Here is an 87,105-nt window from a genome sequence, read left to right as displayed (position 1 = left end):
GCGACGCCGCATATGCCGGCGTCGCAACGGGCAGCCCGGCGACGTCAGACGGCCTTGAGGTCGGCCGCGCCGAAGGAGACGGCGAATCGCTTGCACCAGATGGAGACGCTCCGGAAGTCGCGGGGGTCAACCGATGCCGGTATCTCGTACACCTGGTTGCCCTGATTGCCCTTGAGCCTGGCCAGTTCGACCCATTCGCCGTCATCGAACACCCGCCACCCGGCCTTGCCGAGGGTGACCGGTTGGTCGGTCAGCCACACTCGCAGGTCCGGCCCGCTCGACGTACTCAGGTTCCGGATGACGAGCTGGTGGCGCCCGTCGGCGAGCCGGTGGATCTCGGCACTGCCGGTCGTCCGGTGCTCGTGGGTGACGAACTCGCCGGCGGTCAGGATCGCGTTCCCGGCTGGTGTCGCCGCCGGAGCCGCGGACGCGGGAGTGGGCGCGGTCGACGTGGTCCCCACGGGGGGAACCGCCTCGTCGACGTACGTGTCGGTGAACAGCTTCCACGGTTGGAACCAGTAGAGGGCCAGAGCCGCCACGAGGACAGCGGAGGCGAGACCGGCCCAGGCCACTCGCGACCGGAAGATCCATTTTCCCACCCCCGCAGCGTACGACCCCCGCAGCCGTCGAACTGGTCGCGAACCCTTTCGGAACCCTTACGACGCTCCGGGTCGCCCACTCCAGCCCACGTCGGTTGTCGTCGATGAACAGGTGGTGCGGTGCGGTTGCGGGCCGGCCGGGCCGGCACACCACACCGTTGCCGATCGCCCAGGCTGATAGGTTGATCTCAGGTGTGCCGGGAAGCCTGGTCGGCGTTGCGATAACGGCTGACCAGAACCGGAGAAGCGCCGAATGAGCATCCTGGCCTGGATCGCGGTGGCCGTGTTCGCCGCCGCCTACGTCCTGATCGCCACCGAGAAGATCAACCGGGTGGCGGTGGCCCTGGGCGGCGCGTCGATCATGTTGGCGATCGGGGCGACCGATGCCGAGCATGCGTTCTTCTCCGAAGAGGCGGGCATCGACTGGAACGTCATTTTCCTGTTGCTGGGGATGATGCTGATCGTCGGTGTGCTGAAACGCACCGGCCTGTTCGAGTACTTGGCGATCTGGAGCGCGAAGAAGGCTCGGGGCCGTCCGTTCCCGATCATGGTGATCCTGGTGGTGGTGACCGCCGTGGTGTCGGCGGCGCTGGACAATGTCACGACCGTGCTGCTGGTGGCGCCGGTGACGCTGCTGGTGTGCGAGCGGCTCGGCGTGCCGCCGATCCCGTTTCTGATCGCCGAGGTCATGGCGTCCAACATCGGTGGCGCGGCAACCCTGGTCGGCGACCCGCCGAACATCATCATCGCCAGCCGGTCGGGGTTGAGTTTCACCGACTTCCTGAACGTCATGGCCCCGCTGGTGCTGATCGTGCTCGTCGTGTTCGTCGGCCTGTGTCGGATCATGTTCCGCACGGCGTTCCGCTACGACGCCGAGCGCGTGGCCCGGGTGATGGCGCTGCGGGAGGCGGACGCGATTCGCGACCGCCGCCTCGTGGTGATCAGCCTGGTGGTGCTCGGCACGGTGCTGCTCGCGTTCAGCCTGCACACGGTGCTGGACCTGGAGCCCTCGGTGGTGGCCGTGCTCGGTGGCCTGCTGTTGCTGGCGTTGTCGCGGCTGGACACGGAAGACGTGGTCAAGGACGTCGAGTGGCCGACGCTGGTGTTCTTCGCCGGCCTGTTCGTCATGGTCGGAGCCCTGGTCGCCACCGGAGTGATCGACAGCGTCGCCCGGTCGGCGACCGAGGCCGTCGGGGGCAAGCTGTGGCCAGCCACCATGTTGATGCTGTGGGCGTCGGCGGGGCTGTCGGCGATCGTGGACAACATCCCGTACGTGGCGACGTTGAGCCCGATCGTGAGCGAGCTGGTGAACGCCGAAGGTGGGCTCGGTAAGGCTCAGGTGCTGTGGTGGGCGCTCGCCATCGGGGCTGACTTCGGCGGCAACGCCACCGCCGTCGGCGCTTCGGCAAACGTGGTGGTGCTCGGCATCGCCGAACGTGCCGGGCACAAGATCACGTTCTGGGGGTTCACCAAGTACGGTCTGATCGTCACCGTGATCTCGGTGGCGATCGCGGTGCCGTATCTGTGGCTGCGATTCTTCTGACGCTCAGGTGCCGAGCATCCGGTCGAGCAGCCCGTCCAGGGTGATCGCGCCGGTCATCACCCGGTCGTGGTCGACGACCGCGACCAGCGGCACATTCGATCGCGCCATCACCGAGGCGACCTCGAGCAGGGTGGCGTCAGCGTTGACCGCCGGCAGGCCCGGACGGTTGCGGGGCAGCAGGTCCGCGACGGTGCGGTCGCCTATCCCCTCCAGGATCACGTCGGCAGCGGCCTCGTCGATCACCCGGGCCAGCGCCGGATCGTCCTGGCAGTAGGACGGCAGTGCCATCCGCAGCACCTGCGTGCCAGCCAGCACCGTCGACGGGCGGCCCTTGGCGTCCACCACGATCAGGCCGGGCAGGTCCTGCGCCGCCAGGATCCGCGCGGCCTCCCGGGCCGGCATGTCCTCGGTGACGGTGTCCATCGGGATGGCCACATCGCTCGCGCGCATGCACCGACGATACGCCCGGACGCCGCGTTGACCGCGCTGACGCCGCCTGGCAGCCCCCCACTCGCAGTGGACCTATTTCTGGTAGACGTCCGGAACGTCGTCATGGTCACGGTCGACCTGCTCGGCCTCGTAGATCTGCCGGTACACGCGATTACGCAACCGCAAGATGACCGTGGCGAGCGCGGCGGCAATCAGGGAGCCTCCCAGCACAGCGATCTTGACCCGGCCGTCGGCGTCGCTGCCGACACCGAAGGCGAGTTCGCCGATCAGCAGCGAGACGGTGAACCCGATGCCGGACAGCACGGCCAGGCCGACCACGTCGATCCAGGCCAGCCCCGAGTCCAGTCGGGCCCGGGTGAACCGCGCGACGAGCCAGGTTGCCAGCAGGATGCCGATCGGCTTGCCGACGACCAGACCGAGCATGATGCCCACGGCGATCGGGTCGGTGAGCGCCTGCGTCAGGCCGTCCAGCCCGCCGACGGCCACCCCGGCGGCCATCAGCGCGAACAGCGGCACCGCAACACCGGCGGAGATCGGCCGGAATCGGTGCTCGAAGTGCTCGGCCAGGCCGGGTCCGGGGCCGGCCCCTGTGGAGCGCGGCACCGGGACGGCGAAGGCGAGCAGCACCCCGGCGACTGTGGCGTGCACGCCGGAGGCGTGCACCAGCGCCCAGGTTGCGAACGCCAGCGGCAGGAGCAGCCACCATGAGCGCACCCGACGCTGCACCAGCAGCGTGAACAGGCCCAGCGGCACCACCGCGGCCAGCAGTGGCAGCAGCGACAGGTGGGCGGTGTAGAAGACCGCGATGATGACGATCGCCAGCAGGTCGTCCACCACCGCCAGGGTCAGCAGGAAGGTGCGCAGCGCGCTCGGCAGATGCCGGCCGATCACGGCCAGCACGGCGAGGGCGAACGCGATGTCGGTGGCGGTTGGAACCGCCCAGCCCTTCACCGCGCCGCCCCAGTTCACCACCGCGTACAGCAGGGCCGGCACGAGTACGCCGCCGACCGCGGCGGCGACCGGGACCGCGGCCCGGCGGGGATCACGCAGATCACCGGCGACGAACTCGCGCTTGAGTTCGAGACCGGCGACGAAGAAGAAGATCGCCAGCAGCCCGTCAGCCGCCCACGTCGCCAGCGACAGTTCAAGGTGCAGCGCGTGGGGCCCGACGGTGAGCGCCGTCATCGCCTGGTAGCGGTGCGCCCACGGCGAGTTCGCCCAGATCAGCGCCACGACGGCACCGACCAGCAGCAACGCGCCGCCGATCGTCTCCTTGCGCAGCACGTCGGCGATGCGACGTGCCTCAGCCCAGGAACCACGGCCGAGAACACGAGGAGGCGACTGAGGGTTCGACGTCACAAGCGGGCCAACTTTCGAAAGACGGGTCGGAACCATCTGCCGACCAGACTTCCCGGCGCACCGGAACCCATCGTACCGGGGCCTTTCGCCGCGGATCCCTCGACCGCAGACAGCCGACGGCGCGCCATCGGCCGCCAGATCTCGTTTCAACCGACCGGCTCCGTGGGTACGCTCCCACCGGCTGATCATCCGATCGACGGAGACCCTCGTGATCATGGCTCTGCTGCTCGACCTCGCCAACATCGTCGGTGGTTTCCTGCTCGCCGTCTCGGTGCTGCGGCTGTTGCCACGCGTCGGTGACGACCTGGGCCGCCTCGCCGGTCGGGCGGCCCCGATCGCGTGGGTGGTCGGCCTCGTGGCGCTCGTGACCGGCGGCTACCACCTCATCGTCCACCTGGTGTCCGGCCCCCGGGTGTTCCACTTCGAGGTGGTGGGGATCGGTGTGGGGCTCGCCCTGTTGTGGAGCCGGCTGACCGGTCGGCCGGCGTCGCGCGAGGAGCGGTCGGACGGCGCGACCGGAGTCCGCCTGTTGCTCGCGATCTTCGGTCTCATCGCGATCGTCGTCGGTATTCAGGGGCTCTTCACGCCGGACGGCTGATCAAGCCCGCACGCCCGACCCGCGCGTGCGGCGTTCGCGCATGAGCGGGGTGTCACCCCGGCGGTCAACGTCGGTTCCCATCAATTCCCTGATTGAGGAGAGTCCCATGTCGGTCCAGGCATTTCTCTACGTCATCGCGGTCATCCTGATCGTGCTCGCCGCACTGCCACTGCCCACTCGGGGTGTCTCGTTCGCGCTGCTGGGCGCCGCCTGCGCCCTGCTCGCCTACGCCTGGCCGGTGATCACCGACTGATTCTTCGTCGGTGTGGTCGGTGGCCGGCAACCAGCGCCCGACAGTGTTGCCGGCACCCGGCCATGTCCCACCCTGCGGGGTCCGACAGGGACTCGTCGATGGACGGACGCGACGGACGCCAGCGGCGTCCACGAGACGCTTCCGGTCACCGGGGCGGCCCGAAGTGGTGGGTGAGCGAGGCGCGCAGGGTGTCCGCATCCCCGGCGGACCAGGCGACGAAGCAGTCGGGGCGTACGAGCAACGCGGTCGCGGTCGTGCCCCGCAACGCGCCGGCGACGACGTCGACCCGGTCCCGCCAGGGCGCGGCCACCTCGGCGTAGACACCCGTGGAATCCAGTAGCAACGGCCGGGCGGTGCGGGTCAGCTCGGCGAGGCGTACCGCGCCCTGGTCGGCGTGCACGACCACGTCGGGGGCGCACCGGCCGGCCAACGGGTCGGCGGGGTCGGCGGGGTAGTGGATGTCCGCGCCGGACATCAGCGCCGCGATGTGCCCGGTCACCTCCGGGATGCGCAGCAGTTCGGCGAAGAGTTCCCGCAGGCCGGTGATCTCGTCGCCGGGCCCGATGAGCGCCGACTGCGCCTGGGTGGACATGACGACCCGTTCGGCGACGGGACGGCGCTCGGTCTCGTACGTGTCGAGCAGGCCCTGCGGCGCCCACCCGCGCACCGTGGCGGCCAGCTTCCAACCCAGGTTGACGGCGTCCTGCAGGCCCAGGTTGAGGCCGGGGCCGCCGATCGCGGGGTGCACGTGCGCGGCGTCGCCGACCAGCAGCACCCGGTCGGCGCGGTAGCGGGCGGCGATGCGGGTGTTGCGACCGGTCAGCCGCCGCAGCAGGCCGGGGCCGTCGGGTGGGCCGAAGGGGATGTCGACGCCGAGCACCCGGGCGACGCTGGCGCGTAGCTCCGCCAGGGTCATGGGGGTCTCGTCGCTCGTCGGCGTGTCGGGCCACTCCGTCGTGCTCAGGATCGCCGGGCGGCCGGGGAAGGGCGCCCAGGCGATCAGGCCGCGCGGGGTGCGGGTGTGCTGGAACGGCGGGACGACGCCGTAGCCGGGGGCGCACAGCCCGCCGGTCTCCGGGTCGAGGGATGACGCGGGGACGGTCACGGTGGCGGTGCGGGAGACCGACCGGTCGAACGTGGCGCCGGGAAAGTCGATGCCGGCGAGGCGGCGCACCGCGCTGCGACCGCCGTCGGCGCCGACGAGGAAACGGGACGTGAGCTGCGTACCGTCGGCGAGGTGAACCTCGACCGCGTCGGGGCGTTGGCGGAGGTCGACGACCTCGTGGCCGCGGCGCAGGTCGACGCCGAGCTCGACGGCGCGGGCGGCGAGGGTGGCCTCCAGCTGGGCCTGCGGCACGCCGAGCACGTAGTGCGGATTCTCCGCGAGCACCGTGAGATCCAGCGGGAACGCGCCGAAGGTGAAGGCTGGTTGGGGGGACGGCGGGGTGCTCTCGCCGCTGAGCCGCGCGTAGAGGCCGCGCCGGTCGAGCAGGCGGACGACCTGGCCGACGAGGCCGTTGGCGCGGGGCTCGCCTCCGGGCGTGGCGTGGCGTTCGAGGACGACAGGGTGGAGGCCGGCCAGAGCGAGTTCGCAGGCGAGCATGAGGCCGTTGGGGCCGGCTCCGACGATGAGCACATCGATCACGATCGTGATCCCTTCGGGGTGTGCGTCATCGCCGCGGCAGGCGCGGAACGCGACCGGCCCGCCGTGGGGTGTGACGCGGACAAGAAGTGGCTGGGGTGGTGCCGTGAGCGAGGGGCGGGCCTCAGCGGGGCGGCGCGGGGAGGCCGGCGGCGACCTGGGTGAACGCGTCGGTGATGAGGCGCTCGATCGGGGTGGGCGGGTCGGGGCTGTCGAGATAGTGCTGCATGGCGACGGCGACCGCGGCGCTGGCGGCGGCCGCGACGAGCCTCGGATACATGTCGGTGGCGAGGTCGGTGCCCGTGCGCTCGGCGACCGCGGCGGCCAACTCGGCCTCGGCGATCGCGACGGCGCGCAGCCGCTCGCCCTGCAGGGCAGGCTCGGCGAGCATGGTGCGTACGCCGGCCACCCACTGGGCGTGCGCGGGGGACGGCATGGCGTCGACCTCGGGGCCGCGGGTGAACTGCTCCAGCGAGGCCTGGGTGAGTGCCGCCCAGAGCGGCTCGTCGGCGGGGCGTTCCCGCAGCGCGGCGGCGGTGCGCAGGCTGCGGTCGAGGTGGCGGGAGGCGATCGCCTCGGCCTTGCTGGAGAAGTAGTTGTTGAAGGTGCGCGGCGAGACGCCGGCAGCCTCGGCGATGTCCTCGACGCGAACGTTGTCGTAACCGCGCTCCGCGGTGAGGTGGATCGCGGCCCAGCCGAGCGCCGCCCGCGTCTCGGCCTTCTTGCGCTCCCGCAGCCCCGTCATGCCACCACCCTAGCACTAGTTGCGCGCCCCGCAAATATGCGTGCCACGCAAACTGATGGTCGCTGGTGCCCAGCTCACCCGACGATCGGGTAACTCCCGATCCTCGGTGACCGGTCGGCCTCACTCGGCGGGGAGGCGATAGCCGAGTCCCCGTACCGTCTGAATCAACTCGGGCCGACCCAGTTTGGCGCGCAGCGCCGCCACGTGGACCGCCAGGGTGTGCCGGCCCGACCAGGTGGTCTGCCACACGTCCAGCATGATGCGCTCGCGCGTGAGCGCGAGGCCGGGTCGACGGGCGAGCGAGGCCAGGATGTCGAATTCCTTGCGGGTCAACGACACCGGCCGGGCGTCCACGTGGACCGTGCGGGCCGAGAGGTCGATCCGCAACCCTCCGACGTCGATGACGTCGGACGGTCGCGGACCCTGCCGTGCTGTTCGCCGCAGCAACGCCTCGATGCGCGCCTGAAGCTCGTCCATCGCGAACGGCCTGACGACGTAGTCGTCGGCGCCCATCCGCAGGCCGACGATGCCGCCGCGCTCCTCGCCCCGTTCGGTGACCGCGATGATGCCCAGCTCGGCGCTGCGTTCCCGCAGCGCCCGGCACACGGCGAATCCGTCGCCGTCCGGCAGACAGAGATCCAGCAGGACCAGGTCGCAGGGGGCCGCCACGAGCGCTGCGGCACCTGTCGACGCGTGTCCACCTGATAACCGCACCGGCGCAGCGTCGAACCCAGGACCGCAGAGATCCGCCGGTCGTCCTCCACGAGCAAGATCCGCATCGCCCCGCCTGTCGTCGTCGCGGCGCCCACCCGGCGCGGGGCGAGAGCGGGATCGCCAGCGGCCAGGGCGGCCGGCGACGTCGTCGACGCACCTCGTCAGTCCCGAACGACGGGGGGACGTTCCGCCGCGAATAACAGCCGACAGCGCTGAGCCGGCGCTGATTTCTGGCTGAGGCGGCGATCGGACGGGCGGACGTCGAGGGCGCGAGGCATGGTTGCTCCGCCCGGAATACTGGTCGGTGAGGGACTCGCAGTCGAGGCGTCGCGATCGAACTTGAGAGAGTCTTGACCGGCGTCCCGGCTAGCCGAGCGGTGCCGCCTCGGCGGCGCCGATCTCCCGGAACAGCTCGTGTGCCGCCCGCCATCGGGTCTGAGCCGCCGACGGACGGCCCAGCGCCGCGTACGCGCCGCCGACGGTCATCAACGTGCGGGCGTACGCGAGACGTTGCCCTGCCCGGCGTTGGACGCGCAGCGCCGGACGGCCCTCGACGAGGCACCCCGCGGGATCGCCGAGGCCCAGTCTCGCGGCGGCGAGGCGGCTGCGCGCCTGACCGGCCACCAGCCGGTACCCACCGGCGCGGGCCGCCGCCATCGCACCGGTGGCGTGCTCGTGGGCGCTGTCGAACTCCTTGCGGGCCGCGCTGAGATCGGAGAGCAGCATCAGCGCCTCGACCCGGGCGCGCTCGTTGCCGGTCCGATCCGCCAGGTCAAGCACCAGATCGAGCCGGCGGCCCGCCTCCGCCAGTCGGCTCTGCCGCAGCAGTACCTCGGCGAGCGCGGTCTGGGTGACCACCTCCAGTCGGCCGTCCGCCAGTCCCTGGACGATGTCGAGGCCGAGGTGGAGCACCTCCTCGGCCTCCGCGTAGCGTCCCGCGTCACCGTGCACGCGGCCGAGCGTGGTGAGCGAAGCGGCCTCCTCGTGCCGGGCGCCGATCGTCCGGCCGACGCGCACCGCCTCCTCCGCTGCCGTCCGCGCCTCGTCGAGCCGGCCGAGCTCCCGGGCCACCAGCGCGAGGTTCTCGCTGGCCACGGCAGCGCCCAGATGTTGGCCGGTCGCCCGCAGCAACCCCATCGCCAGTTCGCCGTGCCGTGCGGCCGCGGCCAGCTCGCCCACCTCCTCGCAGGCGGCCGCCAGGTTTGCCAGCGTGCCGGCCTCGGCTCGGCGGTCGCCGATCTCCCGATCGATGACGAGAGCCTGCTCGAACCGGCTGATCGCGGCCCGGGGCCGGCCCAGCTGAGCCAGTGCGATACCGATGCTGCAGTGTGCCGCCGAGGCGCCGACCTGCCAATCGGCTCGGGCGGCGAGCGCCGCGACCGCCTCGTACTCGGCGCGGGCGGCGCGCAGATCGCCGGTACGCCAGTTCAGCAGTCCCAGGCTTTGTCGCATCACGGCCTCGCCGCGAAGGTCGCCGTCGCGGCGGGCCGCCTTGAGCCCGGTCCGGGCGATCGACCGCCACTGGCTCAGCGGCGTCCGCATGCGGAGGAAGTCGTACAGGGCGTGGGCGAGTTGCCACGCCATCCGGTCTCGGCCGTCGGCAGCCGCGTGTTCCAGCGCCGCCACCAGATTCGCCGTTTCCGCACCGAGCCATTCGCGGGCGGGTGCCTGATCGTCGAGCTCAGGGATCCGTACGCCGGTCGGCGGTGGATCCGGCGGCAGCCGTAGCCGCGACGGGCCGTTCAGCGCGGCGCTGGCCCGGGCGACAGCATGCAGGTAGAAGTGCAGCAGCCGGTGCACGGCGGCGGCATTGTCGGCCGCGTCGCCATGTTCGGCGGCGAGCTGCGCTCCGTACTCGAGCAGCAGGTCGTGGCTGACGATCCGGGCTGCCCGGGTGATTCGGATCAGGTGCAGTCGGGCGAGGGTGTCGATGAGCGGTTCGAGATCGTCGCAGGGCAGGCCGGTCAACGCCGCGGCCGCGGGTACGGCGAGGCCGGACGGTGCCGGCACCAGTCCGAGCAGCCGGAACACCCGACCCGCTGGGGCCGGGAGCGCCTGGTACGACAGCTCGAACGCGGCCCGGACGGCGGTGCTGTCGTCACCCTCGACCCGCAGCTGCGCGACCCGGCCCCGCGCGATCAGCTCGTCGAGGTGCCTGCGCACGCTCACGTGCGCCCGGTCGGCCAGGCGGGCGCCGGCGATGCGCAGGGCCAGCGGCAGGTGCCCGCAGATCTCGGCCAACTCCCGAGCAGCGGCCGGGTCGGCGTTGATCCGCTCGGCCCCCGCGGTGCCGACGAGCAGTTCCACCGCGTCGGCGGCAGGTAGGACGTCGAGAGTGAGCCGAGCGGCACCGTCCCGGGCGACCAGGCCGCTGAGCCGGTCCCGGCTGGTCACCACCACCAGGCAGTCCGGGCCGCCCGGAATGAGTGGCCGCACCTGGTCGGCGTCGGCGACGTTGTCCAGTACGAGCAGAACGCGTCGACCGGCGAGCGTCGAACGGTACAGCGCGACCTGCGCGTCCGGCTCGGCCGGTATCCGGTCGGCGGTGACGCCCAGCGCGTCCAGCAGCAGCGGCAGCGCCTCACCGGGGGTCCGGCGTGGACGACTGTGGAACCCGCGCATGTCCACGAACAGATGTCCGTCGGGGAAATGGTGGTGGACGTCGTGCGCCCACCGCACCGCCAGGCTGGTCTTCCCTGCCCCCGCTGGGCCGCAGACGACGGCGACCGGCGCCGCCCGCTCCTTCAGCACCTCGTCGAGGAGGGCCAGTTCGCGTCGGCGGCCGACGAAGCCGGGTGTGGCCGCCGGCAGTTGCCGCGGCACCACGCCCGTCGGATCCCGCACCCGCTGCCCCGCGGGTTCCGCGACGGGCTCGGCGCCGGCGAGCATTGCGCGATAGGCCCGCTGGAGCTCCTCGCCCGGCTCGATGCCGAGCCTCTCGACCAGGTTCTCGCGGACCCGACGAAACAGGGTCAGCGCGTCGACCCGGCGGCCGCACCGGTGCAGCGCGATGAGCACCGCCAGCGCCAGACGCTCCCGGGCCGGGTTGTCGGCTATGAGGTCGGACAGATCGTCGACGATGTCACCGTACCGGCCCAGCCGGAGGTCGAGGTCGGCTCGCAGCTCAACCGCCGCGAACCGCTCCTCGTTCAGCTGTGGGGCGACGAGTTCGTCCAGCCACGGGCCGGCGACGTCCGCCAACGCCGGCCCCCGCCATCGGCGCAGAGCGCGGTCGACCAGCTCACGAGCCTGCTGCGGCTCGCACGTGCGCGCGGACCGCAGTAGGTCCCGAAAGTCGTGCAGATCCACCGCGGACCGGTCGACGGTGAGCCGATAGCCGGTCCCCACCCCCACCAGCTCGGCTGTGCGTGGCGGCGGGTCAACCGAGTTGAGCAGGGCCCGTAGTCGGGAGACGCAGCCCTGTACCGCGTTACGAGCCGATGCGGGCGGTGCCGTGCCCCACAGTGCCGTCACCAGGCGGTCGATGGGAACGATGTTTCCGCACTCCAACGCCAGCATGGCCAGCACGGTGCGCTGCTGCGCGGCCGACGGGCCCAGCCAACGGGTGCCGTGCCACACGCCGACCGGACCCAGCAGCCGGATCTGCAGGCCGTCCTCCGCTTGGTCCACGCCCGGTCCGATCCGTAGGAATCCACGACGCTGGAAATGATCTCACCATCGACATGCCCCCGGCAGCCCATCGGCGCCCACCCCTGAATCAGCCGTCCGTGTCGTCGGTCACGCTCCTGCCGAGGCGTCTCAACGCCCTTCGGGACCTGGAGTCCACAACGGACAAGCCCGGCGCGGTGCGGCCGCCACTTGTCGTGGCTGCTTCGGTCAAGATCTGTTCAAGAACACCGCCGAAACCTGGACCCCTGAGTTGTTCTCTTGAAACGGTGATGGGAGTGATCCAGAGCAGCGTCGATGTCCGGAGACACATTGGTGCTGCCCATCGTCCGGACGCCGTCGTCACCGCCTCGGGAGGCACCGTCGTGTCAGGACCATTCGGAGCGCACTGGGGGCGCGCCGGGGGTCGATCAGCAGCACGGTCGAGGCGACCCCCGCGGGGTGGTCGACCGAGCAGCCCCAGTCCGCCGCGGCGTCGCTCCGGACCCGCGGGTTCTCGCTCGATTCGGGCGCCGATACCGGTAGATCGTCCTCATGGACCAGATCCGAGGAGTACGCATGAACCAGGAAAAGGGACTATCGCGGCGGCAGATCCTCCGCGTTGGTGCCGTGGTGGGATCGACCGTCGCCGTGGTGGCTGTCTCGGGCGAGTCGGCATCGGCCGACCCGGGGACGGATGCGGCACAGGCCGGCTCGCGCGGTGAGCTGGCCCGCGTGTCAGCGGTGGCGGCCGGCGGCGCCGTGGTGGGTACGCCGAAGGTGGCGAACCGCACCGCGATCCGGGCGGCGGAGCGTGTTCCGTTCGCCGGCTTCCCGGACGGGATCGCCCCACGACCGGGTGACCTGGTCACCGTGACCGACCTGTGGCCCGGCCTCGCCGTGGCCGCCGTGCCGGTGGTGCACTGGGTGACCGGAGTGCCGAAGCGCGACGGCAGCGGCTATGCGGTCGCGGGCCAGCGGCTGGCCGCCTCGCCGTTGCTCGACAGGCGGACTGCACGGCGGGTGCGGGTCTGCGTCCTGGACACGGAACTGGCCGACGCCCAGGTCCTCGCGGTCGTCCCGGCCGGAGCTGGTGCCGATGATCGACGCAACGGTGCGGATCGTCGCGGCAGCAGTCCTGCTCTACACCGCGGGTCAGAAGCTCGCCGCGCCCGTTGCCTTCCGTCGCACGCTCGTCGCGCTCAGGATGCCGCGTCCGCGCGTGCTGGCCTTGCTGGTCAGCGGCGTGGAGCTGGTCACCGCGGTCCTCCTGCTGACCGCACCGCGCGCCTGGGTGACAGCGGGCCTCGTGATCGCGCTCGGCGCGTCGTTCGCAGGTGCGGCGTCGATCGCTCTGGCACGGGGCGCCTCGGTGCGCTGTGCCTGCTTCGGCGGCACGTCCGAGGCGAAGCTGGGTTGGACGCAGCTCGCGCTGCTCCCGATCTGGCTCGCCGTCGCCTGGACGGCGCACCGCGACTCATCGGATCTGCTCGTCGGTCCGGACGCCGTCGCGGTGACGGCGCTGGTGCTGTGCCTGGCGACCGTCGTCCGTCAGCTGTTGCCTCTGGCCCTGCGGAGCTGGAGCTACCTCAAAGTGTTGGAGAGTCAATGGGCTTCCTCTGGGTCGTCGTCGCCGCATTGAGCGTGCTGATGGGGATCTGCGTGTTGGCGCTGATCGACCAATATCAAACCCTCGAACTGATCCGTACGTCCCTCAAGCTCGAAGACAACCCGTCGCCGATCCCGATCCCGATGGACGACTCGATCAGGCCCTCCCTGGTCGGTCTCCCGGCACGGCTCGACGCGCAGCCGCATCTCGCGCTGCTCTTCCTGTCCGTGTCCTGCACGACCTGCCGGTCAATCGCGGAGGGCCTGCGCCGCAAGGACCTGGAACTGGTGTGGATCGTCCTGCAGCAGGCGCATTCCGAGCAGGAGGGCCGCGCCTGGCTCGAAGGACTGAACATACCAATCGACCGGGCGACCATCGATGTCGAGGAAAATGTCGCGCGGGCGATCGGCATCGACACCGTCCCGTCGGTGGTCCTCTACCGCTCGGGTGAGGCCTTCCTGGCCCAGACACTGCCGTCATTCCGGCAACTGCAACCGCTGTTGAACGCCCGCACCGTCCCGTCCCGCCTGCCCGTCGCCAAGGAAGGAACCGTACGGCTATGACCAATCAGATGGAGTGCGTGACACCGACCGAGACGGCGGTGCTCACCGACCGCCGTCGTAGCCGCCGATTCGCGCTCATGGGCGCGGCGTCCGCGGTCGTCGCCGGCCTGGCCACCGTACTGAAGGCATCCCCGGCGGTGGCCGACTGCCTGGGGTCGCCCTGCTGCTCGCTGGCCAGCTGCACCCGGTGCCACTACGCGGTCGAACCCGATCGCTACACCTGCCCGTCGGGCTATTACCGCACGTTCTGGACCTGCACCAGCGGCAGCCGCACGTACGGCTGCGGTGAGTGCAGCAAGAGCAAGACCTCGTGCTGGTCCGGTCCGTTCGCCTGCTCGATCTGGTACGTATGGTAGTTCTGTGGACGATCGTGCTCGCCGTGGTGGCGGGCTTCGCCCAGCTCTTCAGCCCTTGAGGCCAGTCCTTCATCGGAGTCATCCGCCCCTTCGTGCAAGGGGACTCGTCCCGTCTCGTCCGAAGCGGTCTGCGCTTCGTCGCCGTACTGTCCGTCGCGCACATCGCCATGGCGGGCTTCGTCACCGCGTCGCTGTACCAGGTCGGCACCCTGTTCGCCGGGCGGCTCGATGCCCAGCTCACCGTGGGGCTGTGTCTCGTGGCGGCACTGGTGGCGGCGGCCTTCGACGTACACGCGATCCGGACGGATTCGTACGCCCCCGGGCTGCGCCGACAGACGTCCAAGGAACTGGGCCATCGGGAGAACATCCCGTGGTGGGTTCCGCCGATGATCTGGGGTCTGGACACCGGGCTCATGTGGAGCACGTTCCGGGTGTCGGCGACGACCTGGGTGCTGCTGGTGGCGGCGCTGCTCAACGTCGCTCCGCAGTGGAGTGGTCTGGTGTTCGGTGGCGCGTTCACCGGTCCACTGGTCGTGGCGATTCTCGCCGGTCATGGAAGCGTGAGTGACCTGGGGCGTCCCGGGCCACGGCGGCTGGTGCAGTCCGCGGCGGTCGCCACGGCGTTGCTGCCGGCCATGGTGGTGGTCGTGTCGTCCGTGATCTGAGGTTCGGCCGGGGCCCGACGTGGGGCCCCGGCCGAACCGGCGCGACCCCGATGACGGTGCGTCCGCCCGTCCGCCCCCCGCGACTGCTCCGCTACTCCGGCCCCGGCCCGCGACCACGGGTACGGTTTCTGTGCTCGACAGGTACGGGCACCGACGGCATGTCGCCGGGGCGGGAACGTCCGGCCCGGTGGCGACGGAGCGTGGAGGGGAGCGAGGGTGGCGCAGCCGAGAGCACTCGTGGTTCGGGGCGGCTGGGAGGGGCACCAGCCGGTCAAGGCGACGGAGTTGTTCATTCCCTTCCTCGAACGCAGCGGCTATGCCGTACGGGTCGAGGAGTCGACCCAGATCTACGCCGATGCCGCCGAGATGGCCGACACCGACCTGGTCGTGCAGTGCATGACGATGTCGGAGATCACCGCTGACCAGGTGGCGGGCCTGAGCGCCGCGGTCATCGCCGGTACGGGTTTCACCGGCTGGCACGGCGGGATCGTGGACGCGTTCCGCGCGTCGTCGGAGTACCTGCATCTGGTGGGCGGCCAGTTCGCGACCCACCCGGGTAAGGAGCCGTGCGAGCGCCACGGCGGCCCGGAGGACAACTTCCTGCCGCACACGGTGCGCATCACCGACCTCGGCCGGGAGCACCCGATCACCGCGGGGATCGAGGACTTCGACCTGGTCACCGAGCAGTACTGGGTGCTGCACGACGACCTGATCGACATCCTGGCCGTCACCACCCATCCGACGCAGGCGTGGCATCCATGGCATCGGCCGGTCACCTCGCCGGCGATCTGGACGCGACGCTGGGGTGCCGGGCGCATCGTCGTGACGACACCGGGGCACAGCCTCGACGTGCTGGAGGACGCGAACGTCCGTACCGTCATCGAGAGGGGGATGGTGTGGGCGACCCGCACCGCGTCGGCATCGTAGGTCTCGGGGTCATCTCCCGTGCGTACCTCGACACCCTCGCGAACCACCCCGCGGTGAGCATCGTCGCGCTGGCCGACCTCGACGCCTCCCGGTCGGCCGCGGTCGCGGCCACGATTCCCGGCAGCGAGGCGTTGAGCGTCGAGGGTCTGCTCGCCCGTCCGGAGGTGCAGACGGTTCTCAATCTCACGATCCCCGCGGCGCACGCCGAGATCTCACTCGGCGCGATCGAGGCGGGCAGGAACGTGTACGTCGAGAAGCCACTTGCCGTGACGTTTCCGGACGGCCGCTCGATCATCGAACGGGCCTCCGCGGCTGGCGTCCACGTCGGGTGCGCGCCGGACACCGTCCTCGGCACAGGTACGCAGACGGCACGGGCGGCGATCGACGGCGGGCTCATCGGACGCCCGCTGTCGGCGACGGCCGTCATGGTCACACCGGGACACGAGCGCTGGCATCCCCACCCCGACTTCTACTACGCCCCGGGCGGCGGCCCGTTGCTGGACATGGGGCCGTACTACATCTCAGCGCTCGTCCACCTGCTCGGGCCGGTTCGCGCGGTCGTCGGAGCCGCCAGCCGCCTGCGCGCCGAGCGTGTCATCGGCTCGGGCCCGCGAAACGGCCAGCGCGTCCCGGCGGAGGTGGACACCCACGTGACCGGTGTGCTTGAGCATGCCAACGGTGCTCTCTCCACCATCACCACGAGCTTCGACGGCGTCGCGACGACGGCCGCGCCGATCGAGGTGCACGGGGAGACCGGCACGCTCGCCGTACCCGATCCGAACATGTTCGACGGGGACGTGCGCGTCTTTCCGCTGGGCGGCACCGAATGGCGCGTTCTCGAACCACTGGCCGGTTACGTCGAGGGCTCCCGCGGCATCGGGCTGATCGACCTGGTCACCGCCGACGGCCAGCGCCCGCCCCGCGCCGGCGGCGACGTCGCGCTGCACGTACTCGAAACGATGACCTCGCTGCTCGTCTCGGCGGCCGAGGGCCGGCGGATCGAGCTGACGACTGTGGCGCAGCGGCCGGCACCGGTTCCGCTCACTCCGGTCAACGGCTGGAAGAAGTGACCCGGTGCGGGCCGGCGGCTCTCCGCCGGCCCGCACCGTTGGTCAGAGCACGGTCCGCCGCCGTCAGGGGGCCCAGGGGGCGGCGATGTTCCAGGTGCTGTCGGCGGCCCAGAGGGTGGGCCGGTTGTAGGCGTCACCGCCCGTGCCGTTGCTGAGCCAGACCTCCGAGTTGTAGTGCCGGAGGTACTTCCCGCGGAAGTTGTACGACTCCAGCGAGACGCCGTTTCCGGTCAGCCCCACCCGGGCGCACCAGGTGGCGTCGGCCCGCAGGAGCGCTGACCCGTCGTTCGGCGAGTTGCGGACCCGGGAGTCCTGGTGCCGCAGGTACTGACCGGGATAGTTGACCGACTCGAAGGAGTAGCAGGCGCCGTCGGCCAGGCCGGGCCGGATGGTGTACGTCGCGTCGTTCTTGAGCAGCGCCGAGCTGCCCGCGTCGACCACCTCGGTGTACGCCAGGCTGTTCTGGTGCCGCAGGTACCGGTTGGTGTAGCCGGGGGTGGTCACCTGCAGTGAACGCCGGGTGTTGACCGGCAGGGCGACGGGGGCGGAGCTGCCGATCGTCCGGGAGGCGTTGACGAGGGCGGTGTTGGCCGCGCGGACGCGGGCCTGGTCCATCTTGACCACCTGCCGGTCGTAGGTGAGGAAGCCGTTCAACTCCCCCTCCTGGTCAGCGATCTCGGTGTAGATCGAGGCGCTGAGTCCCTTGCCGAGCATCAGGTTCTGCGCACCCTCCACCAGCCCCACGTACCGGTCGGTGAGGGCAGCGGAGGTGGGTTGCCACTCGTAGGCGAAGAACTGCCCGTTCGGGCTGTACTCGTGGCCCGGTGTGCGCAGGCCCAGGCCGCCGAACTCGCCGAGCACCGCGATCCGGCCGCTCGATGGCGAGGGTGAGTCCGGACCCAGGTAAACGTGCCAGTCGTCGATGTCGCCGTTGCCGGGGTCACCGAGGGACTGGCAGCAGTTGTGCCCGCTGTGCGGGTTGACCAGCCGGGTCGGGTCCTGATTCTTGATGTTCTGCGCCACGCGGCGGGTGTCGGCCAGGGCGCGCTCGCCCCAGCCCTCGTTGTAGGGCGTGTAGGCGACGACCGCGGGGGAGCTGCGGTGCTCGTCGACGATCTCGCGTGCCTCGCTCTCGAACTGCGCCTGCTGGGCATCGGTGGGGTCGATGTTCTGCGCGGTCAGCGACGGGATGTCCTGCCAGACCAGCAGGCCGAGCCGGTCGGCGTGGTAGAACCAGCGCTGCGGTTCGACCTTGATGTGCTTGCGCACCATGTTGAAGCCCAGGTCCTTGTGCTTCTGCAGGTCGAAGGCGAGGGCGGCGTCGGTCGGCGCGGTGTACAGGCCGTCCGGCCAGAAGCCCTGGTCGAGGGTGCCGACCTGGAAGACGAACTGGCCGTTGAGCTTCGGTCGCAGCACCCCGTTGACCATGCCGGTGGTGATCTCCCGCATGCCGAAGTAGTGGACGGTCTGGTCGACCGTCGCGCCGCCGGCGTTGCGCAGGCGTACCCGCAGGTTGTAGAGGAACGGGTCGTCGGGTGACCAGCGGCGGGCGTTCGGCACCGGGACGCTGAAGTCGGTGAAGCCGCCGGTGGCGGAGCCGACAACCGTAGCGCCGTCGAGCGCCTCGGCGAGCACGCTGTGCCCGCTCACGTCGCCCCGGGTGAAGACCCGGATCCGCAGGGTGTTGGTGCCCAGGTTCGGGTAGACGTCCACGCTGCTGATCGACGCCGCGGGCACCGGCTCCATCCACACCGTCTGCCAGATTCCGGAGCTGGGCGTGTAGAAGATCCCGCCGGGCTGCTTGGTCTGCTTGCCGATCGGGGGCAGGCTGCCGTTCTGCCGGGTGTCGGTCGGGTCCCACACCTTCACCACGATCTCGTTCACGCCGCCGTTGAGCTGAGGGGTCACGTCGAAGGTGAAGGCGTCGTAGCCGCCGGTGTGCGCGCCGACCCGTACGCCGTTGACCCAGACCGTGCTCTGCCAGTCCACGGCGCCGAAGTGCAGCAGGGTCCGCCGGCCGGACCAGTTCGGCGGGACGGTGACGGTGCGTCGGTAGAACAGGTAGTTGCGGTTGTCGTTGGCGGCCCGCTGGACACCGGAGAGGGCGCTCTCCACGGGAAACGGCACGTTGACCCGCTCGGGCAGGTCGGTGTTGAACTGCGGGGCGTCGTCGGTGCCGGACTGGCGCAGCTGCCACTCCCCGTTGAGGTTGAGCCAGTCCGGTCGGGTCATCTGGGGTCGCGGGTACTCCGGCAGGGGCGTCCCGGCCAGCGCCTGGCTGGTCCACGGGGTGGTCAGTGGCGGCGTCTTGGCCGGTGCGGCCCGCACCGGTCGGGCCGGTGCGGCGAACACACCGACGACGAGGGTGAGGATGAGCAGTAGGGGCAGGGCGGGGCGGGCGGGGACCTGACGTGTCATGCCGTCTCCGAGGGGCGGGTCGCCGCGGGCCGTACAGCTGAGCCCGCAGCGCGCGGGCGGTGGGCATCGGGTGGCTTCTCGAACGCGGACGGCGGATGTCGGCGGGATTTCCACCCACAGGCGATGGTGATCTGATCGACATCCATCACCACCCGTACAACGTTATAGAGGCACCCTGGACACTCAGTCAATTGCTGATCGTCAATGCTCGCGGTTTCGATCCCGATCGTCGTACCTCGGCCACGGCGACCGCCCCGGCTCCGAGCCGGGGCGGTCGGTCGCGGGGCGCCCCCGTGGCGCGCCCCGCGCGTCCTCAGTGGTTGTTGTTGAGCCAGATGCAGGAGTTGTCGCTGCCCGTCCACCGCCAGCAGAGGTGGTCGCGGGTCTGTGGCCCGTACTCGCCGTCGGCGGAGATTCTGAGGTCGGCCTGGACGCTGCGCAACGCGCTCTGGGTGTAACCGCCGAAGTCGTTGTCGACTCCGTTGGGGCCGAGGTACCTCCCGTAGATCCCCGTCAACGTCCGCTGGAGTTCACCGACGCCGGAGCTGTGGTCGCCGCGGATCAGCAGGCAGTTGAAGTTGATGGTGCTGCTGACGTACGCCGGGATCCAGGCCGTCGCCCCGCGGGCGCCGGACCAGGTGGAGGTGTAGACGCCCGCGCCGTTGCAGTGCGGCAGGGCGGCCTGGGCGGGCGAGGAGATCGCCACCGCGCCGCCCACGGTGGTGACGGCGAGCATGGCGGCGAGGCCGAGGCGAGAAAGACGTCGGAGCATGGGAACCCCCAGGTCGAGGTGTGGGTCGCACGCGCAACGCTGCGGTGCGCGGCTTGCCTCACCATCGTTTCGTCCGCGGCAGTGCCCGGACAGGAGCCGGACCGGAGATTGACCGGCACTTCGGGGCCCCTCAGCGCAGCGAGGCGAGCTTGGCCTCGATCGCGCCGGTGTCGGCCTCCCGCAGCGACACGAGGATGTCCAGCGCCTGCTGCCAGGCCACGCGGGCCGAACCGGCGTCGCCTGCGGCCAGGTGAGCGTCGCCGAGGCTCACCAACGCGTCCGCCTCCAACCGTCGATGACCGATCTCGCGACGCAGACGGACGGCGTGCTGGTGGCAGGTGACCGCCTCCGTGAAGGCGTCGAGCTGCAGGTGGGCGTGCCCGAGACTGGCCCACGTGATCGCCTGGCCGAGGACGTTGTCGACCGACGTGAAGAGGGTCAGTGCCTGCTCGCAGCTCTCGATCGCGGCGTGGTGGTCACCGAGCTGGCTGTGGGACCAGCCGACCGCGTTCAGCGCGAAGGCCTGGCCGGTGACGTGTCCGGCCTGCCGGTGCAGGCGCAGCGCCTCCAGGGCGTGGGCGAGGGCCTGCTCGGGCTGCTCGGTCCGGTCGCAGATCCACCCGAGGTTGAGTTCGACCCGGGCCTGCCCGGCGAGGTCGCCCAGCCGCCGGTACCTGTCGTACGCCAACTCCAGGTGGCGCTGCGCGTCGGCGTACTGCGCAAGCGCGATGTCGGCGAAGCCGAGCACCCCGTGGGCGTACGCCTCGGCCCGGTCGTCGGCCAGCCGGACGGCCGCCGACAGCGCCGTCCGCAGGCTGCTGGTCCAGTCCTGGAAGTAGCCGCGCTGGTTGAGGTAGGTGGTGATCGCCCAGGCGAGGTGACACGTGTGGCGGTCGAACCCGTGGCTGGCCGCCAGCCGCAGGGCCGAGAGCAGCACCGGGTGCTCGTCGGTGAACCACCACAGGGCCGCGTCGCGATCGGCCAGCGCCACCGGCGCGACCCCGGGCCCCGGCGGGTCGATCGGCAGCCGGTCCCGCTGCGGATAGACCAGCTCGTCGGCGGCGTACGCGACCAGGAGGTAGTGGTCGAGCAGGCGGGACCGGGCGGCGTGACGGCTCGCGTCGCTGTCCTCCGCCGCCGTCAGCTCAGCGGCGTACGCGCGCAGCAGATCGTGGTACGTGTACCGCCCGGGACGGTGTTCGGTGAGCAGGTGGGCCCGAGTCAGCTCGGCCAGGTGGCGGTGGGCCTGCGCGAGTGTGATCCCTGCGAGGCTGGCCGCCGCCGCGACGGCGAAGTCCGGGCCCGGATGGACGCTCAGCAGACGGAACAGCCGGGCGGTGGGCCCCTCGAGGGTCCGGTACGACCACGACATGACCAGCCGCAGGTCGGTGACCGGTTCGCCGCCGTCGAAGGCATCCAGGCGCCCGGCCACCGGGCGCAGACTCGCCGCCAGGTCCATCAGGCGGAACCCACTGTGGATGGCCGCCCGGGCGGCGACGACGGACAGCGCCAGGGGCAGTCCGGCGGAGGCGCTGACGATGGCGTCGACGGCCTCGGGCTCAGCGGTGACGCGTTCCGCGCCGAGGCGTCGGGTCAGCAGTTCGCGGGAGTCGGCCCCGGACATGACGTCCAGGGTGATCGGATAAGCGCCGTTCACGCTGACCAGACCCAGGAACTGGTCCCGACTGGTGACGAGGACGAAGCAGCCCGGCGCGCCCGGCAGCAGCGGGCGTACCTGGTCGGCGTCGCCGGCGTTGTCGAGGACGACAAGCACCCGCCGGCCGCCCAGCAGACTGCGATATCGAGCGACCTGCTCATCCAGTGCGGTCGGCGGACGGGCGCCCGGTCCCGCGAGAGCGTTGACGAATCCGGCGAGCGCCGTGCTCGGGCTGACCGGGACGCCGCCCGGGTCGAAGCCGCGCAGGTTGACGTAGAGCTGGCCGTCGGGAAAGTGCGCGGCGACGCGATGAGCCCAGTGCACCGCGAGCGCGGTCTTGCCCACCCCGGCGGTGCCGGAGACGATCGCGAGACCCATCGCGGTCGGCTGATCCGCCGCTCGGGCCAGGATCCCGTCGAGGCGGGCCAGCGGGTCGGCGCGGCCGACGAAGCCGAAGCCGTCCGCGGGCAGCTGCGCCGGAACACCGTTCGAGCCGACAGGTGTCGGCGCCCCGGCGAGGAACCGGTCCCGCTTCGTCCCCTGCAGGCCGAAGGCGTCGGCCAGCAACAGCAGCGTCGCGGGCCGCGGCCGCGCGATCCGCCCTGCCTCCAGATCCCGGAGATGCCGAACCGACAGCCCTGTCTTCGCGGCCAGATCCTCCTGCGTCAGCGCGCTGTGACGCCGAAGCTCCTGTACGGCCTCCCCGAACACGGGGATCACGGTATAGGCGGCGGTCACTGCGGACAATCGGGCACACGACGCAAGAGACCCGTCAGTGGTGACAGCGGAGGAACTACTGCGGTCCGGCTACGGCGTAACCGCGGGGCTGGCCGGGGGACGGGCCATGGTCGGGGCGGACCCGCCACTGTCGATGCCGGCCGTCAAACGGTGATGACGACCTTTGCCCGCGCGTGCTCGCCTTCGAGATACCGGATGGCCGCGGGCACCTCGTGGAGGGGATACGTACGGTCGATGACCGGGGTGAGACGGCCGGCCTCGACGTGGCCGCGGAGCGTGTCGAGGTGTTCCCGGCCCGGTGTCGTCGTGAGCGTGACGATGCGGTGTCGGACCAGCGGGGCCAGCAGCCGTCCGCGCGCGATCAGCCAGACCGGTCCGAGGAGGCTGCCACCGTCGTACACGCCGCCACCGGAGAGCACCAGCGTCCCGGTCGGTGTCAGCGCCCGCCGCAGCTCGCTGAGTGAGCGGTTGCCGACCAGGTCGAACACGACGTCGTGGCGGTGTGTGCCGCGGGTGAAGTCGTCGCGGTGGTAGTCGACGACGTGGTCGGCGCCGAGCGAGCGGACCAGGTCGACGTTGCGGGTGCTGCACACCCCGGTCACGGTGGCGCCGAGCGCCTTGGCCAGCTGCACGGCGAGAGTGCCGACGCCGCCCGAGGCGCCGTTGATGAGGACGCGGTGGCCGGGCTCGACGCCGCCGGCGTCGCGCAGCCCCATGAGCGCCGTGATGCCAGCCAGCGGCAGGGCTGCCGCCTGCTGCGGGGTCAGGTTCGCCGGCATCGCCGCGACAAACGTCTCGGGCACGCACACGTACTCGGCGAACGCCCCGTTGGCCTCGCCGAGGTCGCCGAACACCGCGTCGCCCGGCCGTACCTGCCGGACGTCGGCGCCGACGGCCTCGACCCGGCCCGCGAAGTCGCGGCCACGGATGCGCGCCCGGGGCCGCGTCCGGCCCATCGCCAACCGCGCCATCCGGGGATCACCCCGCATGGCATGCCAGTCGTACGCGTTGAGCGAGGCCGCCTCGACCCGTACGAGCACGTCGCCCGGGGCGGGCGTCGGCGTGGCGACCTCGGCGAGCGCGAGGGTTTCCGGTGGGCCGTATCGGTCCTGAACGATCGCCTTCATGATCCCTCCCTGGGGTGTACGGCGTACACTGAAGGTAGGTGTACGCCGTACACCTGTCAAGGCGGTTATGGTTCAACAACCGCCGGACAGGACGAGGACGAGATGGCTGAGCAGGCTGAGACGCTGCGCCGGACGCCGCTGAGCAGGGATCGCGTCCTGCGTGCCGCCGTGGCGCTCGCCGACGAGGCCGGCATCGAATCCCTCAGCATGCGCAACCTCGCCCAGGATCTGGGCGTCGTGCCGATGGCGCTCTACAAGCACGTGGCCAACAAGGACGAACTCCTCGACGGCATGATCGACGTGATCGTCAGCCAGATCGACCCGCCCGCGTCCGACACCCACTGGAAGGACGCCATCCGCCGGCGCATCCTCTCGGCGCGGGAGGTGCTGCGCCGGCACCCCTGGGCGCCGCTCGCCATCGAGTCCCGGAGCATGGCGACGCCTGCCGTCCTCGCCTATCTCGACTCGGTGGTCGCGACCTTCAAGGCCGGCGGGTTCTCCGCCAACCTCGCCCACCACGTGATGCACACGATGGGCAGCCGGGTGCTGGGCTTCAGCCAGGAACTGTTCGACGCCTCCCGCCAGGCCGGTCGGTCCGGAGCCACCAGCCCCGAGCCGCCCGCCGCCCTACCGCCGGAGTTCGCCGCCCAGTTCCCGCACCTGGCGGAGATCGCCGGGGCGGCGTCCCACGACGACCAGTCGGTCGTGGGGCAGGGCTGCGATGACCAGTTCGAGTTCGAGTTCGCCCTGGATCTGCTGCTCGACGGCATCGAACGGCTGCACCAGCAGGGCTGGACATCGCCGCGGCGGGCCCGGTGAGCGAGGGCCCGCACCGTCGGCTCGGCGGGGTTGCGGGCGGCCCTGATTCTTCACTCCGATGTCACCACGCGACCCCCCGGGTGACGTGTCCGTGTCCGTCGGCCGGAGTTGGCTGTCAGCCGTCGCACTTGCCTTGACCAGGAGCTGATCCGCGTGCCTTCCTCCCGTCGTACCTTCCTCGCTGGCGGCGCCGCCGCCGGTGTGGGCCTTGCCGTCGCCGGTGGCCTGCCGTCCCTGGCGCAGGCCAGCCCCGGTCGGCCGCACTCGCAGGGCTTGGGCGGTCCCGTGTCCTTCCCGCCGCTCGTGGACGACCCCAGGGGGATCCTGGCCCTGCCCGCGGGCTTCAGCTACACCGTGGTCACCCGGACCGGCGTCACCCGACTCGACCGCGGCCAGGGCACGACCCCGTCGGACCACGACGGCATGGCCGTCTACGACGCCGGCCACGGGCGCTACACCCTGATCCAGAACCACGAGATCGACCCGGGCGCCGAGTTCGGCGTGCCGCACGTCAAGGGAACGGTCTACGACGCGGGCGCCGTCGACGCCGGTGGCTGCACCGTCATCACGACCGACCGTGCGGGCCGCAACCTGGGCGAGTTCGTCGCCCTCTCCGGCACCGTCTCCAACTGCGCCGGCGGGCCAACCCCGTGGGGGACCTGGCTGACCTGCGAGGAGACCGAGGACCGGGCCGGCGATGAGTGGGAGGAGGGCGGCCGCACCGGCGCCTTCGCCAAGGACCACGGGTACGTCTTCGAGGTCTGGGCCGACGGCAGCGCGGACCCGCGGCCGATCAAGTGCCTGGGCCGCTACTCGCACGAGGCCCTGGCGGTCGACAAGGACCGGACCCACGTCTACCTCTCCGAGGACGCGGACGAGCCCAACGGTCTCTTCTACCGCTGGACGGCCCCGGCCGGGGTCAAGCTGGGCCCCGGCGTGCTGACCCGCCTCGCGCCGAACGCCGGCGTCCTCGCCGCGATGCAGATCGTCATGGACGACGGCTCCGTGCTGCCGGACGTCGCCTACCTGACCTCCGCTCAGCTGGGCCGCCCCTTCCCGGTGCGGTGGATCGAGGTGCCGGACCGCGACGCGCGCACCACGTCCGTACGCGAGCAGTTCGCCGACGGCCAGGTCACCCGGGGACGCAAGTTCGAGGGCGTGTGGGCCACCGACGAGGGCGTGTACGTGGTCAACTCGTACGCCTGGGACGAGGGTGACCTGCCGGCGGACGCCGCGCCGCACGACGGCATGGTCTGGTTCTACAACTTCAAGAACCAGACCATCCAGCTGGTGACGTACTTCCCGCACCAGACCCAGTCCGAGGAGGGGGCGCCGGTCAAGTACACCGACCTCACCTTCGACGGCCCGGACAACGTGACAGTCACCCCGTGGGGAAGCCTGGTGCTCGCCGAGGACGGCGCTGGCGCCTCCCACGTGCTCAGCACGGTTCCGGGCGGGCCGACGTACGCGATCGCCCGCAACCAGCTCAACGATTCGGAATTCTGCGGGCCGACCTTCACCGCCGACGGCAAGGTGCTCTTCGTCAACATGCAGGACCCCGGCCTCACCCTGGCCATCACCGGCCCGTGGGAGAAGTACCTGGGCTGACCTGCGAGGCCTGCACGGTTTCCTGCTCACGGGCGCTTGACCGGCGGCGGGGGCGGAGGTCGTCGACAATGGCAAGGGTGCACCCCGCCTTCGTCCTGCACCACCACCGCAAACCCCGACCGCACTTCGACCTGCGGCTCGAGGAGGACGGTGTGCTGCGCTCGTGGGCGGTTCCCCGTGGTCTGCCGGACAGTCCCGGCGACAACCGGCTCGCGATCGCGGTGCCCGATCACCACCTTGATCACCTCACCTACGAGGATGCCGACAAGTCGATCGCCGACATCGGCACGTGGGAGGAGCACGACCGCACCGACCGCCGGATGCTGTTCACGCTGCACGGGCGTACCGGCCGCCGGCGGTACGCGCTCATCCGCACCGGCGAGGGGTGGCTGCTCCACCTGACGAAGGAGCAGCCACCCGGCTGAGGCTCGCGCGGGTCGCGTGGCCGGGCCCCTCAGCGTGCTCGCCCACGTCGAGCGCCTCGGGCCAGGCGTCGCTACCGAGAGTGACGGTGGCTCCGGTGGCGATGACCTCTCCGATTTCGATTGAGTGACGTCACTGTTAACCAAGCGATCACCGGGGTCCGGGTTCCACCCGATCGAGGGGTCAAGAACGAGCAGGTCGGTGAGCGGACGAACGCGCTGCCTCACCGATCCGATCGGAATAGCCCCAGGTCAGGGGCTCGTCAAGCCGCAACAGCGCCGACGAGGTTCGTGGGCGGCCTCGGGTGCGGGCCGGTGCGCGGTGATCCGTGGAGCCGGCGCCATGGGCCCTGACTAATGTCATGAGTACCGATGCGCCCTGCATCGAAGTCAGTGACTAAGCGCACTGGGACCCACCGCCTCCCGTCGACGAAACTCGATTCAACGCCGGAACAACAGCCGGCCGAGTTCGAGAGGAGGCGGGACGGTGGACGAACGCTACGACAGCTACTGCGCGGCGGATCGGCTGTTCTACGACTCGCTCGGCAGCGCCGTCGCGCAGCCCGTCTTCCCGGCCGCCGAGCGCCCCATCCCGACCGGCTGGCGCCGCGAGCCGCTCGACGACTGGCTGATCTACGCGCCGGACGGCGGCTCGCTGCCGCAGCAGGGCTGGAAAATCCACGTCTCGGCGGGCCTGGCGAACGCCGAGCGGGTGCTGGACGCCGTCTGGAACTACTGCGTCCCCCGCGGCCTGTCCTTCAAGTTCCTCCACGGGCCCCGCACACTGCTGCTGCGCAACTCCAAGTACGCCTCCCGGGCGGCCAGCGGCAAGTTCATCACCGTCTACCCACACGACGACGCGGAGCTGGAGCTGGTCTGCAAGGAGCTCGACGAGCTGCTCACCGGCGAGACCGGCCCGTACATCCTCAGCGATCTCCGCTACGGCGACGGCCCGGTCCACGTGCGCTACGGCGGCTTCGCCGCCCGCTACTGCCACTCGCCCGACGGTCAGGTGGTGCCGGCGATCGAGGACGACTCCGGCACGCTGGTGCCGGATCGCCGTGAGCCGGTCTTCCATGTACCGGACTGGGTCACCCTGCCCGACTTCCTCGGCCCGCACCTGGCCGCCCGCAACGACACCAGCACCAACCAGGTGCCGTACCGGATCGAGAAGGTGATCCACTTCTCCAACGGCGGTGGGCTGTACGTGGGCCGGGATCTGCGTACCGACACCCAGGTGGTGCTGAAGGAGGCCCGACCGCACGCCGGCCTGGACGCCGACGGCACCGACGCCGTCGCCCGGCTGGCCCGCGAGGCCGAGGCCCTGCGGCAACTGGCCGACCTGCCGCAGGTGCCGCGGGTGCACGACGAGTTCGCCCTCGGCGAGCACCGGTTCCTCGCGCTCGAGTTCATCGAGGGTCGGCCGCTGAACAAGGTGCTGGTCGACCGGTACCCGCTGATCGACGCCGACGCGACCGACGACGACCGGGCGGAGTACGCCCGCTGGGCCCGGCACATCCACGAGCAGGTCGAGTCCCTCATCGCGGCGATCCACGAGCGCGGCCTGGTCTACGGTGACCTGCACCTGTTCAACATCATGATCCGGCCGGACGACCGGGTCGCCCTGGTCGACTTCGAGGTGGCCGCCCCGATCGCCGGGCACCGCCGGCCCGGACTGCGCAACCAGGGCTTCGCAGCGCCGCGGGACCGAACCGGCCCGGCCGTCGACCGGTACGCCCTGGCGTGCCTGCGGTTGGCGCTGTTCCTTCCGCTGACCCAGCTAGTGCGGCTCGCGCCGGCGAAGGCGGCTCACCTGGCCGACATCATCGCCGCGAACTTCCCGGTGCCGAGGTCCTTCCTCGACCCGGCCGTCGAGGAGATCACCGGTGGCCCCCAGGTCGCCGCCGACCCGCACGGGGCTCTCGGCGCGGATGACTGGCCCACCACACGGGACCGACTGACCACGGCGACCCTGGCGAGCGCCACCCCCGAGCGCGACGACCGGCTCTTCCCCGGCGACATCGAGCAGTTCCGCAGCGGCGGCCTCAACCTCGCCCACGGGGCGGCCGGAGTGCTGTACGCGCTCGACAGGAGCGGCGCCGGGCGGTGGCCCGAGCACGAGGACTGGCTGGTGCGGCGGGCGACAGCGCCACCGTCCGGCACCCGCTGCGGCTTCTACGACGGCCTGCACGGCGTGGCGTACGCCCTCGATCACCTCGGACGCCGCCAGGACGCGCTGGACGTGCTCGACATCTGCCTGCGCGAGCCCCTGGACGGGCTCGACCACAGCCTGGCGAGCGGGTTGTCCGGGATCGCGCTCAACCTGGCCGAGCTGGCCGGGCGCACCGGGGAGGCGTCGTTGCGCGACGCCGCCTGGCGGGCCGCCGAGCGGGTGATCGGGCAACTGGCCGACGACCCCGGCCCGGACGTCAGCGGCGGACGCAATCCGTACGCCGGGCTGCTGCGCGGCCGGACCGGACCGGCGCTGATGTTGCTGCGGCTCTACGAGCTCAGCGGTGACGACGAACTGCTGGGACACGCCGCCACGGCACTGCGCCAGGATCTGCGCCGGTGTGTGCTGCGGCCGGACGGCGCCCTGGAGGTCAACGAGGGCTGGCGGACGATGCCGTACCTGGCGCACGGCAGCGTCGGTATCGGGCTGGTCCTCGATGCGTACCTGCGCCACCGGGCCGACGACCGGTTCGCCGAGGCCAGCGCGGGGATCCGCCGCGCGGCGCGGTCACCGTTCTACGCACAGTCCGGGCTCTTCGCCGGCCGTGCCGGCATCATCGCCTACCTCGCCGCCTCGGCCCACGATGCCGACCGCAGGGAACTCGCCGCACAGGTGGACCGGCTGGCCTGGCACGCGCTGCCGTACCGGGACGGGACCGCGTTCCCCGGCGAGCAGTTGCTGCGGCTCTCCATGGACTTCGGCACCGGCACCGCCGGCGTGCTCTACGCGCTGGCCTGTGCGCGACACGACGAGCCGCCGGTGCTGCCCTTCCTCGCGCCCCTGTCGGGCGCGCAGAGACTCCCTCGCGACAGCGGGGGCGACCGGATCGACGAACGGATGGAAGGGAGGTGAACGACATGGCGCTTCTGGACCTCCAGGGCCTGGAGATGGCTCCGGCCGACCGCACGGGTGGCGGTAGCCGGGCGAGCCTGCTGCTCTGCGGCGACAGCTCGCTCTCCGTCACGACCTGCAACTGATCCATCGCAGAACGCGGTCGCCCTGGGCGGGCAGACGTGCCCACCCAGGGCGACCGCGTAGCACTGGGAGGACCGATGCCGACGTTCGAGGCGGGGGACCGGCTGCTGAGGCGGACGGTTCTGGCCGGCGGCGGCTGGACCGGTGGACTCGCGGCGGTCGCGCTGCTCGGCGCGGCCGCTGAACTGTTGCTGCCCGCGGCCCTCGGCCGTGCCGTCGACGCCGCCCTCGCCGGCGGCTCCGGCTGGTGGGCGGTGTCCGCCGGTGCCCTGGTCGTCGTCCTCGTCTGCGTCGACACCCTCACCGACCTGGCCAGCGGATTCGGTGCGGCACGCGCCACCGCCGGGCTGCGCCAGCGCCTGCTGCGTCACCTGTTCGCCGTGGATGTGCGCACCACCCGCCGCTATCCGGTGGGTGATCTCGTCGGCCGGTTGGTCGGCCAGGCCGCCGACGCGGGACAGGCCGGCAACGCAGTCGTCCTGGCCATCGTGGCGGTGCTTCCACCACTCGGCAGCGTCGTCGCGCTCGCCATCATGGAACCGGTCCTGGGGATCACCCTGCTCGCCGGCCTCGGCCTGCTCGCCGTCCTCATGCGCGCCTTCGTGGCCGACGCCTCGGCCGCGACCGCCGGATACCAGCGGGTGCTCGGGGCCATCGCCGGCCGACTGCTGGAGTCGCTGACCGGTGCCCGGACCATCGCCGCCGCCGCCACCGTCCACCGCGAGGAGGACCGGGTGCTGGCGGCCCTGCCGGAGCTGGGCCTGCACGGCCGGCGCGCGTGGGAACTGCTGGCCCGGGCGAGTGCGCGTACCTCCGCCGTGGCGCCGCTGCTGCACCTGAGCGTGATCGCGGTCGGCGGGTACGCCCTGACCGCGGGCTGGCTCACGCCGGGCCAACTGGTCGCCGCCGTCCGGTACGCGGCCATGGGCGCCGGCCTCGGTGGGGTGCTCGCCACCCTGAACCACCTGGTCCGCAGCCGCGCCGGGGCACACCGGGTCGCCGAGCTGCTGGAACAGCCCGCCGCACCAGCGGGCGGGCGACCACTTCCACCCGGCGGCGGGGCCCTGCGACTGCGCGGGGTACGCGTGCACGCCGACGACGGCCGGCCCATCCTGGACGGCATCGACCTGGACGTACCGGCGGGCGCGATCGTGGCCGTCGTCGGAGCGTCCGGTGCCGGCAAGTCGACCCTGGCCGCCGTGGCGGGACGGCTGCACGACCCCGACGGCGGTGAGGTGCTACTGGACGGTGTGCCGCTGCGCGACCTCGACGGGGCGACGCTGCGCCGAGCCGTCGGCTATGCGTTCGACCAGCCGGTGCTGATCGGCGCGACCGTCCACGACGCGATCGGCCTGGCGCTGCCGGTCGAGTCAGCGACGCCGCCGGCCGACGGGAGCCCGGCCACGCCGGCGGTCCTTCGGGGGGCCCGCAGGGCGGCGGTCGCCGACGTGATCGACCGTCTGCCCGACGGCTACCGCACCCCACTGGCGGACACACCGCTCTCCGGAGGCGAGACCCAACGCCTCGGCCTGGCCCGCGCGTTCGCCGCCGAGCGGCTGCTCATCCTGGACGACGCGATGTCCAGTCTGGACACCGCGACCGAGCACCGGATCACCGAGGCGGTTCTCGGACGCGGCGGCGAGCGCACCCGACTGGTGGTCACCCACCGGACCGCTGCCGCCGCCGCGGCCGACCTCGTCGCCTGGCTGGACGGCGGTCGGCTGCGCGGCCTCGCGCCGCACCGGCGACTCTGGGCCGACCCGGACTACCGTGCTCTCTTCCAGCCGGCCGGCGGTGGGCCGTGAGCCGTCCCAGCGTACGACGGGTGACCTGGCGGGCGCTGCGGGCCCGCCGGCGTGACCTCGCCCGGCTCTGCGGCTGGTCGCTCGTCGAGTCGCTGCCCGCGCTGCTCGCCGGCCTCCTGGTCGCCCGGGCCGTCGACGACGGTTTCCTGGCCGGGCGGCTCCTCAACGGCCTGGCGTGGCTGGGGGTACTCGCCGTGACCGTGCTGGTCGGCGCGGCGGCGACCGGTCGGACGTACCGCAGCCTCGGCGCGGTGGTCGAGCCGTTCCGTGACGAGGTGGCCGCTCAGGTGGTCCGGGGTGCCCTGCGCGACGCCACCCGGGCGGGTGGTCGCCCGGACAGCGCGGCCGTGACCCGGCTGACCCACCAGATGGAGATCGTCCGCGACACCTTCGCGGGCCTGCTGATGGTGACCCGCGGTTTCCTCTTCTCCGCCGGCGCGGCCCTGCTCGGCCTGCTCGCCCTGGCGCCGGTGGTGGCGGCGCTGGCCGCCGCGCCGCTGGTCGCCGGTCTGGCCGTGTTCCTCGCCGCGTTGCCGGCGATGGCCGGGCACCAGCGCGCGTACGTCCGGGCTGGTGAACAGCTCGGCCAGGCGGCGTCGGCTGCGCTGGCCGGTCACCGCGACGTGCTGGCCTGCGGCGCGCAGGCACGCGTCACGGCCGACGTGGAACGGCAGGTGTCCGCACAGGCCGCCGCCGAACGCGCCCTCGCCCGGATGGCGGTGATCCGCAGCCTCAGCCTCGGCATCGGCGGCTGGTTGCCGCTGGTCGTGCTGCTCTCGGCCGCTCCGTGGCTGGTCGAACGCGGATTGACGGCGGGCGCGGTGCTGGGGGCGCTGATCTACGTCTCCACCGGCCTGCAACCGGCCCTGCACACGCTGGTGCAGGGCATCGGCGGCGGCGGGCTGCGCTACGCGGTCACCCTGGAGAACATCCTGCGGGCCGCTGCGGTGTCCGGCGGACCCCACCTGCCCGCTCCCACCACCCGGACGCCCCGCGCGCGCCCGCCGGCCCGTCCGGTCGACGGCTCACCGGCCGTCGAGGTCCGCGGACTGACCTTCGGCTACGGCCCGCGCGCCCGGCCCGTTCTCCGGAACTTCGCACTGACGCTGGCCGACGGGGATCACCTCGCCGTGGTCGGCCCGAGCGGCGTGGGCAAGTCCACACTGGCCGCCCTGCTCGCCGGTCTGGTGCCGCCGCAGGCGGGCACGGTCCGCCTGGCCGGCGCGGCGGTGGCCGACGCCGAGCCGGCCCACCTGGCCCGGATGAGAGTGCTGGTGCCTCAGGAGGCGTACGTCTTCACCGGCAGCCTCGCCGACAACCTCCGCTACCTGCGGCCGGACGCCGACGACGACCTGCTGGAGGTCACCCTCGCCGCGCTCGGTGCGCGCCCTTTGGCGACGCGCCTGGGCGGTCTGGACGCGCCGGTCGTGCCGGCTCTGCTCTCCGCCGGTGAACGGCAGCTCATCGCGGCGGTCCGGGCCTGGCTGGCGCCCGTCGCGCTGGTGGTCCTCGACGAGGCGACCTGTCACCTGGACCCGGCGCTGGAGGCGACCGTCGAGAGTGCCTTCGCCCGGCGGCACGGCAGTCTCGTGGTGATCGCGCACCGGATCAGTTCCGCGCTGCGGGCCGATCGGGTGCTGGTCCTCGACGGCGACGAGCCCGTGGTGGGAACGCACGAGCAGTTGATGGCCCGATCGGCCACGTACCGGGCGCTCGTCGGTTGCTGGGATGATCCGGTGGCGCTGTCCCGGACGGGGGCCCGGCTGAGCTGACCTCGGCGCCCCGAGCCGACGGCGCCGTCAGATCCAACCTGCCTCGCCTGCCATCCGCACGGCCTCCACCCGGGTGCGCGCACCCGCCTTGCGGGTGATTCGACCGAGGTGGTTGCGGACGGTGCCCCGGCTGAGCCCGAGCGTCGCCGCCACCTCGGCGACCGGTGCCCCGGCCGCTGTCAGCGTCAACACCTCCGTCTCGCGGCTGGTCAGCGGGCTGTCCGAGCGCAGCGCCGCGACGACGAGATCCGCGTCGAGCACCGGCTCCCGGCGAGCGAGCCGGCGGATCCCGTCGATGACCCGTTGGGGGCCGGCGTCACTGCGCAGGATGCCGACCGTCCGGGTCGGGCAGAGCATGCCGCGCAGTCGCCGTGCCCGATGTGGGTGGGCCAGCACCAGGACGGGGCACCGACCGAAGCGGCTCGGGTCGACTCCCTCGACGACGTCGAGGTCGGCCACCACCACGTCGGGGCGTTGGGCGCGGACGGCCGCGGAGACCGCGTCGCCGCGATCCACCTCCGCCACGACGCGGATGTCGTCCTCGGCGGCGAGGACGAACGACAGCGCGCCCAGCACCAGGGCACCGTCCAAAGCGAGCAGGGTACGGATCACGATGAACCTTTCCGCACTCCGAAGGCGATTACACTACGTCGATATTCAAACACGCATCCGTTGGGCCCGCACGGCGACGGGGGCGGGGCCGGACACGTCCACCGGCCCCGCCCCCGACGGCTACAACCAGCCGTTACTCCGCGCGCGCCACACCGCTTCCAACCGGTTGCGCGCACCGGTCTTGCGCAGGATCACCGAGAGGTGATTGCGCACCGTCCCGTGTGCCAGATAGAGGCGGGCCGCGATCTCCTTCAGGGGCAGACCCTCGGCCGCCATCCGCAGCACGTCCATCTCCCGAGGCGTCAACGGGATCTCCGGAGGGCTCAGCACCGCCACCGCGGCGGCCGGATCGATCGCCCGCTCCCCGGCGGCGAGCGCGCGGATCGCCCGCACCAGCTCCACCAGGGAGCTGTCCTTCCCGAGCAGGCCGCGTGCGCCGGCCGCCAGCGCGGCCTCCACCAGGGCGGGGCTCCACCGAGGGCTCATCGCCAGCACGGCGGCGTGCGGCGCCTCGGCGCTGATCCGGGTGACCATCTCCACCGGGTCGGGCGACTCCGGTGTCAGCGCCAGCACCACCACCTGGGGTCTGCACCGGCGTACCACCGTCAACAACTCGCCGACACCCTCGACGTCGGCGACCACCTTCATGTCCTCCTCACCTGACAGCGCGGCGCAGAGCGCACCGCGCAGTAAACCCATGTCCTCGGCGACGACAACGTGGATCACCACGTTTCTCCGATCTCAGGTACGCGTCACACCGGCCACCGATCCCGGAACGTCCACGGGCTGGTCAGGGCGGTCGTGCGCGACGGACGGATAGGCATGGGCCCGCTGCACCGTCACTGCAGACGGGCACGGGCACTGATCGACCAGGCCAGCGGACGGGACCGAGCGTGTCGGCCGGCATCCGGGTCGGTCGACACGCCTCAGCCCGGGCGGGCGATCGCAGACGGAGCGTGGCTCTCGACGAGGAGTGGCACGAGTTCGCAGGGCACCCCGGAGGCGAGGGGCGACTGCCGGTCGACGGGCCGGATCAGACCCGGCCCCGCCGTCGATCCATTGTCGACGCCGGCGGCCTCCTGGTCGACCGGCGCGACGGGTCGGCCGGGAAGTTCGGCGGCCACCGCCAACGGGGCCGGGCGTGCGGCGAGGTGCCCCTTCGAGGCCGTGGGACGCGTGGGGACGGCGACGGACATCGGCGGCGGCGCGGCGGGAGGCGGCGCTGCCGTGGCACATACGACCACCGGCGCGGCGCGGACGGGCGACATCGCCGAATCCGCCGGTGGTGTCGGCGCGGCCGCCACGGGAGGCGAGTCGGTCATCGGCACGGTGGCCGGCCCGGGCGCTGGGGGAGCGGTCAGCGGAGGTGTCGCCGGAGGGATCACCGCCCTGAGATCGGGCGGTAGAACGGCGTCGGTGACACGGAGAAGCGTCACGATGACAGACTGGATCGGCACTGTCCGTACGATGGCGACGACATGCGGCAGTGGGGCGGTGATCAGGCCCACCGCGAGAGAACCGGCCGGTACGGGCAGCGCGTGTGCCTCGGCCGCGGCGGGGACCGGCCGCGGTGCCGGATCAGCGGCCGGCCGGGACGGGTGCCCGTGGCGAGTTGGACGATGAGCCGCGGGCGCTGGGGACGCGGGCCGGAGCCTCGCGCGCTCGGCAGCGCCGGGCGGGACGGCTGCGCCGACCCGAGGCAGCGGCACGGACCCGGGCGACGCGGCCCTGGGCCGGCGAGGCGGCGTCGAGGGTGTCACGTCGCGGGGGGTGACGACGCTACCGATGGCCCCGGCCAGCGGGGCGCGGGGCCGATCAGGGCGGGGTTCGTCGGCCCGCACGACGCGCGGGCGTTCACCCGCGGAGCGCTCCGCGACCGTGAGCCGTGCGATCGGCTCGACCAGAGCGCGGATCTGCCGATGAGGCTCGTTGCCGGGGTCGCTGCGTATCCCGTCGGCGGCGGCCGGCCCCTGGAACAGGGCGGCCAGGAGGAAACCGGCCCCGACGGCAGCCGCGATCAGCACCAACCGCCGGGCGAGCCTGCGCAGTCGGCCGGCCACGGGCGCAGCCGACCGGCTCGACGCAGACATCGTCGTGGTTCCGTTGACGGGACTTCGCACGCGGGCACTACCCCCTTCCCTCTGGATTGCTGACCCATAGTAGCGATGCACTCACCTATTCGCATCCGGTGATGCGCGCGGGTCGTCGGCCACGTCATCTCCGCCACGAGGCCGCGCCCTGCTGGCGGCGGACACGGACCCATCGCCGATGCGAAACACTCATTGCGAAAACTGTCTCCAGGGGCGTATAAACGAAAGGAGTCTTTCGATTAGGAGTGTCACTCCATGGAACCGACCGGGTCGGAACGTCGCGTGCGGGTACGCGACGCCACCACGCTGCGCGCGCTCGCCCACCCGCTGCGCCTGCGGTTGCTGCGCTACCTGCTGGCCGCCGGCCCGCGAACCGCCGCCCAGTGCGCCGAGGCTCTCGACGACACGGGCTCGAACTGCAGCTACCACCTGCACCAGCTGGCCCGGCACGGCCTCATCGAACGGGCCCCCGCCGAGGGGACCAACCGACGTGACCGGCCCTGGCGTGCCGCCGCCACCGGGCTCGAATACCTCCCCGACTCCGACGACGCCGACGGACAGCAGGTCAACGACGCGCTGACCGCGCTCGAGTTCGACGAGGTGTTCCGGTCGCTGCAGCGCTACCAGAACCGGCAGCACAAGCTGACAGACGAGTGGCGGGGGAGCGCGACCTTCCACAACTACACGCTGTCGCTCACCCCGGAGGAGTTGCGACACCTCACGCTGACCCTGGACGCCGTCATCCGGCCGTACCTGCGCCCCCTGCGCAACGCGCCCCCGAGCGACGCCCGACCGGTCAGCCTCAGCCTGCAGGCCTACCCCACACCGGAATTCGTCTGACATGGTGACGCTGTTGCGTCACCGCGGATTCGTCGTGATCTGGGCCGCGGGGCTCTGCTCGAGCGTGGCGAGCTGGTTGCTGCTCACCGGGCTGCCGATCTACGTGTTCGGTGTGACCGGGTCGGCGTTCACCACCTCCGCCGTCTTCCTCGTCGAGCTGCTGTGCGGCATCACGCTGGGGTCGTTCGCCGGTGCCCTGGCCGACCGCTACGACAGGTTCCGGCTCATGGGCTGCGCCGCCGTGGCGCAGGCGGCAGCGGTGCTTCCCCTGCTCGCCGAACCCGGCCACCATCTGTGGATCATTTGCCTGATCGCTGGCGCCCAGGCCGTGCTGACCCAGACGTTCGACTCCGCCCGCAACGCGGCGCTGCCCAGCCTCGTCGAGCCCGCGCACCTGGTGAGCGCGAACAGCATGGTGGCACTCAACATCAGTGTGGGACGGCTCATCGGAGGCTCGCTCGGTGGGTTCGCGATCACCCGCGCCGGCACCGGTTACCTCGCCATCGGTGCCGTCGTGGCCTTCACGACCACGGCAACCCTGATCGTCGCCGGCCGCCGGGCCGCGCGTCGCGGCGTCGCGGCGTCGAACCCACCGAAGCGTACGTCGTCGTTCTTCGCCACCTGGCGGTCCGGCCTCGCGGCGATGCTGCGTAACCACACCGTGCGGGTGACGATGCTGAGCGTGGCGCTGGGTGGCATCGCGCAGGGCCTGTTCGTGGTGCTCTTCGTGGTCTTCGTCAGCCGCGCGCTGCATGCCGACGGCACGCTCACCGGCGTGCTCCGTGGCGTACAGGCGATCGGCGGTGTGGCCAGCGGGCTCATCGTCGGCATGCTGGGGACGCGGCTCAGCTCCCGGCTGCTGATGAGCCTCGGCGCCACCACGTTCGGCCTGATCAGCGCGGTCATCTGGAACGGACCGGCGGTCACCCGTCAACCCGGGTGGTACGTCCTGCTGTTCATCCTGGTCGGCGTGCCGGGCGTCGCCTACAGCAGCGGGGCGTTCGCGCAGATTCAGCAGAGCGTGCCGGACACCGATCTCGGCCGGGCCTTCGGCGCGTACTACGCGATCTACAACGCGGCACAGGGCCTGGGCATGGTGGCGGCCGGTCTGCTCGGCGACGCGCTCAGCGTCGTGCTCGTCCTCAACGTGCAGGCCGCGTTGTACCTGGCCTCCGGTGTGGTCGCCTTCGTGGGCCTGCGCCCTGTTGGCCGCGCCGCTCGGTCGACGGGCAGGAAGATCCTGGTCAGCAGGGACGAGCGCCGGGAGACCGTCGAGTCTGCTCCGTAGCCGCGGCGATCCGGGACGGCTCGCTCACCCTGGCCCAGGCCACCGCACCGACTGACCAGCGCGGGACCGCACGTCGGGTCAGTCGGAGGCCTCGTTGATGAGGTGGCGCAGGTCGTCGGCGCCGTTGCTCTCCGCCCGGTAGCGGATGGCCGGCTTCATCCTGCCGGCGGCGACCGCGAGCGGCCACCGCCGGCGCGGTTGTGGCGTCAGAGTCGGGAGGTGAAGGTGGCCAGGAAGCGGTGCGGGGTGACGACGCCGGCGTTGTCGAAGCAGATCACGTCGACGTCGGCGTTGGTGGTGTACGTCCACGGTTGGGTGAGGTGGCAGTAGTTGCTGCCCGCGCCCTGCGCCACCACCTGGACGTGGGTCTCCTTGAGCCCGATCTGCGGGAAGGTCGCCAGGTAGCGGCCGGCCGGCACCAGCGGCGCCACCGTGTTCGCGCCGACGCCGAGCACCGAGTTGTCGTTGGTCGGCCCACCGACGGCGGTGCCCAGGTAACCGAAGTACGACGGCGGCGCGAGGGAGCCGATCACCGGCCGCCGGCGGTGGTACGACAGGGCGAAGTCGGTGTTGGTGAGCGCGCCGGCCTGGTCGTAGCAGAAGACGTACACCTGCACGTCGCTGCCGACCGCGGCCCAGGAGTAGACCTTGCACCGGCGGGGGCCGGCGTTGGGCTGTACGGCGGTGACCTGCACGTCGCCGGCGAGCACCCCGGCCAGCCCGACCCCGGGCAGCCGCACCAGGTACTGCCCGACCCCCAGTGGCCCGACCGTGTTCACCACGCCCGTCGAGTTGTACGACTGCACCACGACGCCGCCGCCCCACTGCACGTACGCGTGGGAGGTGCCGGCCGGCAGTACGCCCGAACTGGTCGTCCAGAGCACGGTGAACGGGGTGTCCTCGCGCGTGCCGCCGGGCCTGTGGCACTGCACGTCGACGATCTCGTCGGCGCCGGACTGGAACCAGCGAACCACCTCGCAGTAGTGCCCGGTCCGGTTTACCGGGGTCACGTGCGGCACGCCCCGCGAGCTGGCGCCCACCTGGGGGAAGCGGACCTGGAACCGGCCGGGCGCGAGCTTGACGCCGTCCGCCCAGGCGGCCGGGAACGCGGTCTTCCAGCTACCCCACTGCCGGCTGGTGTCCAGCACGGTCCAGACCGGCACCGTGGGGTCCTGCACGTACGCGAACCCCCAGCGGTCGGCGGTGGCCGCGGCGGCCGGTGCCGCCGGCGTGAGTGCGCCGGCGGCCAGGACGGCGGCCAGCGCGGCGGTGACGAACGATCGGAGACGCATGTGTTCCTCCATTCGACGGGAACATGTCGGGGAGGAGTGTGCTTGTCGTGACGCGATGGTCACAGTCGGCTACCGCGTGCTCCGGTGTCGGGTGTCGGCCACCCGGGCCCCAGCCGATCGGTGCGGTGAACGGTGGACGGCCCCCTCGCCGGGGTGAGGGGACCGTCCAGGAGTGCGCAGGCGGGGATCAGGCGCCGGCGAAGGTCACCTCGGTGCCGCACTTGGCGTTCTGGTTCAGGCATGACTTCACCAGGGGGCTGAGGCGGACCGGGTCCCAGGCGTTCATGAAGTCACCGTGCATGGAGGACGGCTTGCCGGAGGAGAGGCTGAGACCGTTCCCGCCCAGCGACTGATAGTTGACCATGAAGGACAGGTTCGGCACCGCCACCGGGTACTTGCCGGTGCAGACGCCGTTGACCGGGTCGCCCATGTGCGACCTGTGGTCGGGTGAGTCGATGTTCCTGCCGTCCCAGCAGTCCTTGAAGACGAGCTGGAAGATGAGGTTGCCGCCGGAGGCGCAGACCGGCCAGTTGCCGTCCGCGCTGCGGCCGGTCTCGGCGCTTCCGGCGCACCAGAACTGGTTGCTGCCGGCGTTCTTCGGGGTGTCGACCTGCTTCTTGGCGTCGCCCTCGACCATCCGCAGGCCGGGCGGGAAGGGCTTGACGGTCGACGGATCCTTGACCCGCGAGCCGTAGTAGACCCGGAAACTCTTCATCGGCACGGGCTTGCCGTCCTTGCGCAGCTCCGGGACCCAGTAGGCGCTCAGGTCACCAGGGGCGTTGCAGGTGGTCGTCGAGGAGAGCAGCTTGTCGGTCGTGGTGAAGGCGTCGACCTTCGGGCCGAAGAAGGTGTGCAGGTGCGAGGCGCCCGACAGGCCGGGCAGGACGATCGGGTCGTCCGGGGCGGAGTTGGCGACCTCGCAGTCGGTGTGGAACTCGGGGACGCGGGTGGTGCCCGGCGGCACCGCCTTCGGCTTGATCGCGGTGAAGGCGGCCAACTCCTGGTTCCACGCGGCCTGGTCGACCGGCACCCAGCCGGCCGCCGGCGGGGTGGTCGGCGTGCCGGGAGCGGTCGGCGTCCCCGGCGTCGGCGTCGCCGGGCCGGAACTCGGCGTGGGGGACGCGCTCGGCGTCGTGCCCGTCGCGGGGCCGAACGTGAACCAGTTCAGGTTCACGAAGTCCGAGCGGGAGGCGCTCTTCATGACGGCGAAGACGGTCTGTGGGCCGGTCGGCACGCCGGACGCCCTGGCCGTGACGGTCGTCCACTTCTGCCAGCCGCCGGTGTGGGCGACCGGGAAACTGGCCAGCAGCGCGCCGGTCTGCGTGCCGAGGCGCAGTTCGACGGCCCCGCCGTCGGTGTTGTGCGCGGCGACCCGGGCCGTCAGCTCCGCGCCGGTTATCGAGACGCCGTCGTACCGCAGCCAGTCGCCGTTGGCGAGCCAGCCGACGTTCCTGCCGCCGTCGGCGTCGCCGGTGCTCTCGGTCTGCGCACCGGACTGCGCCGCGAAGGCCTCCGCCTGGACCCGGCCGGGCACGGCGACCTCCTCGGCCTGGGCGCCGGCGAGGTAGATGCCACTGCCGCCCAACGCGGTGACGACCGCGCAGGCGAGCGTGACGCGGGCGAGTCGACGGCGCTTTCGCGCCCGGTCCGGCGGTGCGACATGCGCGGGGGGAGTCCGCATTACCAGTGGTTTCCTTCGAGTCGGCGATAACGCTCCTGTCGGGTGAAGTATGTGCACGTCCAGAGCCTGCATCAACGTGCGGAAAAAGAATTAAGGAGGGCTGCGGGCAGGTCTCCTGGTAGCCGTCGTCCCGGCTTCGGATAACAGTTTTTCGCCCACGCAGCCTTAATTTTGTTTTAACTCCTTGAAGGCGACCCGGCCCTGCTGATTACGGATTTCGCGGTAACGAATCGTCTTTCGATCGGATACTGGAGGGCATGTCGTCCAGCCCTGGCGCTCCTCGGCTCGCGCGCCGGCCGGGGCGGCTGGTCGCCTTCAGCGACGGTGTCTTCGCCATCGCCGTCACGCTTCTCGTGCTGGAGATCCAACCGCCGAAGGACTTCGGGCGGCTCCTGCCGGGCCTCGGGGCGTTGTGGCCGTCGTACCTGGGGTACGCGCTGAGCTTCCTGCTCGTCGGGCAGGTGTGGGTCAATCATCACGTCATGTTCGACCGGGTCCGGCACGTCGACCGTCCGGTCCTGTTCCTCAACACGCTGCTCCTGATGGTCATCGCGTTCCTGCCGTTCTCCACGTCGCTGCTCGCCGCCGCGCTCCGCGCGGAGCAGGGGCTGCGGACGGCGGTCGTCGTCTACGGCACGACACTGTGGTTGGCAGCGGCCCTGTTCAACGTCATCTGGGTCCATCTTCGCCGGGCGAGACTCCTGGACCCCAGTCTCGGCCCCTTCGGCGTCCGGGCCATCGGCCGTCGATTCGCACTCGCGCTGGTCTGGATCGGCGGCGGCATCCTCGTCGGCGCGTTCGTGCCGATCGCGGGCGTCGCCATCATCGCGGCCTTCCTGCCCGCCTACTACCTGCCCATCCGCGGCGAGTACGGCGAGGACGACAAGACCACCGACCGTCCGGGCTGAGCCGGACCGGGTGGCCCGGAGACCGGCTCGGCGTACATCGGCGACGAGGCCGTCGAAATATTGTGGGTGCGGCTGTCGATCGGGACCGGCTCTCTTCGTAGCCATGGTGAGAGCCCGGAATCGAGACGGGCCACACCCCGCTGGAGGGCACGATGACCACCACCGCGCAGACCACCCGCACCACGACGTCGGCCTTCCGCGCGCTGATCGGGGCCGGCGTGATCGCCACGGTCGCCGCGAGCGCCGCCACCATGGCCGTCGCCGCCGTCGGCCACGCGGCCGGAATCAGCCTCGACATGAGCGGCGCCCCGATTCCGGTCACGGGGTTCGGCGTGCTGACCGCCGTCTTCTCGTCGATCGGCGTGCTCCTCGCCGTGCTGCTGTCCCGCTTCGCGCGGCGTCCGCGGCGCGCGTTCGTCCGTACGACTGTGGTGCTGACGGTCCTGTCCCTGGTGCCGGACGTGCTCGCCGACGCCGGGACGGCCACCAAGGCGCTGCTGATGCTCACCCACCTGGTCGCGGCCGCGATCGTGATCCCGGCCGTCGCGCGCCGCCTGGCCGCCTGACCTGTTCCACCCATCGTCGAGCTATCGGAGGATCATCATGAAGCAGTACCTGCTGTCCGTGCACTTCGTCGAGGGCGCGCCGACGCCGTCGGACGAGGAGATGGAGATCATGTTCCGGGAGACCGGGCGGATCAACGACGACATGCAGGCCGCGGGCGCCTGGGTCTTCGCCGGGGGGCTCACGTCACCCGACAGCGCCACAGTCGTCCGGGTCGAGAACGGCGCCACCTCCATGAGCGACGGGCCGTTCGCCGAGACGAAGGAACACATCGTCGGATTCTGGGTGATCAAGTGCGCGGACCTGGACCAGGCATTGGCCTGGGCCGAGAGGTGCGCGGCGGCCTGCGGCGCGGTCGAGGTGCGCCCGTTCGACGATCTGTCCCAAGCCTGAGCGGGCAGCCGTCGCCCGACATGGACCTGGCGAGCGTCTACCGCGCGGAGTACGGCCGCTGCGTCGCCACCCTGGCCCGCCTCCTCGGTGACATCAACCTCGCCGAGGAGGCGGTCCAGGACGCCTTCACCACGGCGCTGCAGAAGTGGCAGACCCTGCCACCCAACCCCGGCGCCTGGATCGTGACGACCGCACGCAACCGGGCCATCGATCGGCTCCGCCGGGAGTCGACCCGCGAGGCCCGGCACGCCCAGGCCCTGCTGCTGCACCAACAGGACGAGCCCCAGGAGGTGGGACCGGTGAAGGACGACCAGCTACGACTCATCTTCATCTGCTGTCACCCGGCGCTCGCCCCGGACGCGCGGACGGCCCTCACGCTCCGCCTGCTCGGCGGTCTCGAGGTACCGGAGATCGCCCGGGCCTACCTGGTTCAGGAAACGACAATCGCGCAGCGGATCGTGCGCGCGAAGAAGAAGATCCGGGATGCCCGCATCCCGTACCGGGTACCCGCTGAACACGAGCTGCCGGACCGGCTGCCGCCCGTGCTCACCGTGCTCTACCTGATGTTCAACGAGGGCTACGCCTCCACCGCCGGGCCACTGATCAGAACGGACCTGTGCGCCGAGGCGATCCGGCTCGCCCGCGAGCTGGCCGCGTTGATGCCCGACGAACCCGAGGTCCTGGGCCTGCTCGCTCTGCTGCTGCTGACCGAGGCGCGCCGGCCGGCCCGGCTCGGCCCGACCGGCGAATTGGTGCTCCTCGCCGACCAGGACCGGTCACTGTGGAGCCGGGCACTCATCGCCGAGGGCCACGATCTGGTCCGGCGCTGCCTGCGGCGTAACCGGCCCGGCCCGTACCAGATCCAGGCCGCGATCGGCGCGGTGCACACCGATGGCGCGGCCACCGACTGGCCGCAGGTTCTGGCGCTGTACGACCAGCTCTTCTCGCTCGCGCCGACTCCCGTCGTCGCGCTCAACCGTGCCGTCGCGGTCGCCGAGGTGCACGGGCCGGCGGCGGCCCTCGCCGCGTTGGCGGACGTCGACCTCCCGGGCTACCACCGGCTGCCCGCCACCCGGGCCGAGCTGCTGGCCCGGCTCGGACGCGACTCCGAGGCCCGCGCCGCCTACGACCAGGCCATCGCGCTGACCAGCAACGAGACCGAGCGTGCCTTCCTGCGGACGCGTCGTACCGAACTCACCCACCCGAGGAGACCATCGTGACCGCCACCTACACCTTCGACGTCTTCGCCAGCCTCGACGGCTTCGGCGCCAGCACTGGCAACTGGGGCGGCTACTGGGGTAAGCAGGGCCCGGAGCTGCTGGAGCGCCGACTCGCCACGTACGGCGAGGACCAGCGCATGGTCTTCGGCGGCGGCACCTACCGGGTGTTCGTGGGAATGCTGGCCGACAGCACCGAGGAGTCCGAGGTCCGGGACGCGTGGGTCACCCGCATGGTCAACCTTCCGGCGACGATCGTGTCGAACACGGTGCAGGGCCCCCTCGACTGGCCGGACGGGACCATCGTGCGCGGTGACGCCGTCGACGTCGTCGCCCGGCTCAAGGAGGAGTCCGAGGTGCCGTTGCGGTCACACGGCAGCCTCTCGATGAACCGGGCACTGCTGGCCGCCGGTCTGGTCGACTTCGTTCAGGTGACGCTCTTTCCGGTGCTCACCGGTCAGACCGGAACGGAGCCGATCTTCCACGGGATGGCCGACTACGACCTGGAGCTGATCGAGAGCCGGACGCTGGACTGCCGCTCCCAGGAACTCATCTACCGACCCACCCTGCACAGCTGAGTCGTCCCTGCCACCCGACGGTGGCGCGGTGCCGCCGGCCGTGCCTTGTGATCCCCGGCGGCGGCACCGGACGCCCACCCGTGCCGGTCAGCAGCGCACCTCGGTCTCCTTCTGCGCCACGTCGGAGATCCCACCGAGGGCCCGGGTGCACACCGTCAGCGTGTTGGCGCCCAGCGACCAGACGTCCGGGCCGCTCGAGCACTGCAGGTCGCGAAGCGTGCTTCCGGTGACGATCGAGGTGCAGACCTGGTAGAAGCCGTGGCTGGCCCGGTACTGCTGCCACACGTACGTGTAGGCGTAGTTCTTGCCGCAGCCCTTGTACTGCTTGACCGAGGCGGCGGTCTGCCCGCCGACGGTGACGTACGCCGTCGCGCCGATCTGCACCGAGCTCGCGCAGCGCGGGTTCGTCTCGGCGTGGGCGGGGCCGGCGAACGCCAACGTCGCGGGCGCAGCCAGCCCAGCGGCCGCGAGGATGCGTACGCCGCGTCGGGAAAGGCTCTTCATCGATGACCTCCTTCAATGCACCGGGACCGTCGATCCCCGTGTCGTCGATGCACCACATTGATGGTCACCGTGGCCCGTTCGGTAGCCTCTGACACGCCTTGACAACGTCTGACGGAGTCGTCTGACATGGGGGACTGATGAAGGACCAGCGTGCCGCCGCGGAGTCGAGTCAGGACGGACGGGCCGCCGAGAGGTTCGCCGAGCAGTTGCGGACACTGCGCAGCGCCGCGGGAGACCCGTCGTTCCGCAAGATGGCGGGGCGGTCGGGTCGGATCTCGCACACGACCCTGCACGAGGCCGCCGCCGGGACCAGGTTTCCCTCGTGGGAGACCACGCGGGAGTTCGTCCGAGCCTGCGAGGCGGACGAGGCCCAGTGGCGGCGCCGATGGGAGGACGCGCAGCGCCCGGGGATGGCCCAGCCCAGCGGGGACGGTGACCTCGCGCCGGTCGTCGCCGCGTCCGCGCCGACGGAGCAGGGCGCGTTGCAGGTCGTGGAGTATCCGCGGGCCGCGGATGGCGTCGCGAGTACGCGGCGGCGTCGCCTGCCGTGGCTCAACGCCGCCGCGGTGGTGCTGGTGGTGGCGGTGGCCGCCGTCCTGGGCCTGATCGTTCGTGGCCGGTCGGGCCCCGACGGCTCCGGCACCCCGACCGCGTCACCGTCGTCGGTGGCGTCGCCGTCCACGACGGCGTTCTCGGACTCGCTGATTCCCGGGGACTCGAGCAGGTTCGTCGCCGACGTCACCATCCCCGACGGCACCCAGGTGAAGGTGAACACCCAGTTCGACAAGGTGTGGGCTCTCGCGAACGTGGGAGGGGTCGACTGGCACCACCGGTACCTGGCGCGTACGGAGCCCACCGCCGACGGTGACGGTTGCCAGACACCGAATCGGGTGCCGATCGGTGACACGCCGCCCGGCGAGCAGGTGATGATCCGTGTTCGGGTCACCGCGCCGAGCCGCCCCGGCAGGTGCTGGGTCAGTTGGAAGATGGTCGACGAGACCGGGCGGGAGTACTTCCCCACCCGGCGGCCGGTGTACTTCATGGTCACCGTGACCGCCTGACGAATCGCCCCGAGCGGCGCCCGGATGCGCACGCTCGATGTCAGGCGCGGGCTCGACCCAAGCTGACAACACCGCATTCATCGAGGTCGGTGACGGTCTGACGGATCTGACAGGACAACGGGGTACCGAACAGCGGGGCACTTCTCGCAGGGTGATGTCGCACCGAGAACGACTCACCAGCTACGAGGAGGACCCATCTTGCGCCGTCCCTGGTTAACCGTCGGGCTCGCCGCGCTCTGCGTGGCCGTCGGCGTCCCGGCCCACGCGGCGGCATCCGGCGCCACAGCGCAGCCGACCGCCGCCACGGCCGCGCGGCCGGTCGTGGACATGGAGGCCACCGTCCTGGCCGCCCAGATCGACCCCCGCCGGGCCGACAACACACTGACTCCGGGTGCGAAGAACTCCGTGCTCGCCGTGGAGCAGGCGTTGCAGGCGCAGGGCCTGCTGAACGCGCAGTGGGTCGACGGCTACTTCGGCACGGTGACCGTCTCGGCGTACGCGGCGTACCAACGCTCACTCGGCTACACCGGGCTGGCCGCGAACGGGCTGCCCGGCACGACGTCGCTGACGAAGCTCGGGCTGAACCGCTACACCGTCGGCAACACGATCGGTCCGGGCGCGAAGGTCCCGCGCGACGGGTACGTCGTCAACGCCCGTACCCAGGCGATGCTGGCCGAGGCTCAGCGTCTGCTCGGTTACACCCTGGTGCTCGACCAGGGCTCGTACAACCCCGGGGGCGACCCCACCTCGGCCGGTACGCATGACGGCGGGGGTGTGGTGGACATCGCGGTCACCGGCATGACCGCGGCCCGGCGCACCGCCGTCGCCCGGGCCCTGCGCCAGGTCGGCTTCGCCGCCTGGGTCCGCAACCCGAACCAGGGCGACTGGCCATGGCACATCCACGCCACGGCGATCAACGACACGGACCTGTCCAGTCAGGCGCAGCACCAGGTCGGCGACTACTACCTCGGCATGAACGGCCTGGCCAACCAGGGACCGGACGACGGCCCCCAGATCCCGATCAGGACCTGGGAGCAGTACCAGCGCGGGCAGTGACCCGCACCCCCTCACCGTTTTGAAAGGACACCATGAACATCCGTAAGAGCCTCGCCGCCGTCGGCGTCGCGCTGGCCGCGACCACCTCGATCCTCAGCGTCGCATCGCCCGCGTCGGCGGCGGCCCGAGACGGGGTCTGCGACAGCGGCGAGTTCTGCTACTACTACAACAGCGACAACGCGGGATCGATCTCGGACTTCACCGGTTCGCTCGACGACTACGGCACCGAGCAGCCCTCGTGCTACGACTTCAAGGGCGCTGGCGCTGGCAAGGGCCTGTGCATCAAGAACGAGGCCGCCTCGGTCTGGAACCGCAGCACCAAGACCGTCCGCGTCTACTACAACAGCGGCTACGCCGGTTCTTACCAGGACTTCGCGGCCGGCGCGAAGGGCAACCTCAACGCCACGCTGAAGAACAACAACGCCTCGCACCAGTTCTCGCCGTCGACGCGCACGAACCTGTCGTACGCCCTGTACCAGGCCAGCGGCGGCACGGTCACGTGCGGCTTCGACGGTTACACCACCACGCCCGGCCGGCACGAGGGCATCGACATCGCCCGCAGCGTCGGCTCGGACGTACGCGCCCTGGTCTCCGGAACGGTCATCTACGTCGCGCAGGGCAGCACCGGCAGCGGCGGCCTGTCCACGATCTCCGTCTACAACTCCTCGCTCAACAAGACGGTGATCTACCTGCACACCGCGCCCAGGTCCGGGGTGAGCGTGGGCGACGCCATCAGCAAGGGCGAGATCATCGCCGATGAGTCGTGGCACGGAGTGTCCTCCAGTTCGGGCGCGCACACCCACGTCGAGGTCCGGGCCGGCCGGCAGACCCACGCGGCCGTCAGCGTCGGCGACCCCACCCTGGACAACGCCGACCCGACCGCGTTCTGGAACTCCCAGGGCTACAACGAGAGGTAGGACGCCATGAATATCCGCAAGGGCCTCGCCGTCGTCGGCGCCGTCCTCGCCATGTCCACCTCCATCCTGAGTGTCGCCTCGCCGGCAGCGGCGGCCGAACGGGACGGAACCTGCGACAGCGGCGAGTTCTGCTACTACTACAACAGCAACCAGGCCGGCTCGGTCTCCGACTTCACCGACTCGCTGGACGACTACGGCACGACCCAGCCGACCTGCTACGACTTCAAGGGCGCGGGTTCCGGCAAGGGCCTGTGCGTGAAGAACAACGCGGCGTCGGTGTGGAACCGGACCGGCAAGACCGTGCGGGTCTACTTCAACAGCAACTTCGCCGGCGCCACCCAGGACTTCGCATCCGGGGCGAAGGGCAACCTCAACGCCACGCTGAAGAACAACAACGCCTCGCACGAGCTGTTGAGCGGACCGACGGGCTGTAGCACCGACGGCACCAACAGCAAGCTGCCGAGCACCATCCTCGTCTACCGGGTCAGTCTCGGACGAGTCGATCGGGTCGACTTCAAGACGTACGTCAAGAACGTCCTCCCGAACGAGTGGGTGACGAGCTGGCCGGCCGCCTCGCTGGACGCCGGTGCGATGGCCGTCAAGAGCTACGGGTGGTACTGGGCGCTGCACTCGACCCGGAAGACGTCCGGCGGCCAGTGCTACGACGTTCGGGACGACACCGGCGACCAGGTCTACCGGCCGTCGTCGGCGCAGACGTCGACGTCGGCGGCGGTGGACCGGACCTGGTCGACCCGGATGACCCGGAGCGGCAACATCCTGCGGGCGCACTACTGCGCGACCACCACCGCGTGCGGTGGCTGGGTGGACGGGGACTGGCTGTCGCAGTACGGCTCGCGTGACCTCGCCAACTCGGGCAGCAGCTACCAGGCGATCCTGGGCTACTACTACCGCGACGTGGTCATCTCCTGACGTCACGCGTCAACCGTGCCGCCCGCCGCACCTCCGCGGCGGGCGGCACGCGCGTGGGGAGCCCGGCGCGGCCGGGTCGGCCGCCGGGCCGACAGGACGCGTCCGCGCCGGTCGTACGGCGACGGGTGGCAGACTCGTCGGCGTGAACGACATGGCCGCATCGACGGTGGACGGCGAGCTGGAGAGCGTCAGTCTGGTGGACCTCGCCGTCTCCCGGCTGACCCGGGAGATCCTCAGCGGCAAGAGCGACCCGGGTGAACGCCTCGTCGAGGAGCAGTTGACCCGCCGGCTGGGGATCAGCCGGGCTCCGCTGCGGGAGGCGCTGCGGTTGCTGGCCCAGCAGGGCCTGGTCGAGCACGTGCCCCGGCGCGGAGTCCGGGTGGCCACCCTGTCCGACCGCGACGTGCGGGAGCTGTACGAGCTGCGGGACGTGCTGGAACGATTCTCGGTGCGAGCGGGGATCCCGGTCGGCCGGGAGAGCGACCTGGCGGGGTTGCGGGCGACGCTGGACCAGATGCGGGAGGCGACCGGGGCCGGCGACCGGATGACGGTCGCGGAGTCGCACCGGGCGTTCCACGTCGCGCTGGTGGCGCTCGCCGGCAACCGTCAACTCTCCGCCGTGTACGGCTCGATCCTGGTGAAGTTGCAGCTCTACATGGCGATCAACCTGCGCCGCGAGGCGGAGGTGGCGCAGCCGCTGGACGGGGTCCACCGGCACGAGCGGCTGTTCGAGGCGGTCGTCGGGGGAGACCCCGAGGAGGTTCTCGCCGTGCTGTCCGCGCACGGGGCGCGTTCGTACCTCGACTAGGCCCCCCGGCCGGGGTACGCGTGCCGTCATGTCCTCGTTACAGAGCGCGTGATTCGCTGTAACAGAACGGTCGACAATCGACAGTATGCCAGAACGAGTGGAGTCCATCTCGGAGCTTCGGACGGCGTACCGCGAGGGTGGCCGGACCCCCGTCGACCAGGCCGAGCGCATCCTGGACGGCCTGGCCGGGCGCGACGGCGAGCCGGTCTGGATCAGCACCGTCCCGGCCGACCGCCTGCGCGAACGGGCCGAGTCGCTGACCCGCCACGGTGATCCGGCACTGCCGCTGTACGGGATCCCGTTCGCGGTCAAGGACAACATCGACGTCGCCGGCATGGTCACCACGGCCGGCTGCCCCGACTTCGGATACCTGGCCGCCGAGGACGCTCCGGTGGTGCGCCGACTGCTCGACGGCGGCGCGCTGCTCGTCGGCAAGACCAACCTGGACCAGTTCGCCACCGGCCTCACGGGGGCCCGCTCGCCGTACGGCAGTTGCCAGAGCGTCTTCGGCGGCGGCCTCATCTCCGGCGGCTCCAGCTCCGGCTCCGCGGTCGCGGTCGCCGCGGGCCAGGTCAGCTTCGCCCTGGGTACGGACACCGCCGGCTCCGGCCGGGTGCCCGCGGCGCTCAACGGGATCGTCGGCCTCAAGCCCACCCGGGGTCTGCTCAGCACGGCCGGCGTGGTGCCGGCCTGCCGTTCGCTGGACTGCGTGTCGGTCTTCGCCCCTGACGTGGCCGGCGCCCTCGACGTGCTGCACGCGGCCCGTGCCGTCACCTCGGCCGACCCGTGGGGACGTCCGTTGCCGGCCGAGCGGGTGGTTCCCCGCATGCCGGGGACCCTACGCCTCGGGGTGCCGCGGGCAGAAGACCTCGAATTCTTCGGCGACACCGGGCAGGAGGCCCGGTTCGCCGCCGGCGTGCAACTGCTGCGTACCCTCGTCGGGTCCCCGCGGTCGGTGCCGCTCGGCCCCTTCTTCGCGGCGGGGGACCTGCTCTACCAGGGGCCCTGGGTGGCCGAGCGGCTCGTCGCGCTGGGCGGTTTCCTGCGGTCGCACCCGGAGTCGGTCCTCGCGGTCACCCGGGCCGTGCTGGAGACCGGGTGGCGCTACGACGCGATCGACGCCTTCCGGGGCCAGCACCGGCTGCGCGAGCTGCGCGCGCAGGTCGACCAGCTCTGGCAGGACGTCGACGTGCTGGTCGTGCCCACCGTCGGCACCACGTTCACGCTCGACGAGATCGCCGAGGACCCGATCGGGCGCAACGCCATGCTCGGCCGCTACACCCAGTTCGCCAACCTGCTCGACCTGGCCGCCGTGACCGTACCCAACGGGTTCACCGCCGTCGGCCGGCCGGCGAGCCTGACCCTGCTCGGCCCGGCGTTCAGCGACACCACACTGGCCCGGCTGGCCGCCACCCTCACCGAGGGCGGTCCACCGACCGGGGCGGTCGAGGCCAGCTCACCGCCGGCGCAGCGCCCGGCGGACGTGCTGATCGCCGTGGTCGGCCGGCACCTGGCCGGCGAGTCCCGCAACGGCGAGCTGCTCGGGCACGGCGCGGTCCTCGCCGGCACCGCCCGCACCGCGCCGCTCTACCGGCTCTACCGCATGGACACGCCCGACGGCGAGGGACTGCCCGGTCTGGTCCGGATCGCCCCGGACGGGCCGTCGGGCCATCCCATCGAGGTCGAGCTGTGGCGGTTGCCCAGCGCCGCGGTCGGTGGGCTGCTGACCGGCGTGCCCGCACCCCTCTCGCTCGGGTGGGTCCGCCTGCACGACGGGCGGGACGTGCTCGGTTTCCTCTGCGAAGCGTATGCCGCGGGCCCGCCGGCCGAGGACATCAGCGCCAGCGGTGGGTGGCGGGCCTACCGCCGTTCCGCCGTCCGGCGCTGACGCGGGCGGCACCAGCGATCACGACAGGAGGCGAGAGGATGGGCAGCATCGGGCCGGTACCGGCCAACCCCTACCCGTGGCCGTACGACGGCGCGGCCGACACCGCGCGTACCGCACTGCTCTGCATCGACTGGCAGACCGACTTCTGCGGGCCGGGCGGCTACGTCGACGCGATGGGTTACGACATCGGCCTCACCCGGGCCGGCCTGCCGGCCACCGCCCGGCTGCTGGAGCACGCCCGATCGCTCGGGATGCTCGTCGTGCACACCCGGGAGGGGCACGACCCGCAACTGTCCGACCTGCCGGCGAACAAGCGGTGGCGCTCGGCGCGCATCGGCGCCGAGATCGGGGCGGCCGGCCCGGCCGGCCGGATCCTGGTCCGGGGCGAGCCCGGCTGGGAGATCGTGCCCGAGGTCGCCCCGGTGGCCGGCGAGGTGATCATCGACAAGCCGGGCAAGGGCGCCTTCTACGCCACCAACCTCGACCTGGTGCTCCGCACCCGGGGCATCACCCACCTGATCCTCACCGGCATCACCACCGACGTCTGCGTGCACACCACCATGCGCGAGGCGAACGACCGGGGTTACGAGTGCCTGATCCTCTCCGACTGCACCGGCGCCACCGACAAGGCCAACCACGACGCCGCGCTGCACATGGTGACCATGCAGGGCGGCGTCTTCGGCTGCGTCACCACATCCGAGGACGTCATCGCCGCCACGGCGAAGTGAGGTGCGCCCATGTTGACCATCGCCGCACGACCCGGCCCGTACTCCTTCGACCTCCCGAGCACCGCGCTGCTCGTCATCGACATGCAGCGCGACTTCCTGGAGCCCGGCGGCTTCGGTGCGAGCCTGGGCAACGACGTCAGCCAGTTACGCACGACGATCGCGCCGCTCGCGGCGCTGCTGGCCGACGCCCGCGCCGTCGGCCTGACCGTCGTGCACACCCGCGAGGGGCACCTGCCCGACCTGTCCGACTGCCCGCCCGCCAAGCTCCACCGGGGCGCGCCGAGCAAGCGGATCGGTGACCCCGGCCCCAAGGGCCGGATCCTGATCCGCGGCGAGTACGGCCACGACATCATCGACGAGGTGGCGCCGCTGCCCGGCGAGCCGGTCATCGACAAGCCCGGCAAGGGCGCCTTCCACGCCACCGATCTGGACGCCCTGCTCGCCGAGCGGGGCATCCGCAGCCTCCTGGTCACCGGGGTCACCACCGAGGTGTGCGTGCACACCAGCGTCCGGGAGGCCAACGACCGCGGGTACGAGTGCCTCGTGCTCGCCGACTGTGTCGGGTCCTACTTCCCCGAGTTCCAGCGGGTCGGGCTCGACATGATCGCCGCCCAGGGCGGGATCTTCGGGTGGGTCGCCGACTCGGCGCAGGTACGCGCCGCGCTGCCCACCACGTCCGCGTTGCAGCCCTCTTCCTGACCGGGAGCAGCCATGGTCCCCACGAAGCCCACAGTCGTCCCGCTCCCGTACTGGGTGCGCGGCGACACCAACGCGTTCTTCGGTTTCGGCGTCAACGTCCTGGTCAACGTGCTCACTCTGACCGGGCTCTGCATCGCCGTGGTGAACCTTCCCGAGGGGGAGGTGTTCGGCACCATCCTGCCGGCGCTCGGCATCGCCCTGGTCGCGGGCAACGTCTACTACACCTACCTGGCCCGCCGGCTGGCCCGGCGGGAGAACCGCAGCGACGTGACGGCTCTGCCGTACGGGCCGAGCGTGCCGCACATGTTCATCGTCATCTTCGTCATCATGCTCCCGATCTACCTGCGCACCCAGGATCCGGTGCGGGCCTGGGAGGCCGGGCTGGCGTGGGCCTTCATCATCGGCGTGATCGTGCTGATCGGCGCGTTCGTCGGGCCCTACATCCGCCGGTACGCGCCCCGGGCCGCGCTGCTCGGCACCCTCGCGGGGATCTCGATCACCTTCATCTCGATGAACCCGGCTGGGCAGATGTGGCGCATGGCCTGGGTCGCCCTGCCGGTCTTCGCGTTGCTGCTGATCGGTCTGCTCACCGACGTGAAGCTGCCGTTCAACTTCCCGATCGGGCTCGCGGCGCTGCTCGTGGGCACCGCGATCGGCTGGGCCGGCGGGGCGATGTCGGTGCCCGACGTCACGGCGGCCGCGCGGGACATCGCGGTCGCCGTACCCTCGCTCAAGCTGGACCTGCTGGTCACCGGGCTGGCCGACATGGCGCCGTTGCTGGCGACGGCGATTCCGCTCGGCGTCTACAACTTCACCGAGGGCATGACCAACGTGGAGAGCGCGGCGACCGCCGGGGACAACTACAACCTGCGCAGTGTGCTGCTGGCCGACGGCGCGGGCGCGGTGATCGGTGCGGCGCTCGGGTCGCCGTTCCCGCCCGCCGTCTACGTCGGCCACCCGGGCTGGAAGGCGGCGGGTGGACGCAGCGGCTACTCGATGGCGACCGGCGTGGTGATCGCGGTGCTCTGCTTCCTCGGCATGTTCGGGCTGCTCGCGGCGATCTTCCCGACGGCGGCCATCGTGCCGATCCTGCTCTACATCGGTCTGCTGATCGGGGCGCAGGCGTTCCAGGCGACCCCACGGGCGCACGCCGCAGCCGTGGTCGCCGCGCTGATCCCCAACATCGCGGCCTGGGCGACCGGGCAGATCGACAACGCGTTGGCGGCGGCCGGCACCAGCGCCGCCGCGGTCGGCGACGACGCGCTCAACGGCGCCGGCGTGGTGTACGACGGGCTGCTGGTGCTCGGCCGGGGAGCCATCCTCGCCGGCCTGGTGCTCGGCGCGGTGGTGGTCTTCATCATCGACAAGCGGTTCGTCCGGGCGGCGATCTTCGCCGGCACCGGCGCGGTGCTCTCGTTCATCGGGCTGATCCACGGCGAACGGATCGAGTGGAACGCCAACGGACAGGTGGCGCTCGGCTACCTCTTCGTCGCGGCGATCTGCGTGATCGTCGCGCTCGGTCGGCCCACACCGCGCGATCCCGACCCGGAGGAGGCCGAGCTGGACCGGCCGCCCAATCCGGCCGCGTCCACCAGCCCCGCCACCGATCGAGCTGAAGACGAGCAGAAGACGTCGGCCCTGAGCGGCTGAGCCGGCGGTCCCGGAGGAGATGCCGACGCTTTCCCACCGGGCCGGCCAGGTGCCGACCCGACGGATCGAGAGGACGTACCGCGTGGAGATCGATCGGACGGACGTGGTCGCCGAGGTGGCGGCGGCCTTCGCCGGCTACGAGCGGGCGCTGGTCGACGGCGACGCCGAGGGGATCTGCGGGTACTTCTGGGACTCCGACCGGACCGTGCGGTTCGGCCTCGCCGACCACCAGTACGGGTTGGACGAGCAGCGCAAGTGGCGGGCCGCGCAGCCACCGCTGCCGGCCGGCCGCCGGCTGGTCGACCCGATGATCAGCACGTTCGGCGCGGACCTCGCGGTCGTGACGACCCGCTTCGGGTACGCCGGCGCCGCCGCCACCGGGCGGCAGACCCAGACCTGGGTACGCCTGCCCGTCGGCTGGCGGATCGTCACCGCCCACGTCTCCGAACCGGCCGCGGACCCCGGCTGAATGGACCCGACGGCTCGTCGGCTTCGAAAGAGGGCTCGACGAAGCACCCCGTCCGGCATGGACGGGGTGCTTCGTCGGTTCAGCCGACGTCGGTGCCGGGCACCGGTCGGGCCTCGTCCGCGTTCGACGCCGGGGCGGCCACCTCGATCCGGGGCGACCGGTCCGGCGGAAGATGAGCGCGGTCGGCGATCACGACCACGTCCACCTCCCCGTCGATCATCTTCTGTTCGACGGCCTCCCACGGGGCCCGCATGATCCCGTTCAGTCGGTAGTCATGCTGGCGGAGGTGGGTCAGACACGTCGCGATGGCGTGCTCCGACGGCTCGATGTCGGCGGGTACCCAGATAACGGCTAGTTCCATGATCTCTCCTGATCAACGTCGTGGACGCGGGTGGAAGATCAGGAGCTGCCGTGGCGGTGGGGGACCCCGCTCCACGGGCCGACCGGCCGCGTGGCTGTCGAAGGGGAGGACGGCACGCCCCCGGTGCAGCGGTGCGATGGACGGCGGCCCGCCGGTCGCCGACGCCTTCTGGTCGAGCCCACTGGCGCCGGCGCCGGCGGGTGCGGACACGAATGCCGGCACCAGCGCCGGTTGCCCCGGGAGGGGCCCGACGGGAGGGGGCGGTGCCGATAGCGGTTGCGCGGTCCTCGTCGCCAGCGTTCGAGCCGGCGCGCCGCCGTTGACGATGCGGGGGAGGCTGGCCCGGTACGCCATCGCTGTCACGTGGGTCGGCGGCGGTGGCGACGGTGGCGCGGTGGTGCGTGCGGCCGGCGCGGCCGACGCCGACGGAACGCGCGCGGCCGGCGGCGGGGACGACTGTCGCGCACGAGGTGGTCGGGTTGCCGCGGCGGTCGACGGTACGACCGACAGCGCAGCGGTGACGGTCGGCAGGGGCAGGGGGACGGCCGTCGGCACGGGCCGGGGGACGGCTGTCGGCACGGGCCGTGGGAGGGCCGTGGGCACGGGTCGGGGGAGGGCTGTCGGCAGGGGCAGGCCGACGTCCAGCGGCGTCTCGTCCACGTCGTGTAGCAGCGCCCCGACGATCCCCGGTGCGGTGGCGTCTTCCGCCGGTGCACGGGTGGTCGGCGACGGTGACGGCAACGGGGCGGCGTGTGCGGGCTCGGCGCCCAGGGCAGCGCCGAGGGCTGCCGCCCCCAGCGCTGCCGCGCCGAACGCCGCCGCGCCGAACGCCGCCGGCGGCGAACACCGCGTCGGCCGCCTCACGCCGTCCCATCCATGCGCGGACTTTTGCCCCCGGGCAACTCGGGCTACACCTGTCGCGGGCCGATCCGCGGCCACCGCGCCGGTCCGGCTTCGCCGGGCGCGAGCGGCGCGCGGATTCCCGCCCGGCGCCCCTGCGGTACGCGCGGCAGGTGACCTGGACTGTGAGCGATAACAAGGCCATTGCCCGGTGCGCCCACAGCGTCGAGGCCGCATGGATCGTCGACCCGTTCCCGTACGGACGTCGACAGGTGGCAATGATGCACGCTCCGCGAACCGATTCGGCCGGGCGGCTATGTGGCCGGCTCGTTACGTCTTGACGAACAGCATGTTATCGCTCACTCTCGATGCAGAGGTCGGCGGCGTCGGTGGCTCACCGGGCGAGTCCCGCGGTCGCGCCTCGAAGCACGGCGTCCCCGGGCAGCGGACGTCGTCTCAGGACTCGCGTGGTTGCCGGCGAGCGCCGGCCAGGCTGCGTGCGCCGGTGCGCAGTGCCCAGGATGACCGTTGCGGATTCCTCGGCTCACGCCGGCGTCCGCCACCGGGATCAGTCCGTCCTGAGTGAAGTGGCACATCACCACCACCGATGCAACCACTGAGAAGGAACGACATGAGACCCAAGAAAGCTCTGCTGGCGACGGCGACCCTCGCGGTCGCACTGACCGCGGGTATGACGGTGGCGCTGGCGCCCATGGCCAGCGCCGGAACGACGTTGCGGGCGTCGGCGGCCGAGAAGGGCCGCTACTTCGGCGCCGCCGTCGCGACGGGCAAGCTCTCCAACAGCCAGTACGTCGGCATCCTCAACAGCGAGTTCAACAGCGTCACCCCCGAGAACGAGATGAAGTGGGACGCCACCGAGCCGTCCCAGGGCCAGTTCAGCTACACCGGTGGTGATCGTCTCGTCAGCCACGCGCAGGCCAACGGCATGAGCGTGCGGGGGCACGCGCTGTTGTGGCACGCCCAGCAGCCGGGTTGGGCGCAGGGCATGTCCGGCACCGCGCTGCGCAACGCCGCCATCAACCACGTCACCCAGGTCGCCACCCACTTCCGGGGCAAGATCTACGCCTGGGACGTGGTGAACGAGGCGTTCGCCGACGGTGGCAGCGGCGGCCGACGGGACTCGAACCTTCAGCGCACCGGCAACGACTGGATCGAGGCGGCGTTCCGCGCCGCCCGCGCCGCCGACCCCGGCGCCAAGCTCTGCTACAACGACTACAACACCGACGGCATCAACGCGAAGTCCACAGGGATCTACAACATGGTGCGCGACTTCAAGTCCCGCGGCGTGCCGATCGACTGCGTCGGCTTCCAGTCCCACCTCGGCACCACGTTGGCCAGTGACTACCAGGCCAACCTGCAGCGCTTCGCCGACCTCGGCGTCGACGTGCAGATCACCGAGCTCGACGTGATGACCGGCTCCAACCAGGCCAACATCTACGCCTCGGTGACCCGCGCCTGCCTGGCCGTCGCCCGCTGCGCCGGCATCACGACCTGGGGCGTCCGGGACAGCGACTCCTGGCGCGGGTCCGACAACGCGCTGCTGTTCGATGGATCGGGCAACAAGAAGCCGGCGTACACCTCAGTCCTCAACGCCCTCAACGGGGGCAGCACCTCACCCACCACGCCCCCGCCGAGCACCGGGGTGGACACCACCGCCTGGTACGTGCTGGTCAACCGCAACAGCGGTAAGGCGCTCGACGTGTACGGACGGGCGACCACCGACGGCGCGCGGATCGACCAGTGGGCCCGCAACGACGGCGCGTGGCAGCAGTGGCAGTTCGTGGACTCCGGTGGCGGCTACTACCGACTGAAGTCCCGCAACTCCGGCAAGGTGCTGGACGTCTACAACTTCTCCACCGCTGACTCCGCGGCGATTGTGCAGTGGAGCGACGGCAACGGCACGAACCAGCAGTTCCGGCTGGCCGAGTCCTCCGGCGGCTACCTGCGCCTGATCAACCGCAACAGCGGCAAGGCCGTCGAGGTGCAGGGCGCGTCGACCGCCGACGGCGGGAACATCGTGCAGTATGCCGACTGGGGCGGCAACAACCAGCAGTGGCAACTGGTCCGTGTCGGGTAGCCACCTGACCCGCTGAACCGGCAGCGCGGTGGCGCGGACACACCTCGTCCGCGCCACCGTCGCCGCTGACCGCGACGCCCAGCGGTACGCGACCGTTGAACCCGGTGCCTGCACATCCACGCTTCGGACAGCGGATGGACAAGCCCAGGACTATTGGAGAGCATCTATTTCATGATTATCCGGTCCGCCACCCCGCCACCGACCACGGAGAACGCGACGCCCGAGCCGACCTCGGACGACCGGCCACCGGCCGATTGGGGTCGATGGCGCTGGGCCCGTTCCGAATGGACCGTGGCGGTACTGGCGAGCCTGCTGCTGGCGGCGGTGCTGACCTGGCCGACGCTGCGGCATCCGGCGAGCACGATCCCCGGCGACCTGGGCGACCCGCTGTTGCAGGCCTGGCAGGTCGCCTGGTCGGGGCACGCTCTGCTCAGCAACCCGGCCGACCTCTGGCACTCCAACACGTTCTACCCCGAGAAGTACACGTACGCCTACAGCGACACCCTGCTCGGCTACGCGCCGATCGGGATGCTCGGGTCCGGCTTCGAGGCCGCCGTGGTCCGGTACAACGTGCTGTACGTGCTGCTGCACGCCTTGGCGTCCCTCGGGGCGTACGCCCTGGCGCGGCAGCTCGGCGCGAACCGGTGGGGCGGGGCCGTCGCCGCGATCGCGTGGGCGTACGCGCCCTGGCGGTTGGCGCACTCCGGGCACCTGAACATCCTGTCCAGCGCGGGAATCGCGCTGTCGCTGGCCATGCTGGCCCGTGGTCACGGCTGGTCGCTGCGCCACGGGTACCGGCCGGAGCTCCGCCGGCCGGGCTGGGCGTTGGCCGGGTGGCTGGTCGCCGCCTGGCAGATCAGCCTCGGCTTCGGCATCGGTCTGCCGCTGGTGTACTTCCTGCTGGCCGCGGTGCTGGTGGCGGCGGGTTGCTACGGCTGGTCCTGGTGGCGGCGGCGGGAGCGCCCGCCGTTCGGCCGGCGGCTGCTGCTCGCGGATCTGCTCGGTGGGGGTGCGTTCGGCGCGGTGACGCTGCTGCTGGGCATGGTCTACCTGCGCGTCGTCGATCTCAACCCGCAGGCCGAGCGGACGCTGGACTGGACGAAGATGTTCTCGCCTCCGCTGATCGGGTTCGTCACCGCGCCGGCGGACTCGTGGTTGTGGGGCGAGCGGCACGCCGCCGCACGCGAACAGTTGTCCTGGCCGCCGGAGATGGCGCTGCTGCCGGGGATGATGCTGATCGGGCTGGCCGCGGCGGGGCTGTTCCTCTCGGTGTATCCGCTGCGCCACCGGGTCGTGCTGGGGCTCGGCGTGCTCGGCACGGTGCTGCTGGGCCTGGGCGCCACCCTCGGCGGTGACGGCGACCCGGGCTACCTGACACTGTCCACGCTCCTGCCGGGCTGGGACGCGTTGCGCACCCCCGGGCGGATGATGCACTGGACGAGCCTGCTGCTGGCGGTGCTGGCCGCCGGCGCGGTGACGGCGCTGGCCGAATCGCTGCGCGAGTCCTCGCCCCGCCAGTGGACGCGGATCCTCACGCCGCTGGTCCTGCTGGTGCCGTTGACCATGGTCACCCTGGAGGGCGTGAACCGGACACCCCACCCGACCGTGCCACAGCCACCGGCCGCGATGCGGACGGTGCAGGACCCGATCCTGGTGCTGCCGGCCGGCAGCGTGGGCGATCTGACGTACATGTTGTGGACGACCGACGGGTTCCCCCGGGTGACCAACGGTCTGGCCGGCTTCGAGCCGGTCAGCCAGGCACAGACCCGGACCGCGGTGGCGTCGTTCCCCGATGCGGGCAGCGTGGCGTACCTGCGGGGGATAGGCGTGCGGTCGGTGGTGTTCGTGCCGAGCCGCGCCGTGGGGACGCCGTGGGAGGGCATCGCGGCCCGGCCCGTCGACGGGCTGGGTATCACCCGGGAGGATCTTGATGGCACGCTGGTCTACCACCTCTGACCGCGCGGGCGACGGACCGGCCGACGGCGGATGCCCGGGTACGGGCGGGGCGGGGTGACGACAGTGCGATTGTCAGTCGTGGTGCCCTGCTTCAACGAGGAAGCGTCGGTGGAGCGGTTGCACGAGACCGTGTGCGCCGCCCTCGCCGAGCTGCCCGACGTGGACGTCGAGGTGGTGTACGTCGACGACGGCAGCGAGGACGGCACCCTCGCGGCGCTGCGCCGGCTCGCCGCCGCGGACCCCGCTGTCTGCTACACGTCGCTGAGCCGCAACTTCGGCAAGGAGGCGGCGATGCTCGCCGGGTTGCAGCGGGCCACCGGCGACGCGGTCGTCATCATGGACGCCGACCTGCAGCATCCGCCGCGGTTGCTGCCCGAGATGGTGATGCTGTATCAGCAGGGCTTCGACCAGGTGATCGCCCGTCGGGACCGGCGTGGCGACCGGTTCGTGCGGATGGTCGCCTCGCGGTCCTTCTACCGCCTGATCAACTGGTGGATCGACGTGCGCCTGCAGGACGGGGCGGGTGACTTCCGTCTGCTGTCCCGACTGGCGGTGGACGCGATCCTGGCGATGCCGGAATACAACCGCTTCTCCAAGGGACTGTTCTCCTGGATCGGCTTCCGGACGGCGGTGGTGGCCCACGCCAACGAGACCCGGCAGTCGGGGCGGAGCCGGTGGACGTTCGGCAAGCTCTTCAACTACGCGTTCGACGGCCTGCTGTCGTTCAACAACCGGCCACTGCGCCTGGCGATCTACGGCGGCCTGTTCCTCACCCTCATCGCGCTGGTCTACATGGCCTGGGTGGTCGCGGACGCCGTCGAGAAGGGCATCGACGTTCCCGGCTACACCACCATCATCGTCAGCGTGATCGGGCTCGGCGGCATCCAGATGACGATCCTGGGCGTGATCGGGGAGTACATCGGCCGGATCTACTACGAGACCAAGCGCCGACCCCACTACCTGGTGCAGGAGACCGAGCACCTGCTCGCGGAGAACGGCGAGGCGCCACGGCTGCCGGTCTCGCCCGCGCCACGCTCGGCCGCGCGCGGCCCGCGGACGGTCCCGGCCCGGGAGGACTCCCTCGGCCGGACTCCCGCACCCCACCGGCGGGAGGCCCACGACCGCGACACCGGCTGACCGGGACCGGCGGGTGTCGGGCGTCCGCCGGAGTGGAGTCGGTCAGCGACCGCAGGACCGGCACGCGCTGCGGGTGCGCAGGTGGTAATCGCTGGACGCGGCGAGAAGGCCCAGCCCCAGGAGGCAGTACGCCGACATGGCCACCCAGAGGAACAGGTCGGAGAACTCGCCGGCCGATCCCGATGCCACCTGCGTCAGCCCCATTCCGAAGTAGGCCACGACGCCCGCCCCGAGCCCGAAGCCGGGCACCAGCAACAGCCGTCGGGGGATCGTGCGGCCGGCGAGCAGCGGCACCCATCCCGGCCAGACCTCACCCCAGTGCCGCACCAGTGCCAGCGGCAGCAGCACCCCGGCCAGCACCAGACCGATCTCCAACCCGATCACCGAGGCGTCCTGCGTGAGACCGTCGAAGCCCACCACCGCCTGGGCCGCGAACCGGGTCACGAGGCCGGCCACCGCCACGTACGCGGCCCAGCGTGCCCACGGCGCGGGTGCCGCGCGCCGCTGGCCGGGTCGGACGGTCCGGCAGCAGTCCGGGCAGTCGCCCCGGGTGCGCCGCTGGTAGCGGGCGGTGGCCAGGCCGAGCAGGGCCGCTCCGGTGACGCACCCGAGCCGGCTCGCGAACGCCACCGGATCGAAGGACGGGCCGGCGGCGAACAGCAGGAGGCTCACCAGCTCCGGCAGCAGTATCGCGGCGGCCGCGACCAGCGCCCCGCCGAGGGCCCAGGCGAATCCCGCGAGCATCGGCCGCCAGGTCGTCGCCCGGTCCAGCGCCACCGCCGTCGCGCCTGCGGCCAGGCACAACGCCACCGACCGCCAGCCGGTGAAGCCGAGCAGGTCGGATCCGAACGGGCCGAACTCCGGCGCCTCTCCGACCGTCCACGCCAGACGTACGCCGCCATAGGCCACGGCCCAGGCGAGTACGGCGTACGTCAGGCCGTTGCCGCTCCTGCGCGCGATCGCTGTCGGTGTCGTCATGCGTCCGATCCTCGCGGGGCCCCGACCGGAGCGGTCCCCTCCTGTCGGGGAAGGCGCTCCCCGCAGGGAGGGAGCCGCGGTGATCGATCTTGATCCTGCGGCCGTTCCCCCGTACGCTCGGAGCATGGTTGAACATGTTCAAAAACTGGTGCCGACCGAGAATCGACCGTGAAGATCGTCATTCCGGGCGGCACCGGCCAGCTAGGCGCGATCCTGGACCGGGCGTTGACCGCGCAGGGTCACGACGTGGTGCTGTTGACCCGCTCGCCCAGGGGTGCGCGTCAGGTTCGCTGGGACGGCGCCACGCTCGGCGACTGGGCCCGGCAGATCAACGGCAGCGATGTGGTCATCAATCTGGCCGGGCGCAGCGTGAGCTGTCGGTACACCCCGGAGAACCTCGACGCCATGATGCGCTCACGGGTGGAGTCGGCGCGGGTCGTCGGCGAGGCCATCGCCGCGGCCGACCGGCCGCCCAGGGTGTGGATGCAGATGAGCACCGCGACCATCTACGCGCACCGCTTCGACGCCGCCAACGACGAGCGCGACGGCGTGCTCGGCGGCGGCGAGCACGGTGTGCCCGGGTACTGGTCGTACAGCGTCGCTATCGCCCAGAACTGGGAGGCCGCGCAGGAGCGGGCGGCGACTCCCCACACGCGCAAGGTTGCGCTGCGCTCGGCCCTGGTGATGAGCCCCGACCGCGGTGGCGTGTTCGATGTGCTGAGCTGGCTCGCGCGGCTCGGGCTCGGCGGCTCGGTCGCGGGCGGTGGGCAGTACGTCTCGTGGATCCACGACCAGGATTTCGTCCGCGCGGTGTGCTTTCTGATCGACCGCGACGACCTCGCCGGGCCCGTGAACCTGGCCGCGCCCGGCGCGGTGCCACAGCGGGAATTCATGCGGGCGCTGCGGTCGGCCTGGCGGATGCCGGTCGGCCTGCCGGCCACCAGGTTGATGGCGGAGGTCGGCGCGTTCGTGCTCCGGTCGGACACCGAACTGCTGTTGAAGAGCCGGCGCGTCGCCCCGGGCCGGCTCTCCGCCGCGGGCTTCACGTTCGATCATCCGTGGTGGCCCGATGCAGCCGTGGACCTGGCCCTGCGACGCCGGCACGCTGGCGCGGTGGGGCGTGGGGGAGCGCGCGGTCGCTCACACCCCCACGCCCGGTCGCCGCGCGACCGACCCCCGGGGGCGGTCAGAGAGTGAACACGAGGGTCGAGATGCTGCGTGCGCCGACGTTGATGGTGGCCTGTCCTCCGTTCACGCTGGTCGGCTGGCTGGCCGCGTTGGCGTTCTGCGAGGTGAGGTAGTACTCGGCCCTGCTGACGTTCTGCGGCGCCTGGATCACGGCGTTGTTGACCGCGCTGTTCGACCGGTTGAGGATCACCAGCGTGATCTTGCCGTCGCCCTGGTAGGCGGTCACCTCCAGCGGCGAGGCCTTGGAGCTCTTGGTCAGGGCCACCCGTTGATAGCCCGGCCGGACGTACTTCGCGTACTGGGAGAACGCGTACCCGCGCTTGAGCGGAGCGCCCGCGGTGGTGCCGTAGGCCGCCTCGCCGTCGCCGATGAAGGAGTAGTAACGCTTGCCGTACCACCAGATGTAGGCGCTCCAGTTCGACTCCATCGACTTGTGCACCGTGCGCATGATGTCGTCGAGCGTCTCGTTCCAGACCGCCAGGTTGGCGGGGTTACCCCAGATGTTGGAACCGCCGCCGTCCGCCTCGTGGTAGTTCCACTCGGTCATCCAGACCGGCTTGTTGTACTGGGCGGCCAGGGAGTACGGCGCCAGCCGACCCGCGGCCTCGGTGCCGTACAGGTGGCCGCCGATGTAGCCGATGTTGTTCCGGGCGGTCGCGTCGTTCAGGGTCGGATCGGTGTAGCCGTAGTTCATGTTGACCGCCTCGGCGACCATCAGCTTGCTGTTCTGCACCTTGGTGCCCTGATCACGGACGAAGTTGCGCAGCTCGGTGCCGCTCCAGTCCATCGAGTCGTAGTCCGGGTGCCAGTCCGGCTCGTTCTGCACCGACGTGACGTCGATGGTCACGCCCTGGCCGCGCATGTACTGGACATAGCTGTTCAGATGGTTCGCGTAGTCGTCGTAGTAGTCGGTCTTCAACTTGCCGCCGTTGGTTCGGCTGTTGTTGGTCTTCCACGCCGCCGGCGCCGTCCACGGTGAGGCGAGGATCTTCACACCGGACCCGTACGACTTCGCCGTCTTCAACGAGTTCACGTGGGTCGACCATTCGCTGGACACCGGTGAGAGGCCGGTGCGCACGATGGACAGCCCGAGCTGGTTGGCACCCATCCCGACCAGCGTCTGGGTGTCGGTCGTCGACCAGGCGCTGCCCCAGATGGACTGCGCGGCCCCGAACCCGTCGATCGTCTGGTACCGGGTGGCGCTGTTCACCGTGATGTCCGCCGGCCCGGTGGGCGGCGGAGTGGTGGGTGGCGGCGTGGTCGGCGGCGGTGTCGTCGGGGGTGCCGAGGTCGGCGGCGGTGTGGTCGGTGTCGTGCCGCCGGTGCAGGTCACACCGTTCAGCGCGAAGCTGGACGGATCGGGATTGCTGCCCGTCCACGAGCCGTTGAACCCGAACGATGCCGTGCCGTTGGTGGGGATGGCCCCGTTGTAGCTGACGTTCTTGGCGGTGACCGCGGCGCCGCTCTGGGTCAGAGTCGTGTTCCACGCCTGCGTGACCGTCTGGCCAGCGCTGTAGGACCAGGTCAGCGTCCAACTGCTGACCGCGTCGCCGAGATTGGTGATGGTGACGTTCGCGCCGAAGCCGCCCTGCCACTGCGACGACACGGCATAGTTCACCGCACAGCCGGCGGCTGCGGCGCCGGCCGGCGCCGCCAGGGCGACCGCCGTCGACGCCAGCAGGACGGCACCGGCCGAGACCAGGGCGGCGTTGGTCACTCTTCGTTTTCTCATGAGACTTCTCCTGAAGGGGTGGTGGCGGCCGACGCGTCCGGTGGTGCGGTCTTCGGGCGAGCGCCGGGCGGTACGTCAGCAGTGCGTCAGGCGATGCTCGGGAGCGCTCCCAAGCGTGCGGCGGCGGGGTGTCGAAATATCGCCCGTCCAGTCCAGTCCCGCATGGCAACCCGCGACATCACCTGTCGGCCACCCACTCTCGCGCTACGCAGACAGGCGCGGAGAAGACACCGGGGGAACGCCGGTGCGGAGGCCGGGACGGCGGCACCGATCGGCCCTCGTGCCATCGGTCGCGGATACGCGAGCGGCGGCAGGACTGATGGTGCGGCGAACGGGTCCAGCGGGACTGTGGCACCCTCCTCTGTCGGCCGGTTCCTGGGGCGGGCCGGCCTCGCTGCTCATTCGCGGGCTCGCGGGTGAGTGCCGCACGGCGAGCGTACGAAACAGTTTCTTGTTGCCAGGAATTTATTTCGTCAAGTGGTGCCTGTCAATGCGTCTTGCGTACGCGAGCAGGAAGTCGACGGTCCCGGTGCCGCCGGGCTGGCCCGGGGCGACGGGCAGACCGGGTTCGCTGTTCAGGACGTAGAAGCCGCCGCTGCCGATCAGGCGGGGTTTCGCGGCCATCGTCTGCGCCGCCATGGTCGCGCCGGTCGGCCGCACCACGCTGTCGAGCAGGAGCCGGAAGAGGTTCGTGTTCAGGTTCGCGACGTGGAGCACCCGGTACGAGCGGGGGGCGGGAGCGCCGGTGCTCGTCAGTCCCCAGATCGGCACGATCTGGTTGCGCCACCGCGACGGGTTGTTCGTGATCGTGCTGTCGTGGATGTTGAGCTGGGTCTGGATGCCCGAGTGGATCCCGGCCAGGTGGATGTGCAGCTGGTCCTGCGTACGGATCGCCGGGTCGGCCGAGTTGATGCCCAGCCCGACGTGGGGATAGACGACGTGTCCTGCCTGGCCCGGTTGGGCGTTGTCCCACGCGTCGAGCCAGTAGTTCGGCGCGCTGGCGGTGGTGATGAACGGGCACTCGATGCCGCGGATCCGACAACTGGGGACCAGCAGGAAGTCGTGGTTCGACCCGGTTCCTCCATTGAGGATCACGTAGGTGGGGGTGGTCCGCAGGCACTGGGGGAACGGAGGGCCGGTCCTGGTGCCCTCGCAGACCTGCACCCTGTCCCAGAGGTCGCAACGTCTGCAAAAAACCTGCAAACGCTAACCCTTGCCCAGAGGGAAACCGCCTTCCTACGATTGCGTTACATCGATGTTTCATCGCCGAACTGGGCGGGCGCGTATCGGGATGCGCTGTCGACGACGCGCCGCTTGGCCAGCGGTTTCGCCGCGCACGCCAGGGCGATGAGGTTCTCCGCGATGAGCAGACAATTGATTGCCGTCAATGCATGCTGATCGACTTGAATCGCGTACCCGTGGAGGGTCGGCGCGTCGATCGCCGCTGCCGTCGGCACATTCAGACGATGACGAAGGAGACGCGACATGAGACGACCAGTCGCACTGCGACTTCTGGCAGCGCTGGCCACGGCCGCTGTCGGGATCGCGGTCGGGGGAACATTGTCCACCCCGCAGGCGTCGGCGGCGGCCGGCACCGCCACCGGCTACGCCACCCAGAACGGCGGGACCACCGGCGGCGCGGGCGGGCAGACGGTACGGGCCAGCACGGGCACCGCGATCCACGCGGCGCTGTGCGGGCGTGCCAGCAGCAGCACCCCGATCACCATCGAGGTGACGGGGACGATCAACCACGGCAACACCAGCAAGGTGTCGGGTTCGAGCTGCAACACCGCCGACGGCGTGATCGAGCTCAAGCAGATCAGCAACGTCACCATCATCGGGGTCGGCAGCGGTGCGATCTTCGATCAGTTGGGCATCCACATCCGCGACTCCAGCAACATCATCATCCAGAACGTGACGGTCCGGAACGTCAAGAAGTCGGGTTCGCCCACCTCCAACGGTGGAGACGCCATCGGCATGGAGAGCACGGTCCGCAACGTCTGGGTCGATCACGTCACCCTGGAGGCGTCCGGCGGGGAGTCGGAGGGCTACGACGGCCTGTTCGACATGAAGGACAACACCCAGTACGTGACCCTGTCGTACAGCATCCTGCGCAACTCCGGTCGTGGCGGCCTCATCGGCTCCAGCGAGAGCGACCTCTCGAACGGCTTCATCACGTTCCACCACAACCTGTACGAGAACATCGACTCCCGTACGCCGTTGCTGCGCGGCGGCATCGCCCACATCTACAACAACCACTACGTGAGCCTGCACGAGTCCGGCATCAACTCCCGGGCCGGCGCACGGGCCAAGGTGGAGAACAACTACTTCCGGAACTCGAAGGACGTCCTGGGCACCTTCTACACCAACGAGCGCGGCTACTGGCAGGTCAGCGGCAACACCTTCGACAACGTCACCTGGTCCAGCGCCGGCAGTGAGAACTACCCCGCCGGCCCCAACCCGACGTCCAACACCACCGTCAGCATCCCGTACGCGTACCGCCTCGACGGCGCGAGCTGCGTACCGGACGTCGTCCGTCAGACGGCCGGCGCCAACACGGGCCTGCGGGTCTCCGACGGGAGCTGCTCGCCGCAGACGCCGCCGCCGACCACCGCGCCGCCGACCACCGCACCGCCGACCACGCCGCCGCCGACGAGCGGGACCAACCTCAGTCTGGGAGCCGGGGCCGACGGTTCCAGCAAGGCCAGCGGGACCAGTTACGGCAACGTGCGCGACGGCGACATCAGCACCTACTGGTCGCCGGCCGGATCGACCGGCTCCATCTCGATCAAGTGGGGATCCGCCACCCGGGTGTCCCGGGTGGTCATCCGGGAGCCCTCCGGGACCCAGGGCTCCATCGGCTCCTGGCAGCTCGTCAACCACGACACGGGCGCCGTCCTGGCCTCCGGCAGTGGCGCGGGGGCGATCACCTTCACCGCGACGGCACTGAGCAAGATCACCTTTAGGATCACCAGCTCAAGCGGTGCGCCGCGGGTCGGCGAGTTCGAGACGTACGCCAGCTAGCCGCCGGATGGGCGGGGGTGGCGGCCGGGCCGCTCCCGCCACCGTCGTGGTCCACGAAGGACGCGGGCCGGATCGCGCTGGTCCCGGGCAGTCACGCTCGGTGGCTGTCGAATGACTGTTAGCGTACGGCGATGTCCGCAGGTCGAGAGGGGACGCAGGCGAGCGGCGGCGGTCCCGGGGTGACCGACGCGGGTCGCCTGGCGGCATTCAGCGACGGCGTGTTCGCCATCGTCATCACCCTGCTGGTGCTGGATCTGCGGGTCCCGGAGTTCCACGAGGGTGGGCTGGCCGAGGGGCTCCTCGGGGAGGGGCCGGCCTATCTCGCCTTCGTCGTGTCGTTCATCTATGTCGGTGTTCTCTGGCTGAATCATCACGCCGTGCTCCAGTTGGTCCGGGGCACCACTGCCGCCTTCAGCTCGATCAACCTCGGCATCCTCTTCGGCGTGGTGATCATTCCGTTTCCCACCGCCGTCCTGGCGTCGGCGCTGGCCGACGGCAACACCGACGATCTGCGCGTGGCGGTCGTCCTGTACGCGTTCGCCGCAGCACTGATGTCGGCGCCCTGGTGGGTGCTCTTCGCCTATGTGCGCCGCCATCCCGAGTTGCGTGCCGACTCCGTCGACCAGGAGCAGGTCCGGGTGCAGGAGGCCCGCCCGATCGTCGGCCTGGTGCTCTACGGCCTGACCGGGGTGCTCGGTTGGTTGGTGACCCCACTGCTCGGCCTGATCGGTGTGGTCATGATGATCATCTTCCACGGCGCCACGAGCCAGGGTCTCCGCCACGGGGACGGTCTGTTCGGGTCGCTGATGGGCGGCGCGGTGCTCGACGCCGAGCGGATCGACGGCTACCTGTACGAGGAGGCCGGCGAGTACCTCGGCACGGGTCTCGGGATGCGGACCCGAGGTGTGGTCGGCGTCTTCAACATCGCTGTCGTCCCGGGCGCGCGCGGTCGTGGCCTGGGTCGCGCGATCACCGAGAAAGTGCTGCGCGAGGGTGTCGCGGCCGGTGCGGACGCGGCGTACCTGCAGACCAGCGCGCTCGGCCGGCCACTGTACGAGTCGATGGGCTTCCGCCTCCTGGAGAACTGGACCGCCTTCCATGCGTGACCACGCGCCGAAACGGTCGGGGCCGCGGCGCGGTCGACGCGCCGACGCGCCCGTGCACGAGACACGAGGGGACCTCGACCGTGAGCTTCAGTGACGATGTCCGCTCGGCCTTTCGGCGTGGGGAGACCGGCGCGGTGGTGCGGATGAGTACGGCCGAGATCGAGCGGGCTCGGGCCGTCGGCGACGCGGCCGGCGAGGTGGAGGCCCGGTACAGCCTCGCGCGGGTGGCGATTCGTGGCGGCGACCTGACGCTCGGGGAGGCGCGGGCGCGGGAGGCACTCGACGTCGCGGTGCGCTCTGGCGATCGCGCGTTGGAGGAGCGGCCGAGACACGTGCTGGCCGCGGTGGCGCGGATGGCCGGCGATCTGACGCGGGCGCGGGATCTGTACCGGGAGAGCATCGCGCTGAACGAGACGCTGGGTCGGCCGGAGACCGTCAACTCCGAGACGCACAACCTGGCCTTCTGCGAGCTGGGTCTCGGCAACCTCGCCGAGGCGAGGAGGCTGTTCACCCTCAGCCGTACCCGGGTGTTCCGGCACGGCTGGGACGAGTTCGTGCCGTACGTCTGCGTGGCGGGCGCGGCGCTCGCGTCCGCCGAGGGCGACCACCCGCGAGCGGCGCTCATGGTCGGTCTCGCGGACGCGGCGTTCGCGGCGCTCGGCCAGGTGCCGGACCCGGACGACGCGGCCGACCTCGCCGCCGTGCGGGACGCCGCGACCGAGGCGCTCGGCCCCGCCGCTTACGCCGCCGCTCAGGAGCGGGGTCGGCACCTCGATCCCCGTACGGCGTTCGACGACGACGACCTTTGAGAGGGACGGGCGGTCAGGCCGGCGGCTCGGGGGCCGGCCGGGCATCGTGATCGTCGCCCGCGCGGGCCCGCGCGGCGGCGACGGCCTGGCCCCGCTCCGAAGCGGGAAAGCGGTCGAGCATCGCGCGCACCTCGTCGGCGCTCACGTTGGCGCCGAACAACTCGCTGCCCGGCTCGAGTCGTACCCCCTCGGCGAGGGGGCCGGCGACGACCGGGTCGAAGCCGAAATCGTCCACAAGGAACGCGACCGTGGCGAGGTCGGCCTCGTCGTCACCGGCGATCGCGATGGCCTTGCGGTCGGCCGCGCCCGTCGGCCGCGCCTCGTCCTCAAGGTCGTGGTAGCCCATGTGGTTGAACGCCTTGACGACCCGCGCGTCGGCCAGGAACGCCTGGACGATCTCACTGGACGAGGTGCGCGGGTCGGTCAGGTCGTCGCGGATGCCGTCCACCTCCCACCAGTAGTTCATCGCGTCGACGACGAGCTTGCCGCGCAGCGCCTCGGCGGGGAGCGCACGGTACTTGCCCAGGGGGAGGGCGAGGATGACCATGTCGGCGCCGGCCACCGCGTCGACCGCGGTGGTCGCCACCGCCCCGGGCGTGAGCACCTCGACGGTCAGGGCGATCTTCGCCGGGTCGCCGGAGCCGGCGACGAGCACCCGGTAGCCGGCGGCGAGCGCGAGCCGGGCGAGGACGGTGCCCACCTTGCCGGCGCCGAGGACGGCGAGGGTCCGGGGGCGGTCGGGGCCGCTGTCGTTCATGTCTTCCTTCCAGAGGGTCGGCCGGCGGGTCAGCTGGCCAGGATGTCGCGGACCATGGGGATCACCCGGGAGCCGTACAGCTCCACGGCGCGCATCCGGGCGCTCACGGGCTGCGCTCCGGCGGTGTAGATGAGGTCGAACCGGCCGACGCCCAGGCTGCGGATGGCACCAGCCATCCGGCGGGCCACCGTCTCGGGCGAGCCGATGTAGAGCGAGCCGTGCTCGACCTCGGAGTCGAACTCCGTACGGCGGATCGGTGGCCAGCCCCGCAGCGCGCCGATCCGGTCCCGCATGACCCGGTAGTGCGGCCAGAACAGCTCCTTGGCCTCCTCGTCGGTGTCGGCGATGAAGCCGGGCGAGTGCATCCCGACCGGGTGCGCGGTGGTGCCGAGCTGGTCGGCCGCCCGGCGGTAGAGGTCGATGTAGGGCGCGAAACGCTCGGGAGCGCCGCCGATGATGGCGAGCATGAGCGGCAGGCCGTACCGGGCGGTCCGCACCACCGACTGGGGTGAGCCGCCCACGCCCACCCACTCTACGTCGTCTGCTACGTCGGCTTCGGCCTTCCCACCGTGATCGCCGGCTTCCTCGTCGTCTACGCCGGCGGTCTGCCGCAGACCGCCGGCGAGTACTCGGTCGCCGTCATCCTCCTCGCCCTCGTCGCCCTGCTCGGGGTGCGCAGAGCGACGAGGGCGGCACCCGGCTGATGCCGGGAACACCGCACCCGCCGCCGGCGCAGGACGTGGCGCGGTGATCGCCGACGGCGCTGCCCGCACGCGATCACGACCCGGTTGCCGGGGCGCGTCGACGGCGACCTGACGTCGGCCCGCCCCACCGTCCACCGAGGCCGGCGCGGCGGTGTTGCTGCGTGTCCGCCTCCACCGGCACACCGACAAGAATCGTCAGATGTATTGGCGAGGTTGGTCGGTGGTGCAGGTGTCCACCGTGGCCGCCGGCCCCCGCCACCGCTCCGGGCGAGTCCGATCTCTCCTGATAAGGGTCGGGTCGCCGCCCACGATCCTTCCAGCTATCGACCGTTGCCTATTGCGTGACGCCGGAGTAATCTTCCCGAAACACATCAGACGTTTCGTCGTCTGAGGGTCTGCCAACGGCCTGCGCAGCGAGGTCAGGTCGGTGCCACCGCGCGGATCCGCTATCGGGCTTCGGCGTTGTCGCGCTTGGGGTGGCCGGATCGGTCACCGTTTGGAGGATCGATGTCAGACCTGACCCGGCGCCAAGCCCTCAAGATCGGCGCAGCCGGCGCGGGCGGTGCCCTGCTGCCGCTGCCCTGGACGGCGACCGCCCAAGCCGACTCCGTCGCGCCGCCGCAGGTGCTGGCGGCCAACGACCTCGCCCTCTGGTACGACGAGGGTGCCGGCACCGACTGGCTGCGGGCCCTGCCGATCGGCAACGGCCGGCTCGGCGCGATGGTGTTCGGCAACGTCGACACCGAGCGACTTCAGCTCAACGAGGACACGGTGTGGGCCGGCGGCCCGCACGACCCCAGCAACACCAGAGGCGCGGCCGCGCTGCCGGAGATCCGGCGACTGGTCAACGCGAACCAGTGGACGCAGGCCCAGGATCTCATCAACCAGACCATGATGGGCAACCCCGGCGGGCAGTTGGCCTACCAGACCGTCGGCAACCTCCGGCTCGCCTTCGGATCCGCCAGCGGAGCGTCCCAGCACAACCGCACGCTCGACCTGACGACCGCCACCGCCACGACGTCGTACGTCCTGGGTGGTATCCGTTATCAGCGTGAGGTCTTCGCCAGCGCGCCGGACCAGGTCATCGCGATGCGACTGACCGCCGACCGCACCAATTCGATCAGCTTCACCGCCACGTTCGACAGCCCTCAGCGCACGACGGTGTCCAGCCCGGACGGTGCCACGATCGGCCTCGACGGCGTCTCCGGCAGTCAGGAGGGCGTCACCGGGCAGGTCCGTTTCCTCGCCCTGGCCAACGCCACCGTCACCGGGGGCACCGTGTCCAGCTCCGGCGGCACCCTGCGGGTCACCAACGCGACAAGCGTGACCCTGCTCATCTCGATCGGCTCCAGCTACGTCAACTACCGCAACGTCGGTGGCGACTACGGGGGCATCGCGCGACAGCGCCTCAGCGCGGCGCGCGCCTACAGCTACGACCAGCTGCGCAGCCGGCACGTCGCCGACTACCAGGCGCTGTTCGGGCGGGTGACCATCGACCTGGGCCGCACCTCCGCCGCCGACCAGACGACCGACGTCCGGATCGCGCAGCACAACAGCGTCAACGACCCGCAGTTCTCCGCGCTGCTGTTCCAGTTCGGCAGGTACCTGCTGATCTCGTCGTCGCGGCCCGGCACCCAGCCGGCGAACCTCCAGGGCATCTGGAACGACTCGCTGACCCCCTCGTGGGACTCGAAGTACACGATCAACGCCAACCTGCCGATGAACTACTGGCCGGCCAACACGACCAACCTGGCCGAGTGCCACAACCCGGTGTTCGACATGGTCCGCGACCTGTCGGTGGCCGGCGCCCGCACCGCCCAGGTGCAGTACGGCGCGGGCGGCTGGGTCACCCACCACAACACCGACGCGTGGCGGGCCACCGCCGTCGTGGACGGCGCGTTCTGGGGCATGTGGCAGACCGGCGGCGCCTGGCTGTCCACGCTGATCTGGGACCACTACCAGTTCAACGGTGACGTCGAGTTCCTGCGGACGAACTACCCGGCCATGAAGGGTGCCGCACAGTTCTTCCTCGACACGCTGGTGACCGAGCCGACCCTCGGCTATCTGGTGACCAACCCGTCGAACTCGCCGGAGCTCAGCCACCACGCGAACGCCAGCGTCTGCGCCGGCCCCACGATGGACAACCAGATCCTGCGTGACCTGTTCGACGCGTGCGCCCGCGCGAGCGAGATCCTCAACGTGGACAGCACCTTCCGGGCCCAGGTCCGCGCCACCCGGGACCGGCTCGCGCCGATGAAGATCGGCTCGCGGGGCAACATCATGGAGTGGCTCTACGACTGGGTGGAGACCGAGCCCAACCACCGGCACATCTCGCACCTGTACGGGCTGGCCCCCAGCAACCAGATCACCAAGCGCGGCACCCCGCAGTTGTTCGAGGCCGCCCGCCGTACGCTGGCGTTGCGCGGTGACGACGGCACCGGCTGGTCGCTGGCCTGGAAAATCAACTTCTGGGCGCGGATGGAGGAGGGCAAGCGGGCCCACGACCTGATCCGCTACCTCGCCACCACCGCCCGGCTCGCGCCCAACATGTTCGACCTGCACCCGCCGTTCCAGATCGACGGCAACTTCGGCGCCACCGCCGGCATCGCCGAGATGCTGCTCCAGAGCCACATCGGTGAGCTGCACATCCTGCCCGCGCTGCCGCCGGCCTGGCCCAGCGGACGGGTGACCGGCCTGCGGGGCCGCGGTGGGCACACGGTCGGCATCACGTGGGCGAGCGGCGCGGCCACCGAGGTGCTCGTCCGTCCGGACCGTGCCGGCACCGTCCGCCTGCGGTCGCGGTTCCTGACCGGCACCGTCAGCGTCGTCGACACCGCCGACGGGACGTCGCCCCGGGTCACCCGCGTCGAATCCGACCTGATCGAGGTCACCGTGCAGGCGGGACGCACCTACCGGGTGACCAGCACGGGTGTCGCCACGCCGACGCTGGAGCAGAGCTTCACCAACGCCGGCATCAGCAACGACAGCAACACCAACGTCGCAAACTTCGACGGCAACGGCGCCAGTCTCTCCGCGCAGGCCCTGGCGCAGGCCGGCGCCAGCCCGGGCAGCACGGTGAGCCGCAACGGAGTGACCTTCCGCTGGCCCAACGTCAGCCCCGGTACGGCCGACAACGCCATCGCCTCTGGCCAGACCATCGGCGTCAGCGGCACCGGCAGCACGCTCGGCTTCCTCCTGACCGGCACCTACGGCGCCGTGTCGGGAACAGGCACCGTGGTGTACGCCGACGGCACCCGCCAGACGTTCACGTTGAGCACGCCCGACTGGTACGGCGGGCCGCAGTCCGGGGCGACCGCCGCCATCGTGTCGGCCTACCAGAACCGGCCCAACAACGCCCGCCAGGCCACGGCGGCCTGCATCTACTACGTGGGCGTGGCGTTGCAGAGCAAGGCGGTGACCCAGGTCGTGTTGCCGAACATCAGCGCACGGGCCGCGGCGAACGTGCCGACCATGCACGTCTTCGCCATCGCGATCGGGTCCTGACCTTTCGCCTCGCCACCTCCCCGGCGCTGAACGTCGGGGAGGTGGCGAGATCTCGCGGCCCGGCCGCACCCGGCGGGCAGCGCGGTCACCGGCGGCGCGGCGTGATCAGTCCCGACTCGTACGCCCACACGACCAGCTGGGCCCGGTCACGGCAGTGCAGCTTGGTCATCGCCCGGTTCACGTGTGTCTTGGCGGTCAACGGACTGATCACCATTCGCACGGCGATCTCGTCGTTGGTCATCCCGCGGGCGACGAGCTCGACGATCTCCTGTTCGCGGGCGGTCAGCACGTCCCGGCCGGCCGCCGGCACGGCTGGCGGTGGGCCGGCCACGAACTCGCTGATCAGCGTACGGGTGACGGCCGGCGCGAGCAGTGCATCGCCGCGCGCCACGACGGCGACGGCCTGCAGCAGGTCGGCGGGGTCGGCGTCCTTGAGCAGGAAACCGCTGGCGCCCGCACGCAGGGCGGCGAAGACGTAGGAGTCGAGCCCGTAGTTGGTGAGAATGAGAATCCGGATCGCGGCAAGGTCGGGGTCCGCGGCGATGCGCCGGGTCGCCTCGATGCCGTCGAGCCCCGGCATCTGCACGTCCATCAGTACGACGTCCGGGCGCAGGCGTCGCGCGAGGTGCACGGCCGACGTGCCGTCGGTGGCCTCACCGACGACCTCCAGGTCGTCCTCTGCCTCCAACAGCGCCCGGAACCCGGCTCGCATCAGCGCTTGGTCGTCGGCGAGCAGGACCCGGATCATGCCGGCTCCCCGCGCCGTCGCCCGGTCATGCCGGCTCGTCGAGGGGGAACGTGGCCCGCACCGTGAACCCGTGGTCGTCGCGGGCGGCGGCTTGCAGGGTGCCGCCCAGTCCGGTGACCCGTTCCCGCATACCGCGCAGTCCCACCCCCGGTGTCGGGGGCCGCGCTGGCGACGCCCGCCCGTCGTCGGTGACCGCGACGGTCAGCCCGGCCGGGGCGTACTCGACGTGAATGTGCGCGGTCGCGGGGCCGGCATGGCGGGCTACATTGGTCAGGGCCTCCTGGACGACCCGGTAGCCGGCCTGGTCGACCTCGTCGGGCAGGCTCCGGGGCCGGCCGCTGACGGTGACCTGGACCGGCACGCCGACCGCCCGGGTCCGCTCGGCGAGTTCGTCCACCCGGGCCAGCCCGACGCGGTCGTCGTCGGGGGCGCGCAGGATGTCGAGGGTGGTGCGTAGTTCCCGCATCGCGGCGCCGCTGGCCTCCTGGATCGCCAGCAGTGTGGCCGACGGTTCCTCGCCGTGCTTGCGGGCCAAATGCACGGCGATCCCGGCCTGCACCTTGATCACCGAGATGCTGTGGGTCAGGGAGTCGTGCAGGTCGCGGGCGATGCGCAGACGCTCCTCCCCGGCACGGCGCAACGCCATCTCCTCGCGGGTGCGTTCGGCCTCGATGGCCCGCTGTTCGACCTGCTCCAGGTACGCCCGGCGTTGCCGGCCGACGAGCCCGGCGACGTTGGCCGCCACGAACCATCCCAGCAGCAGGGCCGTCCGCTCGACGATCAGCTGGTTGGGGCGGTCGGCCGGCGCCACCGAGACGTCGCGGGCCAGGAAGCCACCGAGGAAGGCGAGGCTGGCCACGGCAGCGGCCGCCCGGCGACCCCGCCAGGCGGCGAGGTAGACCACGCCGAGCACGGGGAACGCGGCGGACACCCCGGAGTGCACCCGGATGTGCAGGGCCAGCATGGCGGCGGTCACCACGCCCAGCGCGACCACCGGGTACCGCCGGCACACCGCGAGGGCCGCCGCCATGGCGAGGACCAGGGCGACGTCGAGGGCCCCGACGGTCGCGGCGTCCGGTGCGAGCGCGGCGTTGCCGAGCAGCAGGCCGCCGAGGGCGAGTCCACTGAGGGCGTACGGCAGGTCGCGGCGCATGGTCGCACTTTAGAACGGCCGTCGTCCGTGGAGCATCCCGCGCGTGCGGTAGATCAGGCGTACCACGGGGGTGGTATCGCGGCGGAGCAAGTGTCTGCGGCGGAACGACGTTTTCCCAGCCCGCCACGGCAAGCATCGACCCCATGACATACCGCTTCTTCACCCCCATCCCCACGAAGGCGGCCACCGGCCGCACCGCGGAGGTCTACCAGCAGTCGCGCGAGGACTTCCTCGGGCCGCTGCCCACCTTCCAGGTGCTCTCGGCCGTGCCGGAGGTGCTGGCCGCGACCTGGTCGCTGCTGCGCGAGGCCCTGCTCGCCGGGGACGCGTCCCGGGTCGAGCGCGAACTCGTCGCGGCGGCCGTGTCCCGGGCCAACCGCTGTCAGTTCTGCGTCGACGCCCACGTGCTGCTGCTGCACGCCCTGGGCGAGCACGCTCTGGCCGAGGTCGTCGCCCGGGGCGGGACGCCACCCGACCCGAGGCACGCCGAACTCGCCCGCTGGGCCCAGGCCAGCCGCAGCCCTCGCGCCGCCGACTGGAGCAGCACGTACCGCCCGGAGGTCACCGGCACGCTGCTCGCCTTCCACTTCATCAACCGGATCGTCTCGGCGCTGCTCGACCCCGACCTGCTCCCCGGCGGCCTGCAACGCTCCCCGCTGGTGCGTTCGGTCGGGGGCCGGTTGTACGCCAGGGCCGCCCGGGAGCCGAGGGAACCCGGTCGCAGTCTCCCGCTCATCGAGGCGGGTCCGACGCCGCCGCCGGCGTGGGCGGGGGACAGCCCGGTCGGTGTCGCCTACGCGTCGTTGCGAACCGCCGCCACCCGGGGCGGGGACCTGCTGGGCGACGTGGCCCGCCAGACCGTGACGGCCACGGTGCGCTGGGAGGACGGGCGGTTCCCGGCCCGGCCCGCCGACTGGGCCGTCGACCTGGTCCGGGACGTGCCCGGCCGGGACCGTATCGGAACCCGGATCGCGTTGCTGGCGGCGTTCGCGCCCAGCGCGATCAGCGTGGGGGACGTCGCCCTCTGGCGGCTGTCGCACCCCGCCGACGCCGACCTCGTCCGGCTGGTCGCGTACGGGGCGATCACGGCCACCGACCATGTCGCCCAGGCCCTGGCCTCGGCGCACCTCTAGGAGATCACCATGCGTAAGGCATTCGTCGTCAGCGCCGCCCTGCTGCTCATCGCGTTCGCCGTCCAGTTCGTCTTCGCCGCCGTCGGCGCGTTCACGAAACCCGGGGGCGACGGCGCGTACGCCCTGCACAGTGTCAACGGCATGGCCGTCATCCCCGTCCTCACCCTGCTCACCGCCCTGTTCGCCGCGCTGGCGAAGGCGCCGGGCCGACTCGTCGGACTGGCGATCCTGCCGGTCGGCCTCGTCGTCGTGCAGGCGCTTCTCGCCATGCTCGCCAACGCCTCCACCGACGCCGCCGGAGTCAGCACCGCGTTCGGCCTGACCCTCGGCGGGTTGCACGCGCTCAACGGCATCGTCGCGGTGCACGTCGTGGTCGGCGTCCTTCGGGCAGCGCGGAGGCTGGGTGGTCCGGCGCCGGTGGGCGACATCCGCGAGGCCGTCCGGGAGGGGGAGCCGGCATGACCACCGGCTCGCTGCTCGTGGCGGACCTCGTGCTCGCGGTTCTCACCGCCGCCGGATGGTTGGGTGGCGGCGCCGCGGCGGCCGCCCGGCGCCGTCCGCTCGCACTCGGGCTGGCCGCCGTCGCGCTGCTCGCCACGCTCGGCCGCGCGCTCACGGTGATCGCGCTCGCCCGCGCCGGCTGGTGGTTCGCCGCGGAGAAGGTCCTCATCGCCGCGCCCCTGTCGCTCGCCGCGGTGGTCGTCGCCGGGCCGCGGCTGCTGCGGGCCGCGGGCGACCTCCGGTCCGTCGCGGTCCCGCTCCTCTTCGCCGGGTACGCCGTGAGCGGCGCCCTGCTCGTGACGATCCTGCACGGGTATCCGGCGTCGGCCTCGGTGGGGCTGCTCGCGGTCGCCGGGGTCGGCACGGCGGCGGCGGTCTCGTGGCGCTTCCTCGACGCGCGCCCGTCCCGGACGGTGTCCCGGGCGGCCACCGTGGTGACGGTCGCGGCCCTGCTGGCCGGAACCGGGCTGGCCGTCGCCCCGGACGCCGCGCCCGCCGTACCGCATGATCATGGCTATCCGCAGATCCGGACCACCGACGAACCCACTCGGCGGTTCACCCTGACGGCCGGGACGGCCAGGGTGAACGTGGGCGGCCGCGACGTCGCGGCGTGGGCGTTCAACGCGCAGGTACCCGGGCCGGAGTTGACCGCCACCGTCGGCGACGTCGTGGAGGTGACGCTGCACAACCGGGACATCGGGCGGGGCGTCACCCTGCACTGGCACGGGTACGACGTGCCGAACAGCCAGGACGGGGTGCCCGGGGTGACGCAGGCAGCGGTGCTGCCCGGCCAGGAGTTCGTCTACCGGTTCCGTGCCGATCAGGCCGGGACGTACTGGTACCACACCCACGCGGTGTCCGACGTCGGTGTGCGGATGGGCCTCTACGGCGTCCTGGTGGTGCGCCCGGGGCCGACGACCGGCCTCGACGTCACCGTGCCGGTGCACACCCTGGCGGGTCGTCCGCTGCCCCCGGCGCGAGTGGAACGGGTCGAGGCCGGCGTGCCGGTGCGGCTGCGCCTGATCAACACCGACAACACGACGCACCGGTACGCCCTGGCCGGGGCCGCCTTCCGGGTCGCCGCGATCGACGGCTCTGATCTGCGGGGTCCGACGCCGCTCGCGGACACCGCCGTGCTGATCCCGGCCGGAGGCCGCTACGACCTGGTGTTCACCGCGCCGGCCAGCCCGGTGGCGCTGTTCGTCGACGGACGGGTGGTCTACTCCACCGGGGAGGTGTCGACGGCGACCGGCGGGTGGCCCGTCCTGGACCCGCTCACCTACGGCGTGCCGGCTCCGGTGCCGTGGGCCCGGTTCGACCGGAAGTTCACCCTCGTCCTCGATCGTGGTCTCGACCTGCGCGGACTGCTCCCGCGATACGCCCACACCGTGAACGGCGCGGCCGATCCGGACATCCCGCCGCAGGTCGTCCGCCGCGGCGACGTCGTCCGCTTCACGATCGTCAACCGGTCGCAGACCGTGCACCCGTGGCATCTGCACGGCCACCACGTTCTCGTGCTGTCCCGCACCCGGAAGGCGGCGATCGGAAGTCCGTTGTGGCTGGACTCGTTCGACGTCCGGCCGGGTGAGGTGTGGGAGGTGGCGTTCCGAGCCGACAACCCGGGGATGTGGGCCAACCACTGCCACAACCTGGGGCACGCCGACGCCGGGATGACGCTGCACCTGATGTACTCGTGATCTCCCGCGCCGTTCCCGGTTTCGGCCCGACCCTGGCGGGAACCCCGTCGCCGCCCGTGCAGCGGAGGCAGGCGACGAAGAGGTGGCTATGACGCTGGCCAACCCGGCTCCCGACTATTTCGAGCCCGAAGACGGCATGTTCCTGGCGACGCTGCTCATCGTCCGCGACATCGATCGGTCGCGGGAATACTACGAGCGGGTGTTCGGGGCGACGTGCGTCCATGACGCGAACCCGTTGATCATGAGGTTCTTCAACAGCTACATCATCATCAACGTCGAGGGCGGCCCGACGGACGACAAGCCGACGGTCCAGGCCAAGGCCCCGGTCGACGCCAACACCCTGAGCTGCGCGATGAATGTCCGGGTCCGGGACATCCACGCGCTCTACACCGAGTGGAAGGCCCGCGGCGCGGATTTCCTCACCGAGCCGAAGGACCACGGCACGGAGATCCGTTGTTACCTCCGCGACCCCGACGGCTATCTGGTGGAGATCGGGCAGGGCCTCTAGGCCGCGGAGTCCCATCGCGGGCCGCCGGATCGGGCAGGCGCAGCACCCGGCCCCGTCGCGCGGCGGCGGGGCCGGGTGTCGGTGCGCGGAGTCGGTCGGGATCAGCTGGTTCCGCAGCTGACCGTCGGCCAGTTCCAGTTGCCGTTGGCCATGATCGTTATGCCGAAGTTGTTGCCGTTGCCGTTCGGCCTGGCGGTGACGGTTCCGCTGGTGCCGCTGACGGAGGCGTTCCAGCTGTTCTGAATGCTCTGGCCGCCGCCGAGTCCGAGTCTGACGACCCAGTTGCTGGTGCCGCTGACCGCGACGTTCAGATTGAAGCGGTCGCCCCACTGCTGACCGGCGGAGAGCGTCGCGTTGCAGGTGCCGGTCCCCGGGTTACCGGTGGTGGGCCCGGAGGTGGGTCCGGAGGTCGGGTTGCCGCCGCCGCCCTCCTGGACGGTGACGTCGGAGCTGCCGCTGCTCTGGTAGCCCTCGGTGGCCATGATCTGGTAGCTGTGATTGGTGCCGAGGTTCAGGCCGGCGCGGGCCCAGGCGTCGAAGTGGTTGGCGGTGGTGATGGTGCCACTCGAGCGCTTGTTCTGACGGACGCTCCAGTACTGGTAGAACGTCTGGTTGCCGTCGATCGACGGGGCGTTGACCCGCTGGCTGCGCAGGATGTCGTAGGTGCCGCCGTCAGTGGTCACCGTGCCCAGCCGCTGGGCGCCGCTGCTCGGGTTGTAGCTGCCGAAGTTCTCCACCACGTAGTACTCGATGAGCGGGTTGCGCGTCCATCCGTACAGGGCGAGGTAGGTGTTGTTGTTCCCCGGGTTGTAGTTGGCCGAGTAGCTGACCGTCCGCCGCGAGCCGGTGGCCCAGCCCTTGCCGCCGACCCAGTTGTTGGTGCTGCGGTCCCAACTGCTGGAGTACCGGCCGTCGGCGCGCAGCGTCATGCTGGCGTTGCCGCCGTCCTTCCAGAAGGAGAAGTAGTAGCCGTTGTGCGTGCCGGTCAGGCTCGAGGTGAGCGTCCGGTCGGCCTCGGCGTACGCGTTGGTCGCCGTCACCGTGCCGGCGATGGCCAGGACGGCGGCGCAGGCGGCGCCCAGGAGCAACCGGATTCGGCCGCGCCTCCCTGGCCTGGTGGGGGTGTGGCTGGTGTCGGTCATGTGGGTGGTTCCTCCTCGTAACGGCCACGGCGTCGTGCCGCGTGGTGGTGGTTGGCCGGTCGTCCTGCACGACGACCGGAGGAGTGGGCCGTGGTGGCTGGTGCTGACGGTGATTGAGCGTCGTCGATGGGGACCGTATTAACCCGGTCGTCGACTTGTCAACAATTTCCGGAAACGCCGTGGCAACATCGCTCTCGGCTCCCCCTGCGGGAGGGACGCGTGTCGAGCCAGGTCAGTAGTCAATCAGAGTTCGGTATCGTCATACGACTGTCGGCGCCGACGGACCTCACTTCGGCCGGAAGCCGCCGAAATTTCCGAAGACTTTCCGGACCTTGACCACCAGGTGCGGGAAGTGGGTCCGGGAGGGGGCACCGCCACTCCGGCGTGCCGGATGGGTTAAAACTTGATCCGTTCCAAAATAGTGAGCTAGTGTTCCTCGGGTGATGCCCGACTTCGAGGCGCAACTGCGAGCCGCCTCGCTGCGCGTGACCCGGCCCCGGCTGGCGGTGCTCGCGGCCCTGCGCGACCACCCCCACGTCGGCACCGACGCGGTGATCGCGCTGGTGCGGGCGGAGCATCCCACCGTGTCCCACCAGGCCGTGTACGACGTGCTGCGGGTGCTCACCGACGCCGGTCTGGTACGCCGGATCCAGCCTGCCGGCGCCACCGCCCGCTACGAGTCCCGGGTGGCGGACAATCACCACCATGTCGTGTGCCGCTCCTGCGGCGCCATCGCCGACGTCGAGTGCGCCGTCGGCCACGCCCCCTGTCTGACCGCCTCCAATGACCACGGCTTCGTGGTCGACGAGGCGGAGGTCGTCTACTGGGGCACCTGCCCCGGTTGCGCGGCCGCTCGCACCTCCCAGTGATCCGCCAGTTCGGAAGGAAGTACATGAGCGACACCCAGGACAACGGCCCCATCAGCGCGCAGGGCGTGGACGAGAAGGCCGCGGCCGGCTGCCCGGTCGCGCACGACTCGGTGACCGCGCACGGCAGCGAGAGCGAGAACCCGGCGATCGACTCGCCGACCCCGAAGACCGGTGGTCGTCCGCGCACCAACCGGGACTGGTGGCCCAACCAGCTCGACCTCTCGGTGTTGCACGCCCACTCGTCGAAGGGCAACCCGCTGGGTGCGGACTTCAGCTACGCCAAGGAGTTCGCCAAGCTCGACGTCGAGGCCCTCAAGCGCGACATCGTCGAGGTCCTCACCACCTCGCAGGACTGGTGGCCGGCCGACTTCGGCCACTACGGCGGCCTGATGATCCGGATGAGCTGGCACGCCTCCGGCACGTACCGGATCGAGGACGGTCGGGGCGGCGCCGGCGACGGCGGGCAGCGGTTCGCGCCGCTCAACAGCTGGCCGGACAACGCCAACCTGGACAAGGCCCGTCGGCTGCTCTGGCCGGTCAAGCAGAAGCACGGCCAGAAGATCTCCTGGGCCGACCTGCTGGTGCTCGCCGGCAACGTGGCCCTGGAGTCGATGGGCTTCAAGACCTTCGGCTTCGGCTTCGGTCGCGAGGACGTGTGGGAGCCCGAGGAGATCTTCTGGGGCCCCGAGGACACCTGGCTCGGCGACGAGCGGTACGCCACCGAGAAGGAGATGGCGGCCGGCGTCGGTTCGACGGAGATGGGTCTGATCTACGTCAACCCGGAGGGCCCCCGCGGCAACGCGGACCCGGCGGCGGCGGCGCACTTCATCCGGGAGACCTTCCGCCGGATGGCGATGAACGACGAGGAAACCGTCGCCCTCATCGCCGGCGGTCACACCTTCGGCAAGACCCACGGTGCCGGCGTCGCCGACGGCCACGTCGGCGCGGAGCCCGAGGGCGCCCCGCTGGAGGCGCAGGGCCTCGGCTGGCTGAGCACCCACGGCAGCGGCAAGGGCCCGGACACGATCACCAGCGGCCTCGAGGTGACCTGGACCGACCAGCCGACGCAGTGGAGCAACCGCTTCTTCGAGATCCTCTTCGGCTACGAGTGGGAGCTCACCACGAGCCCTGGTGGCGCGAAGCAGTGGGTCGCCAAGGATGCCGAGGCGATCGTCCCGGACGCCTTCGACCCGTCGAAGAAGCACCGGCCGACGATGCTCACGACCGACCTGTCGCTGCGCGTCGACCCGGCGTACGAGAAGATCTCGCGCCGCTTCCTGGAGAACCCCGACCAGTTCGCGCTGGCCTTCGCCAAGGCGTGGTACAAGCTGCTGCACCGCGACATGGGCCCGATCGAGCGCTTCCTCGGGCCGTGGGTGGCCGAGCCGCAGCTCTGGCAGGACCCGGTGCCGGCCGTTGACCACGAGCTGGTGGGCGACGCCGACATCGCCGCCCTCAAGGCCAAGGTTCTGGATTCTGGTCTCACCATCGACCAGCTGGTCTCCACCGCCTGGGCCTCTGCCGCGAGCTTCCGGTACACCGACAAGCGCGGTGGCGCCAACGGCGCGCGGATCCGCCTCGAGCCGCAGCGCAACTGGGAGGTCAACCAGCCCGAGCAGCTCGCGTCGGTACTGAGCACCCTGGAGGGCATCCAGCAGGAGTTCAACGCCGCCGGTGGGGCGAGGATCTCGCTCGCCGACCTGATCGTGCTGGCCGGCTCGGCAGCGGTCGAGAAGGCGGCGCGCGACGCGGGTGTCGAGGTGACCGTGCCGTTCCGGCCGGGCCGCACCGACGCCACCCAGGAGCAGACCGACGTCGAGTCCTTCCGGGTCATGGAGCCGCGCGCCGACGGGTTCCGCAACTACCTGCGCCCGGGTGAGAAGACCCAGCCGGAGGTGCTGCTCGTCGACCGTGCCTACATGCTGAACCTGACCGCGCCCGAGATGACCGTCCTCGTCGGCGGTCTGCGGTCGCTCGGCGCCAACACCGGCGGCAGCCAGCACGGCGTCCTCACCGACCGGCCCGGTGTGCTCACCAACGACTTCTTCGCCAACCTGCTCTCCCCGGGCACCCGGTGGAGCGCGTCGAAGTCCGACGAGCACGTGTACGAGATCCGGGACCTGGCCACCGACGAGGTGAAGTGGACCGCCACCGCGGTCGACCTCATCTTCGGCTCCAACTCCCAGCTGCGGGCCCTCGCCGAGGTCTACGCCAGCCAGGACGCGCGCGACAAGTTCGTGCAGGACTTCGTCGCGGCCTGGACGAAGGTCATGGAGCTCGACCGGTTCGATCTCGCCTGATCCTGCGCTCACCGACGAGCCCCGGCCGATCCGTCAGCGATCGACCGGGGCTCGCCCGCGTCCTGCCGCCGCCGAAGACGCAAGGCCCGTCAGCCCAGCCCGGACAGGTACTCTCTGCGTCGCTGCGGCTCGAACTTCTCGATCGCGTACCGCAGCATGACGCGCGGCATGACCCGGTGATGCCGGGCCAGGAACTCCTCCTCGGCCGCCCGGTCGCGGTTGCCCACCTCGCGCAGCATCCAGCCCACCGCCTTGCGGACCAGGTCGTGCGGGTCGTGCAGGAGCCGTTCACCCAGGCGGAACGTCCAGTCGAAGTCACCGATCCTGATGAAGGCGAAGGTCGCCATGATGGCGATGCGCCGGTCCCACACCAGGTCCGACGCGGCCAGGCGATCCAGGACGCTCCGGTCCTTGTCGATCAGCCACGGCCCGAGGATGTACGGGGCGGACGAGTCCACCAGGTCCCAGTTGTTGATGTGGTCGGTGTTGTCCAGCAGGAGGCGGACGACGCGGCCCCGTTCCTCCTCGTCGCCCCGGGCGAACTTGCGGACCAGGACGAACAGTGCCGTCAACCTCTCCTCGTGCACGTCGCTGGTCAGCAGCTCCGCCGTGCCGGTCAGGGAGAGATCGCGCCAGTACCGGGCGGCCACCCGCCGCTGTTCGGGTACGGAAACCCCGATCGCCCGGTCACCCTCGCCGTAGCCGCCCGGGCCCAGTTGGAGGAACCGGCTCGATCCGGCCGCCCGGACCGGGTCGGCGAGGCTCGCGAGTTCGCGTCGGACGTCGGCGGGCGTGGCCATGTCCGTGCAACCTACCGGCCGCGTCCGACGGTTCCGCCGTTCTCGGCGGATTCGGTCGGCGGCGCGCGGTTCGAGGGGCGGTGGGTGGCCGACGAGTTTGGGATGCTGTGCCCGTCTATCTGCCGACAGCACCTCACGTGAAGGAGCACCGCGATGGCGAAGGTCATCTCCACGCTGTTCATCTCGGCCGACGGCGTGGCCGAGATCGACCCCGACTGGCACTTCCCGTACTTCGACGACAACATGGGCCGCGCCGTCACCGAGGACTACGACACGTCCGACGTGCTGCTCATCGGCCGGGTGACCTACGACAGCTTCGCCGGAGCCTGGCCCGACCGGGAGGCGGCGGGTGGCGAGGACGCCGGGTTCGCCAAGCAGCTCGGGGACGTGCGCAAGGTGGTCGTCTCCCGCCAGCCGCTGGAGTTCTCCTGGCGCAACTCGGAGGTCATCGACGGCGATCTCCCGGCGGCCGTCGCCGCGCTCAAGGCCGACGCCGGGATCAAGGGCATCCTCATTCCCGGGTCGATCTCCGTGGTGCAGCAGCTCCTCGCCGCCGGGCTGGTCGACGAGCTGCGTCTGCTGGTGCACCCGGTGGCGGCGCGCAAGGGCCGCAGGCTGTTCGACGACGGCGACACGCCGTACCACCTGCGGGTGATGGCGACCGAGGTGTTCCCGACGGGCGTGCTCCGCGTGATCTACGCGCCGACCGACGCGCCCGGCGCGGTCGGCTACGACGACGTCAAGGACCAGGTGCCCGCGGGAAACTAGGCGACTCGGCCACCCATCTCGCCGGCCGCCCGACGCCTGGTCCGAGCCGGCCCCGTCGCTTGCCGCGACGGGGC

General features: G+C 71.3%; 76 protein-coding genes and 1 pseudogene. 49 read left to right on the top strand and 28 right to left on the bottom strand.

What is annotated here, in order from left to right:
- Positions 1 to 44 precede the first annotated feature (44 nt).
- Complete coding sequence (locus ABZU46_RS07070) at positions 45 to 572, bottom strand: DM13 domain-containing protein (RefSeq protein WP_354855534.1); 528 nt, start codon at positions 570 to 572, stop codon at positions 45 to 47.
- A gap of 280 nt (positions 573 to 852) precedes the next feature.
- On the opposite strand from ABZU46_RS07070, the gene ABZU46_RS07065 reads away from it, so the two are divergent.
- Positions 853 to 2,142, top strand: coding sequence for an ArsB/NhaD family transporter (locus ABZU46_RS07065; RefSeq protein WP_354855531.1), 1,290 nt, complete (start codon positions 853 to 855; stop codon positions 2,140 to 2,142).
- Positions 2,143 to 2,145: 3 nt separating this feature from the next.
- On the opposite strand, the gene ABZU46_RS07060 is transcribed toward ABZU46_RS07065, so the two are convergent.
- On the bottom strand, positions 2,146 to 2,592 hold the full coding sequence (locus ABZU46_RS07060; protein WP_354855530.1) for a CBS domain-containing protein: 447 nt from the start codon (positions 2,590 to 2,592) through the stop codon (positions 2,146 to 2,148).
- A gap of 72 nt (positions 2,593 to 2,664) precedes the next feature.
- Positions 2,665 to 3,987 carry a Na+/H+ antiporter NhaA gene (nhaA, locus tag ABZU46_RS07055; protein ID WP_354855529.1) on the bottom strand — a complete coding sequence of 441 codons (1,323 nt, stop codon included), beginning with the start codon at positions 3,985 to 3,987 and terminating at the stop codon, positions 2,665 to 2,667.
- A 178-nt stretch (positions 3,988 to 4,165) separates the two neighbouring features.
- Here nhaA and ABZU46_RS07050 point away from each other — a divergent pair, with 178 nt between their 5' ends.
- Both ABZU46_RS07050 and ABZU46_RS07045 read left to right on the top strand, forming a co-directional pair.
- On the top strand, positions 4,166 to 4,549 hold the full coding sequence (locus ABZU46_RS07050) for a hypothetical protein (RefSeq protein ID WP_354855533.1): 384 nt from the start codon (positions 4,166 to 4,168) through the stop codon (positions 4,547 to 4,549).
- Positions 4,550 to 4,655: 106 nt separating this feature from the next.
- A complete protein-coding gene (locus ABZU46_RS07045; protein WP_272616708.1) occupies positions 4,656 to 4,802 on the top strand; it encodes a hypothetical protein in 147 nt (48 codons plus the stop codon).
- Positions 4,803 to 4,947: 145 nt separating this feature from the next.
- Here ABZU46_RS07045 and ABZU46_RS07040 read toward each other — a convergent pair whose 3' ends face one another.
- From ABZU46_RS07040 to ABZU46_RS07025, 4 genes and pseudogenes are all read right to left on the bottom strand, one after another.
- Positions 4,948 to 6,447: an FAD-dependent monooxygenase gene (locus ABZU46_RS07040; protein WP_354855528.1), complete on the bottom strand. Its 1,500-nt coding sequence runs from the start codon at positions 6,445 to 6,447 to the stop codon at positions 4,948 to 4,950.
- Positions 6,448 to 6,568: 121 nt separating this feature from the next.
- Complete coding sequence (locus ABZU46_RS07035; RefSeq protein ID WP_354855527.1) at positions 6,569 to 7,189, bottom strand: TetR family transcriptional regulator; 621 nt, start codon at positions 7,187 to 7,189, stop codon at positions 6,569 to 6,571.
- Between the two features lie 120 nt (positions 7,190 to 7,309).
- A pseudogene (locus ABZU46_RS07030) lies at positions 7,310 to 7,968 on the bottom strand (response regulator transcription factor).
- 301 nt (positions 7,969 to 8,269) lie between these two features.
- A complete protein-coding gene (locus ABZU46_RS07025; RefSeq protein WP_354855526.1) occupies positions 8,270 to 11,533 on the bottom strand; it encodes a BTAD domain-containing putative transcriptional regulator in 3,264 nt (1,087 codons plus the stop codon).
- Positions 11,534 to 12,608: 1,075 nt separating this feature from the next.
- Here ABZU46_RS07025 and ABZU46_RS07020 point away from each other — a divergent pair.
- From ABZU46_RS07020 to ABZU46_RS06995, 6 genes are all read left to right on the top strand, one after another.
- Positions 12,609 to 13,151: a MauE/DoxX family redox-associated membrane protein gene (locus tag ABZU46_RS07020; protein ID WP_354855525.1), complete on the top strand. Its 543-nt coding sequence runs from the start codon at positions 12,609 to 12,611 to the stop codon at positions 13,149 to 13,151.
- Positions 13,118 to 13,681 carry a hypothetical protein gene (locus tag ABZU46_RS07015; protein WP_354855524.1) on the top strand — a complete coding sequence of 188 codons (564 nt, stop codon included), beginning with the start codon at positions 13,118 to 13,120 and terminating at the stop codon, positions 13,679 to 13,681. The genes ABZU46_RS07020 and ABZU46_RS07015 overlap by 34 nt, the downstream gene beginning before the upstream one ends.
- A complete protein-coding gene (locus ABZU46_RS07010; RefSeq protein ID WP_354855523.1) occupies positions 13,678 to 14,037 on the top strand; it encodes a hypothetical protein in 360 nt (119 codons plus the stop codon). The genes ABZU46_RS07015 and ABZU46_RS07010 overlap by 4 nt, the downstream gene beginning before the upstream one ends.
- A gap of 92 nt (positions 14,038 to 14,129) precedes the next feature.
- Positions 14,130 to 14,702 (top strand): hypothetical protein, encoded by a 573-nt coding sequence (locus tag ABZU46_RS07005; RefSeq protein ID WP_354855522.1) that lies wholly within the window; start codon positions 14,130 to 14,132, stop codon positions 14,700 to 14,702.
- A gap of 216 nt (positions 14,703 to 14,918) precedes the next feature.
- A complete protein-coding gene (locus ABZU46_RS07000; protein WP_354855521.1) occupies positions 14,919 to 15,629 on the top strand; it encodes a ThuA domain-containing protein in 711 nt (236 codons plus the stop codon).
- The gene (locus tag ABZU46_RS06995) at positions 15,599 to 16,699 is read left to right on the top strand and encodes a Gfo/Idh/MocA family oxidoreductase (RefSeq protein ID WP_354855520.1); all 1,101 of its coding nucleotides are present in this window, start codon (positions 15,599 to 15,601) and stop codon (positions 16,697 to 16,699) included. The genes ABZU46_RS07000 and ABZU46_RS06995 overlap by 31 nt, the downstream gene beginning before the upstream one ends.
- A gap of 63 nt (positions 16,700 to 16,762) precedes the next feature.
- Here the strand turns inward: ABZU46_RS06995 and ABZU46_RS06990 are convergent, their stop codons facing one another.
- The 4 genes from ABZU46_RS06990 to ABZU46_RS06975 form a co-directional block, all read right to left on the bottom strand.
- Entirely contained in the window at positions 16,763 to 19,117 is a 2,355-nt protein-coding gene (locus tag ABZU46_RS06990; protein WP_354855519.1) for an AbfB domain-containing protein, read from the bottom strand.
- 313 nt (positions 19,118 to 19,430) lie between these two features.
- Entirely contained in the window at positions 19,431 to 19,889 is a 459-nt protein-coding gene (locus ABZU46_RS06985) for a peptidoglycan-binding domain-containing protein (protein ID WP_354855518.1), read from the bottom strand.
- 130 nt (positions 19,890 to 20,019) lie between these two features.
- Entirely contained in the window at positions 20,020 to 22,257 is a 2,238-nt protein-coding gene (locus ABZU46_RS06980; RefSeq protein ID WP_354855517.1) for a tetratricopeptide repeat protein, read from the bottom strand.
- Between the two features lie 170 nt (positions 22,258 to 22,427).
- Positions 22,428 to 23,411 carry an NAD(P)-dependent alcohol dehydrogenase gene (locus ABZU46_RS06975; RefSeq protein ID WP_354855516.1) on the bottom strand — a complete coding sequence of 328 codons (984 nt, stop codon included), beginning with the start codon at positions 23,409 to 23,411 and terminating at the stop codon, positions 22,428 to 22,430.
- A gap of 102 nt (positions 23,412 to 23,513) precedes the next feature.
- On the opposite strand from ABZU46_RS06975, the gene ABZU46_RS06970 reads away from it, so the two are divergent.
- The 7 genes from ABZU46_RS06970 to ABZU46_RS06940 all read left to right on the top strand — a co-directional run bounded on the left by ABZU46_RS06970 (position 23,514) and on the right by ABZU46_RS06940 (position 33,045).
- On the top strand, positions 23,514 to 24,230 hold the full coding sequence (locus ABZU46_RS06970; protein WP_354855515.1) for a TetR/AcrR family transcriptional regulator C-terminal domain-containing protein: 717 nt from the start codon (positions 23,514 to 23,516) through the stop codon (positions 24,228 to 24,230).
- 153 nt (positions 24,231 to 24,383) lie between these two features.
- Complete coding sequence (locus ABZU46_RS06965) at positions 24,384 to 25,838, top strand: alkaline phosphatase PhoX (protein ID WP_354855514.1); 1,455 nt, start codon at positions 24,384 to 24,386, stop codon at positions 25,836 to 25,838.
- Positions 25,839 to 25,906: 68 nt separating this feature from the next.
- Positions 25,907 to 26,263 carry a DNA polymerase ligase N-terminal domain-containing protein gene (locus tag ABZU46_RS06960; protein WP_354855513.1) on the top strand — a complete coding sequence of 119 codons (357 nt, stop codon included), beginning with the start codon at positions 25,907 to 25,909 and terminating at the stop codon, positions 26,261 to 26,263.
- Positions 26,264 to 26,747: 484 nt separating this feature from the next.
- On the top strand, positions 26,748 to 29,345 hold the full coding sequence (gene lanKC, locus ABZU46_RS06955; protein ID WP_354855512.1) for a class III lanthionine synthetase LanKC: 2,598 nt from the start codon (positions 26,748 to 26,750) through the stop codon (positions 29,343 to 29,345).
- 5 nt (positions 29,346 to 29,350) lie between these two features.
- Entirely contained in the window at positions 29,351 to 29,470 is a 120-nt protein-coding gene (locus ABZU46_RS06950) for a SapB/AmfS family lanthipeptide (RefSeq protein ID WP_013734295.1), read from the top strand.
- Positions 29,471 to 29,545: 75 nt separating this feature from the next.
- Positions 29,546 to 31,273, top strand: a complete 1,728-nt coding sequence (locus tag ABZU46_RS06945) for an ABC transporter ATP-binding protein (protein WP_354855511.1) — start codon at positions 29,546 to 29,548, stop codon at positions 31,271 to 31,273.
- Positions 31,270 to 33,045, top strand: a complete 1,776-nt coding sequence (locus ABZU46_RS06940) for an ABC transporter ATP-binding protein (protein ID WP_354855510.1) — start codon at positions 31,270 to 31,272, stop codon at positions 33,043 to 33,045. The genes ABZU46_RS06945 and ABZU46_RS06940 overlap by 4 nt, the downstream gene beginning before the upstream one ends.
- A 27-nt stretch (positions 33,046 to 33,072) precedes the next feature.
- On the opposite strand, the gene ABZU46_RS06935 is transcribed toward ABZU46_RS06940, so the two are convergent.
- From ABZU46_RS06935 to ABZU46_RS06925, 3 genes are all read right to left on the bottom strand, one after another.
- On the bottom strand, positions 33,073 to 33,657 hold the full coding sequence (locus ABZU46_RS06935; protein WP_354855509.1) for a response regulator transcription factor: 585 nt from the start codon (positions 33,655 to 33,657) through the stop codon (positions 33,073 to 33,075).
- Between the two features lie 120 nt (positions 33,658 to 33,777).
- Positions 33,778 to 34,383, bottom strand: a complete 606-nt coding sequence (locus ABZU46_RS06930; protein ID WP_354855508.1) for a response regulator transcription factor — start codon at positions 34,381 to 34,383, stop codon at positions 33,778 to 33,780.
- A 200-nt stretch (positions 34,384 to 34,583) separates the two neighbouring features.
- On the bottom strand, positions 34,584 to 35,093 hold the full coding sequence (locus ABZU46_RS06925; RefSeq protein ID WP_354855507.1) for a hypothetical protein: 510 nt from the start codon (positions 35,091 to 35,093) through the stop codon (positions 34,584 to 34,586).
- A 909-nt stretch (positions 35,094 to 36,002) separates the two neighbouring features.
- Between ABZU46_RS06925 and ABZU46_RS06920 the strand changes: the two genes are divergently transcribed.
- A complete protein-coding gene (locus tag ABZU46_RS06920) occupies positions 36,003 to 36,587 on the top strand; it encodes a winged helix-turn-helix domain-containing protein (RefSeq protein WP_354855506.1) in 585 nt (194 codons plus the stop codon).
- Between the two features lie 34 nt (positions 36,588 to 36,621).
- Positions 36,622 to 37,875, top strand: a complete 1,254-nt coding sequence (locus ABZU46_RS06915) for an MFS transporter (RefSeq protein ID WP_354855505.1) — start codon at positions 36,622 to 36,624, stop codon at positions 37,873 to 37,875.
- Between the two features lie 206 nt (positions 37,876 to 38,081).
- Here ABZU46_RS06915 and ABZU46_RS06910 read toward each other — a convergent pair whose 3' ends face one another.
- Together ABZU46_RS06910 and ABZU46_RS06905 are read right to left on the bottom strand one after the other, a co-directional pair.
- Positions 38,082 to 39,167, bottom strand: a complete 1,086-nt coding sequence (locus ABZU46_RS06910) for a hypothetical protein (RefSeq protein ID WP_354855504.1) — start codon at positions 39,165 to 39,167, stop codon at positions 38,082 to 38,084.
- Between the two features lie 187 nt (positions 39,168 to 39,354).
- Positions 39,355 to 40,848, bottom strand: a complete 1,494-nt coding sequence (locus tag ABZU46_RS06905; protein ID WP_354855503.1) for a DUF1996 domain-containing protein — start codon at positions 40,846 to 40,848, stop codon at positions 39,355 to 39,357.
- Positions 40,849 to 41,105: 257 nt separating this feature from the next.
- On the opposite strand from ABZU46_RS06905, the gene ABZU46_RS06900 reads away from it, so the two are divergent.
- The 5 genes from ABZU46_RS06900 to ABZU46_RS06880 all read left to right on the top strand — a co-directional run bounded on the left by ABZU46_RS06900 (position 41,106) and on the right by ABZU46_RS06880 (position 44,508).
- Positions 41,106 to 41,756, top strand: a complete 651-nt coding sequence (locus tag ABZU46_RS06900) for a TMEM175 family protein (protein WP_354855502.1) — start codon at positions 41,106 to 41,108, stop codon at positions 41,754 to 41,756.
- A gap of 152 nt (positions 41,757 to 41,908) precedes the next feature.
- A complete protein-coding gene (locus ABZU46_RS06895; RefSeq protein WP_354855501.1) occupies positions 41,909 to 42,322 on the top strand; it encodes a DUF6069 family protein in 414 nt (137 codons plus the stop codon).
- 37 nt (positions 42,323 to 42,359) lie between these two features.
- A complete protein-coding gene (locus ABZU46_RS06890; RefSeq protein WP_354855500.1) occupies positions 42,360 to 42,713 on the top strand; it encodes a YciI family protein in 354 nt (117 codons plus the stop codon).
- 20 nt (positions 42,714 to 42,733) lie between these two features.
- Positions 42,734 to 43,933, top strand: a complete 1,200-nt coding sequence (locus ABZU46_RS06885; RefSeq protein WP_354855499.1) for an RNA polymerase sigma factor — start codon at positions 42,734 to 42,736, stop codon at positions 43,931 to 43,933.
- A complete protein-coding gene (locus ABZU46_RS06880; protein ID WP_354855498.1) occupies positions 43,930 to 44,508 on the top strand; it encodes a dihydrofolate reductase family protein in 579 nt (192 codons plus the stop codon). Before ABZU46_RS06885 ends, ABZU46_RS06880 begins: the two co-directional genes overlap by 4 nt.
- 87 nt (positions 44,509 to 44,595) lie before the next feature.
- On the opposite strand, the gene ABZU46_RS06875 is transcribed toward ABZU46_RS06880, so the two are convergent.
- Positions 44,596 to 45,012 (bottom strand): hypothetical protein, encoded by a 417-nt coding sequence (locus ABZU46_RS06875; RefSeq protein WP_354855497.1) that lies wholly within the window; start codon positions 45,010 to 45,012, stop codon positions 44,596 to 44,598.
- Between the two features lie 137 nt (positions 45,013 to 45,149).
- Between ABZU46_RS06875 and ABZU46_RS06870 the strand changes: the two genes are divergently transcribed.
- The 10 genes from ABZU46_RS06870 (at position 45,150) to ABZU46_RS06825 (ending at position 55,218) form a co-directional block, all read left to right on the top strand.
- On the top strand, positions 45,150 to 46,073 hold the full coding sequence (locus ABZU46_RS06870; RefSeq protein ID WP_354855496.1) for an NBR1-Ig-like domain-containing protein: 924 nt from the start codon (positions 45,150 to 45,152) through the stop codon (positions 46,071 to 46,073).
- Positions 46,074 to 46,271: 198 nt separating this feature from the next.
- Complete coding sequence (locus ABZU46_RS06865; RefSeq protein ID WP_354855495.1) at positions 46,272 to 47,129, top strand: peptidoglycan-binding domain-containing protein; 858 nt, start codon at positions 46,272 to 46,274, stop codon at positions 47,127 to 47,129.
- 32 nt (positions 47,130 to 47,161) lie between these two features.
- Entirely contained in the window at positions 47,162 to 48,046 is an 885-nt protein-coding gene (locus tag ABZU46_RS06860) for a peptidase inhibitor family I36 protein (protein ID WP_354855494.1), read from the top strand.
- Between the two features lie 6 nt (positions 48,047 to 48,052).
- The gene (locus ABZU46_RS06855) at positions 48,053 to 48,976 is read left to right on the top strand and encodes a SpoIID/LytB domain-containing protein (RefSeq protein ID WP_354855493.1); all 924 of its coding nucleotides are present in this window, start codon (positions 48,053 to 48,055) and stop codon (positions 48,974 to 48,976) included.
- Between the two features lie 151 nt (positions 48,977 to 49,127).
- Positions 49,128 to 49,784: a GntR family transcriptional regulator gene (locus ABZU46_RS06850; RefSeq protein ID WP_354855532.1), complete on the top strand. Its 657-nt coding sequence runs from the start codon at positions 49,128 to 49,130 to the stop codon at positions 49,782 to 49,784.
- 85 nt (positions 49,785 to 49,869) lie between these two features.
- Complete coding sequence (gene atzF, locus ABZU46_RS06845; protein ID WP_354855492.1) at positions 49,870 to 51,672, top strand: allophanate hydrolase; 1,803 nt, start codon at positions 49,870 to 49,872, stop codon at positions 51,670 to 51,672.
- Between the two features lie 38 nt (positions 51,673 to 51,710).
- On the top strand, positions 51,711 to 52,400 hold the full coding sequence (locus ABZU46_RS06840) for an isochorismatase family cysteine hydrolase (protein ID WP_354855491.1): 690 nt from the start codon (positions 51,711 to 51,713) through the stop codon (positions 52,398 to 52,400).
- 9 nt (positions 52,401 to 52,409) lie between these two features.
- Complete coding sequence (locus ABZU46_RS06835) at positions 52,410 to 53,099, top strand: cysteine hydrolase (protein WP_354855490.1); 690 nt, start codon at positions 52,410 to 52,412, stop codon at positions 53,097 to 53,099.
- A gap of 12 nt (positions 53,100 to 53,111) precedes the next feature.
- Entirely contained in the window at positions 53,112 to 54,749 is a 1,638-nt protein-coding gene (locus ABZU46_RS06830) for a regulator (RefSeq protein WP_354855489.1), read from the top strand.
- 82 nt (positions 54,750 to 54,831) lie between these two features.
- Entirely contained in the window at positions 54,832 to 55,218 is a 387-nt protein-coding gene (locus ABZU46_RS06825; protein ID WP_354855488.1) for an AtzH-like domain-containing protein, read from the top strand.
- Positions 55,219 to 55,297: 79 nt separating this feature from the next.
- Here ABZU46_RS06825 and ABZU46_RS06820 read toward each other — a convergent pair whose 3' ends face one another.
- Positions 55,298 to 55,579 carry a hypothetical protein gene (locus ABZU46_RS06820; protein WP_354855487.1) on the bottom strand — a complete coding sequence of 94 codons (282 nt, stop codon included), beginning with the start codon at positions 55,577 to 55,579 and terminating at the stop codon, positions 55,298 to 55,300.
- 1,471 nt (positions 55,580 to 57,050) lie between these two features.
- On the opposite strand from ABZU46_RS06820, the gene ABZU46_RS06815 reads away from it, so the two are divergent.
- The 3 genes from ABZU46_RS06815 to ABZU46_RS06805 all read left to right on the top strand — a co-directional run bounded on the left by ABZU46_RS06815 (position 57,051) and on the right by ABZU46_RS06805 (position 61,610).
- The gene (locus tag ABZU46_RS06815) at positions 57,051 to 58,517 is read left to right on the top strand and encodes an endo-1,4-beta-xylanase (RefSeq protein ID WP_354855486.1); all 1,467 of its coding nucleotides are present in this window, start codon (positions 57,051 to 57,053) and stop codon (positions 58,515 to 58,517) included.
- Positions 58,518 to 58,688: 171 nt separating this feature from the next.
- Positions 58,689 to 60,473 carry a hypothetical protein gene (locus ABZU46_RS06810; protein WP_354855485.1) on the top strand — a complete coding sequence of 595 codons (1,785 nt, stop codon included), beginning with the start codon at positions 58,689 to 58,691 and terminating at the stop codon, positions 60,471 to 60,473.
- Between the two features lie 54 nt (positions 60,474 to 60,527).
- Positions 60,528 to 61,610, top strand: coding sequence for a glycosyltransferase family 2 protein (locus ABZU46_RS06805; protein WP_354855484.1), 1,083 nt, complete (start codon positions 60,528 to 60,530; stop codon positions 61,608 to 61,610).
- Between the two features lie 42 nt (positions 61,611 to 61,652).
- On the opposite strand, the gene ABZU46_RS06800 is transcribed toward ABZU46_RS06805, so the two are convergent.
- Complete coding sequence (locus ABZU46_RS06800; protein WP_354855483.1) at positions 61,653 to 62,588, bottom strand: hypothetical protein; 936 nt, start codon at positions 62,586 to 62,588, stop codon at positions 61,653 to 61,655.
- A gap of 168 nt (positions 62,589 to 62,756) precedes the next feature.
- On the opposite strand from ABZU46_RS06800, the gene ABZU46_RS06795 reads away from it, so the two are divergent.
- The gene (locus ABZU46_RS06795) at positions 62,757 to 63,785 is read left to right on the top strand and encodes a DUF1731 domain-containing protein (protein ID WP_354855482.1); all 1,029 of its coding nucleotides are present in this window, start codon (positions 62,757 to 62,759) and stop codon (positions 63,783 to 63,785) included.
- Here the strand turns inward: ABZU46_RS06795 and ABZU46_RS06790 are convergent.
- The 3 genes from ABZU46_RS06790 to ABZU46_RS06780 all read right to left on the bottom strand — a co-directional run bounded on the left by ABZU46_RS06790 (position 63,775) and on the right by ABZU46_RS06780 (position 66,965).
- Positions 63,775 to 65,508, bottom strand: coding sequence for a cellulose binding domain-containing protein (locus ABZU46_RS06790; RefSeq protein ID WP_354855481.1), 1,734 nt, complete (start codon positions 65,506 to 65,508; stop codon positions 63,775 to 63,777). The genes ABZU46_RS06795 and ABZU46_RS06790 overlap by 11 nt on opposite strands.
- A 465-nt stretch (positions 65,509 to 65,973) precedes the next feature.
- The gene (locus ABZU46_RS06785) at positions 65,974 to 66,672 is read right to left on the bottom strand and encodes a CDP-diacylglycerol diphosphatase (RefSeq protein WP_354855480.1); all 699 of its coding nucleotides are present in this window, start codon (positions 66,670 to 66,672) and stop codon (positions 65,974 to 65,976) included.
- A gap of 83 nt (positions 66,673 to 66,755) precedes the next feature.
- Positions 66,756 to 66,965 carry a hypothetical protein gene (locus ABZU46_RS06780; protein WP_354855479.1) on the bottom strand — a complete coding sequence of 70 codons (210 nt, stop codon included), beginning with the start codon at positions 66,963 to 66,965 and terminating at the stop codon, positions 66,756 to 66,758.
- Between the two features lie 28 nt (positions 66,966 to 66,993).
- On the opposite strand from ABZU46_RS06780, the gene ABZU46_RS06775 reads away from it, so the two are divergent.
- From ABZU46_RS06775 to ABZU46_RS06765, 3 genes are all read left to right on the top strand, one after another.
- Entirely contained in the window at positions 66,994 to 68,532 is a 1,539-nt protein-coding gene (locus ABZU46_RS06775) for a pectate lyase (protein ID WP_354855478.1), read from the top strand.
- 131 nt (positions 68,533 to 68,663) lie between these two features.
- Positions 68,664 to 69,638 carry a GNAT family N-acetyltransferase gene (locus tag ABZU46_RS06770; protein WP_354855477.1) on the top strand — a complete coding sequence of 325 codons (975 nt, stop codon included), beginning with the start codon at positions 68,664 to 68,666 and terminating at the stop codon, positions 69,636 to 69,638.
- Positions 69,639 to 69,718: 80 nt separating this feature from the next.
- Positions 69,719 to 70,447: a tetratricopeptide repeat protein gene (locus tag ABZU46_RS06765; protein ID WP_354855476.1), complete on the top strand. Its 729-nt coding sequence runs from the start codon at positions 69,719 to 69,721 to the stop codon at positions 70,445 to 70,447.
- 13 nt (positions 70,448 to 70,460) lie between these two features.
- Here ABZU46_RS06765 and ABZU46_RS06760 read toward each other — a convergent pair whose 3' ends face one another.
- Both ABZU46_RS06760 and ABZU46_RS06755 read right to left on the bottom strand, forming a co-directional pair.
- A complete protein-coding gene (locus ABZU46_RS06760) occupies positions 70,461 to 71,204 on the bottom strand; it encodes an NADPH-dependent F420 reductase (protein ID WP_354855475.1) in 744 nt (247 codons plus the stop codon).
- Between the two features lie 29 nt (positions 71,205 to 71,233).
- Positions 71,234 to 71,725, bottom strand: a complete 492-nt coding sequence (locus ABZU46_RS06755; protein ID WP_354855474.1) for an LLM class flavin-dependent oxidoreductase — start codon at positions 71,723 to 71,725, stop codon at positions 71,234 to 71,236.
- 48 nt (positions 71,726 to 71,773) lie between these two features.
- Here ABZU46_RS06755 and ABZU46_RS06750 point away from each other — a divergent pair, with 48 nt between their 5' ends.
- Both ABZU46_RS06750 and ABZU46_RS06745 read left to right on the top strand, forming a co-directional pair.
- Entirely contained in the window at positions 71,774 to 71,908 is a 135-nt protein-coding gene (locus ABZU46_RS06750; RefSeq protein WP_354855473.1) for a hypothetical protein, read from the top strand.
- Positions 71,909 to 72,415: 507 nt separating this feature from the next.
- Positions 72,416 to 75,412, top strand: coding sequence for a glycoside hydrolase family 95 protein (locus ABZU46_RS06745; RefSeq protein WP_354855472.1), 2,997 nt, complete (start codon positions 72,416 to 72,418; stop codon positions 75,410 to 75,412).
- A gap of 85 nt (positions 75,413 to 75,497) precedes the next feature.
- Here ABZU46_RS06745 and ABZU46_RS06740 read toward each other — a convergent pair whose 3' ends face one another.
- On the bottom strand, positions 75,498 to 76,160 hold the full coding sequence (locus tag ABZU46_RS06740; RefSeq protein ID WP_354855471.1) for a response regulator transcription factor: 663 nt from the start codon (positions 76,158 to 76,160) through the stop codon (positions 75,498 to 75,500).
- Between the two features lie 25 nt (positions 76,161 to 76,185).
- Positions 76,186 to 77,313: a sensor histidine kinase gene (locus ABZU46_RS06735; RefSeq protein WP_354855470.1), complete on the bottom strand. Its 1,128-nt coding sequence runs from the start codon at positions 77,311 to 77,313 to the stop codon at positions 76,186 to 76,188.
- A 143-nt stretch (positions 77,314 to 77,456) separates the two neighbouring features.
- On the opposite strand from ABZU46_RS06735, the gene ABZU46_RS06730 reads away from it, so the two are divergent.
- From ABZU46_RS06730 to ABZU46_RS06715, 4 genes are all read left to right on the top strand, one after another.
- A complete protein-coding gene (locus ABZU46_RS06730; RefSeq protein ID WP_354855469.1) occupies positions 77,457 to 78,446 on the top strand; it encodes a carboxymuconolactone decarboxylase family protein in 990 nt (329 codons plus the stop codon).
- A gap of 9 nt (positions 78,447 to 78,455) precedes the next feature.
- Positions 78,456 to 78,908, top strand: a complete 453-nt coding sequence (locus ABZU46_RS06725) for a DUF6220 domain-containing protein (protein WP_354855468.1) — start codon at positions 78,456 to 78,458, stop codon at positions 78,906 to 78,908.
- Positions 78,905 to 80,644 (top strand): multicopper oxidase family protein, encoded by a 1,740-nt coding sequence (locus ABZU46_RS06720; RefSeq protein WP_354855467.1) that lies wholly within the window; start codon positions 78,905 to 78,907, stop codon positions 80,642 to 80,644. Before ABZU46_RS06725 ends, ABZU46_RS06720 begins: the two co-directional genes overlap by 4 nt.
- An 88-nt stretch (positions 80,645 to 80,732) precedes the next feature.
- Positions 80,733 to 81,152 carry a VOC family protein gene (locus tag ABZU46_RS06715; RefSeq protein ID WP_354855466.1) on the top strand — a complete coding sequence of 140 codons (420 nt, stop codon included), beginning with the start codon at positions 80,733 to 80,735 and terminating at the stop codon, positions 81,150 to 81,152.
- Positions 81,153 to 81,253: 101 nt separating this feature from the next.
- On the opposite strand, the gene ABZU46_RS06710 is transcribed toward ABZU46_RS06715, so the two are convergent.
- Complete coding sequence (locus ABZU46_RS06710) at positions 81,254 to 82,294, bottom strand: glycoside hydrolase family 11 protein (RefSeq protein ID WP_354855465.1); 1,041 nt, start codon at positions 82,292 to 82,294, stop codon at positions 81,254 to 81,256.
- A 440-nt stretch (positions 82,295 to 82,734) separates the two neighbouring features.
- On the opposite strand from ABZU46_RS06710, the gene ABZU46_RS06705 reads away from it, so the two are divergent.
- Positions 82,735 to 83,163 (top strand): Fur family transcriptional regulator, encoded by a 429-nt coding sequence (locus tag ABZU46_RS06705; protein WP_354855464.1) that lies wholly within the window; start codon positions 82,735 to 82,737, stop codon positions 83,161 to 83,163.
- A gap of 23 nt (positions 83,164 to 83,186) precedes the next feature.
- Positions 83,187 to 85,463, top strand: a complete 2,277-nt coding sequence (katG, locus tag ABZU46_RS06700) for a catalase/peroxidase HPI (protein WP_354855463.1) — start codon at positions 83,187 to 83,189, stop codon at positions 85,461 to 85,463.
- A gap of 89 nt (positions 85,464 to 85,552) precedes the next feature.
- Here katG and ABZU46_RS06695 read toward each other — a convergent pair whose 3' ends face one another.
- Complete coding sequence (locus tag ABZU46_RS06695) at positions 85,553 to 86,263, bottom strand: DNA alkylation repair protein (RefSeq protein WP_354855462.1); 711 nt, start codon at positions 86,261 to 86,263, stop codon at positions 85,553 to 85,555.
- 153 nt (positions 86,264 to 86,416) lie between these two features.
- On the opposite strand from ABZU46_RS06695, the gene ABZU46_RS06690 reads away from it, so the two are divergent.
- Positions 86,417 to 87,031, top strand: coding sequence for a dihydrofolate reductase family protein (locus tag ABZU46_RS06690; RefSeq protein WP_354855461.1), 615 nt, complete (start codon positions 86,417 to 86,419; stop codon positions 87,029 to 87,031).
- Positions 87,032 to 87,105: the final 74 nt, after the last annotated feature.

Origin of the sequence: Micromonospora sp. NPDC005197, assembly GCF_040608295.1 — a bacterium.
In the GTDB taxonomy this organism is placed as follows: domain Bacteria; phylum Actinomycetota; class Actinomycetes; order Mycobacteriales; family Micromonosporaceae; genus Micromonospora.
The sequence above is the reverse complement of the archived record's forward strand: the minus strand, read 5'-3'. Positions and strand labels throughout refer to the sequence as shown.

Excerpts from the sequence above, each read along its gene's own strand:
- ABZU46_RS06800 (WP_354855483.1), bottom strand. The coding sequence starts at position 62,588 with ATGACGACACCGACAGCGATCGCGCGCAGGAGCGGCAACGGCCTGACG.
- ABZU46_RS06960 (WP_354855513.1), top strand. The coding sequence starts at position 25,907 with ATGGCAAGGGTGCACCCCGCCTTCGTCCTGCACCACCACCGCAAACCC.
- ABZU46_RS07010 (WP_354855523.1), top strand. The coding sequence starts at position 13,678 with ATGACCAATCAGATGGAGTGCGTGACACCGACCGAGACGGCGGTGCTC.
- ABZU46_RS06875 (WP_354855497.1), bottom strand. The coding sequence starts at position 45,012 with ATGAAGAGCCTTTCCCGACGCGGCGTACGCATCCTCGCGGCCGCTGGG.
- ABZU46_RS06895 (WP_354855501.1), top strand. The coding sequence starts at position 41,909 with ATGACCACCACCGCGCAGACCACCCGCACCACGACGTCGGCCTTCCGC.
- ABZU46_RS06820 (WP_354855487.1), bottom strand. The coding sequence starts at position 55,579 with ATGGAACTAGCCGTTATCTGGGTACCCGCCGACATCGAGCCGTCGGAG.
- ABZU46_RS06840 (WP_354855491.1), top strand. The coding sequence starts at position 51,711 with ATGGGCAGCATCGGGCCGGTACCGGCCAACCCCTACCCGTGGCCGTAC.
- ABZU46_RS06835 (WP_354855490.1), top strand. The coding sequence starts at position 52,410 with ATGTTGACCATCGCCGCACGACCCGGCCCGTACTCCTTCGACCTCCCG.
- ABZU46_RS06890 (WP_354855500.1), top strand. The coding sequence starts at position 42,360 with ATGAAGCAGTACCTGCTGTCCGTGCACTTCGTCGAGGGCGCGCCGACG.
- ABZU46_RS07065 (WP_354855531.1), top strand. The coding sequence starts at position 853 with ATGAGCATCCTGGCCTGGATCGCGGTGGCCGTGTTCGCCGCCGCCTAC.
- ABZU46_RS06860 (WP_354855494.1), top strand. The coding sequence starts at position 47,162 with ATGAACATCCGTAAGAGCCTCGCCGCCGTCGGCGTCGCGCTGGCCGCG.
- ABZU46_RS06885 (WP_354855499.1), top strand. The coding sequence starts at position 42,734 with ATGGACCTGGCGAGCGTCTACCGCGCGGAGTACGGCCGCTGCGTCGCC.
- ABZU46_RS06745 (WP_354855472.1), top strand. The coding sequence starts at position 72,416 with ATGTCAGACCTGACCCGGCGCCAAGCCCTCAAGATCGGCGCAGCCGGC.
- ABZU46_RS06775 (WP_354855478.1), top strand. The coding sequence starts at position 66,994 with ATGAGACGACCAGTCGCACTGCGACTTCTGGCAGCGCTGGCCACGGCC.
- ABZU46_RS07015 (WP_354855524.1), top strand. The coding sequence starts at position 13,118 with ATGGGCTTCCTCTGGGTCGTCGTCGCCGCATTGAGCGTGCTGATGGGG.
- ABZU46_RS06720 (WP_354855467.1), top strand. The coding sequence starts at position 78,905 with ATGACCACCGGCTCGCTGCTCGTGGCGGACCTCGTGCTCGCGGTTCTC.
- atzF (WP_354855492.1), top strand. The coding sequence starts at position 49,870 with ATGCCAGAACGAGTGGAGTCCATCTCGGAGCTTCGGACGGCGTACCGC.
- ABZU46_RS06740 (WP_354855471.1), bottom strand. The coding sequence starts at position 76,160 with ATGATCCGGGTCCTGCTCGCCGACGACCAAGCGCTGATGCGAGCCGGG.
- ABZU46_RS06730 (WP_354855469.1), top strand. The coding sequence starts at position 77,457 with ATGACATACCGCTTCTTCACCCCCATCCCCACGAAGGCGGCCACCGGC.
- ABZU46_RS06830 (WP_354855489.1), top strand. The coding sequence starts at position 53,112 with ATGGTCCCCACGAAGCCCACAGTCGTCCCGCTCCCGTACTGGGTGCGC.
- ABZU46_RS06715 (WP_354855466.1), top strand. The coding sequence starts at position 80,733 with ATGACGCTGGCCAACCCGGCTCCCGACTATTTCGAGCCCGAAGACGGC.
- ABZU46_RS06970 (WP_354855515.1), top strand. The coding sequence starts at position 23,514 with ATGGCTGAGCAGGCTGAGACGCTGCGCCGGACGCCGCTGAGCAGGGAT.
- ABZU46_RS06690 (WP_354855461.1), top strand. The coding sequence starts at position 86,417 with ATGGCGAAGGTCATCTCCACGCTGTTCATCTCGGCCGACGGCGTGGCC.
- ABZU46_RS06920 (WP_354855506.1), top strand. The coding sequence starts at position 36,003 with ATGGAACCGACCGGGTCGGAACGTCGCGTGCGGGTACGCGACGCCACC.
- nhaA (WP_354855529.1), bottom strand. The coding sequence starts at position 3,987 with ATGGTTCCGACCCGTCTTTCGAAAGTTGGCCCGCTTGTGACGTCGAAC.
- ABZU46_RS07035 (WP_354855527.1), bottom strand. The coding sequence starts at position 7,189 with ATGACGGGGCTGCGGGAGCGCAAGAAGGCCGAGACGCGGGCGGCGCTC.
- ABZU46_RS07045 (WP_272616708.1), top strand. The coding sequence starts at position 4,656 with ATGTCGGTCCAGGCATTTCTCTACGTCATCGCGGTCATCCTGATCGTG.
- ABZU46_RS07060 (WP_354855530.1), bottom strand. The coding sequence starts at position 2,592 with ATGCGCGCGAGCGATGTGGCCATCCCGATGGACACCGTCACCGAGGAC.
- ABZU46_RS06710 (WP_354855465.1), bottom strand. The coding sequence starts at position 82,294 with ATGACCGACACCAGCCACACCCCCACCAGGCCAGGGAGGCGCGGCCGA.
- ABZU46_RS06905 (WP_354855503.1), bottom strand. The coding sequence starts at position 40,848 with ATGCGGACTCCCCCCGCGCATGTCGCACCGCCGGACCGGGCGCGAAAG.
- ABZU46_RS07050 (WP_354855533.1), top strand. The coding sequence starts at position 4,166 with ATGGCTCTGCTGCTCGACCTCGCCAACATCGTCGGTGGTTTCCTGCTC.
- ABZU46_RS06945 (WP_354855511.1), top strand. The coding sequence starts at position 29,546 with ATGCCGACGTTCGAGGCGGGGGACCGGCTGCTGAGGCGGACGGTTCTG.
- ABZU46_RS06950 (WP_013734295.1), top strand. The coding sequence starts at position 29,351 with ATGGCGCTTCTGGACCTCCAGGGCCTGGAGATGGCTCCGGCCGACCGC.
- ABZU46_RS06870 (WP_354855496.1), top strand. The coding sequence starts at position 45,150 with ATGAAGGACCAGCGTGCCGCCGCGGAGTCGAGTCAGGACGGACGGGCC.
- ABZU46_RS06695 (WP_354855462.1), bottom strand. The coding sequence starts at position 86,263 with ATGGCCACGCCCGCCGACGTCCGACGCGAACTCGCGAGCCTCGCCGAC.
- ABZU46_RS06760 (WP_354855475.1), bottom strand. The coding sequence starts at position 71,204 with ATGAACGACAGCGGCCCCGACCGCCCCCGGACCCTCGCCGTCCTCGGC.
- ABZU46_RS06985 (WP_354855518.1), bottom strand. The coding sequence starts at position 19,889 with ATGCTCCGACGTCTTTCTCGCCTCGGCCTCGCCGCCATGCTCGCCGTC.
- ABZU46_RS06770 (WP_354855477.1), top strand. The coding sequence starts at position 68,664 with ATGTCCGCAGGTCGAGAGGGGACGCAGGCGAGCGGCGGCGGTCCCGGG.
- ABZU46_RS06855 (WP_354855493.1), top strand. The coding sequence starts at position 48,053 with ATGAATATCCGCAAGGGCCTCGCCGTCGTCGGCGCCGTCCTCGCCATG.
- ABZU46_RS06790 (WP_354855481.1), bottom strand. The coding sequence starts at position 65,508 with ATGAGAAAACGAAGAGTGACCAACGCCGCCCTGGTCTCGGCCGGTGCC.
- ABZU46_RS06815 (WP_354855486.1), top strand. The coding sequence starts at position 57,051 with ATGAGACCCAAGAAAGCTCTGCTGGCGACGGCGACCCTCGCGGTCGCA.
- ABZU46_RS07020 (WP_354855525.1), top strand. The coding sequence starts at position 12,609 with ATGATCGACGCAACGGTGCGGATCGTCGCGGCAGCAGTCCTGCTCTAC.
- katG (WP_354855463.1), top strand. The coding sequence starts at position 83,187 with ATGAGCGACACCCAGGACAACGGCCCCATCAGCGCGCAGGGCGTGGAC.
- ABZU46_RS06975 (WP_354855516.1), bottom strand. The coding sequence starts at position 23,411 with ATGAAGGCGATCGTTCAGGACCGATACGGCCCACCGGAAACCCTCGCG.
- ABZU46_RS06850 (WP_354855532.1), top strand. The coding sequence starts at position 49,128 with ATGGCCGCATCGACGGTGGACGGCGAGCTGGAGAGCGTCAGTCTGGTG.
- ABZU46_RS06910 (WP_354855504.1), bottom strand. The coding sequence starts at position 39,167 with ATGCGTCTCCGATCGTTCGTCACCGCCGCGCTGGCCGCCGTCCTGGCC.
- ABZU46_RS06735 (WP_354855470.1), bottom strand. The coding sequence starts at position 77,313 with ATGCGCCGCGACCTGCCGTACGCCCTCAGTGGACTCGCCCTCGGCGGC.
- ABZU46_RS06990 (WP_354855519.1), bottom strand. The coding sequence starts at position 19,117 with ATGACACGTCAGGTCCCCGCCCGCCCCGCCCTGCCCCTACTGCTCATC.
- ABZU46_RS06725 (WP_354855468.1), top strand. The coding sequence starts at position 78,456 with ATGCGTAAGGCATTCGTCGTCAGCGCCGCCCTGCTGCTCATCGCGTTC.
- ABZU46_RS06900 (WP_354855502.1), top strand. The coding sequence starts at position 41,106 with ATGTCGTCCAGCCCTGGCGCTCCTCGGCTCGCGCGCCGGCCGGGGCGG.
- ABZU46_RS06810 (WP_354855485.1), top strand. The coding sequence starts at position 58,689 with ATGATTATCCGGTCCGCCACCCCGCCACCGACCACGGAGAACGCGACG.